The sequence below is a fragment of the Flavobacterium soyae genome, assembly GCF_021245985.1.
Lineage (GTDB): Bacteria > Bacteroidota > Bacteroidia > Flavobacteriales > Flavobacteriaceae > Flavobacterium > Flavobacterium soyae.
The window spans coordinates 1-83,371 of sequence record NZ_JAJQXA010000021.1; the positions used below are offsets into that span (position 1 = coordinate 1).

The following is an 83,371-nucleotide window of genomic DNA, read 5'->3' on the forward strand; positions in this document are numbered from 1 at the left end:
ATTTCTTTGCGAGAATATGTTTCTTGAACTATTTAGGCGCCAATGGACTCTCATTCCTTTTCACTTAATTATTGCAAATTTAAACATAACGATCACTCATCGTAAATTAACTTGACAAACATAGGAGCACGCTAAGAAAACGCAAAGTTCGCAAAGTTTAATCAATACAAAGCTTTGCGAACTTTGCGTTAAAAAACATTCAGCTTAAAAAACAAAACTTGAAACAAAATAAACCTGAAACAAAAAAAATCCCAAATAAGGGATTTTTTAAGTATTTTGCTCCAGTTCTTTTTGCGGATGATATCCAAAAAGATGATGCTCTTTTATAATTTCTGCAATACCCGGCGGAAGCATTGGTTCCCAGCCTTTTTTGCCTTGGTTGATCATTTTTAAAACTTCGCGGGAGAAAACTTCCAGATTATGCGGATCGTAATCTGTAATATCAATCACTTTTCCATTAAATTTAAAGAATTTGTACAATTCTTTCATTCTAGGATGAACTTTTAAGTTACTTGAATTCATCAATACGCCATCTTCGTCCAGCATTGGATAAAGGAAAACTTTCATATCCCGATAGAATAATTTTCCAAATGCTTCCAGAATACCGCCGCTTAAATGACGGTAATATTTCTCATCAAAAATATCTACAAGGTTGTTTACACCCATTGCTAATCCCATACGGGCTTTAGTATAATTGGCAAAATATTCAACTACTTTGTAATATTCCTGGAAGTTTGAAATCATAACCGTCTGACCAAGCGAACAAAGTAATTCGGCCCTGTCCATAAAGTCGCGCTCATCGATTTCTCCGTCAGAACGTAAATTCGAAAGCGTAATTTCAAAAACTACTAACGTATTATCTTTTTCAACTTTATTTTCTTCAAGGAACATTTTCAACGATTTCTCATACATGTCCATATTTACTTTCGTAACCGGACGAAAACTTCCTCTTAAAGCCAAAAGGTTCTTTTTGTATAAAATAGCAGCCGGAAGAATATTTTTTCCTTCAGGATTAAACATTACGGCATCTGTCATTCCGTTTTTAACCAGCTGTAAACTCATCAAGCGATTGTCTACATCAGCAAAACGCGGGCCTGAAAAGTTAATCGTATCAATCTCTAACTGATCTTTGTCTAAATGGTCGTATAAATAACGCAGTAAACGTTTCGGGTCATTATATTTATAGAAAGCACCGTAAATTAAATTTACACCTAAAATTCCAAGTGTTTCTTGTTGTAGTCTGGCATCGGTTTCTTTAAAACGAATGTGAAGTATAATTTCGTTGTAAGCTTCGTCTGGTTCAATCTGATATCTAATTCCAACCCAGCCGTGTCCTTTAAATTGTTTCGCAAAATCTATGGTTGCTACCGTATTAGCGTAGCTGAAGAAAAGTTTATTTGGGTGTTTTTCTCTGCTCAAACGTTCTTCGATCAATTCCCCTTCAAATGTGAGCATTTTTTTTAGTCGGTTTTCAGTAACATATCTTCCGTCACTTTCAACTCCGTAAACAGCATCACTAAAATCTTTGTCATAAGCTGACATCGCTTTTGCAATAGTTCCTGAAGAACCTCCAGACCTGAAAAAATGTCTAACTGTCTCTTGTCCAGCACCAATTTCAGCAAATGTTCCGTAAATATTCTCGTTTAAATTAATGCGTAAAGCTTTGTCTTTTATAGAAGGAATCTGTTCGATGACCTTGTCACCTTTGAGTTTTATTTCTGTACCCATTTTATTTTAAATAGATTTGTTACAAAGTTAGTAAATTAGGGTTCTAATGAAAGAGAAATAATCCTATTTTTGTAAAAAAATTAAGTTCAATTGAAGGTCTATTTTTTAGGTACTGGTACTTCTCAAGGCATTCCGATTATCGGAGTTGATCATCCTGTTTGCAAAAGCACTGACGCTAAGGACAAAAGGCTTCGTGTATCCATCTGGATTACATGGGATGAGCATTCATTTGTAATCGATTGCGGTCCCGATTTCAGACAGCAGATGCTTTCCTGCGGATGCCGTAAACTTGATGCCATCTTATTCACGCACGAACATGCAGATCACACGGCAGGATTAGATGATATTCGTCCGTATAATTTCAGACAAGGTGAAATCCCAATTTACGGACATGAACGTGTACTCGATAATTTAAGACGCCGTTTTGATTATGTTTTTGAAACAGTAAATAAATATCCGGGTGCCCCAAGTGTAAAAACCATTGAAGTCAAAAACAATGAATCTTTTGCTGCTGGTGATAAAATAGCAATTCCAATAAACGTTATGCATGGTGATTTGCAGGTTTTTGGATATAGAATCGATGATTTTGCCTATCTAACCGATGTAAAAACAATCGAACAAACGGAGATCGATAAACTTAAAGACTTAAAAGTTTTGGTTGTAAATGCTTTGCGCGTTGAACCTCATGATACACATTTTAACCTGCAGGAAGCGCTTGATTTTATCAATCTTGTAAAACCTGAAAAAGCTTATTTAACGCACATCAGCCATGTTTTAGGTTTTCACGAAGAAGTGCAGAAACAACTTCCTGAAAACGTTTTTCTGGCTTACGATAATTTAGAAATTACAATTTAATTATACCACAAAATGAAAAAATCCTTAATGCTTTACCTTTTTATCCTTGCGATATTAATGAATGTTTTTACTTATATGTTTTACAGCCGTGAAGTGAAATTTGGTGAAGAAAGATATGAGAAAACAACTAAAAAGCTAAGAGACAGTATTAATTTAGTATCGGCTAAATTAGCCGATGCAGATTATTTTTCTTTAGAACACAATGAAAATGCGCAAAACTATTTTGATAACAGTGCTTCTGGAGGAAAAGTAATTTTATTTGAAAAACTAATTCCGGTTGTAACAGAAAAATTATTAGATTTCAATTCAAATCCAAAAGGAAACCCATACACAGGGCAAGATCAGATAGGACCAAATAAATTTATCATCAATAAAGTAAAAATTTTAAACCACCGCTGGATCATTGCAGATTATAGTAATGGTGAATTATGGGGAGAAGTCTTGTTAAAATACTTTGTTGATAACAATGATAATATTACCTTTGAAGTAAATCAAACTTGGTTATATCAAAAATAGGATTTTATAATCCTATTTTTTTTGACTAATAATTAAAAATGAGGATTATGAAAAAAATGTTTTTGTTTATGATTATTGCAGCTGTGACATTTTCTTGCGCAAAAAAAGTTTCACAGGAAAGTACGGCCGTTAAAGAACCGCAGGAAAAGAAATTAGTTGGAGGAGATTCTGACGCACACGGATGCAAAGGTTCTGCAGGTTATACCTGGTCAACTCTAAAAAAAGAATGTATCCGAATTTTTGAAGGAACAAAACTATCGCATACAGAAGAAACAGGTAAAACTTATACAACCGCTGCCTACGTAATTTTTGATGGAAATAAAGCCGAACTTTTTCTGGATACCCAAAAAGAATCTATTATTTTAGAAAGAAAATCAGAAGGAGATTCGTGGAATAAAGATGACTATCAATTAATTCCCTGGAAAGGCTATGTCCTGAAAAAAGCCGGGAAGATTATTTATACAGGAGAGTAGTTTAGTGTTCAGTGTTCAGTTTTTTAGTATTCAGTTGCAGTTTACAGTTATAGTTCGAAACTGAATACTAAAAAACTGAACACTGAATACTAAAATAAATTAGTTCTTTTTTTTAATCTCGTTCATTCTTAAATTTATAAAGGCTAAAATCTGTCTGCCAAATAACATAGATGGTTTTTCTATCAAGATAAATGAAATATAAGCAATCAGGATTGATGCAATAGAAGCTATTAGGAAATGGAATCCAGCATATATTTTTCCGAAAATAAAATAAACTATTTGCTGAATTAAAAAGCCCCAAAGGTATATTCCGTACGAAATATCATGCTTAGGCTTAAAATTTAAAATAAATTTTCTGGAAGAAATAAAGATGATTAAGTTACAAAAAGCAATTATTAGAAATAGTTCTTCTGCAGGATTATTTTTAAATAGAAAGTATACAAGAAAAGACAGTATAACTATTGGTAAATTCATTACAAATTTGTTCTGATTTATTGCTAAAAAAGTACCATAAGCAAAAGAAAAAGGGAGATAATAAATTTCAGGATTGGTGCTTAGTCTGCTCAGAATAATATGAGTTGGTAAAAAACTTTCAATAAAAATTGCTATAAAAATAATATTGAAAATAATTGTTCTTTTGTTTTTAAAAAGCAAAAAAGCACACATTAAAAAAAAGTAACACCTTACTTCATAACGCAAACTCCACAAAGAGCCATTAACAATATCCTTATATAAATTATCACTAAAAACTCCTGTTAGTGTATATTTGGTTTGAAAAAGCAGGTTTCTTATTATATATTTAAAATTGTTTATGTCTGAAAAATATTTTGAAATGCTGACATTAGTAAAAACTGGTCCAATTATAAAGACAGTAATTAGTAAAAGAAACAGTAAAGCAGGCAAAATCCGAAACACTCTGGATATTGTAAAATATACAAAATTGTCATTTTTTAGGTAACTATTTGTGACAACTAATCCGCTTATAAAAAAGAAAAGTTTTACAGCAAGTGCACCAGAATAAGTTACAGGCAAAAAGAAACTTAAAGGATCTGTCCAATAAGGGGTTTCTCCATTTAATGGAATTGTATGTCCTACTATAACAATACAAGCTAATAAGATTCTAATTAAATCTAAATTGTTGTTTTCTTTGTTTAAAAACCAAGTTATTTTCATGGACTAAAATCCTTAAAATTAAAGAGCCAGCCAATTCCTGAAATCAAAGAAATTCTGTGGTGCAACGCCGTGACCAACAGGATATTCTTTGTAAGTAACCGGAATATTTAATTTTTCTAAAATTGCCGGAGTTTTTCTAGCCCATTCAATTGGAATAACCTGATCTACAGTTCCATGTGAAGCGAATATTTTTAAGTTTTTAAAGTCATTTTTCTCGAAACCATCTTTGATTATTTCTTCATTAAAATAACCGCTCATCGCCACAACTCTCTGAATTTTTTCAGGATAGGAAAGTGCTGTTGAATAGCTTAAAATGGAACCTTGGCTAAACCCAATCAAAGTTACATTGTTAGCATCAATAGGATAATTTGCTATCAATTCATCAATAAAAGCAGCGATTGTATCTCTTGAAGTTTTAGCCTGCTCGTTGTCTGAAAATTTATTCTGATCAGCATCAAAATTGATTGCGTACCAAGCATAAGCACCATATTGTAAATCATAAGGCGCTCTGGCCGAAATGATATAATAATTATCCGGAAGTTCAGAAGCAAACGAAAACAAATCGGCTTCGTTACTGCCATATCCATGTAATAAAAGCAATAACGGATTTTTATCTAAAATTACTTTTGGCTCTTGTATTTTATATTCTAAAGATAGATTCATTTTTTTAATGTTCAGTGTTCGGTTTTTAGTGTTCAGTTTCAAACTTTGACTAAGCTTGTTTATGTTATTATGAAAAATCTGTTTTTATCTGCGTTTTTGCTTGCAAATCTGCGTCATCCGTGTTCAAAATTTATACGCCGATAAAACAGATTCGCTAAAGCGAAAATGCTGATTTTAACGGATTTCTTTTTTGGAATTTAAACATTGAAATTTCCTAACCTATAGATTTAAACCATTTTTGAAACAGATTTCCAACTAAAGGAATTGGTCTCATCTGGCCTTGAATAGCGTTGAAAATTCCATAAGTCCAAAGAATTGAAATACAAATCCACATTGGGAAAGTGATTAAAAAACTATCAAAATTACTGATTATAGCTCCGAAAGAAATAAAAGTCAGCGATAAACCTAAAGCCTGACGAATATGAAAAGACGCAAAACTGTTTTTGTTTTCAGAATTCATAGACATTGCAATCAAAACACCAATAATTAGGATATAACTTGTAATGGCGATTGATTTTCCTTCTTCGATTGTATTGTTCATTATATTATTTTGTAACAAGTTTATTTTGATTTAAAATTCCGTATACAGAACCTTTAAGTTCAGTTCCTAAAAAAGCAGAATTTTTAGATTTTGAAAGAATGTTCTCTTTCGTAAAAGTTGATTTTCCTTCTGGAGTAAATAAAGTAAAGTTTGCTTTAGCACCTTCAACAATTGTATTGTTTTCAAGACCAAAAACAGTTCTTCCTGAAGTCAATTTTGTAATTACAGTTTCTAGAGGTAAAACCGTTAATAATGCTCCAAAAGCACTTTCAAGACCTATAGTTCCGTTTTTAGCCGTATCAAATTCCATTTTCTTGAATTCAATATCAATCGGGTTATGGTCTGATGTAATTGTGTCGATAGTTCCGTCGGCAATTCCGTTTAGTAAAGCCTGTCTGTCAACTTCTGTGCGTAATGGCGGCGTAACTTTAAAACGAGTGTCAAAACCGTCTAGTTTTTCATCAGTTAAAACCAAATGATGTACAGAAACACTTGTCGTTACGTTTAAACCTTTAGCTTTAGCTTCTCTAATTAACTGAACTGATTTTGCTGTAGAAATCGTCGGAATATGAAGTTTTCCACCCGTATATTCCAATAAAAATAAGTTTCTTGATATTTGCAGTTCTTCAGCTAAATTCGGGATTCCTTTTAAACCTAATCTTGTCGAAACGATTCCTTCATTGGCAACTCCGTTTCCTTTTAGATTTGGATCTTGCGAATAAGTGATAACCAAACCATCAAAATCCTGAACATATTGCAATGCAATTTTTAGCAGATTAGCATTATCAATACTTCTGTTATAATCTCCAAAAGCAATTGCTCCGGCTTTTTTCATATCATAAAGCTCTGCCATGTCTTTTCCTTCGCTGGCTTTTGTTAAAGCACCAATTGGAAAAATTTCTGTAGCAAAACCATTTGCCTTATTTTTTACAAAATTTACCTGAGACTGATTATCGATAATCGGGAAGGAGTTCGGCTGTAAAGCAATTGCTGTAAAACCGCTTTTTGCCGCAACATTTAATCCGTTTGCAATAGTTTCTCTGTCTTCATAACCTGGCTCGCCCAGCGAAACACTGCTGTCAAACCAGCCTTGAGAAACATGAAGATTGTCGAATCTTACTACTTCTGCATCATCATTTGGAAGAGAAACTCCTATTTTTTCAATTAAACCATCTGCAATTAAAAGATCAACGGTCTGGTTATGAAACGGACTTTTTGAGTCGATAATTTTGGCGCTTTTGATGATTATTTTCATATGTAGAGAAATTTATTTTTTATTTAAAGATTCCTGTATGTCATTTCGACGAAGGAGAAATCGCATCCAATTTTCCGCTCAGTGCGTTCTCAACATGTGCGATTTCTCCCTGCGGTCGAAATGACATACGAAAACGAACAGTTAGAAATCTACTTCACGAATTTTATAATCGCCATTTCTAATGCTAAAAATAACAGTGCAAAGATAACAAACCATTTCCAAATTTGGCTGTCAGTCCGCTCAGTTTGTAAGGTGTTAAAAATGGTCGAAATCGTATCGGCGGTTTTAAAATCAGAAACTACGTTTGTGTTTACCTGACTCAAATCGCTTTCGGTTCTTTTGTAATTAAAGCTCAAATTTTCAACCCATTCTTTTTTATCAAAAATGCTGTAATTTCCAGCTGTTTCCGGGAAATCATTGAACGTTAATTTGACTTTATTATTCAAAATCTGCTGAATCGGAATAAACGAATCTTCTGTTCCTTTTACCTCCAAAATAGCATCTTTTGTCAGCAAAACATCAACGAAATACGGCTGATTATTTCCAATAGTTAAAGCATTTACACCCGTTTTTTGATTGTTCTGCGCCATTTTATAAAACAACGGAACAATTAACGGCGATTGCTGAAAGTTTGAATTTACTGCATTTATTGGTGCCGAAAATACAGTAATTCCAGCCGTAGGATTTTGAATTGCCGTTACAAATGTACTTTGATCTTCATAAGATAAAACCGCCGGGTATGGACTCGAAATATCAAATGAACTGTTTGTTTTTGGATATTGAAAATTCGTTATTTTATTCTCAAAAACTCCAGAAAATAAAGGGTGATCGAAATTAATTTTGGTAATGAGTTTACTTTCTGTTTTGAGATTGTTGAACTGAACTTTTCCAAAATTTCCTAAAAATGAATTCAGGTTTGAAATGGAACTTTTTTCAGAAGGAATTACAACCAAATTTCCGCCTTTAGAAACAAAGGCTTTTAAAGTCGTTTGCAAAGCCTGCGGAATTTCAACTAATTCGTTTAAGATTATTGTATTTTGTTTTTCTAAACTATTATAATCTAAAGAACTGATAGAGTAATTATTATAATTGAATTCGGCAGAAGTATAAATTCTCGACAAGAAATTACTTTTTTCAGGTTCGCCAATGCTGATTACGTTTGTTTTTTTGTTTTTAGAAATGCTGAAAAATAATTTGTTATCGTAAGTTAAACCATTGTCTTCAATAGAAACATAACCGTGAAAAGCTTCTTTTGGAATTGTGAAGTTGATTTTCTTTTTCTTAGTATCAAAATTGATGATTGTTTTGGCAATCAGTTTATTTTGATTGTACAAAGCAGTCGAAATAGGTTTAAAATCTTCACCATAACCGGATAAGTTTACACTTATTTCATAGAAATTTTCTAAAGTCTGATTGATGTAAACGCTGTCAATAGAAACGTTATTTTTTTGCTCGGCTTCGGGAATTATAAAATAGGTTTTTTCTTCAGTATCAATATTTTTAATATCATTTTCAGTTAAACCAACAACATCAGAAATAATAACAATATCTTTTTTATGTGCTGATTTATGTGCTTTTACTTTTGCCATAATCGATGAAAGTTCAAATGGCACTGCGCTGTATTTTAGATTCTGTAAAGCACTTTTAGTCGATTTTATATCGGTATTCCAGTAATTTTCGGTATTTGTAAGCAGCGAAAATTGAGCAGTTTCGGGCGTGTTTTCAAGTAATTCCTGAACTGCACGTTTTAGCAATTCTCCTTTTTTGCCTTTTGCCTGCATACTAAACGAATTGTCTAAAATAATATACATTTCGTTTGATGCATTTTTACTGTCTTTGGCTTCAAAAAATGGCTGTGCAAAAGCTGTAATGGCGCAAGTAAGTAATAAAAGGCGTGTGGCAAGCAATAATCGTTTTTTGATTTTAGAACTTTTACGAGTCTGAATTGCCAGTTCTTTTAGGAAACGAACATTGGTAAAATAAGAAGTTTTAAAACGTCGTAATTGAAATAAATGAACCAAAATTGGAACAATCAATAAAAAAAGAAAGTATAGAATTTCGGGATGTTTAAAATGCATTCTGGCTTCGATTTACTTCGCTACGTTTTATTTTTCGCGAAGATGCTGGTCAAAAATACAAATTTTTAATTAAACCAGACAGGCAATGTTTAGTTAAACCATTTAAGTTATATAAGAGATTATAAGCAGGAAGTAATACGTTTTTATTAAATGAACTTATATAGCTTATATGATGGAAATTCTTTTTGAAAATGTAACTTTTCTGACTTTATTTGTAATGATCTAAAAGATATTATTGCTTATTTTAGCGTATTCAAAAAAACAAACTATGAAAAAAATATATCTAGTATTATTTTCAGCTTTGGCTGTTACAACTGCAGAAGCTCAAAATAAATTTAACCTGTTGGTTGGAACTTATACTAATACATGCCAGAGCAACGGAATTTACGTTTATGAATTTGACGCAAATTCAGGTGAGTTTAAACTTAAAAATTCTTCTGAAAATGTTGTGAGTCCTAGTTATTTATCGGTTTCTGCTGATAATAAATTTATTTATGCGGTAAATGAGAATGGAACACAAAGTACGGTAAGTGCATTTGGATATGATTCTACATCAGGAAAAATTAATTTTTTGAATAAAAATGATGCATTGGGAGCAGATCCTTGTCATTTAATAAATGATGATAAAAATGTAATTGCTGCCAATTATTCCGGAGGTAATATCGTTGTTTATAATAAAAAGAATACTGATGGAAGCATTTCTGAAGTACAGCAATTGATTCAGCATGAAGGAAAAGGATCTAATGCAGCACGTCAGGAAAAGGCGCACGTACATATGGTGGTTTTTTCTCCAGATAAAAAGTTTGTGCTTTCTAATGATTTAGGTTTAGATAAAGTCTTTATTTACAAATACAATCCAACTTCTAAAAATGAAATTCTGACTTTAAAAGGCAGTGTTGATGTAAAACCGGGAAGCGGCCCAAGACATTTAACTTTTAGTAAAGATGGTAAATTTGTTTATTTAGTTCAGGAATTAGATGGTACGCTGACAACTTTTAGCTATAATAAAACCGGAAGTTTAAAAGTAATTGCCGAAACCAGTATTTTACCTAAAAGCTTTAAAGGCGGAACGAGCGCAGCGGCTATTAAAATCTCACCAGACGGAAATTTTTTATATGTTTCTGATCGTGCGGATGCTAATGCTGTTTCAGTATATAAAATTCTTAAAAATGGAAATATAGAATTAGTAGAGCAGCAAAGTACTTTAGGAAAAGGCCCAAGAGATTTTGCCATTGACCCAACAGGAAATTACCTTTTAGTTGGTCATCAATATACTAACGATATTGTTATTTTTAAAAGAGATATCGCAACAGGAAAAATTACTGATACAGGAAAAAGAATTCAATTGTGTTCGCCTGTAGGGCTTGTATTTACGAAAATTTAGTTTTTTAAAAAGGTTCAAAAGAGACAAAGGTTCAAAGAAACAAAGGTTTGAACTAGAGCAAAAGGCTCAAAAGAAAATTAAATTTTCTTTTGAGCCTTTTTATACTTTGTCACTTTGTTTCTTTGAACCTTTGTCTCTTACAAAGAAACTATTTGTTGTTATCTTTCCTCTTCTTATCTCTCGTTTTCAGCATATTTCGATTGACAGAACCGTGAGTTTTCTTTTTAGTTTTTGAAGGCCCTCCTAAATTGACTTTTTTATTCTTTTTAGATTTTTCGTGAAAAGCTCCGTCTCCTTCAAGTTTTACTTTTTTCATTAAAAACTTAATAGGCTGTTTGTCTTTTTCAGGCTCGATTAATTTTGATGAAACTTGAACTTCTTCAGGAAAATCAGTAATATCAAGTTCCTGGTTCATTAAAACTTCGACTTCAATTTTAAATTCCTCTTCTCTTGGAGTTACAAAGCTAATTGCTGTTCCTGTAGCATCTGCACGACCTGTACGACCAATTCTGTGCATGTATAATTCAGGTTCTTCTGGAAGTTCAAAGTTAATTACGTGCGAGATATTAGAAATATCTAAACCTCTTGCCATAATATCGGTTGTGATTAAACCGCGAAGATTTCCTTCCTGAAATTCTGCCATGGTACTCAAACGATAATTTTGAGATTTATTCGAGTGAATTACACCAAATTGTCCTTCAAAATCTTCTTCAATGCGAGTATGTAGCATATCTGAAATCTTTTTATTGTTTACAAAAACCAAAACACGATCCATGCTTTCGTCATTCTGCAATAAATGTTTCAGCAAGTTTACTTTTGTATTGAAGTTTGGAACGTTGTATGTAATCTGCGTAATTTTTTCAAGCGGCGTTCCCGATGCTGCAAGGGTAACTTCTTCTGGAAAATCAAAATAATCGTTTAATATATCATCAACTTCATCTGTCATTGTTGCAGAGAATAATATATTTTGACGTTTAGTTTTCATCATCGCTAAAAGTGAAGTCAGCTGTGGTCTGAAACCAAGGTTCAGCATTTCGTCAAATTCGTCGATTACTAATTTTTGAGTTTCATCAAAACGAACAACAGCATCAAGTGCTAAATCCATTGTACGACCCGGAGTTCCAACTAAAATATCGACACCTTCGTAAACGGCTTTTTTTTGTGTATTGATGTTTACACCTCCATAAATACCCAATGTTTTAACCGACATATAGGTGGTTAATTTTTCTACTTCTTCTACAACCTGAACTACTAATTCGCGGGTTGGAACCAGAATTACGATTTTTGGCGTATTGGTATTGGTGAATTTGTAAAGTTTTAAAAGAGGCAGTAAATAGGCAAATGTTTTACCGGTTCCGGTTTGCGCAATTCCCATCATATCGCGTCCAGACATGATTACAGAGAAAGATTTTTCCTGAATAGGAGTAGGCGTAACAAAGCCTAATTCGTCAACAGCTTTTTGTAATGATTTTGGGAGATTGAATTTTTCGAAAGTGCTCATTTGCATTAAATTTTGTGCAAATGTACATTAAAATGACGGTTTTTTGTTGATTTTGTAATTTTAGATGTTGTATTTTCACTTTGATTGTCCCTCTGAGCGAAGTCGAAGAGCGTGCCAATTGGAACGTGGGCTTCGACTTCGCTCAGCCTGGCAGCACAAAACCTTAAATAAAATATATTAATTTAAAAGCTTAAAACCCTTCAAAAACGCCTAACCCAAACAAAGCAAAATCATACTTTACAGGATCTGCAGCGTCCATTTCACGAAGTTTTGTATCTAATTCTAATAAAGCTTTTGCGTCGTTTTGCTTTCGCGAAAGAATTCCTAGTTTGCGGGCAACATTTCCTGAATGCACATCTAATGGACAAGATAATACGGATGGAGAAATAGTTTTCCAGATTCCTAAATCGACGCCTTTTGTATCTTGGCGAACCATCCAGCGTAAATACATATTGATGCGTTTTGCGGCAGAATTATTCAGCGGATCTGAAATATGTTTTTGAGTTCGAGGTAAATGGTCGATTTCGAAAAATATCTTTTTGAATTCGCTTATACTTTTTTGCAGACTGTCTTTTTCCTGATTTTTAGCAAATACAGATTCCAGTCCGTTGTGGCTTTTGTAAATGTGCTGTAGGCCTTTAATGAATCCACCGAAATCTTTTCCGTTGAAAGTTCGGTGAACGAAGGTTTCTAAATCAGCTAAATTATCTTCAGAATGAGACATAACGAAATCGTAAGGTGTATTTCCCATTAATTCCATCATTTTATGCGAATTCCTGATAATCATTTTACGATTTCCCCAAGCGATTGATGCGCTTAAGAATCCGGCAATTTCAATATCTTCTTTTTGAGTAAAGAGATGTGGAATCTGCACGGGATCACTTTCGATAAAATCCTGATTGTTATATTGAATAACTTTTTCGTCGAGAAATTCTTTGAGTTCTTTCTGATTCATTTGAAATGAAATGTTCTTGTTTATTCGAGTGCCTTAGCCCTGATGGCCCCGAAGTTTTTTTGGAAATAGCTCCTAATTGCTAATTTGACCGTCGACCATAATTAATTTTCTGTCGGCCATATTGGCTAATTCTTCATTGTGGGTTACGATTACAAAAGTCTGTCCGAATTCGTCACGAAGCTGGAAAAACAATTGATGTAAATTTTCGGCAGAATGTGTATCAAGATTTCCAGACGGTTCATCGGCAAAAATCACATCAGGGTTGTTGATTAAGGCCCTTGCAACGGCAACGCGCTGCTGTTCTCCGCCCGAAAGTTCGTTTGGTTTGTGATGAATTCTGTGTGATAAACCTAAATAATCCAGAATTTTTTTGGCTTCTTTTTCAGTTTCAGCTTTTGGTTTGTTGGCCATAAAAGCAGGAATACAAACGTTTTCTAAAGCTGTAAATTCGGGTAATAACTGATGAAACTGAAAAATGAACCCAAGGTTTAAATTTCTGAAATCAGATAATATTTTGTCCTGCTTGCTTTTCTTCTTAAAATAGCTGTTATAGTAAACAAACACCAAAAATATTGGTAAAAATAAAACTCCGGTTATTACTAATCTTAACGTGTCATCGAAAATTTTCGTTCTGAAAAATAACAAATAAACAACCAGAATTACAGCGTAAATTAAACCTGACCAAGTTATAATTTTAAATGCTTTTTCCTGTTTTGAATTGTCAGTTTCAATATCCTGCAGTTTCAAAATGTTTTTGCCATTAATGGTTAATGATGAATCTGAGTTTCTTTCCGGTACATCTAAGGTTCCCAGAATTTGCAGTAAAGTTGTTTTTCCGGCACCGGAAGCTCCAACAATCGAAACAATTTCGCCTTTTTTAATATGTAAATCAACTCCCTTTAAAACTTCAAGTTTATCGTAGAATTTATGTATGTTTTTTGCGTGTATCATTTATTGAAACTGTTTTTACAAAGAAACGAAGATTATGGTTAGAATCAAATTTCAATATCTTAAATTCCAAATTCCAATTCTTTGCCTCGTTGATATTCATAATAAGAAATAATCTAAAATCTGCAATCTACAATCTAAAATTTAAAAATCGGCTCGTTTCTTGATATGGGAATTTTGAAATTAAATTTAATATTGGAATAAAATGAGTTTCATAAATTATTTTTAATTTCGGATAAACTCAAATCAAACTTAAAATGCAGGAATTAAATGTTGTAGAAGATAACAGAATGTCAAAATTAATAATTGGTTTAATTTTGGACGGAATTGGCATGCTGACTTATTCTGTTTTTGGATTTGCTGAATTTGGAGATATAATCTGGGCTCCAATTGCGGCTTTTATAATGACCCGAATGTATAAAGGAAGGGTTGGAAAAGTTGCGGGTGTTTTGACATTTCTGGAAGAAATAATTCCGTTTACAGATGTAATTCCATCTTTTACACTTACGTGGATTTATACTTATTTCTTTTCAGGAGAGAGAATGAAAGTTTAGTCTTTGAATAAAAAACCTAATCCCATGTTTTTGAGCATTTTCTTTTCGAAGCTCCAAAAGAATTTAAACTGCCCAAACACGGTTCCTATTGCAACCAGCAGAACCTGATAGATTGGAAAAATTATTAATAGGCGAATTAAAGTAAACCAGCCTCCAAAATCTTCTTTGGTGATTCCCAGCCAAACGCAAAATGGTTTAGACAGCCAGGCAGAAGCCGATCCTGTAATGGCAAAAACGGTAAGTATTATAATGGCTTGTAGATTTGAGGAGATTCCCCAGCGTTCTTTTAATTTATTCATTGCTATTTGTAATGATTACAAATATAGTAATTATCTTGAAGGAACATACCCCCAAAGTTTTTGTTTGTAAGTATTTTGAAAATAAATCATGTAATTGTAAATTAAGTAGTTTACTTCGTAGCCGTAGTGAATGTCTGGTCGATAATTAATCGACATTTCGTATAAATTTGGATTATAGCGCTGAGGCTGTAATACGCGGCTGTTCCACTCTGTTACATACAAGTTATTTTTGTTTTCAAGATATTCTAATGAATGATAATTTCTGGGATATGCCCTTGATGCCAGCCAGCTGCTAAAACCATTATCGATAATTATTACTTCGTATTCCAAAGAATCATTTGCAATTCTAACGGTATCGCTTAATTTTTTGTTTGAAGTATTATTATCTGTACTGGCAATCTTTTGCGAAGCTGTAGAGCAAGCTATTATTGTTAATAATAAAATCAATATGGAAATGCACTTTTTCATAACATTTACTTTTGAGAACTAAAGTTACGAATTTTTTTTGAAGTTGTTAAGATGCTAAGGTTCTAAACTGCTAAGATTAGGAAGTGCAGAGTTTTTAATTGTTTTAGAAATAAAAAAAGCCGTTTATATAATAAACAGCTTTTAATATTTTATTGCTTAGAATCTTAGCGGCTTGGAACCTTAGCATCTTACTTGCTTCCAAACAATTTTCCAAATAGTCCGGCGATGCCTCCTTTGCTTTTGGTAACTGCGAGTGCATCTGCAACGTCGACTTTTCCGTCGTTGTTTTGGTCAAGTCCGAATTGTGTTCCGTATTTTGAAATGGTATCCATGATTCCTGATGCTTGTCCGCTGTTTCCTGAAATCGAATTGATAATGTCCGAAATCTGAAAACTGCTGTCATTAGGATCTTTTGCTTTATTTACTAATGAGCCTAAAATCTGCGGAATTAAGTTTGAAGCTACTCCAGATGAATCGGCACTGCTTAAACCAAATTTTTCGCCTAGGTTTCCTGACAATTGCTGTGTGATTTGCTGTACAACAGGGTTCGAGCTGTCTATAGGAGAATTTCCGTTGAATAAACCGGCTAGTTGTTCACCACCGCCTTCAGAAGCAATTTTTTTTAATCCTTCAAAAATAGAAGAACTGGTTTCGCTTATTACGGCTTCATTGTGTTCGTTTGGGACAGCGCTATTGTTAACAACAGCATCGCCTCCATATTGCTGTACTAATTGGGTTAATTGTTCAAACATAATATTTAAGAGTTTAAATTACACACCAAAACTAATAAAAAAGAAAGGGATTTACTACAAATACATAGTAAATCCCTTTAAAGATAATCTATTTTTTGATTACTAGCTTAACAAAGTAATAATTTGTGATGCTAATTCAGTACCAATTCTGTCTTGTGCTTCTCCGGTTGCAGCTCCAATGTGCGGCGTCAATGAGATTTTTGAGTGCATTAAGATAGCCATTTCTGGTTTTGGTTCGCTTTCGAAAACGTCTAAACCAGCAAAAGCAACTTTACCTGAATCTAAAGCTTTTACTAAAGCTACTTCATCAATAACACCACCACGAGCACAGTTTACGATTCCAACACCATCTTTCATGATTTCAAGTTCTTTCTCTCCAATGATATAACCATCTTGAGCAGGAACGTGTAATGTAATGAAATCTGCTTCTTTAAATAAAGATTCTAAAGATTGAGAAACGATTTTAGTTGTGATTGACTGACCGTCAAAAAACTCAACTTTTACGTCTACTTCAGGAATAAAGCTATCAGCAGCGATAACTTTCATTCCTAAACCAAGAGCCATTTTTGCAGTAGCTTGTCCGATACGGCCAATACCAACAATACCTAAAGTTTTTCCTCTTAATTCAACTCCGTTTGCATATGCTTTTTTCAAACCGTCAAAGTTTGAATCTCCCTCAAGAGGCATATTTCTGTTTGAGTCATGTAAGAAACGAACACCAGAAAATAAGTGCCCAAATACCAACTCGGCAACAGATTCTGATGATGAAGCTGGAGTATTAATTACATGAATTCCTTTGCTTTTAGCATAATCCACATCGATATTGTCCATACCAACACCACCACGGCCGATGATTTTGATACCAGGACAAGCGTCGATAATATCTTTACGAACTTTAGTTGCGCTGCGCACTAAAATTACGTCTACATTATTTTCATTAATAAAGTTAGCTACTTGTTCCTGAGCTACTTTTGTAGTTATAACTTCAAATCCGCCTTTTTCTAAGGCTAGAATTCCGCTTTTAGAAATTCCATCATTTGCTAATACTTTCATTGTTGTGTTTATTGTTTATTTGGTTAATCGGTTTAACTGTTTAATCGTTTATACGTTTATTTGTTTAATCGATGAACCAATCTATTATTTTTCTTTTATGATATTTTTCTAAAGGAAACATTTTACGTTTAAACAGTTAATCAAATTAACAATTAAACGTATAAACGATTAAACTTTAGACTCAAGTGCTTTCATCACATCAACTAAAACCTGTACACTTTCGATAGGCATAGCGTTGTAAATAGAAGCTCTGTAACCACCCACAGAACGGTGTCCTGGTAATCCAGAAATGTTTGCTGCTTTCCATAAAGCATCAAAAGTTTCTGTATGATCCGGGTTGTTTAGTAAGAAAGTTACGTTCATTTTAGAGCGGTCTTCTACTGCAGCAGCACCTTTAAATAATGGGTTTCTGTCGATTTCAGCATAAAGTAAATCTGCTTTTGCGTTGTTTAATTTTTCAACAGCAGCGATTCCGCCTTTTTCTTTAATCCATTGTAAAGTTAATAATGAAACATAAACTGAAAAAACAGGAGGAGTATTGTACATACTTTCTGCTTTGATATGTTTAGCATAATCTAACATACTAGGAATTGTTCTTCCGTTTTTACCTAAAATTTCTTCTTTAACTACAACAAGAGTAGTTCCTGCAGGTCCCATATTTTTTTGAGCTCCGGCATAGATTAAATCAAATTTAGAGAAATCTAATTCACGAGAAAAAATATCAGAACTCATGTCGCAGACAACAGGAATGTTTGTTGCCGGAAAATCTTTCATTTGAGTTCCAAAGATGGTATTGTTACTTGTACAGTGAAAATAATCAGCATCACTTGGTATTTCGTAACCTTTTGGAATATGTGTATAATTATCATCTTTTGAAGAGCCTACGATAATAGTTTCTCCAAAAAGTTTAGCTTCTTTAATAGCCGCAGTTGCCCACGTTCCTGAATCAAGATAAGCTGCTTTTCCGTTTTCTTTCATTAAGTTATATGGAGCCATCAAGAATGCAGTACTTGCACCGCCTTGTAAAAACAAAGCCTGATATCCTTTTCCCTGAAGTCCTAATAATTCTAAAGCCAGCGAACGAGCTTCATCCATAACAGCAACAAAATCTTTGCTTCGGTGCGAGATTTCAAGAATAGATAATCCTGAATGATTAAAATTTAAAATTGCTTTTGATGCCTTCTCAAAAACTTCCTGAGGTAAAATACTTGGTCCTGCGCTGTAGTTGTGTTTTTTCATGGTTTTTGTTAATAGTCGAAATTTTAAAGATGCAAATTTCGGCAATAGGAGCTGAAAAAGCGATAAATAATTCGAAATAATTAAACATTTTTTTACTTTGTTGTTAACAAAAACGTTATAGTATCAACGTTATCTGCATAATCCCATAATTGAGGATTTTGTGTTTGACCAAATGCAACACTATTTTTGATCAAATTGCTGCTTACAATACATTGAATTTGTTCTGCATCGGCTTCAAGGCGAGATTTTAAATCCTCGGGATTTTCATAATATTCAAAGAAAACGCTCGAAATAGGCGAGGCGTAGCTTGAATCTTCTTTTAAAGTTAAAAAACCGTTATCCAATAATTTAAAATTACTCATTAAAAAAACCGCTTTATTGTAATCGTAATTATTGGCGTATTTCTCGTAATGAATAACGTCCTGATATTTAAAAACGGCTTGAAAAAAAGCGTCAAATGAATAGCCGCTTGGAACAAAAAGTTTAGATACATTTCGGCATCCTAAACCAAAATATCTAAAAATATCTTCGCCAAGAGCTTCTAATTCTTCGTGAGTTTCTTTTCCGTTTAAAACTGCTGCCGAATTTCTGTTTTTGCGGATGATGGAAGGTTTATCTTTGAAATAATACTCAAAATAACGGGCTGTATTGTTGCTTCCTGTGGCAATTACGATATCAAAATTTTCCAGTTTACCATCCACGAAAGTGATTTTATCTTTTAAACTTTCATCAACAGCAATTAAATACTTGGCTAAAAACGGCAGTAAATGCTGATCGTTTGAGGATGTTTTTACTAAAGCTTTATTTCCGGTGATTAAAACTGATAAAAAATCATGAAAACCAACAAGTGGAATATTTCCTGCTAAAATCAAAGCAACTGTTTTTTCTTTTTTGTCATTCTGAGCGAAGTCAGATGAATATTGAGAAATCCATTTGCTGATGTTTTCTTCTGTTAAAGCATCTGCCCAGGATTTTATTGCAAAATATACTTGTTCCGGTGTGTACCATCCATTATGAGATTGTGATAAATGGATTAGTTTTTCGAAATCATCAAAAAAGATATCATTATATAAAACGTCAGATTTTTGCATAGACTGCTCTTCAGAAAACTGACTTAGAAATTTTCCTAATTCAACAAAAACACTTTTTTTTGTTTCTAATGTCATAATGTTTGTTTATGAATTGTTTTGATTGTAATTTTGCACAAAAATAAGCATAATTAAGTCGAAAGTCAAAAGTCTTAAAGTCAAAAGAGAGAAATGTCTCTTTCGTACTTTTTTTAACTTTAAGACTTTAGATTTTTAACTTTAAGACAAATAAAAAGATGGCAATTATTATAACTGACGAATGCATAAACTGTGGGGCCTGTGAACCAGAGTGTCCAAATACAGCAATATATGAAGGAGCAGATGATTGGAGATATAAAGACGGAACAAACCTAAAAGGAACTGTAATTTTACCTGATGGAACTGAAGTTGACGCTGATGACGCTCAGACTCCAATTTCTGACGAAATCTATTATATCGTTCCAGGAAAATGTACAGAGTGTAAAGGTTTTCATGATGAACCACAATGTGCTGCTGTTTGTCCTGTTGATTGCTGTGTGCCGGATGATAATCATGTAGAAGATGAAGAAACCTTGTTGAACAGACAGGCGTTTTTACATGGAGAATAATTTCTTTAAAAGTATATTTATATTGAAAAACCTGAGCACTTGCTTAGGTTTTTTTTGCCCTGATATCAGGTATTTGTAAAAGTTAGTTTGTTGATAACGAATGTTTTATTTTTCAGGGTGTTGCTTTAATGTTAAAAAAACAATACTTTAGTTGAAAATTTAACAAGCTTATGAGGAAAAGTATACTTTTATTTTTTGTTTTATTTAGTGTTTGTGTTTTCTCACAAAATCAAGAATATTCTATTTTTGTGCGAGATATAGAAACGTTACTGCCTATTGAAAATGCTACTGTTGTAATAATGAAAACCAAACAGATTTTATTAAGCAATGAAGAAGGTAAGGTAACTTTTATGCTTACGGGCGGTTCTAATGTTCAGGTTTCTCAAACTGATTATGAGGATGCAACGGTACGCTGGACATCATTAAATGGAGATCAAAAATTTGTTATTTATTTAAAGAGTAAAAACAATAAACTGGACGAAGTAGTTTTGTCTAGAGAGGATCCGGAAAAAATACTGCAGAAATTAGTTTCAAATTCTACGAAAAAAATCAGCATTTCGCATAGACAAAAAGTATATGTAAGGGAGTTTTTTATGCTCAATAATCAGTATTCTTATTACAATGACGGATTAGTTAATTTTCAGTTCGATAAAAATAATAATGCAACTACTTTGCTTGTTGAACAAAACAGGTCATACGGATTATTAGAAACTGATATAAGTGCTGATTTGAGAGGATATGATTTGAATAATATCATGAAAAATTATTCTGATTTTAAATATTTTGATCCGTTATTGGATTCAAAAACAAAAAAAGAATATGATTTTGTTATTAGAGGCCACGCTAAAAATAAAGATTATTATGTAATGTATATTACACCTCTCGATAAAGCGAAGGAAGCTGTAGATAATTTTGAGATAGTTTATGATCCTGTAAAAAAACTTATTATGGGTTTTACAATAGATATTACTCCTCAAAATCTTGATAAAATTGAAGAGAAAACAACGGTAAACTCAAAAAATATTACAAAGTCTTCTGTAAGAGTAGATTATAGATTTGACGGACAAGATTATTATCTGCTGAATTCAAATGAAGAAATTGCCTATAACCTTATATTAAAAGATCAGGTAAAGAAAATTCAGGTGAGAAATAGTTTTGTAACTACGAATTTTAACAGACAGAATTTTACTTATAATGAAAGTGATGTTTTTAAAGAGAAATCATTGTTTAATAAAAAAAACAAAATCTTGACAAATTATTGGGATATTTCCGGCTTTGTTGCCACTGATGAAGAAAAGGCAATCATTGCATCTTTGGATTATAAATTATGAGTTATAAGTTATGAAGTTGTTAAACAATTATATAGCAAAAATCCTGAACAAATAAGTTCAGGATTTTTTGTTCTGTATAATTGAAATATTGTCAGGTTGAGCGAAGTCCAAGCCCTTTTTGTTGTTGTATAACTTTCGTTAAAACCAGAATATGTCCTTCGACTTCGCTCAGGATGACATATCTAGTCAGGATAAGTTGGGTTAGAAATTAAATCCAAGTCTGGCATAGTAATAAGCTCCGCTGAAACCCATTTGTACAGCATCCCAATATCCACCAGCTTCTGTATTTCCTTGTTCGTCTTGTTTCGTTGGATAAACATTAAACAAGTTATTGCTTCCAAGGCTTAATTTTAAGCTTTTAGTAACTTGGTATCCTATAGTTAAATCGGTAACTAATCTTGGGTTGTAAACGTCATCTTCATCAGCATAATCAACTAAAACCACTTTGCTGAAACGAGTAAAAGCTAAACCAGCGTCGAATTTACTTTTGGAATAAGTTAAGTTTAAACCAAATTTGCTGTCAGGTGCAGAAGCTAGTAAAAAGGCTTTTTCACGTTTTCCAAAGAAAGTAGCTTCATCTAAATTGCCATTTTTAACCTTGTCAATTTTCATATCGTTGATATTTCCAACCAAAGTTGCTCCGAAATTTCCAAAATCATATGCTTTTTTCCAGGATAAAACTAAATCCAGACCATGTGTACTTGTGTCAACTCCGTTAGCAAAAAACTGTGCTTCAGAAACACCAAGATTTAAAGAACTTGCATCAAAATATCCGGTAAGAACAATACGGTCTTTTACTTTAATATAATAACCGTCAACCGTTGCAGTGAAATCTCCAAAAGAAGCTGTAAAACCTAAAGAGGCATTTACGGCCTTTTCTTCGTTTAATTTACCAATTCCAAAAGCTCTGGTAATCTCACTGTCGTTTGGTGCGAGTAAAACTTCGGTTGCACCGCTTGCATTAAAGTTTGTAAAACGTAAATTATAATAAATTTGAGCCAATGATGGTGCACGGAAGCCTGTACTCACAGAACCTCTTAAATTAAAGTGATCGCCAAGTTTTAATCTTGAAGCTAATTTTCCGTTTACAGTACTTCCAAAATCGCTGTAATTTTCAAAACGAACGGCTGCGTTTACCATAAAAGAATTAGTTACATCTAACTCACCATCAGCATATAGAGAGAAGTTGGTACGGCTTTCGTTAACTTCGTTTGCCGGGCTGTAACCTGGGAAACCTTGCGAACTTCCTGGTCTGGGATTTCCAGAAACAGGATCGATAGGCGCGCTTTGAGTTGTTGGATCAGTAATTGGCTGTCCGTTTGTGTCGTAGGTTGTGTAAGAACCTTCTTCTCCTGCAAAAATTTCGAATTTCTCTACTCTAAATTCAGTTCCAAAAGCAATATTAAAACCATTAAGAACGCTGTCGTAGTTTTTAGAAATATCAAAATTTGTTGTGTTTTGAAGCAAACTGTGTCCTCCGGCATCAAACTCATGCGGCGATTTTTCTTCAAGCGAAGCATTTATAGTTCCTTTAATATCATACTGGAATTTATTTTTTCCGAAAGTATTGCTTAAATCAAATTTCCATCCTCCCGAAGAAAGGGTTTTAATTCCGGCAGCAACTGAATTATCATTAATTTTTGATGTAATTCTAGGTGTATAACCACCCGGATAAACTGATTCAACTACTCTTTCACCATCATTTCGGGTAAAAGCATATGCATCTGTATCTCTAAAATTACTGCCTCCAAAAGCATAAAATTCTGTTTTATCATCAATTGGAATAGATAAATTGGCAAATAAATTTACGCCGTGCATACTGGCATCTCCAAAACCTTTTCTAAAATCATAAGCAGGTCTTAGAGTTTTGTTTTTATTTAAAAACTCACCCGTAAAGTTTATATAGCCGCCTTTAGTCCCTAATGCCACACCATAATTAGCAGCAACTCTTACAGAACCTCCGTCAAAATCCTGATCCTTTCCATATGAATTTCCATTTCCGTCCTGATCTAATCTGTATCCTTTAGTATTTGGTGTTCCCGGAAGAAAATCTCCTTTTGCATGCGTATTAAAAACACCATAAGTTACAGACCCTGTAAGTTCGTTTACATTATCATTTGTAATAATATTGATAACTCCGGCAATGGCATCAGAACCGTATTGCGCCGACGCACCGTCGCGCAAAATCTCAATTCTTTTAATAGAAGCCGCCGGAATCGCATTTAAGTCAGTTCCTGTATTTCCACGTCCTCTTGTTCCAAATAAATTGATTAAAGACGATTGATGTCTTCTTTTTCCGTTAATTAAAACCAAAGTCTGGTCTGGTCCCATCCCTCTTAAAGAAGCCGGATCTACGTGGTCTGCACCATCAGAACCCGATTGTTTATTAGCGTTAAAAGATGGGGCAACATATTGCAATAACTGATTGATTTCAATTTTACCACTTTGCGTTGTAACATCTTTTACATTAATAACATCAATAGGAACGGCAGAGTTTACAACGGTTCTTTTAGTACTTCTGGAACCTGTAACAACTACATCACTTAAAACCTGCCCGCCGCTTTCGTCTAAATAAACATCCACTTTGTCTCCCGAAGCTGATTTTTCGACTGTTGCAAAGCCTACATAACTAAAAATCAATGTAGCGCCTTCTTTAACTTTGATTTTATAACCACCTTCAAAATCGGTAGAAACGCCATTCGAAGTCCCTTTTTCTACAACATTAACACCCGGAAGCGGTGTACCGGTTTTATCCTTAACGACACCCGAGACTTCTTTTTGAGCAAAAAGAAACGCTGAATTCAGCAGTAATAAAAATAATGCAATCTTTTTCATGGTTGTTGGTTTTTTGTTTGGTTTTTTGTTGATTACTTTTATAAAAGTAATATTTTTTAACAAAAACTTAATAATAAGTTTAAAAATTTTTAAGAATTACCCTAAAATTATATTAATGCACATTTTTACTTCGCTCACGAGGTATTAAATCTTATATTTGCAAAATTTTAAAGCCAAAAAATATCATTTTGGCAGAAACAAAAAGAAACACGTAAATCATAATCCATTAAAATAGAGAGTTAATGGGGACTTTGATAAGTTCAAAGTCCAAATAAAATAAATAGAAACAACAGATGAAAGCAGGAATTGTAGGATTACCAAATGTTGGAAAATCAACATTATTTAATTGTTTATCTAATGCAAAAGCGCAGAGTGCAAACTTTCCGTTTTGTACAATCGAACCTAATATTGGTGTTGTAAACGTTCCGGATCCGAGAATCAACAAATTAGAAGAATTAGTAAAACCAGAGCGTGTACAAATGGCAACTGTAGATATCGTAGATATTGCAGGTTTGGTAAAAGGAGCAAGTAAAGGTGAAGGTCTTGGAAACCAGTTTTTAGGAAACATTAGAGAATGTAATGCTATTATTCACGTTTTGCGTTGTTTTGATAATGATAATATTGTTCACGTTGATGGAAATGTAAATCCAATTCGTGATAAAGAAACGATTGATATTGAGTTACAGTTAAAAGACTTAGAAACAATCGAAAAACGTTTAGAAAAAGTAAAACGTGCTGCTAAAACAGGCAATAAAGAAGCTCAGGCTGAAGAAGCGTTACTTAATAGAATTAGAGAAGCGTTATTGCAGGCAAAATCTGCGAGAACAATTATTCCTCAAAATAGTGACGAAGAGGTTTTAATGGAAGGTTTTCAATTAATTACTGCAAAACCGGTTTTATATGTTTGTAATGTTGATGAAAGTTCTGCAGTAAACGGAAACAAATATGTTGACCAGGTTCGTGAATTAGTAAAAGATGAAGAAGCTGAAGTTATTGTACTTTCAGTAGGTGCTGAGGCTGATATTACGGAGTTAGAAAGCTACGAAGAGCGTCAGGTTTTTTTAGAAGACATGGGATTGCAAGAGCCGGGAGCATCAGTTTTAATTCGTGCAGCTTATAAATTATTAAAACAGCAGACTTATTTTACAGCTGGTGTAAAAGAAGTTCGTGCCTGGACAATCAATATTGGAGCAACTGCGCCGCAAGCAGCAGGAGTTATCCATACTGATTTTGAAAAAGGTTTTATTCGTGCCGAAGTTATTTCATACGATGATTACGTTCAATACGGTTCTGAATCAAAAGCAAAAGAAGCTGGAAAATTTAAAGTTGAAGGAAAAGAATATGTTGTAAAAGATGGTGATGTAATGCATTTCCGTTTTAACGTTTAATTTTTTTTAGAGAATAGAAGAAAGATTATAGAGAATATACTAAAACTGCTGGAGGAATTCAGCAGTTTTTTTGTTATAAAATGAATAACCACAAAGTTTGTCATCCTGAGGAACGAAAGATCATAAACAAAACTCTACAAAGATTAACGACTTAGATTGCGGAAATTCTAGTGTGATCCTTCGTTCCTCAGGATGACAAAAATGAGAATAAAAAAATCCGTTTAAATCCGCGCTTTCGCGAAAGCGAATCCGTAAAATCCGCGTGCCATTTCGCAAGCAAATTTACAGTTTGAAAATTTTTGGCTCAAAAATTGGTTACAGAAAAATAACCAATCACTAATCTAAAATAAGCCAATAAAAATGCTAAAAAAAACTTTCAGAATACTAAAATGGACGCTTTTCGGAATCTTTAGTTTTCTTGTCCTTTATGTACTATCAGTTTATCTGATTTCTAAAATTACCGTTAATTCTGATGTTGCTCAGGTCGAAGAGCAAAATGCAGTTCCCATTTATATTCTCTCAAACGGCGTTCATACTGATATTGTAGTTCCTGTAAAAAACGAAATTAAAGACTGGCGAAACGAAATTCAGTTTAACCAAACACAATCAAAAGATTCTTTAATGAATTTTATTGCTTTTGGCTGGGGTGACAAAGGATTTTATCTTGATACACCAGAGTGGTCAGATTTAAAAGTAAGTACAGCCTGCAAAGCCGCATTCGGAATCAGTTCATCGGCAATGCATACTACATTTTTTAAACAATTGAGAGAAGGGGAGGACTGCAAACGTATTTTGATTTCAAAAGAAAATTATCAAAGTCTGGTTAATTATATTTCAGATAGTTTCAGCGATCCAATTCACCCGGAATGGATAGAAGGTCACAGTTACGGAAAGAAAGATGCTTTTTATGAAGCAAAAGGAAGTTACAGCCTTTTTTATACCTGCAATACCTGGGCAAACAATGCCTTGAAAGCAGCAAACCAAAAAGCAAGTTTATGGACTGTTTATGATAAAGGGATTTTTTGTCATTATAAATAAAGTATGAACGTATAGTCTCTACGGGCAATGTCATTAAGTTAAGCTTTTAGAAAATAAAATTACTGCAAATCAAATCCGTGTTTATCAGCGTTTTTACGAAGTAAATCTGTTTTATCCGCGTCACAATTAGACGCTGATTTTACTGATTCGCTAAAGCGAAAACGCTGATAAAAACTGATTTTTCTAATTACTTTCTTAATTAAACTGTTAAGTAATTTTATAGATTTCCTCTTAACTTAATGACATTGGCTTACGGGACAATTGCTGTATGTCAGTTTTTTTTGGTTACCGATATTAAATCTCTACGGAATTATTCTGTTAGTAATAAATAGGTATTTATGCACCACAGGAAATTCCGTTAGGAATTAAATATGGTCAGCCAATGTTTTTTATACACACGTAAAATATTTCGCATTGGTATATGGAAAAAATGTAAAATTCGATTAAAAAGCAAGAATCCAAAATTTTTCATTATTGCGTAAATTTGAGAGTATCAAAAACTCAGGAGATGAAAAATCAAAATATCATTTCGAAATCATGGTATTTGCTAAAAAATACATTTACGGAATTTAATGATGATAATGCCATCAAATTAAGTGCTGCATTATCCTATTATACCATTTTTGCATTACCTCCGTTATTAATTATCATTATTACAATTTGCGGATTCTTTTTTGGAGAAGAAGCTGTAACCGGACAATTGTACGGACAAATAAACAGATTGGTTGGAAATAATGCAGCCGTGCAGATTCAGGAAGCTATAAAAAATGTACAATTATCTGATAGTAATGTTTTTGTAACTGTTTTTGGTGTTATTATGCTTTTAATTGGGGCTTCGGGAGTTTTTGCAGAAATTCAGAGTTCTATAAATTATATATGGGGATTGCGTGCAAAACCAAATAAGGGTTTAAAAAAGTTTATTCAAAATAGAATAATGTCATTTTCAATGATTGTTTCTGTCGGGTTTTTAATGTTGGTCAGTTTAATGCTCAATGCAACACTTGATGTCTTAAATGCGCGCTTAAAATTGTATTTTCCAGACACAACTATATATCTTTTTTACGTGATAAATTTGATTATTGTTTTTTCGAGTATAACATTGCTGTTTGCTATTATATTCCGAACTTTACCAGACGGAATTATAAAATGGAAAGATGCTTTTATTGGATCATCCTGTACCGCAATTTTATTTATGATTGGTAAATTTGCTATTGGAGTTTATTTAGGGAATTCTACCATTGCAAGTATTTATGGGGCCGCAGGCTCAGTAATTATAATATTAGTCTGGGTTTATTATTCGGCCATAATTTTATATTTTGGTGCAGAATTTACTAAAGTTTATGCAAAATCATACGGAGGTCAGATTTCTCCCAATGATTATTCGGTAGAAATAAAAAAGAAGATTTTTGAAATTGAATAGAAATAAATTTGAAACCATATAAGTTATATAAGTTTATTTAAAAATACTTTGTGTTAATCAAAGAGAAACTAAAATTACCTTATATGACTTATATGGTTTCAAAAACAAAAACAAATACCACAATATGAAAATTATAGCCTTTGGAGGAAGTAACAGCCAGCAGTCGATTAATAAGCGTTTAGCAGCTTATGCAGCAAGTTTGTTTGAGAATGCCGAAGTTGAAGTTTTAGACTTAAACGATTATGCCATGCCGTTATTCAGCGTTGATGTTGAGAAAGAAATCGGTCAGCATGAAATCGCAAAAGTTTTTTTAAGTAAAATTGGTGAAGCTGATATTTTGGTCATTTCAATGGCAGAAAATAACGGAAACTATTCTGTTGCTTTCAAAAATGTTTTTGACTGGAGCTCCAGAATTGTAAAAGATATTTTCCAGCATAAACCAATGCTGTTATTGGCAACATCTCCGGGAGGAAGAGGAGGGGCATCAGTTTTAGGAATCGCTCAAAATCTTTTTCCACGTTATGGGGGCGAGATCAAAGGATCTTTTTCGCTGCCGTCTTTTAACACAAATTTTGACTTAGAACAAAATAAAATTTCAAATCCAGAACTAGATCAGGAATTGAAAAATATTATAAAATCAAGCTTTTAATCAATGAAAACAAGAAAGACTGGTTTTATATTCCTTTTGTTGAATATCATTTTTGCTTGTTCAACATTTGCACAGAAATATAATGAGGTTGATAAAATCGTTTTAAAATATCCCAAAAATTTTAGTACGACAGAAAAGTTAGCAGAAAGAATCAATCAGGATTTCAAATCTGATATTGATAAAGCGAGAGCCATTTACAGCTGGATTGCTTTTAATATTAGATATGATTATAATGCTTTTTTGAATCCGCAGAGGACGCAGGGCTTTTCTTATTCGACTGAAGCCGAAAAACAAAGAAAAATCAAAGAACTGAATGATAGATTATACCAAAAAGCTTTTAGTTCTAAAAAAGCGGTCTGCGAAGGTTTTACTGCTTTGTACCAGCATTTGGCAGAATTGTCAGGTTTAAAATGTGAGATAATTAGAGGCGATTCTAAAATTTCAGTAAGAGATATTGGCCGAAAAAACACTTCTTCAAATCATGCATGGAATATTGTTTTAATTGATAGAAAATGGCGTCTAATTGATGTAACCTGGGGACAGGGATATTTTGACAGCAGTAAAGGTCGAATGGTAACTGATTTTTCATCAATTTACTTTGATACAGATCCGGATTATTTCTTCGCTAAACATTTTCCGGATTCAGGTTCTTATTTAGGAGATAAATTAAACAAGGATGATTTTCTTAACGGACCTTTAATTTACAACAAAACAATCGAGAACGATTTTAAAATTAAATCTCCAAATTCGGGAATAACAGAAGCTAAATATGGCGATAAAATAAATGTTGAAATTAAAAATCTGACGAAATCAGATCAGGTTTTTTATTTAAATAAAAGAAATCAGCCTGTTCTTATTAAAAATGCAAAAGAAAAAAGAGGCGGTTTAGAATTTCAAATCCTTTACGACAATAATATTGGTGATTATATTACAATTTTTGTAAACACAAATAGTATTGTTTCTTTTAAAGTTATTTCGAGATAAAGTCAATATTGTTTATCGATTGAGTTTTCTTCTTTTATTGAATTGCCGTATCTTAGCAATTCAGGACTTGAATTAATATGCCATGGAAACAACTTTTTTGAAGTCGATCTTAGATAATGATTTCTATAAATTCACAATGCAGCATGCTGTAATAAGGCTTTTTCCAAAGGCAAAGGTTCGATACGGATTTATAAATCGCGGAAAACATGTATTTCCGGCCGGTTTTGCAGATTTACTTCGCCGTTCTGTAGATGAACTGGCTGATCTTCGTTTAACCAAAGAAGAAAAAAATTATCTGTCACATTACTGTCCTTATCTTGATCCGACTTATTTAGATTTTCTGCAGGGATACAGCTTCGATCCGTCAGAAGTACAGATTAGTCAGGAAGGCTCGGATATTAAAGTTACTGTTGAAGGTTTTTGGTACCGGACTATTTTATGGGAAGTTCCGCTTATGGCTTTAATTTCGGAGCTTTTTTATAAATCAAACCATTTAATTTGTTTAAATGATGAAGCTATAAAAAGCCTGACGAAAGATAAAATTGATAATTATAATAAATTAGGAGTTTCTATTTTGGAATTTGGTACAAGACGGCGCCATTCTTATGATGTTCATAGTTTAGTAAACGAAACTTTAGGGATTTTTGGCGGACAAAGTTTTATAGGAACCAGCAATGTGCATTTTGCAATGGTCAATAATAAACGTCCGTTAGGTACTCACGCACATGAATGGTTTATGTTTCATGCTGCGCAGTACGGCTTTAAAATGGCCAATTCGATAAGTCTTGAGCATTGGACACAAGTTTATGGAGGCGACCTTGGAATTGCTTTAACAGACACATATACTACAGAAATATTTTTCAATCAGTTTGATAAAAAATACTCCAAACTTTTTGACGGCGTTCGGCATGACAGCGGCGATCCTATTGAGTTTGCAAAAAAGGTAATTTTGCATTATACCAAAATGGGAATTGACCCAAAATCTAAAGTTATTGTTTTTTCAGACTCGCTAAATTTTGAAAAAGTAAAAACAATAGCTGATTTCTGCCGGGATAAAATAAAAATGTTGTTCGGAATTGGAACAAATTTCACCAACGATGTAGGGCTTCCGGCAATGAATATGGTGATAAAATTAACCGATACAAAACCCGATAATATACATTGGCAGGGTGTAGTTAAACTTTCTGACGAAAAAAACAAAAATACGGGAACGCCCGAAATGATTGCTTTGGCAAAAGAAGTACTCGGAATAAAATAGTATTTTTTTGTTTCATCGCTGCTTTTTCATATTTTTAGTGCTTGTATTATTTTATAATCAATTTAAATAGAATTTAAACCTATTTTATTGATAACTTTAAAATGATACACTTTCATTTTTTGCAGAGAAATGGTACATTAGCCAAAAATCCAATTCACCTTATGCTAGAGCAAAATCAATATACCGAAGATAATATTCGATCACTCGACTGGAAAGAACATATCCGTATGCGTCCCGGGATGTATATCGGAAAATTGGGAGACGGATCTTCGCCGGATGATGGTATTTACATCCTTTTAAAAGAGGTTTTAGATAACTGTATCGATGAGTTCGTAATGGGCTCAGGAAAAACTATTGAGGTAACGATAAAAGATAAAACGGTTTCTGTTCGTGATTACGGACGTGGAATCCCGTTGGGAAAAGTGGTCGATGTAGTTTCGAAAATGAATACGGGTGGAAAATACGATTCTAAAGCTTTCCAGAAATCAGTTGGTTTGAACGGTGTCGGAACAAAAGCGGTAAATGCGCTTTCAAATTATTTCCGTGTTGAATCTGTTCGTGATGATAAACAAAAAGGAGCAGAGTTTTCTGCCGGAAATTTAGTTCTTGAAGAAGATATAATCGAAACCACAAAGAGAAAAGGAACAAAAGTAACTTTTACGCCAGACGAAACGATTTTCAAAAACTATAAATTCCGTTTAGAATACGTTATTAAAATGGTTAAAAACTATTGTTATCTAAACAATGGTTTGACTATTATTTTTAACGGAGAAAAATACTATTCAGAAAATGGACTTCGTGATTTATTAGAAGAAACAATCAGTGAAGAAGATTTAGAATATCCAATTATCCACTTAAAAGAGCATGATATCGAGGTTGCGCTTACGCATAGTAAAACGCAGTACAGTGAAGAATATCACTCTTTTGTAAACGGTCAGAATACAACACAGGGAGGAACGCACTTAGCGGCCTATCGTGAAGCAGTTGTAAAAACGATTCGTGAGTTTTACAATAAGAATTTCGAAGCATCAGATGTTCGTAAATCTATTGTAAGTGCAATTAGTATTAAAGTTATGGAACCCGTTTTTGAGTCTCAGACCAAAACAAAATTAGGTTCTACAGATATGGGTTCTGATGACGGAACGCCAGCGGTTTCTGTTCGTACTTTCGTTAACGATTTTATCAAAACGAAATTAGACAATTACCTGCATAAAAATCCAACAACCGCGGAAGCTTTACTGCGTAAAATTCTTCAAGCCGAACGCGAGCGAAAAGAATTATCAGGAATTAGAAAACTGGCGACAGATCGTGCTAAAAAAGCTAATCTTCACAATAAAAAATTAAGAGACTGCCGTGCGCATCTTCCAGATACCAAAAATCCAAGAAACTTAGAAAGCACGCTTTTTATTACTGAGGGAGATTCGGCTTCCGGATCAATTACAAAGTCGCGTGACGTAAATACACAAGCCGTTTTCAGTTTGCGTGGTAAGCCTTTGAATTCATACGGAATGACTAAAAAAATTGTGTATGAAAACGAAGAGTTCAATTTACTGCAAGCAGCGCTTGATATCGAAGATGGATTAGAAAAATTACGCTACAACAACATCGTAATCGCAACCGATGCCGATGTCGATGGAATGCACATTCGCTTATTGCTGATTACGTTTTTTCTTCAGTTTTTTCCTGAATTAATCAAAGAAGGGCATTTGTACATTTTGCAGACACCGCTTTTCAGGGTTAGAAACAAAAAAGAAACAATTTATTGCTATTCTGAAGATGAAAGAAAAGACGCTATCGAAAAACTAAAACCAAAACCGGAAATCACCCGATTTAAAGGTTTGGGAGAGATTTCGCCAGATGAGTTCAAGAACTTTATTGGAGACACGATCCGCCTTGATCCGGTTATGATGGATAAACATACTTCGATTGAGCAGTTGTTATCTTTTTATATGGGGAAAAATACACCGGACAGACAAGATTTTATTATCAAGAATTTGAAGGTTGAAATTGATGAGTTTGAGGAGGTTTAAAAGATAATAAAAAGAATTATAGAAGAATTTTTTAGTAGTTATACTGAACAAAATATATGAAAGACGAAGAAGACGATAACATAATTCCAAACGACGACGAGAATAATCAAGATGAAAACCTGATGGATGATAATCAGGATGGAGATGACGAGGATATTATCAACGTAGATGCTAAACACTTTGAAGGACAGCATTTTTACGAAAATCAGGAAGAAGAAGGAGAAGACGTTATTACCAAAGTAACGGGAATGTACAAAGACTGGTTTTTGGATTATGCTTCGTACGTAATTTTGGAACGTGCAGTTCCTGCTATCGAGGACGGATTTAAACCGGTTCAGCGTCGTATTATGCACTCTTTAAAAGAGCTGGATGATGGTCGTTATAATAAAGTTGCCAATGTTGTTGGTCACACCATGCAGTATCACCCACACGGAGATGCGAGTATTGGTGATGCAATGGTACAAATTGGTCAAAAAGATTTATTAATTGACTGTCAGGGAAACTGGGGAAATATTTTAACAGGTGATGGAGCTGCAGCTTCTCGTTATATTGAGGCACGTTTATCTAAATTTGCTTTGGAGGTTTTGTATTCTCCAAAAATTACAGATTGGGGTGTTTCGTACGATGGTCGTCGTGCAGAACCAAACAATCTTCCGGTAAAATTTCCATTGCTTTTGGCTCAGGGAGCAGAAGGTATTGCGGTTGGACTTTCGACAAAAGTTTTACCACATAATTTCAATGAATTAATTGATGCTTCGATAAAGATTCTGAAAGGAAAACCTTTTACGCTTTATCCTGATTTTATGACTGCAGGTATTGCCGACGTTTCGAATTATAACGACGGAATGCGTGGCGGACGTGTACGTGTACGTGCTAAAATTTCGCAATTAGACAAAAATACACTGGTAATTACGCAGATTCCGTTTTCGACCAATACATCGACTTTAATTGACAGTATTTTGAAAGCCAATGATAAAGGTAAAATCAAAATCAAGAAAATTGAAGACAATACTGCTGCCGATGTTGAGATTTTAATTCATCTTTTTCCGGGCGTTTCACCAGATAAAACAATCGATGCTTTGTTTGCTTTTACAGCCTGCGAAACATCTGTTGCGCCTTTAGGATGTGTTATTGAAGATAATAAGCCGTTGTTTATTGGGGTTTCTGAAATGTTGAAAATTTCGACACACAGAACGGTTGATTTACTTCGTCAGGAATTAGAAATTCATTTAGAAGAATTAAAAAATAAGTGGCATTTCTCTACTTTAGAAAAAATATTCATTCGTGAAGAAATGTATATTGATTTCAAATTGTATGGAGACAGAGAATCGCTTTACAAATACTTATACGATCGTTTTGAGCCTTTCAAAAAATCATTTGTCAGAGAAATCACCGACGATGATTTACAGCGTTTAACTCAAATCCCAATGATTCGTATTACTCGTTTCGACTCTGATAAAGCCGATGAATTGATTTCAAGGTTAGAAGAGGAAATGAAAGAGGTTGAGTATAATCTGGAGCATTTAACAGATTTTGCAGTTGCATATTTTACCAAATTAAAAGAGAAATACGGAAAAGGCCGTGAACGCCAGACTGAACTTCGTGTTTTTGATAATGTTGAGGCTACAAAAGTAGTTTTGCGTAACACAAAACTATTTGTAAACAGAGAAGAAGGTTTCGTTGGAACCAGCTTAAAGAAAGACGAATACGTAGCTGATTGTTCTGATATTGATGATGTAATTGTGTTTTTACGCGACGGTAAAATGATGATTACAAAAGTCGATGCCAAAACTTTTATAGGAAAAGATATTATACACGTTGCTGTTTTTGATAAGAGTGATAAGCGTACTATTTATAATATGATGTATCGTGATGGTAAATCAGGACCTTCGTATATAAAACGTTTCAACGTTACTGGAGTAACGCGTGATAAAGCTTATGATTTAACAAACGGAACTAATGGTTCGCAGGTTGTTTATTTTTCACATAATCCAAACGGAGAAGCTGAGGTTGTTACCATATTACTACGTCAGGTTGGAACTATCAAAAAATTAAAATTTGATATTGATTTTGCCAAATTAGCGATTAAAGGACGTGCATCAAAAGGAAATTTGGTAACGAAATATCCAATCAAGAAAATTGAATTAAAAGAAAAAGGAATTTCGACTTTACTGCCAAGAAAAGTTTGGTTTGATGATACTGTAAAACGTTTAAATGTTGATGCCAGAGGTGAATTGTTAGGTGAATTTAAACCAAGCGATAAAATCTTAGTTATAAGCCAGACAGGTAAATTAAAAGTGATTATTCCTGAATTATCGACTCATTTTGAAGAAGATATGATTGTTTTGGAGAAATGGAAACCTAAAAAACCAATTTCGGCTATTTATTATGATGGAGAAAAAGAGCGTTATTTCCTGAAACGTTTCCTTGTTGAAAATGAAGGTAAAGAAGAAAGCTTTATTACAGACCATCCAAATTCACAGTTAGAAATTGTATCTACAGATTATCGTCCGGTGGCACAATTGGTTTTTGCGAAAGTAAAAGGAGTTCAAAAAGAAGATTTGCATATTGATGTTGAAGATTTTATAGCCGTAAAAGGTTTTAAAGCTTTAGGAAATCAATTAACTACAGATAAATTAAAGCAGGTAAATTTATTAGACCCGCTTCCTTATGAAGAACCGGTCGAAGAAATTCCTGAAAAACCTGAATTATCAGAAGATGATCCTGTTGAAACAGAATTAGACGACGATGGCCAGATAGGTTTAGTTTTAGACTAAAAAATGAAAAACGCTAAGATTAATTTCTTAGCGTTTTTTATTCCAATAACTTAATAAATTACCTTAAAGTTATATTTTTATAATTTATGACAGACTTCTTATTGCTATTCACCAGCCTAAATTTGTTTTTGAAAAGAATTACAAATTAAAAAAGAAGAATGAAAAATAAATTGTTTTTTTTAATATTACTACTTTGTTCTTGTACCGGCAAAGATGAATTGAATGGTTATGTTTATGATTATGATACAGAACAACCAATTAAAAATGTGTATGTAAATATTAAAGACGATACCACTCAAACAGATAGTACTGGTTATTTTAGTATGAAAGTAAAGTCAAATTTACCTTGTACAATATTTTTGCAAAGAGAAGGTTATGCTTCTAAAAGGATATGCAGAAAACCAGATTCTTTGGGGAAATTTTCAAAGAAAAGTTTAAAGTATAATAGATTTTATATGTATAATAAAGAGAGCGATTTTTCTAAATAGATTCAGAAATAATTAATACTTAAACAGAGAATTCAAATTAATTGCTTTTTTGTCTCTCAATTTCTTTACAATTTTCAGAAACGCTATTGCAGTTATATAAGCATCGCCCAAAGCAGTATGCCGGTCTTTCTTTGAAATATCAAACTTATCTGCAAGATCGTCTAATGTATAATGATCTTTTCGTTCAAACAAATGCGATTTAATTAAAGTTCTTTTATACAAATAAGCCGTATCTAAAGTTTTGTTGGTAAGTTGAGGTAAATTATTTCTTTCCAATGCTTTATTAATCATTGTAACATCAAAAATAGTATGATGTGCAATGATAATAGAATCTCCAAGAAAAGATAAAAATTGTTCTAAAGCCTCTAATTCAGATGGGTGTTTAATAATAAAATCTCTTAAAATTCCGTGAATCTGGGCTGTAGATTTATCATAATGATCTTGCTGCAGATAAATTTCAAAACTATTTTGAACCGAGATTGTTCCGTTTTGGAGAATCAGGGCGCCAATACATAAAATACGATCATTTTCATAATCGAATCCCGTAGTTTCAGTATCCAGAACAACAAACCGGGTTTCTTCGATAGTGATATTTTCATCGAAGAGATTTTCTTCTTTTTTCCAAAAATTAAATAAACCCATCGCTATACCAAATTTGAAATATTAAAACGTACCGAAATAAGTTCCTGAAGTTCTTTAATCGTTTTAAAAGTACGTTTCAGTTTAATCTTTTCCATTTTTGATAGAGATTCCAAAGCAATAAACTGCCCCGAATCGTGATGCAGAAGCCCCTGCTTTGTTCTAAATTTTAATAAAGCTTTAAACGAATAAGAACACGATAAATATAACTCTCTATTATTTGGTTCTAGTTCTGCCAGTTTTTCAAAACGCTCTGCAGTGTTACTGATCGATTTAACAGAATGTGATAAAATTAAAACACGCGCAGCATCAGTTAAAGGCATTAAAGCTCTTCTTTTAATATCAAAATTGTCTTTGTTTGCACCATCTTGTTCAACTAAAAACTGCCTGAAAAATCCGGTAGGAGAAGGGCTTTGCAATGCACCGCTTACCAAATGCATATAAAAAATAGGATTAGCCTTTACATTTTCAAAAATTGAATCTGATAATTGACTAACTATTTCGGCATCACCATAAGTCTTACTATAATCAAAGAAAATAAAGGAAAGTAAAACTTCATTTTTTCCCGGATTTGTAATCCAATGATGCACCTGATTTTTCCAATCATCAAGACACATGCACCATTTTGGGTTTGAGGCCATCATTTCGGCAGGGCAGTAATCATAACCAATATCAAAAAGCCCTTTGTTAACCAGCCCGGCAAATTTTAAAAAATATATACGTGTTTCATCTCTAAAAACCTCTGATACATTTTCATAAACAATCGCATTATCCTGATCGGTATGCAGCATTTGTTCACCGCGTCCCTGACTTCCCAGCGCCAGCCATGCAAACTTAACAGGCGGCGGACTGCTCATTTTTTCTAAACAAATTTCGATAACACGTGTGGTGCAGGCTTCATTCAGTTCAGTTATAATTTTAGCAATTAAGGTCATCGGAATATTTTGGTCTAAATATCCCTGAAGCAATTGCATAATTCGGTTTCTGATAGGTTTTATTTCCTTTGTTTTTTTAGCTCTTTTCAAAGCTTTAATTAAAACGGCAGGGTTATTTCCTAAAGCCACCATTACGTCGTGTTTAGATAAAATCCCAACCGCTTTGGTATTAACTGTGCCGTCTTTTGTAAGGCATAAATGACTGATATTACTTTTCATCATTGCCATTTGTGCTTCGGTAACTGTCATTTTTTTAGGATACGTAATAACAGGTTTCGTCATTATGGTTTCGGCAGTAGTTGTTATAGGAAAGTCTCCGGTAACAATTTTATTGCGAAGATCTTTATCAGTCAAAATACCAATAGGAAGCATTTCATCCACGATTAATATAGCGCCTACTTTTTTCTTATTCATGATCCTGGCAATTTCCTTAACTGTTGTTGACGGACTGCAGGTCACAATTTTTTTAGAATATTTAATTGGGGTTAAGTCAAATGAATCATTGCCGGAATGATGGTTTTCATTTAGTAAATCATCATCTCCATATAACTTATCTTTATGAATATCTGAATATGGGTTTCTGGTATTTGATGCATAACTTTCGATCAGGAAATTACCAACATTTCTATTTTCAAGCGCATAAGGTTTAAAAACTGCGATTGGAATAGCATATAGAATACTTTCTTCATGAGCCACAGCTTCCATAATATAATTTTCCTGCGCCAAAAGCGGACGCAATCCAAAAATATCACCTTCGTCGCACATATCCAGAACCGTATTTTTTGTGCTTTTCTTTAATGCTACCGCACCTTTGTGAACCACATAAAAGGAATCGTGTGTTTGATCATTTTCGGCAAAAATAATGGCATCTTTATCTTTATATACAATAGAAATCTGCTCCGAAAGTTTCTCAAGATCCTTTGAATGCAGGAAATTAAACGGCGGATAATTTTTTAGAAAGTCTGCAACTCTTTGCGAAATGGTATTTTTCATTGGGTTAAATTAAAGTTCTAAAATACTATTTAAAATAGAAATGTAAAAGAAACACCTTTAATTATTTGTTTTTGCCGCAAAGGCTCAAAGCCACAAAGAAATTATAACTTAGCGTCTTTGTGTCTTTGTGGCAAAACTTGCCATAAAAAAAGCCCCAATTATGGGACTTTAACTTTTACTCAACTTTGAAAACCTTACCGCGTTGTTTTTCTTCAGAGCCTACCATTCCAAATTCAAACGTATAAGAATCTTTTGCGGTTGTTAAAATCTTCATGCTGATTGCTTTTTCCTCAGCCATATTTTTTGGATGTTTTTTCTGTAAAATGTATTCGCAGTCGCTCACCCAGCGTATTGTAGCGGTATCAGTTTTTCCGTCAAAAGTTTCAATTTCGATACTGTCTTTACGCTCAAAAAAAGTAGTTTTTTTAACACCGTTTACTTCAAACTCAAATTTGAATTTTCCGGTTTTAAAATCTTTACAATTGTGTTCAGCATTGTAACATGATACTAAAGCCAGTACCGGAAATAAGAATAGTATTTTTTTCATTTTTTTATGCTTTAGGCAATATGTCTTAAGCTTTGGGTAATAAGCAGTTTTGCTTATTGCATACAGCTTAAAGCTTATGGCTTTTATTATTTCAATCTTTTTAATTCATCATCAGTAAAGTTCTTGATTTCTTTTTCTTTGGCAAACTTTTCGGTATTATAATTTTCCGATTTATTCTTCGGAATTGATAAGCTTTCCCAAGAGCTCTTTTTTAATTGTTTGGCATAAAAAACAATCTGCCCAACATGATAAGGATAATGTGCCAGCTGTCGATTTATGGCTTCAATAACGGTGTGGCCTTCATTTCGAATATAAATAATATCTGAAAGCTGCTCAGGTCTTAAACTGTTCAAAGCATTTTCTAAACAATTCCAGCCTTTGTTCCAAATTTCGAGAACTTCATTTTTAGACTTTAAATCATTTTCAAACTCAGAGTCACGGTTTCTCCATTCCTTTTCACCGTCAGACGTTAAAAAATCTGTCCAGCGCGAAAGCATATTACCTGAAATATGTTTTATAATTGTTGCAATGCTATTAGTATCTTCATTAACAGAAATAAAAAGCTGATCTGGCTCTAATTGCTCAATTGCTTTTTCGCCTAATGCTTTATAGTATAAAAATTGCTTTTTAACGCTTTCTAAATAAGATTCATCAATTTTCATACGCTGGAATTATTTGTTTTTGCCACGAATTTCACCAATTGCCACGAATTTTTTTCATAGAAAATGTTTAAATTTTAATTCGTGTAATTCGTGGCTTCTTTTTTAAACAATTTTAATATCATATTTATCTAAAAGACCCACAATTCCCTGAGTCGAAAATTGTGCTTTTCGCATGGCATTAAATTCAGGATCGATTTTATAATTGTAAGCAGTTCTAAAATCGACTGCTGCTAATTGTGTTTCATTAAAAATAGCGCCATCTAAATTGCAATCATCAAAAACAGAACTTGTTAGATTTGTTCCAACAAAAGTTACTTCACGAAGAGACGAATTTATAAACTTGGTTTTTGGCATTTTTTTGTTTGAAAATATAGCATAATCCAATGTACATTCTTCAAAATGAACCTGAAATAAAAAATCATCACATTCATTAAAAGCAATTCCAAGAAGTTTACAGTTTTTGAAAGTTACATTTTTTAAACTAGTTCCGGCCAAACTTGTCATGGAGAGATTGCAATCAATAAATTCGCAGTCAAGAAAACTATTAGAATTAAAATTACTGTTCGAAAAATCACAGTTTTTAAAAACACAATCCTCAAACTCCCGATGGTTTATTTTTTTATCGATATAAATAACTTTTTCGAATGTTTTTTGAATGTGAATTATTTCTTCCATTTTTTGTTTGGATAAAGATTAAAATTGTAGAGATGATCAAACCCGACTGGTTTATTTAGAAGATTTTTTAGTCATTAAACAAAGCTTTCATAATGATTCTCAATCCTAAAAAAATCAAAAGCATAGAACTCAAACAAGCCACAATCCCAATTCCAAGAACTAAATAATGCCAATTAGTATGCTGATTCATAAAAGCATTATAAATCAACGACGGCCCAAGAAACATCAAAGGCAGAGCGCCTGTTAAATATTTAATTCCTTTTCCTAATAATTGCTTGTTTGTGCTCATTTATTTTTGTTTCAAGTCTTTTTTTGTTTCAGGTTTCAAGTTTTTTTTAGTTTCAAGTTAAAAACTTTGTCAAAGAGTATTATTCCATCTTTGCGAACTCCGCCTTCTTTATTTAAACTTTGCGAACTTTGCGAAAAAACCTTTGCAATCTTTGCATTAAAATTCTACAGCAATTAAGCTTTATAATTATCAACAGCATTCCTAACGCTGCCGTATTTTTTTAATAAATCTGATGCCTCTTCATACGAAATAGGAATTTCTCCCATAATCATCTTTACACCGCGATCAACCAGTTTAATATTACTCAACTGCATATCGACCATTTTGTTTCCTTTTACTTTTCCAAGCTGAATCATCGCTGCGGTCGAAATCATGTTTAAAACCAGTTTCTGAGCAGTTCCTGCTTTCATTCTCGAACTTCCGGTAACAAATTCTGGTCCAACTACAACTTCAATTGGGAATTTTGCTGTCAGCGCTAACGGACTTCCCGCATTATTGGTAATACAACCCGTTAAAATATTATTTTGATTACAAGTTTCTAAACCGCCAATAACATACGGAGTAGTTCCAGAAGCTGCAATTCCTATTACAACATCATTTGCACCAATATTATGTGCTTGTAAATCAATCCAGGCTTGTGTTGCATTGTCTTCTGCATTTTCTACTGCACGTCGAATTGCGGTGTCTCCGCCAGCAATAATTCCGTTTACTAAATCAAACGGAACTCCAAAAGTAGGAGGACATTCTGAGGCATCAACAACACCTAAACGTCCAGATGTTCCTGCACCGATATAAAATATTTTGCCGCCTAATTTTAGTTTAGCAACAACTTGAGCTACCAAAGCTTCAATTTGCGGTATAGCTTTTTCTACAGCATTAGGAACAGTTTTGTCTTCATTGTTAATATTAGTCAGTAGTTCGTGAACTGACATTTTCTCTAAATGTTCGTATTTTGAAGATTGTTCGGTTGTTTTTGTAAAGGTCATTTTTTGTCGAAATAGTTATCCTCCAAAATTAAACTTTTTTATGGCAAATCGGGAAAAAATTAGACAGCAAAGCGGCTAAGTTTTAAAAACTTTTTCAGGTGATTTTGTTTTAGATCAAACCACTTTATAAATCTTGTTAAAAGAACTAAAATATTATACTTGTTAAGTAATGAAAGTTAAATGGATAAATTAGATTTATTGCAGGGGATTGGCAGAATCTCGATTTTTATGTCTTTGCTGCTCGCCTTTTTTTATTTACGGTCAAAATAGAAAATAATTACTTGAAATTGTTTCCAACAGTTTACGCTTCTTATAAGAAAAATGAAAACAATACTTTTAGTTTAAATTACGGAAAAAGAATCAACAGACCTCGTTTTGACTTATTAAATCCGTTTAAGGTTTATATTAATAGTAATAGTTATTCTAAAGGAAATCCGTTTTTGAGACATTCCTTTAGTGATAATTTTGAATTTGCTCATTCTTATAAAGAAGTCCTAAGAACAAGTGTTTTTGTAAATGTAATTACAAATGGTTACGGAGTTTTGTTTACTTCAAATCCTGAAACGAATACACAAATTGTAACACGTGAGAATTATTTTAAAAGCTTAAATTACGGCATTGGAGAAAGTTATTCGGCGAATTTTGCAGAATGGTGGTCAAGTGAAAATTCATTGTACTTTTTAGGTGCAAAAACAGAGTTTATTAAAAATATTAATGCCACTCCGTCAAATAGTTTGCAAATTGATTTTTCGACAAATAATACTTTCATTTTAGGCAAAACAACAAAACTGCAAATTGATTTTAGTTATAGTTCGCCTTTTGAAAGTGGTTTGTATGAAATAGGGTATGCGTCGAGTTTTGATATTGGTTTTAAACAGGATTTGTTTAATAAAACAATGCAGATTGCGTTTTTGGCAAACGATATTTTTAATACGTCTTATTTAAAAGATTTTACTTCGGTTGTAAATGGTGTAAAACAAGTTTACAGCCAAAATGAGAGTAATAGATTCGTTCGTTTGTCAGTTGTTTATAATTTTGGAAACAAGAAAATAAATGTAAAAGAACGCGCTTTTGGAAATCAGGATGAGAAAAAGAGAACGGGAAACTAAATCAGATAATTAGAAAATGTGTCAATTAGAGAATTATCTCATTATCTAATTGACACATTTTCTAATTAATTTATTATAAAAAGAATGCTAATAGAATTCCGAGAACGATCATTGAAACTTTGGCAACATTAAATTTATGTCCTTCGCTGCTTTCAAAAATAATTGTCGACGAAATATGGAATAAAATACCAATTACGATTGCAGTTATTTCGGTATAATAATCGTTTAATATTGGGAGATATTCAGATGCAACAGTTCCAAGCGGCGTCATGATGGCAAAAGTCAGCATGAAAGCAAAAATGGCTTTTTTGTTTAAATCGGCATTAATGAAAAATGTCGTTAAAATCACGGCAATTGGCAAATGATGAATCGCAATTCCTACGGCTAAATCGTGATGATGACTTACCGGAAAACCTTCTAAAAAGGCATGAATACAAAGGCTTATAAATAAAAGCCACGGAATTTGAGACATTTTTGCATGCCCGTGAACGTGTCCGTGTTCAGCGCCTTTGGAGAAAAACTCTAAAACGATCTGAAACAGAATCCCAACCATTATAAACAAACCAATTTTATGATTGTGAGAACTGTAAACTTCTGGCAGCAGATGCATTACGGTTAACGATAACAAAAATGAACCGCTGAATGCGAGCAGTAATTTTAAATTGGTTTTGTTGGTTGGTTTTAAAAACAAAGCCACACTATATCCTAAAAGTACAGAAAATAAGGGTAGTAAATAGTTCATTTTGTTGTTTAATCGTTTTTTGTTGTTTAATCGTTTAATCGTTGTATTTGTTTAATCGGTTTGACGGTTAAACAAATAAACGGTTTACCAATTAAACCTATTTAAAAATCATGATTAATCTTTCGCTTTCGGTTTTATGGAATTTTTTGAGTTTGTAGTCTCCAAAAATATCCAGAAGATAAATTCCGGCTTCATTCATTAAATCCTGAAAATCTTTTAAAGTCAGGGCTTTTACTTTTTCGGTAAAATGAAATTTTCTGCCTTGGTCTTCAAAATCAATTTCTTTAAAAATATGACCGTCTTCAACGTATCTTTTGATGTGAAAATCAATTCCGTCAACGGTTTTTACTTCTTGTGGAACCAAAGTTTCAATTACCTGATTTACGTTCATAAAGTCAATAACGGCGAATCCGTATTCAGATAAACTTTCTTTGATGGCTTTAAGCGTTGTCAGGTTATCATCGTCACTTTCGAAGTAACCAAAACTTGTAAAAAGGTTAAAAATAGCATCGAATTTTTCTTCAAAAGGTTCGCGCATATCGTGCACTTTAAAATGAAGATTCTCGTTGCTGTTTTTATTGGCTTCGGCAATGCTGTTTTCAGATAAATCAGCACCTAAAACATTAAAACCTAATTGATTCAGGTAAATAGAATGCCGTCCTTTTCCGCAGGCTAAATCAAGCACTTTTGCTTTTTCGGGAAGATTTAGATAATGCGTTAAATTGTCCATAAAAATCTGAGCTTCTCTATAGTTTCTATCCTTGTACAGAATGTGATAATACGGAGTATCAAACCATGATGTAAACCAGTTTTCGGTATTTCTATCCTGATTTGGTGTTGATGAGTTGGGCGCGTCAGACATTTATTCTATTTCAATTAATATAAAGTCCGGCAAATTTAGTGTATTTTTGCCGAAAAATAACTATTTCGCGATGATACCTAAATATACGTTATCATAATTGTATGCGATTGGGGTTGTTTTTTTAATACAAAAATAAAGATGGAAGAAAATTTTAGAATGATTGCCAAATGTTTTTTTGGCTTTGAGGAGATATTAGAACAGGAATTGCGTACGCTTGGGGCTCAGGATGTTGAAAAAGGAGTGCGAATGGTGAGTTTTAAAGGGGATAAAGGTTTTATGTACAAAGCTAATTTATCGCTTAGAACGGCTCTAAAAGTCCTTAAACCTATTTACTCTTTTAGAGCTAATAATGAGCAGGCATTATATAAAGGTATTTCGGGAATAAACTGGTCTAAATTATTGAATGCCAACCAGACTTTTGTGATTGATGCTACGGTGCATTCGACTTATTTTAACCATTCTGAATTTGTTTCTCAAAAATGTAAAGATGCAATTGTGGATCAGTTTAGAGAAAGAACAGGACAAAGACCAAGCATTGATAAACAATATCCAGATTTAAGAATCAATATTCATATTGATAAAGATCAGGTTTCGGTTGCATTAGATACTTCAGGAAATTCATTGCATCAGCGTGGTTACAGAACGGCAACGAATATTGCGCCTATAAACGAGGTTTTGGCAGCTGGAATTTTATTATTATCAGGCTGGGAAGGGCAAAGCCATTTTTTAGACCCAATGTGCGGTTCTGGAACTTTTCTTGCCGAAGCGGCGATGATTGCCTGCAATATTCCGGCAAACATTAATCGTAAAGAATTTGCATTTGAAAAATGGAAAGACTGGGACAACGATTTATTTGATCAGATTGTAAACAGTTTGATGAAGAAAACCAAAGAGTTTCATTACACTATAAAAGGTTTTGATAAAGCGCCAAGTGCAGTAAGTAAAGCCAAAGATAATATCAGAAATGCGAATCTTGAAGATTACGTAACGATTGAAGACAATAACTTTTTTGATTCTGAAAAAGAAATAGAAGGAAAACTGCATATTGTATTTAATCCGCCGTATGATGAACGTTTGGATATTCATATGGAAGAATTCTACAAAAACATTGGTGATACTTTAAAGAAAAATTATCCGGGAACAAATGCCTGGTTCATCACAGCAAACCTTGAAGCTTTAAAATTTGTTGGATTAAAACCGTCAAGAAAAATCAAACTTTTTAACGGAAGCCTTGAAGCACGTTTGGTTAAATACGAAATGTACGAAGGAAGTAAGAGAACGAAATTTCAGGTTTCTGAATAAATTAGGTACAAAGGCTCAGAGGTTCAAAGGTTCAAAGAAAAACCTTTGTTGCTCTGAACCTTTGCAACTTTGAACCTTAAAAGAAAAAAAATGTCAAAACTACAAGTAAGAGCTTTTCTATACCAATTAGGAAGTTTCGCGATTCTATTTATTTTAGGAAGATTTATTATTGCAGAATATACAGGATTAACCGGAATCTGGATTCCGATGACATCGTTTGTTGCGGCGACTATTGTTGCGCCTAAATTTCAGGCTGTTAAAACAAAAGACGGCGAAAAACTTTTTATGAAATGGATTTTTATAAAAGGGATTAGAGTTATCGGATAATTTTTTAAAATCAGCAATATGAGGAAAATTGGACTTATTGGCGGTATAAGCTGGGTTTCGACTACAGATTATTACAAACTTATAAATCTGGGAATAAACGAAAAACTGGGCGGTTTAAACTTCTCTGAATGTTTGGTTTATTCTTTTAATTATGCTGATATTAAAAAGAATAATGACAATAACGATTGGGATGCTACTTTTAAAATGCTTTTTAAAGGCTGCGAATTTTTAAAATCGGGCGGGGCAGAAGCCATTGTTTTATGTGCCAATACAATGCATTTAATTGCAGATAAACTTCAGGAAGCGATAGGTTTACCAGTTATTCATATTGCTGTTGAAACTGCGGTTGAAATTCAAAAACAGCAGCTAAAAAAAGTGGGTTTATTGGGAACTAAGTTTACAATGGAACTGGACTTTTTTAAAGATAAACTGGCAGCGCAAGGCATTGAAGCAATAATTCCTGCCAGCGAAAATGATAAAGATTTTATTCATTATACGATTTTTGAAGAGTTAGGAAGAGGAATTGTAACCGATGAAACGAAAAAACGTTATATAGAAATCGCTGATGAACTGATTAAAAATGGTGCCGAGGGAATTATTTTAGGCTGTACTGAAATTCCTTTAGTAATAAAAGAGGGAGATTTGTCGGTTCCTATTTTTGATACAACATTGATACATGCAAAAGCGGCTGTAGAATTTCAATTGTCTTAATAAAAGAATAAGCATAAAAAAGCCACGAATTCAAGAATTTAAAATATTAGATTCGTGAATTCGTGGCTTTTATTTTTTTGTAAATATTACTTCTTTTTAGGAGCTTGTTTTTGAATTTCGGGCACGATTACCTTTTTCTTGTAAATAGGAATGAAATAAGAAACAGTATAGTTAAAACCTACACCAAAACTTCCGTCATAAGTTCTGTTAAAACCCGGAATGTAAAGGTTGTCAAAGCCCGAAGGTTTATTGTTCATTACTAAAAGCTTCAACTGAACACCAAAACCTACGAATAGATTATCGAAAACTTCTGCTTTAATTCCTCCTGCAACTTCAATCCAGGCAGCACTTAAACCACTGTTTTTTTGATTTGCTTCAATTGCAGGCTTTTCACCCCAATACGGATTTGAATTGTAAATTTTATAACTATTTAAATCTTGGCTGAAAGAACTGAAACCACCTCGCATACCAATTGTTATTAGGTTTTCCATATCAAGCCAGTTGTCGTACAAATTGTAATCGAAACCTCCTTTAATATAGGTTCCTGTAGCTGTAGAGTTTAATCTGTCGTCATCAGTAGTTTTGTCTTCAAAACCCAATTCGGCAGCTAAATAGTATCTTTTTGTTAAACGCCAGTCACCAGTAAATTCTACGCCTTTATAATCCTTATCATAAAAACCTCTGGTTAATTTGTATAAATCGACACCTACGCGCAAACCGTAACGATCTGTTTTTGGCTTAACAATAGTGTCTGTCTTAACTTCCTGAACGGCTGGTTTTGCGGCTTTGGCTTTTGGTTTTTCGGTAACTATTGGTTTTGTTGCTGTCGAATCTTTTATTTCCTGAGCATTCCCCAAAAGCATTGTAAAAACGAAACAAAGACTAAAATAATATTTCAAGGTGTGTTTCATCTTCCAGTTCAATGTTACGGGTTTTTAAATTTAAAGTCTTCATCCAAACGCCATCTTGTGTATCAGGGTCATCAGTTCTTATATAGCCAGAAGCAGCAGGTTCTGCACTACTTTGCTCATTAAGCAAAAAAGTAGTTTTAAAACCACAGGCCCTGGATACATAAGAGGTTTGACGTGTATAGTTAAATGTTATTATATCACTGTTAGTAACATCCGGATTTGGATCATCAGAGTCTAATATAAATCTATAACTTGTTGTATCTTCATCTACTTTTAGCGGTATCGAAATAGTGTTCCCGTTTGCCAGATATTTTGTTGTAGACGTACCGCTTTCATTAAAAACAATTCCGTTAGGATCAGCGTCAGGGCCAATACCAACAACTCTTAAATTGGTTACACTTCTTGGTGTAGACGGATCTGCACTGCTGTAAAATTTAATTACTAATCTTGGAGTAGTAGGTGTGTTTGCGTCGCAGATATCATCTTTCTCACAGCTGGATAAACCAAATGTAAAGACTAATAAAAGAGAGATTATTTTTTTCATCTAGCGTTTTATAATTATCGAAGTTCTAAAAGTACAACATTTTCAACATGATGCGTTTGCGGAAACATATCAACCGGACGTACGCGGGTTACTTTGTACTTCTCGTCCATTAATGCTAAATCACGTGCTTGTGTTGCCGAGTTACAGCTTACATAAACTATTTTTTTTGGAGCAATTTTTAAAATTTGATCAATTACAGCAGCATGCATTCCATCTCTCGGCGGGTCTGTAATAATAACATCCGGCTTACCGTGTTGTGCAATGAAACTTTCATTAAATACAACTTTCATGTCTCCAACAAAAAACTCGCAATTTGTAATATTATTGCGTTCGGCATTTGCTTTAGCATCTAAAATTGCTTCTGGAACACTCTCTACACCAATTACTTTTTTTGCTTTTTTAGAAACAAATTGGGCAATAGTTCCTGTTCCGGTATATAAATCGTAAACAGTTTCATTTCCTGTTAATCCGGCAAAGTCACGGGTTATTTTATATAATTCGTACGCCTGATCTGAATTGGTCTGGTAGAAAGACTTAGCGTTAATGCTGAATTTTAAACCTTCCATTTCTTCCAGGATATAATCTCTTCCTTTATAAAGTTTAATATCCTGATCGTAAATCGTATCGTTTTGTTTTGCATTTACCACATATTGTAAAGAGGTAATCTGCGGGAATTTTTCGTATAAATGATCTAAAACCAATTCACGGTTTGCTTTATCATCTTCAAAAAACTGAATCAAAACCATTATTTCGGCAGTCGAAGCAGTACGAATCATTAAAGTTCTTAATAATCCGGAATGTTCTCTCGGATTAAAAAAGGCTAAATTATGCTCGTTGGCAAATGCTCTGATTTCGTTTCTGATTGCATTTGAAGGGTCTTCTTGTAAATGACATTTCTCGATGTCAAGAATTTTATCCCACATTTTTGGAATATGAAATCCTAAAGCATTTCTGTTTCCTAAATCTTCTGTACTTCCAATTTCTTTTTCGGTTAACCAACGGCTGTTAGAAAACGAAAATTCCATTTTATTTCTGTAAAAAAACTGTTTTTCAGAACCCAAAATAGTTTCAAATTCCGGAAGTTCAACTTTTCCTATACGCTGCAAATGATTTTTTACCTCGTTTTGTTTGTAATACAGCTGCTGGCTGTATTTCATGTTTTGCCATTTACATCCGCCGCAAACACCAAAATGATCGCAGATTGGATCAATACGATGCTTAGATAATTCGTGAAATTTTACGGCTTTTCCTTCGTAGTATGCTTTTCTTTTTTTGAATGTTTGTACATCAACAACATCGCCAGGAACGACATTCGGAATAAAGATTACTTTTCCGTCAGGAGCTTTTGCTACTGAGACTCCCTTTGCTCCGGCATCAAGAACCTGAATTTGATGAAAGACAACTTTGTCTGTATTTTTTCTTCCCATAGCGCAAAAATAAGGCTTTGTAAACTTTTACAAATTTTATTTTCATAATATTTTGTCAAATTATGTAATTTACTAGTTTAATTAACTTTAAAAGTTAACTTTGTTCCTGATATTCAGCCCTAAGCTACAATATATTGTCAATAGTTTTGTTATGTTTTTATGAAATTGTATCATAATCTTTCACAAATTAGCTTTTTGAAAAAAAGTTATGCGTCAAAATTTTTATTTGTCGCTTTGATAGGAATTCATATTCCATTAATTGGAATTTTATTTTTTGTCCTTTTTTTCGAGCATACTATCTCTCCGGCATCAATTCTGATTTTTTCATTGATAATGACACTATTGGCAGCTGCTGTAACTCTTTTGGTTTTAAAACAGCTGATAAGACCTATTTCGCTTGCCTCAAGATCGTTAGATGAATATAGGAATAAAAGAAAATTGTCAATTCTTCCAACAGAATACACTGACGAAGCCGGGCTTTTAATGTGTAATATTCAGGAGTCTATTTATGAGTCTGAAAGTTTTATTAATGAAAAGCAGGATTTAATTTATATGCTTTCGCACGATTTAAAAAACTTTGCCGGAAATCCGCAGGGTCTGGCGAAATTAATCTTAAGTGAAAATCCTTCGGAATCTGTTAAACATCTGGCCGATTTAATTTGCGAATCGACTAATTTGCAATTTCGATATATCGAAAACTTTATTAAGCTGTTAAAAGAGCAAGACCAGATTTTAAAAATAAATCAGGAAACCAGAACCATTTATTTTGAAAACATTCTTCCTTTCATAAATGAACAGGTTGAACAGCGATTACTGGACAAAAATATAATATTGAATTTGAGTGTTGAAATCGACGAAGCTAAACTTTGGATTGACGAAGGTCTGCTGGTTCAGGTTTTGGTAAATCTAATTAGCAATGCGATTAAGTTTTCTTATTTTGACAGTGATATTAAAGTCAGGATTTATAAAGAAGATTCAAATGTTGTTATTACTGTTGCAGATAGAGGAATTGGTTTTGATAAACATCAGATGGAAGAATTATTTAAAAAATTCACCAAAATGGGCCGTTTAGGAACTGCTAACGAATCCTCAACCGGAATCGGGCTTTATTTATGCAAAAAAATTATCGAAAAAAATAAAGGCCGGTTAAGTGCTGTAAGCGAAGGTAAAAATAAAGGGGCTGAGTTTAAGATTGAGTTTGAAACCTGAGGTTCTAAGGTTCTGAGTTACTATCCCGATAGCTGGCGGAACTAAGTTTTTCTTTTGATTTCAATTGTTTTGTTCATCCATTAATTCCTCGTCGTCACTTTCACGGGAAAGAATTAAAAGGCATACAATTTTTAAATAAAAACTTAAATTTTTCATGGTTTGGTAATTTTGGTCTGGATCTGTTATGAAGATGCCTGTTTTTTTTAAAGGTTGCGCGAATAAGCGAAAAAAAATATCCTACTATTAATGTTCTATGCAAAGAAGAGAACTTTAATCTTATATAAAAGTCGTTAAAAGATATTTAAGCAATAAAATAGGGTAGATATATAAAAAAAAGGGAAGTTTGATGAACTTCCCTTTTTTTGAGGTTATTCATTATATTTTACCAAAGATGATGTACGTCTTGTTTTATATATTTTTCGTAAATTTTATTCATTTCCGAAATTTTCTCCGAACTTAATTTTGGTAAATCATATACGGATAAATTAGACAGAATATGGCTTTCTTTTGAAGCTCCGGGAATAATGCAGCTAATTTCGTTAAAACTCAAAATCCATTGCAAAGCGATAGGAGCGAGGTTTGCGGTTTCAGGAAATAAAGCCTTTAATTCTTCAACAGCTTTTAAACCTAATTCATAATCGATTCCGGAAAAAGTTTCGCCTTTGTCAAACGCATCTCCGTTTCTGTTGAAATTTCTGTGGTCTTGCGCGTCAAAAGTGGTTTTTGCATCAAATTTACCCGTTAAAAGTCCGCTTGCAAGAGGAACTCTCGCGATGATGCCAATATCTTTCTTTTTGGCTTCTGAGAAAAATAACTGCGACGGACGCTGACGAAATAAATTGAAAATAATCTGAACAGTCGTTACATTCGAATATTCGATTGCTTTCAAGGCTTCTTCAACTTTTTCGACACTTACGCCCAAGTTTAAAATTTTACCCTGATCTTTCAAACGATCAAACATTTCGAAAATTTCAGGTCGGTAATAAACTTCTGTTGGCGGGCAGTGCAGCTGAATCAAATCTAAAGTTTCTAATCCGGTTCTTTTAAGGCTGTCTTCAACAAATTTCTGAAGCACTTTTGGCTGATATCCATTATTCACATGCGGATTAATCTGACGCCCGCATTTTGTGGCAACATAAATACGCTCAGAACGTGAACGAACCACTCTTCCAACAGCAGTTTCGCTTAATCCGTTTTCATAAACATCGGCAGTATCAATAAAATTTACGCCGTTGTCGATTGCTGTATTAATAAGTTCATCAGCAGTTTTATCATTAAATCCTGATCCCCATTTCCCGCCAACCTGCCAGGTTCCGAGTGAGATTTCTGATATATTAAAGTTTGTTTTTCCTAGTTTTCTGTAAAGCATATTTTTTAGGTACAAAGGTTCAAAGTTGCAAAGGTTCAGAGGTTTTTTTGGAGTTTGGGTTTTAAGTTGCAAAGCTTTTAATCTATATAATACACTTTGTACCTTTGAACCTTTGCTCCTTTGTCCCTCTTTTTAATCAAATAAATCCGAAGACAAATATCTGTCACCGCGATCGCAGATAACGGCAACCACAACACCAGATTCTAATTGTTCTGCTATTTTTAGTGCCACAGCAACAGAACCGCCGCTGCTCATTCCTGCAAAAACGCCTTCTTCAAGTGCTAATCTTTTGGTCATTTCTCGGGCTTCTTCTTCGCTTACATCAATAAGAGTATCTACTTTTGAAGGATCAAAAATTTTAGGTAAATATTCCTGAGGCCATTTACGGATTCCCGGAATTTGAGATCCGTCGCTTGGCTGTGCGCCAATGATTTGAATAGCAGGATTTTTTTCTTTTAAATAAGTCGAAGTTCCAATGATAGTTCCTGTGGTTCCCATTGCAGAAACAAAATGCGTTACAGTTCCGTCAGTATCGTTCCAAATTTCAGGACCGGTAGTTTTATAATGTGCTTTCCAGTTGTCATCATTGGCAAACTGATTTAACATGATATAACCGCCTTCGGCCACTTTTTTGTCGGCATAATTCCTTGAGCCAATAATTCCTTCTTCAGCAGGCGTTAAAATAACTGTAGCGCCATAGGCACGCATAGTTTGTGTTCTTTCTTTTGTAGAATCTTCCGGTAAAATTAGTTCTATTTCTATTTGAAATAATTGTGCAATCATTGCAAGGGCAATTCCGGTATTACCGCTTGTTGCCTCAATTAATTTATCTCCTTTTTTAATTTCTCCTCTTTCAAGAGCCGAGGCAATCATGTTATATGCCGCTCTGTCTTTTACACTTCCGCCCGGATTATTTCCTTCCAGCTTCAGTAAAAGTTTAACGTTTTTATTTTTAACCAAATTGACAGTTTCCATCAATGGAGTATTTCCAATTAAGTTTAGTAACTTCTGTGGGCCCATTTTATTTTTTTTCTTTTATTTTAACTTCTGTAGTGGTGGTATTGAGTACAATCGAATCTTCAGGAATAGATTTAGTAATCCATGAGTTACCGCCAATAATACTGTTTTTTCCAATAATGGTTTCACCTCCTAAAATTGTTGCATTGGCATAAATGCACACATTTGCTTCAACAGTTGGATGTCTTTTAGAGTTTTTCATTTCTTTGCTTACGCTCAAAGCTCCCAGCGTAACACCCTGATAAATTTTAACGTGTTTTTTAATAACGGAAGTTTGGCCAATAACAATTCCTGTGGCGTGATCTATAAAAAATGGTGAAGCGATATCTGCACCTGCATGAATATCAGTTCCCGTAATTCTATGTGCATACTCGCTCATTAGCCTTGAAAACAGCAATAAGTCTAAATGATACAATTCATGGCTTAATCTGTAGATAGCAATAGCGTAAAAACCCGGATATGCTAAATAAACTTCATCAATGCTGTTTGATGCGGGATCATTTTCTAAAATATATTCGGCATCCTGATTTAGTTTTTCTAAAACGCCCGGAAGTTTTGCTACAAATCTGTCCCAAATCGATTCGCATAAATTTTGAGGTTTTTTGCAGGCTAAAACAGCTATTTCTTTAAAACGGATTTCAAGTTCATCAATACTTTCGTCAAGAGCAGCATTTGAATCAAAAAGAGTGTAGAAAAGCTTCTCGGTAAAATCTTCAGTTTTGGTTTTGATACCGTAGTTTATATTAGAATGGCTCTTTAAAGCCTTAATACTTTGTATGATATTGTCTTTTGTCACAATGGTAAAATTGAGTGGATATTTTAAAACGTTAAAAGTAAGGCGTTTTTTGTAAATAAGTGCATGATTTAACTAAAGAAATTTTGTTTTCAGAATTGTATTTGTGATAAATAAAAGATTGATAATTGGTTATGTTTTTATATAATTCTTAAGAAGTTAATTGTGTAAATTAGCGAATAAAATTTACAAAAATGAAAAATAATTCAACTTTTAAAAGTTCGATTTCTGATATTTCTTTTCCCGAAAGTGAGAAAATTTACGGTAAGTCTATTCATGACCCAATTTTAGGTCTCATAATAAAAGATCATCCTTCATTTTGTGATGATGACTGTATTTCGGTTCAGGAATTGAATGAATACCGTCAAAAATATATTTCTAATTATTTATCGGCAGAAATTGGTACGCTTTCAGATCTTGAAAAAAGTGTTATTTCATCTTTAAAAGAGGATAAATCAATTGTAAGTATTGTTGAAGATGAAGATGAAAAAAGAGACTTTGGACAAAAAATAGCTGATAAAGTGGCAGATTTTGGCGGAAGCTGGACCTTTATTATTTCATTTGTGGCTTTTATTGTTGTTTGGATTAGCTCAAATGTTTATCTTTTATTGAATAAAGGTTTTGATCCGTATCCGTTTATTTTATTGAATTTGATTTTATCCTGTATAGCTGCACTTCAGGCGCCGGTAATTATGATGAGTCAAAATCGTCAGGAAGAAAAAGACCGAAACCGCGCTAAAAAAGATTATATGATTAACCTGAAATCTGAATTAGAAATAAGGATGATTCATGATAAAATTGATCATTTGATTATGCATCAGCAGCAGGAACTAATCGAAATTCAGAAAGTTCAAATCGAGATGATGAATGATATTTTGAATCAGATTAAGAAATAAAAACAGGTCTGAAATATTAAAGATAAAAGTGTTTGTAGTAATAACCCAAGCACATAAAAATAATATTTATCGCTGCAGCTTTCCAGATAATTTTTTGATAATTTCTGGATTTATCTAAGAAATATAAAGCTAGTAAAATTAAAAATAACAGCGTAGTGTAGACTGCCGGATACATTTTAAAAGCGGCTGAAAACTCTCCTTGAAAAAGTAAGAATAAAGAACGTTGAAAACCACAGCCCAGACACTCAAAACCAAAGAGTTTTTTGAACAGGCAGGGGATCATATATTTTTCTAAATTCACAGGGTAATTTTTTACAATTTTACAAAAAAATATTCGATAACATTTCAGAAGAAAGAAACTTCTATTTTAAAGTTTTATACTTTTGGATTCTTAAACTTTAGAAAATGAAAGCTTTTAAAATTTTAATTATGATTCTTGCCATTTCAGTTGCATTATATGAGCAGGTTTCTGATGATAGAAATATCTATATAATGGTAATTGCAATTGCAGTTTTTATGTATGGAATGATGCAGTTAAGCGCAAAAACGCCGAGTAAAAATCAAGAAAAAGAGGAGCAGGATGTTGACTAAGGGAGATAAAGTTTCGGTCTTAGATGAAGCGATAAACGGAACAGTAGTTTCGGTTAAAAACAATGAAGTTTTGATTGAAACTGAGGATGGATTTATGATGACATTTTTTGTCAATGAGTTGCTTAAAATTCAGGATTCCAGTAATTTAATGAATTCTATTAAAAGAATTAATTTAGAAGAAATTTCGAAAGAAAAAACAGAGCCAAAACCAAGAAGTTTTGTCAGGGAAAAGAAAGATAAACGTGAAATTTCGGCTCCGGAATTTGATTTACATATCGAAAAACTGGTTCCCAATAAACGCGGAATGTCAAATTATGATATCCTGACACTGCAGACAGAAACTGCAAAAAGACATATCGAATTTGCGATTAAAAACCGTATTCCAAAAATCGTTTTTATTCACGGTGTCGGCGAAGGAATTTTAAAAGCCGAACTTGATTTTTTATTAGGCCGTTATGACGGAATTGATTTTCAGGATGCCAATTATCAAAAATATGGCTTAGGCGCAACCGAAGTTTATATTCGTCAAAATAATAAATAAAGAAATCTTATAATCTAAAATTCGTTTATTTTCAACCATAAAAAAACGTCTGTTTTTTGAATCTGATTTAATAAAAAACCGAATCAAAATGCAGACGTTTTTTGTAAGAATAAAAAGTGTTTTTTACTCTTTATAAAATGCTTTAGTTGGTCTCAGTTATTGTACCAAGAACAAAGCTGTCAGCTAAATAAAAACTGCTGTTTCCTTTTTTAAGAGTTACATTTTTTATTGTAATAGTATGCTTATAAGTAATGTTTGTTGTACCTGATGCTACTGTTGTAACTTCAATAGTACCATTATTATCTATTACACCGTTCCATACTGTACTTACGGTAGGAGCTGATGGTACAGGACTTACACAAAAATATGATTCGGTTAATGTTCCTGTATTAGATTTAAAAGTAGTATAAGTTACATTGTTTGCGGTTGACGTAATTGCTGCAGATCTTGTACCTTCTACTTTTTGGATAAGTGATGAGTCCAGATTAGTAACCTGCATGTAAGATGTTGTATTGTAATTTAAAACTTGTTTCTTATCTGTACACTGCAGTGGTTCATTTGTAAAAGTTAAATTTATTGGATCTGGTCCAGAGGTATAATTTCCAAAAACAAATTCTTCCTGGGTTTGAGGACCCGCAGGTTTTAAGAATGTAATGTTTCTAAAAACAATTTGATGATTATAACCTGTAATTCTTGTACTTCCGTCTGTTGTACTTTTATCACCTGTAACCTGTGTTGATGTAATTTCAATTATACCCGCAGTAGCCTGCCATTCTTCTGTTACATTTGGTGTTCTTGGCGGTATTGTACCACAAATATTGTCGACTGCCACTGTACCGTCATAAGCTCTGTAGACTACTCGGTAAGTTGAATTGTTAATGTCATAAGTAAGCGGTTCGCCTACAGGCGTAGCATCATTTAAAATGCTGTTTGCAGGCATCTGGATTACTAATGATTCTTGAGTTTTTAATTTATAAATTAAAGTTGGAGCAGTCTCGTCTGTACTTGAATTAGGACAGCTCGACGAAGTAAGAACATCTTCAAAATCGATTGTATCTACTGTTAAATCGCCGTCGTCGCAGCCGTTTAACAAAAGAGCCAATATTAAAAGGCTTGCATATTTTTTCATCGTAATTTTATTTGGGTCAAAAATAGTGAAAAATTTGGCAAATGATCTTTTAGATTAGACAATTGATATTTCATAACTTTGCATCAATGAAAAAAGTATATCTCGATAACGCCTCGACAACTGCCATGCGGCCTGAAGTAATTCTGGAAATGACCAAAATTATGACAGAAAATTTTGGTAACCCGTCTTCTACACATAGTTTTGGGCGAAATGCCAAAACTGTTTTAGAACTTTCAAGAAAAAGTATTGCCAGGTATTTAAACTGCTCTGCACAGGAAATTATTTTTACTTCTGGCGGAACTGAAGCAAATAACTGGATTCTGAGATCGGCTGTTGAAGATCTTAAAGCAGAGCGTATCATAACTACTAAAATTGAGCACCATGCCGTTTTATACAGCGTTTTGGCATTGCAGTCAGATTATAATATTCAGGTTGATTATGTAAACGTTAATCAAGACGGAAGTATTGATTTAACGCATCTTTCTAATTTGCTTGCTGATGAAAAGAAAACTATAGTTAGTTTAATGCATGTAAACAACGAAACAGGAACTATTTTAGATTTGGATAGAGTGGGAGTTATCTGTAAGCAATACAATGCGTTGTTTCATTCAGATACCGTTCAGTCAGTTGGAAAAACTGAAATCGATCTTCAAAAAATCCCTGTAGATTTTATTTTGGCAAGTGCGCATAAATTTCACGGACCAAAAGGTGTTGGTTTTGCCTTTATCCGTAAAAATTCGGGTCTTCAGCCTTTAATTTTTGGCGGAGAACAAGAAAAAGGCCTTCGTGCAGGTACAGAAGCCGTTCATCAAATTGCAGGAATGGCAAAGGCTTTGTCTCTTTCTTATGAAAATTTAGACGCAGAAAGAAATCATATTTCCAGTCTAAAAAAATATCTTATCGAACAATTAGAGCTTAATTTTCCAGGTTTTAGAATTAACGGAAAAAAAGATGATTTTTATAATATCATCAATATCACGCTGCCTTTTTCTTCGGATAAAACTTCAATGCTTTTATTTAATTTAGATATGAAAGGAATTGCGGTTTCCAGAGGAAGTGCCTGCCAGTCCGGAAGTATAAAACCTTCGCATGTTTTAAAAGAAATGCTTTCTGACGATGATTTAAAATTACCAAATCTTCGAATTTCATTTAGCCACTACAACACAAAAGAAGATATCGATTGGCTAATTGAGAGTCTTAAAGTTGTTTAGTTTTTTGAGGCTCAAAGGTTCAGAACAGCAAAGGTTCAAAGGGTTTTTAAAAAGGTGCTAAGGTTCTGAGGTACTAAGATTCTAAGTTTTTTCTAAATTTTAATTGAAAATATTCTTCGACTTCGCTCAGGATGACATTATTGACCTGTCAGGCTGAGCAAAGTCAAAAGCCTTTATTCAAAAAATCTAAAATCTACACTCTAAAATCTAAAATTACTTACGAATAACTTTTACCTGCGAATCGTTTGTTAATTTGATGATTGTTGATGGTTTTCCGGCAATTTTGTCCTGATTTAGTTTTACAACATAATCAACACCTTTAATGATTTCGGGATTAATGTCTTTGAAAGATATTGGCGTAGGCTGTCCTGAAATATTTGCAGAAGTCGAAACCAATGGTTTTTTCATTCTTTCCATTAATTTGAAACAAAAAGGTTCTTTTACCAATCGTATTCCGAGAGATTTATCGGCTGCAATAATATTATGTGCAACGTTTCTGGCTTCGTCTAAAATTAAAGTCGTTGGTTTTTCAGATAAATCCATAATCTGCCAGGCCACTTCGGGAACGTTTTTAAAAACGTTGTAAATCATTTTTTCACCATTCATTAAAACAATCATGCTTTGTGTTTCAGCGCGTTGTTTTAACTTGTAGATTTTGGCAACAGCATCAGGATTAGTAGCGTCACAGCCTATTCCCCAAACAGTATCTGTGGGGTAAAGAATAATGCCGCCCTCTTTAATTACTTCGTAAGCATTGTGAACTTCAGTATTTATATCTTGATTCATGACCTTAAATATTTTAATAATAACAGTATAAAACTGTTTATTATGCTGTTTGTGTATTTATAATTTGAATTATATTTTCTAAATCTGTTTCAGAAATTCCCACATATAATGGTAAACATAAAATTCGTGATGCAATAGATTCAGAAACAGGCATTTTTTCTCCTTTTGTATATTCTATAGTATTTAAAGAAGGATAAAAATAACGTCGGGGAATTATATTGTCATTTGCTAAAGCCTCTGAAACGCGTAATAAAGTTTCTTCCGAATCAAAAATTACAGGATAATAACTATAGTTCCATTCTGTATTTTCTCTTATTTTTAAAGATTTTACAGTATTGAAATTTAAGTTGTTATTATAAAAATCAACTACATTTTTTCTTTCAGAAATGATGTGATTCATATAAGGAAGTACTGCCAGACCTAATGCCGACTGCAATTCAGAAATTTTTGCATTTATCCCTAAACCATGAAAAGCTAAAGGACCATTGTGTCCAAAATTATGGCTGTAATAGAGTTGATGAAAAATGGCCGCATCGTTGCAAAACATAGCGCCGCCTTCTCCTGTATGGAATAATTTAGTGGCATGAAAACTACAAGTGCTTACATCGCCAAAATTAAATACAGACTGATTCTTAAATTTTACTCCAAAACAATGTGCGGCATCATAAATAACTTTTAGATTGTGTTTTTTTGCAATATTTTCGATAGCAATAACATCACATGGATTTCCAAAAACATGAGTTGCTAATATGGCAGTTGTTTTTGGTGTTATGGCAGCTTCAATTTTGGTTTCGTCAATTGTTAAATAATCCGGATTTATATCTACAAATACAGGCTTGCAGTTTTCCCATACAATTGCCGCAGATGTAGCAACATACGAAAATGGTGTTGTGATAATTTCACCGCCTTCTCCAAAAAGTTTTAATGCAATTTGAATAGGGATTGTACCGTTATTAGTAATTATCAAATTAGAAACATCAAGAAGATTTTTAAGCTTATCTTCTAATTCTAATGTAAGTTCGCCTCTATTTGTTAGCCAAACTTTATCCCATGCACGTTTTACATAAGAATTATATTCTTCTTGCGGGGGTAAAAAAGTTTTGGTTACAGGAATCATTTAATTATGGATTTAATGAGTTTAATTTATCATTACGGATAAACTATTGTTATATTTGCGGGGTAAAATTAGGAAAAGAAACCTTAATTTTTGGTATTAATAAATATTATAACATCGTGTGAAGTTCAACTCGTTGTTAACATACTTGGCTAACAGGGTTTTAAAGGGTTATTGATAAAATTAAAGGAATACTTTTTTGATGTTTTAAAAAATCAATAATAAAGAATAAACAAAAATAAATTATAGGATTACTATGGAAATCAACGCTTTTTTGAAAAATTTTGCAGACATTTTAGATGATACTGATGCAGCTTTAATTACACAGGAAACTGTTTTTAGAGATTTAGATGAGTGGAACTCATTAACAGCTTTATCATTAATTGCAATGGCAGATGAAGAATATTCTGTGAAGTTAACGGGAGATGATATTAAATCTTCAGATTCATTAAATGATATCTTCGAAATAATTAAAAATAAAGGATAATTAAATGGCCGTTTTTTCAATAAATGATATTATAATAAAAGGTATTTCTTGCTGTGTTCCTAAAAATAAGGAACGCAATATTGACTTGGATATATTGACAAAGGAAGAAATTCAAAAATTTATAGATGTAACAGGAGTTGAAGAACGACGTATTGCTGCAAAAGAAATTTGTACGTCTGATTTATGCTGTGAATCTGCCGAAAAATTAATTAAAGATTTAAACTGGCAGAAAGACGAAATCGAAATTCTGGTTTTTGTTTCGCAAACAGGCGATTATATTTTACCAATTTCTGCTGCCATTCTTCAGGACAGATTAGGTTTGTCTACCAATTGTATTGCTTTTGATGTTCCGCTGGGATGTTCAGGTTATGTATACGGAATGTCGATTATTGCTGGAATGATGAAAGCAGCAGGTTTAAAAAAAGGGTTGCTTTTGGCAGGAGATACAATTAGTAAAATTGTTTCAGATAAGGATAAAAGTACATTGCCGCTTTTTGGTGATGCCGGAAGCGCAACTGCATTTGAACTTAGTGAAAATAACGGAAACTGGCTTTTTGATTTAGGTACAGATGGCTCAGGTTATAAAACGATAATTGTACCCGACGGAGGATCAAGAAACAGAATAAACGCAGATTCTTTAGAAATAAAAATTATTGAAGAAGGCATCAGCCGTAATTCCTGTGATTTAGTTCTTGATGGTATGGATGTTTTTGGTTTTGGAATATCGCAAGGGCCTAAAACAGTAAATAAACTGTTAGAAAAATACGCGATTGATAAAGAAAAAATAGATTACTTTATTTTTCATCAGGCAAATTTGATGATGAATAAAATGATTGCTAAAAAGTTAAAACTTCCTGTTGAAAAAGTTCCATATTCGTTACAGCATTTTGGAAACACTTCATCAGCTACAATTCCGTTGACGATAGTAACAGAATTAAAAGATAAAATAGAAAATAAATCTTCTAATTTATTAATGTGCGGTTTTGGTGTAGGATTATCATGGGGAACGGTGTTTGTTGAAGATTGTAAAATAGAGGTTCTGGAATTAATAGAATTATAGAATGATTACATTACAAGATAAAAATATATTAGTTACAGGTGCATCTCAGGGAATTGGCAGAGAAATAGCAATTTCTGCTTCAAAATTAGGAGCAACTGTTACTATAGTTGGAAGAAATGTAGAAAAACTGCAGGAAACAATTTCATTACTGAGTGGAAGTGGCCACAAAATGCAGGTTGTTGACCTTTCTAATGCTGCAGATATCGATGAATTAATATCGCAAAGTTTACCTTATGACGGTGTTATTTTTAACGCTGGTATTGTAGAATACCTGCCGGTTAAGTTTTTGAACGAAAGTAAAATAGATGCTGTTTTTTCTGTAAACTTTGACAGTAATGTTGTTTTAAGCCAAAAACTAATCAAAAAGAAATTGCTGAATAAAAAAGCATCCCTTGTTTTTATATCATCAATTTCCTCAAAATTAGGCGTGGGCGGGACTGCTATGTACGCAGCGTCTAAAGCCGCTTTAATATCTTTTTCTAAAGTATTGGCTACAGAACTGGCTCCGCAGGGAATTAGATCAAACAGTATTTGCCCCGGAATTGTTAAAACAGCAATGACAGAACAGGCAAATGACGCAGCTTCTGAAGAAGAATTAAAAAAAGCTGAATTAGAATATCCGCTGGGATATGGAGAACCATCAGATGTTGCCGGACTGGTTATGTATTTATTAAGCGATATGAGTAAATGGATGACAGGTTCTGACTTAATTATTGATGGCGGATTCACATTAAAATAAAAATTATGAATTCAAACATACCTGCTTTTCATTATTATGATGACGCTGTTTTTGGGCAAGAAAACAATATGCTTTTTAAAAAAGTGTGGCATTTTGTGGGGTTCAGATCAGATTTTTTAAATGATAATGATTTCATTGCTTTAAAAATTGCAGGCACACCGGTTGTGGTTCAAAATGTGAGAGGTGAAATTAAATCATTTTTAAACGTTTGTTCACACCGCTTTTCCATAATTCAGCAAGAAGCCTCTGGAAATAGACCTTTAGTTTGTCCTTATCATGGATGGGCATATGATAAAAACGGAATTCCAAGCGGAATTCCGAAAAAGCCTTTGTTTAAAAAATTCTCTAAAGAGGAACTTTGCGAAATGAAATTAAAGGAATTTAAAGTTTCATTTTGCGGAGATTTATGTTTTGTTTCCTTAAATGAAGACATTGAACCTTTAGAAGACTTTATAGGCGTATTTTATGATGAATTAAAAACAATGTCGTTAAGTTTAGGAAATAGAATTGATGTTAATTCTATGGAAATAAATGCAAACTGGAAAGTGATTGTCGAAAATACACTTGAAAGTTATCACGTTGGTTTAGTCCATGCCGAAACACTTGCCAAATTAGAACCTTCGGGATTAGATTTTGCTTTTGATAAAAATAATTCAAGCTGGACCAGTGATTTGAATATCGTAAAAGATAAAGGAGGTTATAAAAAAATCGACACCTATTATTCACCAAGAAGTTACGATATAGAAGGTTACAAACATATACTTATTTTTCCTAATTTGTTGATATCGAGTACACACGGTATTTCTTTTAATTATTCTTTAATTGAACCAATTACACCAGACAGTACAAAATTTACAAGTTACGTTTTTACAGCGGCTGCAAACGATTCTGAAAAAACACCAATTGTTATTAAAGCTTTTGAAGAATCTTTAATCGGTTTTAACAGACAGGTTTTTGATGAAGATAAAGCGGTATGTCAGCTTGTTCAGCAAGGAGTAAGACATACTAATTTATCAGGAAAACTTTCTGATGAAGAAGAACGGGTACATCATTTTCAAAAACAATATTTAAAATTCCTGGAAAATGAAAGCTAATATAAAAGCCATATCTTATTATCTTCCGGAAGAAATTCTGTCGAATGATTTAATAAATAAAGAGTTTCCGGAATGGGATATTGAAAAAATCAGCTCTAAAACGGGAATCAATTCAAGACATATAAGTGCAAAAGATGAGTTTTCATCTGATATGGCAGTAAAAGCCGCAGAACGATTATTTGCAGAGCATAATATTGATAAATCGACTATTGATTATTTATTGTTTTGTACCCAAAGCCCAGATTATTTCCTGCCTACAACGGCTTGTATTATTCAGGATAAATTAGGACTAAATACTTCAATAGGAGCTTTAGATTTTAACCTTGGATGTTCAGGGTTTGTTTATGGATTAAGTTTGGCTAAAGGTTTAATAGCAGGAGAAATGGCAAAAAATGTTTTGTTGATTACCTCAGAAACCTATTCTAAATTCATTCATCATAAAGATAAAAGTAACAAAACTATTTTTGGGGACGCCGCTGCCGCAACATTAATATCAAGCGAAAGAGGATTTTGTTCTCTCGATAAATTTATTTTTGGAACGGATGGAAAAGGGGCAGAAAACTTAATTGTAAAACAAGGCGGAATGCGTTTTCCGGTTTCTAATGAAAATGAAGATATTCAGGATGAATTTGGAAACGTTCGAAATGATAAAAATTTGTACATGAACGGCGCAGAAATCTTCAATTTTACAGGAGAATTTGTTCCCAAACTTACTGAGGCTATTTTAGAGAAATCGAACTTAACTAAAGAAGATATTGATTTATATATCTTTCATCAGGCAAATAAATATATGCTTAACCACCTGAGAAAGAAAATAAAAATTCCCGAAGAAAAGTTTTTTATTGCAATGGAAGAATGTGGAAACACAGTTTCATCAACAATTCCTATTGCTTTATATGAAGCTCAAAAACAAGGGAAATTAATAGAATCCAAGAATTTGATATTGGCAGGATTTGGCGTAGGATATTCCTGGGCTGCTTGTAACTTAATAATTTAAAGATGAAAAATTTAGTCATAATAGGAGCAAGAGGGTATGGTCGTGAGGTATGCGGGCTTGCAAGACAATGTTCGGGCTATAATACTGAATATACTATAAAAGGTTTCTTAGATGATAAATTAGATGCTTTAGACGGTTTTGAAAATTACCCTGCTATCATTTCATCAGTAGAAAATTATGAAATTCAGGATAATGATGTATTTGTTTGCGCACTTGGAGATCTGCAATGGAAAAAACATTATGTCGAAATAATTTTATCAAAAGGAGGTCAATTTATTAATTTGATTCACCCAACGGTAGTTTTTACATCAAACGTAAAATTGGGTAACGGTATAATTATTTTCATGTATTCTAACATTAGCAACGACTGCGTGCTTGATGATTTTGTAACAATTCAGGGATTTGTAGCCATTGGGCATGATTCTAAAATTGGGAAATGGTGTCATATAAATGCCTATAGTTTTACCGGAGGTTATGCTGTTTTAGAAGAAGAAGTATGCTTAAATACTCGATCTACAGTTTTACCTAATATTATCGTTCGAAAAGGCGCAACAGTTGGTGCTGCCAGCCTTGTTATTAAAAACGTAAAAGAAAACACTACTGTTTTTGGGGTTCCTGCAAAAAAAATGGAGTTTTAAAGAAAAGAAATAAATGGATAATAGGAAAAATATTTTAATGATTTGTTCCTGGCTTGATTATGAACTGAGACTAGGCAGCTTTTTTATGGATCAGGCTTTAGTGTTAAGTGATAATTTTAATTTTATTCTGATAAATTTCAGACCGGTAAAATTAAAACCTAAAAATTTCAATAAAATTTTTAAGATCGAAAAAAATATTTATGAAGATAAAGTAACCATTCTTTATCTATATTATCCTGTGTTTAAAATTTTTAAAAGCAATTTCTTTTTGAAGTTAATTGAGAAGAAAGCATTTCGAGTTTTGCGTAAATACTTAAAGAAAGATAAAATTGAAATTGATCTGGTTCATGCACAAAGTGTTTTTGATGCAGTATTTTGGGCTTTAAGTTATCACGAAGAGTATAAAACGCCTTATTTGCTAACAGAGCATAACCAATTTACATTAAGAAATATCAGAAAACCAAAAATTAAAAAACTTGATTCTGCTTTAAAAAACTCAAAGTTTAATTTAGTAGTAAGTAATGATTTAGTTAGACAATTTGCTGCTAATTATTTTTTCAGCGATTTTGTAAACGTTGGTAATATGGTGAATGAGCAATTGTTTAATAATAACAATAGAAACTCAAGTGAGTTTTTTGAGATTACAACAGTTGGAGCTTTTGCACCTATAAAAGATCAAATTACAGCCTTAAGAGCATTGAAAATTATTGACGATCTAAATTATCCAAAAATTAAATTTACCTGGATTGGTATAAATGCTTGGGAAATTGGTTCAGAAGATGAAGTCGATAGTTTAATTTCAAGTTTTAAATTCAAAAATATCGAAATTGAAATTGTCAAATTAGCCTCAAAAACAGAAATTGTTTTGGCTTTGCAAAAGTCAGATGTATTTGTTTTTACAAGTATTTGCGAAACATTTGGGATTTCTCCTTTAGAAGCTTTATTTACAGGGGTTCCTGTTATCACTACTCAATCAGGCGGGGTGAATGAATTTATTAATAAGGAAAATGGAATTATTGTTCCTATAAAAGATTCTAAAGCGATTGCTGAAAATATTTTAAAAATCCTGAATAAAGAATTACAATTTAATTCTGAATTGATATCTAAAAACGCAATATCCAGTTTTGGAACTAAGGCATTTAAAGAAAAAATGATTCCAATTTATAATAGAAGTATAGCTTAATGATGTTTCAAGAAAATAAAGAATTTAAGATGAAAGATCAAAACAGCATCATTTCAAATTGGGAAAATAATGAAACTCACCCGTTGGTTAGTATTATTTGTACCACCTTTAATCACGAAAACTTTATAAAGGAAACTTTAGAAGGCTTTTTAAGTCAGAAGACTAAATTTTCTTTTGAAATAATAATTCATGATGATGCTTCTACAGATAATACGGTTAGTATAATAAATGATTTTGTCTCAAAATATCCCTTAATAATTACACCGATTTTTCAAAAGGAAAATCAATATTCTAAAAAAGAGGTTAATATATGGAGCGATTTTACTTTCCCCATGACACAAGGAAAATACATAGCCTTATGCGAAGGAGATGATTACTGGATAGATGAATTAAAACTGCAGAAACAAGTTGATTTTTTAGAAAACAATCTTGATTATGTAATTACCTGGACGGATTTTTATACTAAAAAAGAAGCTGAATTAATCCCTAATGATTTCAGCAGTACCTTGCCGGCTGTTTATACAATTGATTTTAATACACTTTTTAAACCTTATTGTACTTATACTTTAACAAGCGTTTTCAAGAAAGATGCAGTTGATCCTTTAGATTACAAAAAATTCCGATACAGTAAAGATAATACACTTTATGCTTTGGCTCTTTGTAACGGAAAAGGAGCTTTCTTGAATTTTCAAGGCGCTGTTTACAGATGGCATTCAGGCGGGATTTATTCTTTGCAGACACCTTTCCTGCAGCGTTATTCATCTTATCTAAACTTAAAAGAGATATTTGAAAACATTCCGCAGTCCAGAACGCAAAACATTAAAAAAGTTTTGAGAACCTTGCTAAAAGCTTCAGCTTTTGAGGCTTTAAAATTGCGTAAAAATAAAGAGCTCAAAAACAGCAAAGATCATGAAAATGCTATAAATGAATTTTTAGATGAAGCAGGATTTTCTTTAAAACTTAAATACTTGTGGCGTTATATTAAATCAAGCATATAACAACTATTTGCCGGTTAACGATTTAAAATAGAGCAGTACTTTATCAACAAAATTTATTTTTTGAAACAATGTGCTTTCGTTATTTTTCAAATGTTTATAAAATGAACGTTTATACGAGCCCGCATTGCGAATAGTGCGTATTAAATTTTTAGTGATATGTTTTTGAAAAATTTCTTGGTTAAAATATCTTAGTTTTGCATTTTGCGAAAGCAGGAGTTTTGATGCATTAATAGTTTCGATAATTTCTTCTGGAGAAAGACCTTTTTTAAACGAAACAGCATTTAGGTAAAAATCAATTTTAGAATCGGCAGGATTTATTTCAAGTGCAGCCAATTGATTTATTTTTACTTTTTTTACAGATCGGTTTACGTTATCAATTTTTGTTTTACTGATATTGTTATTGTGCTGTCTGTAATTTAATAAAGATTCAGGAATATTATAAAAGTTAGTTTTGGCTAATAATCTGCTCCATAAATCATAATCCTCAACAGGAACATATTCATTATCGAATTTTAGATCGCCTAACACTTCTTTCTTAAACATTACAGTTGGATTCCCGATGTTACAACTGTGTAAAAAAGATACTTTTATAGTATCTGGATTTGTATTATGTTTTATGATTTTATCTTTTTTTGATCCAAAAAAAGTAAACCATGTACCGCAGACTCCAATTTCAGGATTGTTTTTAAGTACTGCAATTTGTTTTTCAAAACGTGTTGGGAGAGCAATATCATCAGCATCCATTAATGCAATATAAGTGCCTTTTGCAGCGTTAATACCTTCATTCCTAAGGTTTGCCGGTCCAACATTTTGTTCTTTGTCGATAATAATTATTCGATTATCTTTAGATTGAAAGCTTTTAATTATTTCTAAACTTCCATCTGTAGATTTATCATTTAAAATGATAAGCTCAAAGTCTGAAAATGTTTGATTTAGAATACTTTCAATACTTTCGTACAAAAATGAAGCTGCATTATAGACAGGAATTATCACAGAAATTTCAGGAAATCGAAGAATTTGCATGGTTTTTGTTTTAAAAGGCAAAGATAAGGTTTGAGTTAAAATTATCTTAAAAAATCAAAAGTAAATTTCATAGATAATTTCGGAATGTTTTTATCTTTGCCCAACAAATTTAAATAAATGAAAAAAATTCAAGTTGGATTTTTAGTGTCGTATGATTATGAATTGCTTAAAATTGCGATTCCACAAGTATATAAAGAATCTGACTCAATTTTTTTAGCAATTGATAAAGAAAGAAAGACCTGGAAAGGAGAATCTTTTGTAATAGAAGACAGCTTTTTTCAATGGTTAAGGTCTATTGATGTCGATTTTAAAATAGAAATATTAGAAGACAATTTTTATCATCCTGAATTGACCAGCATGCAATGTGAAGTTTTGGAACGAAAAATTCTTGCTGAAAAAATGGGCATAGGAAACTGGCTCATACAATTAGATGCAGATGAATATTTTTTTGATTTTAAGGCATTTGTAAAATTCTTAAAATCTAAGAATTATTATCTTGATAATCCTGAAAAAAATCAAATTCAGGTATCTCCTTATTTGATAAACTTATATAAAAGGATAGATGACGGAATATTGTATGTTGAAAAACCTACAAAAATTATGGTTGCCACAAATTTCCCAAGTTACAAGGTAGGAAGACAGACTCGTAAGAGAATAATTTATTATAAAGGTTTAATACTTCATGAATGTATATCCAGAACAAAGGAAGAGCTGGAGATGAAGTTTAATAATTGGGGACATGATATAGATATTAATAAAGAAGAGTTTTTGGAAAAATGGGAAACGGTAAATGAAAGCAACTACAAAAGTATGCGAAACTTCTTTTACATGGAACCTGAAAAATGGAAAAAACTTGCATTTGTAAAGGGCACGACCTTTAATGAAATTGGCAAAAATTTAGATTTTTCAAAAGTACTGCCTTCAGATTTATATATATGGAAGAAAAACTTTGGACAATGGTTTAAACACTTAACAAAGAAGTAGCTTACTTCAAAATTTGATTATAGACTTTTAAATAATCCGAAGCTGCAATTTTCCAATCGAAACTTGCAGCCCTTTTTTTAAGCAAAGTTTCTATTTCTTCCTTATTTCGGTCAAAATTTTCTAATCCATTAAAAAGTATATTTTTCATATACTCGGGATCGAAATCTGTCCAATAATTGGCTATATCCCCACCAATTTCCGGTAAAGAAGTTTTGTCGGATAAAAATACAGGTTTACCAAAACTCATAGCTTCAATTGGAGGCAGACCAAAACCTTCTCTTATAGAAGGAAAAAGAAAAGCTGTACAGTTTTTCATGTAATACTGCTTGGCTCGATCGCTCACTTTACCGGTTAAAAATACTCGATTTTGTAAACCATTTTCATCGATTAGCTTTCTAATCACTGATCCATATTTTTTATTATTATTTCCTGAAATGATTAAATTAAAATCTTTTATTAACTTCATCATGTTAACGATTGAAACGTAATTTTTTCGTTCAATAAAATCACCTATTGTATAAAAAAAAGGTTTGTCTAAAGGTAGACTGCTTACAAAATTAGAGGTATCTAATAAAGTAGAAATTGGATTTCCGTTATAAATAATATGCTCAGGAACATTAGGAACCTGAAAGTATTGATGAGTCTGTTTTTTTGCAAATTCAGAGATATAAGTTATCTCTGTAGCTCTGTTTAATTTCTCAATGAATAAGCCATTGCGTTTGTGGTTCATGTCTGCAGATATTTCTTCTACAAAATTTACATCATGAATTGTGAGAAGATATTTGGTGTCCGTTCTTGGCTCTAATTTAGAATTTTGATTTACAGAATGCCATAAATCAAATTTTTCCATAGGTCTAAAAGGCTTGTATCTATGAAATGATCTGTATTTATGATATTTAAATTTATCACCAAACTCATTTCTAAGCAAGTCAGGTTTACCAGAATTGAGTTGAATCTCCAGATTATCAAATGAGAGTTGATTTAGTCCTTTAATTAGTTCATAATTAAAAGTACCCAAGCCAGTTGCTCTATTGTTAATATTGTGAGTTTCTAAAAAAACGCTTTTCCTATCTGACATATTTTTTTTAACGAAAATACAATAATAATTTGAAGTCTAAAATTCTATATGTATTTTTGTTACTATGATAAATCAGCTAATGAATTTTAAAGTAAATCCTTCTTTCGAAAATAATGCTCCGTCAATTCTGGACACAATCAAAATGTTCAGTTCATCTGGCGAACTTTTTGGAAACGGAGATCGTAATAAGATAAAATTGTTTGATTTAGATGGTAAAAAGATAAATATCAAATCATTTAAAATTCCGAATATAGTCAACAAAATTGCATACAGATATTTCAGAAAATCGAAAGCCAGACGTTCGTTTGAATATGCCACAATTTTATTAGAAAAAGGAATTGGAACTCCAGAGCCAATAGCATTTCTTGAAAACTTTAATTTGGTTGGTTTAAAAGACAGCTACTATGCCAGCGAACATTTAGTTACAGAGTTGACTTATAGAGAATTGGTAGAAATCCCTGAATATCCTGATAACGATAACATTTTAAGACAGTTTACAAAATTTACTTTTGATCTTCATGAAAAAGGAGTGGAGTTTTTAGATCATTCGCCGGGAAATACATTAATTAAAAAAAACGAAAACAATACCTATCGTTTCTTTTTGGTCGATTTAAACCGAATGAATTTTCATGATAATATGAGTTTTGAACAGCGCATGAATAATTTTAGCCGTTTAACGCCTAAAAAAGAAATGATTGCTGTAATGAGTAATGAATATTCTAAATTCTATACTGATAAATCTGAAACAGAAATTTTCGAAAAAATGTGGCAGGCAACTTCTGACTTTCAGGAAGAATTTGCAAGAAAGAAAAGATTGAAAAAGAAACTTAAGTTCTGGAAGAAATCTTAATTTGTTTCTGGATTTTTTTAAGCTCCTGAAAACGAACCGCTACACTTAAAGCATTCAAGTAACAGATAATAATTCCCTTTCTTCCGTCTAAAAATCCGAGTCTCAATAAATATTGGTTTAAAAACTGATAAACAGGACGAATATAGAAATGAAAAAAGCTGGGATTAGTACTTTTTGTTAACTCTTCCTGTGCTTTTAACTGCCCGTAGAAAATCATTTTTTGTTTATAATCTTCGTAATTAGAGTAAGAATGGTGCGTTAATTTGTGCTTTAAATTTCTAATTTCTCCTTTTATGATTAGTTTTTCGTGTACAATTTTATTGTTGTTATAACGTGCATTTTCTTTTCTAAAAAGACGGATAATTTTATCATTCTGCCAGCCGCTAAAGTATAATTTCTTGTTTTCGAAGATAAAATCTCTACGAAAAAAATAGGCTGAAGCACTTTTGAACTGATTTATTTCAGTAATAATTTCTTGCTGTAATCCCAGACTTAATCGTTCGTCAGCGTCGATAAAAAGAATCCAGGAATTTGAAGCTAAATCTATTGCATAGTTTCGTTGAAGCGCAAAATTATCAAAGACACGCTGTACAATTTTTACATTTTTGTATGTTGATGCGATCTCGAAAGTTTTATCGGTACTAAAAGAATCAACAATTATTATTTCATCGGCGAAAGCCAGATTATCAAGAACCTCACGTATATTAGATTCTTCATTATAAGTGATTAGTAAAGCCGATAAAAGTTGTTTTTGAGACGAAATCATTTTTAGCGGATGTTTTTTTCTACAAACGATTCGATTTTGCCTTTAAAAAATTCAGGTTTAAATTCCTGATACAAAGACAAAGCTTCTTTTTTTAGCATTTTTTCAGATTTCTGCTCAAATAAATCAGATCGATAATCTTTTAAATGAACAGAAAGATGATGAATTTCGTCTTCAAACGTAGCCCAGATTTTCTTTTCAATCCAGGGAGAGAAAATTATAAATGATGGTTTTTCCAGAGCCTTAGCCATATTTATTGCACCGCCGTCGTTCCCTATAATTAAATCGCATCGATTCATAATGGCAATAAACGAACGTAAATCTCCGCCTAATAAATCAAAATATATTTTTTCCTGAGTGGAAGTTTTACAGGCGTTAAAAACAGTTTTAGCATCTTCAATTTGCTTCGGAAAATAATTAAAAAGAATATTTATATCAGCATTATCTGCAATATAATCAACCACTTTCGACATAAATTCCAGCGGATATGTTTTTAATTTTTCGCTTCCTAAAAGACTAATCATTACCGTTTTTCTGTCTTTGCGAACATTATGTTTCTCAAAAACTGCTAAAGCTTCCTGATTTTCTTTTTCAGAAACAAATAACTTCGGGATTGGATCTATTTCAATTTTTAAATCTAAAGGTTCTATTAATGAAAGTCTTCTTTCAATTGCCAAACCTAAATTAGTTTTAGGAAAAGGTGCAAACGGAACATTATCTGTGTAAAGAAAATTTCTTCCGGGTTTTTTATAAGAGATTTTTCTTTTGGCATTGCTTAAAAACACTAAAATCCAGCTTTCTAATTTTGAATAAGCATCAATAACCAGATCGTATTTTTTATTTCGAATTTGAAAACCAAGTTTCAATAATTCTTTTTTGCTTTTTCTATGTTTTTCTTTAAATAAAATGATGTTGTCAATACTTGAATTACCTTCTAAAACCGGAGTTGTCGAAGCATAAACCAAATAATCTATTTGAGCATCTGGAAAAGCAGCACGCAGATTATTGCAAATAATACTGCTCACTAAAACGTCTCCAATCATTTTTTGTTGAATAACAAGTATCTTCATCTAAAAAGGGAATCTTTTAATTGGTTACAAATTGAAGCAAAAAAAATCCAAATTCCAATCATAATCAATCGGAATTTGGATTTTTTAATTTATTTGTTCTTTATAAATTATACCGCAACGTCGTATTCGCGAAGCGCATTATTTAATGAAGTTTTCAAATCTGTAGATGGTTTACGAGTACCAATAATTAAAGCACATGGAACCTGAAATTCACCAGCAGCAAACTTTTTAGTATAACTTCCAGGAATTACAACAGAACGTGCAGGAACAAAACCTTTCATTTCAACTGGTTCATCGCCTGTAACGTCAATAATTTTTGTTGAAGCAGTCAAACAAACGTTAGCACCAAGAACAGCCTCTTTACCAACGTGAACTCCTTCTACAACAATACAACGAGAACCAATAAAAGCACCGTCTTCAATAATTACCGGAGCAGCTTGTAATGGTTCTAAAACACCACCAATACCAACACCACCGCTTAAGTGAACGTTTTTACCAATTTGTGCACAGCTACCAACAGTTGCCCAGGTGTCAACCATAGTTCCTTCGTCAACATAAGCACCAATATTTACATAACTCGGCATTAAAATAACACCGCTTGAAATATAAGCTCCATAACGTGCTACAGCATTTGGTACTACACGAATTCCTTTTTCAGCATAACCTCTTTTTAGCAACATTTTATCGTGATATTCGAAAATACCAGATTCCCATGTTTCCATTTTTTGAATTGGGAAATACATTACAACTGCTTTTTTAACCCACTCGTTTACCTGCCAGGAGTCACCAACTGGTTCAGCAACACGTAATTTTCCTGCGTCAACTAATTCGATAACTTCTCTAATAGCGTCAGTTGTAGTTTTTTCTTGTAATAAAGCTCTGTTTTCCCAAGCTTGTTCGATTATAGTCTGTAAAGAATTCATAGTTTAAATTTTTGGCAAAGATAACGTATTTACGGAAAAGCAAAAAAGTAAACGGAACTGAAAGTGTTATAGATATAACTTTTTGTTTTTAATTTGATAAATTACATTTTTTAGTATAATTTCTATTTCAATTATATACCTCTAAAAGTTTTTTTTATATCATAATATGACAAATGTCAGATTCTTTCCTTTTTCTTCCGGCTACTTTTGCCGGATTAATTCTGAGAAATCAGCATTAAAAATCCAATCCAAAACATATAAAATCTACTAGACATGAATCAGGAAAATCAACTTCGAACCCCAGTTACAGTTATCGATAAAGAAGTAACGTGGGATAAAACGCAGGTAATTATGAGTAAAACAAATGCCTTTGGTATTATTGAATATGCCAATGAAGTTTTTGTTGACGTTTGTGGTTACGAAGATTATGAATTAATGGGGCAGCCGCATAATATTATTCGCCATCCCGATATGCCAAAAGTTATTTTTAAAGTGCTTTGGGAAAATCTAAAAAACGGAAAGAATTTTCATGCTATCGTAAAAAACCTGGCAAAATCTGGAAGATATTATTGGGTCATTACAGATTTTGATATTGCAAGAGACGAAAATGGCGTAATTGTAAATTATTTTGGAAGAAGACAATCTGTTCCGCAAGAAGTGGTTGCCATGCATATTGAGCCATTGTACAAAAAGCTGCTTCAAATCGAAGCGGCAAGCGGTGTAGAATTTAGCGAGAAATATTTGGTTGGTTTCTTAGAAGAAAAAAAGAAATCGTATGTTGAATATATAAAGGAGTTAATTTATGATCATGAAAAAAATCAGGCAAAGTTTGCTCATTATGAAGAAGAACAAGATGGAGAAGAAGAGGAACACAGAGGTTTTTTCGGCAGATTATTTAATCGATAAAAGAGAATAATTTTTTAGTTTTAAATATTTAGGTTCGGGTTCGTTTTGATTTATTTCAGGGCGGGCCTTTTGGTTTTAAACTTGTTATTTAGAAAGCATATAGATTCAAAAAGCTCTATATTTGTATTGAAAATGCAATATTATGGAAGTGATTAGAATAGAGTTTAAGTCTGAAATTAAAGAAAGATTATTAGAAATGTTGAGTTGTTTTTCTTCGGATGAATTGAAAATAATTTTTGAAGATTCAGATTTTTATGAAAATAAAATAAAAGTGCATGAGGCTTATTCTAAATTAAAAAATGGAACAACTAAATTATATTCAATAGATGAAGTTGAATTAATTTTAGATAAAGAAAAACTTTAGAATGAGTTTAGGAGAGATTTATTTTTATACTCTAGCAGGTTTAGTTTCTATTTTTAGTTTTTTTATTTATCTATTAGTTGAGGATATTAAGCTGTTTTCAATTTTTAAAAAGATGTTTTTAATTGCTGTCATAGTTTTAATTATTGGCACTTTGTTAGTGTTTTTTGATTTGAGTTACTGGTCGAATTCTAAAACGATTTTTATTTACTCATTTCCATTAATTGTTTTATTATTAAATAGAGCATTGTTTTTGATTAACAACGAATTATTTGGAGAACCATTTATTTATATAAAAGGTGGATTTTTGAGTGGTTTTTGGTATAGGAAAGTTATTGATGAAAAACAAATAACTTTCCTCAAGTGGGTTTATTATGCATATTGTACAATTTTGCATTTATCTCAAATATTTCTTTTTTCAACCTTGTTTAGAAAATTCTTTATTTAAAATTAATAAAATGCCAAGAATCCTTTCCATAGACTACGGACAAAAACGCACCGGAATTGCTGTTACAGACGAAATGCAGATTATAGCATCTGGTTTAACTACAATTCCTACTCATACTTTAATTGATTTTCTAAAAGATTATTTTGCTAAAGAAAAAGTAGAAGCAGTTTTAATTGGCGAACCAAAACAAATGAATGGTCAGCCATCAGAAAGCGCGTCTGTGATAAATGGTTTTGTAACTCATTTCTCGAATATTTTTCCAGAAATGAAAGTAATTCGCGGTGATGAACGTTTTACTTCAAAAATGGCATTTCAAACGATGATTGACAGCGGACTTAGTAAAAAACAACGCCAAAATAAAGGCTTGATCGATGAAATTTCGGCAACCATTATGCTTCAGGATTATCTCTCGTCTAAACGTTTTTAAGTGTATTTCTGGTTAAATCTTCATTTTTAGAAAAATTTATAATTTCCTAACTTTTATCATGTAAAAATTAGTTTTTTTTTGCAATTGAAAAAAGTACCTTTGCATTTTAAAACAAATTACTGTTATGCCTGACAATACAATACGTTCCAATAGTGAAGTAGTGCTTATTGGAGCTGGAATTATGAGTGCAACTCTTGGATTAATTTTGAAAGAGCTGCAGCCCGATATAAAAATTGAAATTTACGAAAGATTAGATGTGGCAGCTGCCGAAAGTTCAGACGCCTGGAATAATGCAGGAACCGGACACTCTGCCTTTTGTGAATTAAATTATACTCCAGAAAAAGAAGATGGAAGTATCGATCCAAAAAAAGCAATCAGCATAGCAGAATCTTTTGAAATTTCACGCCAGTTCTGGTCGTATTTAGTACAACAAAATAAAGTTCCTTCTCCAGAAAATTTTATTAAAAGTGTTCCTCACATGAGTTTTGTTTGGGGAGAAAAAAACGTAGAATATCTTAAAACAAGATTCGAAGCACTGCAAAGCAACCCGATTTTTTCTGAAATGACTTTTAGTACAGATTTTAATCAGCTGAAAGAATGGATGCCTCTTGTAATGGAAGGTAGAGAAGAAGGAGAAAAATTAGCAGCAACCCACATGGAAATTGGTACCGATGTAAATTTTGGAGCCTTAACCAGAAGCATGTTTAATTATCTTGAAAAATTAGACGGGGTAACTTTATATTTTAATCACGAGGTTAAAAAACTAAGACAGCGTGAAGATAAATCATGGAGAATTAAAATCACAGATTTAGCTACAGGTCAAAAAAGAAAAGCCTATACCCAATTCGTATTTATTGGAGCGGGAGGCGGTTCATTACCATTATTAGAAAAAGCAGATGTTCCTGAAGGTAATGGTTATGGAGGTTTTCCTGTAAGCGGTCAATGGTTAAAATGTACAAACCCGGAAGTTATTGCAAAACACCAGGCAAAAGTTTATGGAAAAGCAAGTGTAGGCGCTCCGCCAATGTCTGTTCCGCATATTGATACACGTGTAATTGATGGTGAAAAAGCACTTCTTTTTGGACCATTTGCAGGTTTTTCAACACGTTTTCTTAAAAATGGATCTTATTTAGATTTGCCATTATCAATAAAAGCAAACAATTTAATCCCGATGCTTTCAGCAGGATTTCATAATATTCCACTAACAAAATATTTAATAGAGCAGGTTCGTCAGTCTCCAAAAGACAGAATGAAAGCACTTCGTGAATATTTGCCAAGTGCACGATCTAAAGACTGGAAATTAGAAAAAGCAGGTCAGCGTGTGCAGGTAATTAAAAAAGGTGAAAATGGCGGCGGAGTTCTGGAATTTGGAACAGAAGTAATTACAACACACGACGGAACTTTAGCTGTATTATTAGGAGCTTCTCCGGGAGCATCAACAGCAGTTGCCATTATGGTTGATTTAATCAGCAGATGTTTTACAAATCAAATTAAAACACCAGAATGGGAAGCTAAAATGAAAACAATGATTCCATCTTATGGTAAAACGCTGAATGATAAACCAGAGCTTTTAGCAGAAATGAGAAAACATACAGCAGAAGTTTTAAAAATTAAATAAAACTTTCGTTTAAAATAGCAAATAGGCTGTCTCAATTTTGAGACAGCCTATTTGTTATTTTACATGTTTCCTTGTTCTGTAAGAACATTTCATTGGTAGAAAATTATATTGTTATAATGGTTTACGTTCCGTAGGAACGTTTGATTTTACATTTTTTTAATAATCTGACTATCAAACGTTCCTACGGAATGCAAATGTGATTGATCTTTATTTTTTCTACCTACGAAACATTCCTATGGAATGTGATAAACCTGATATCAAAAAGTCACCAATTAAGTCACTAAAAACAAACAAAATAATTATAGTAAAAGAGCAGCCTCGACTTTTGAGACAGCCTCTTTTTTATTGATATAAACGATATTAATCGTTGTTTACCGCTTTTAATTCTTTTGTTATTTTTAAAATTTTCTCTGCAAGATTACTCATCCAGATCAATTGCTCAATAACCATCGAAGCTTCCTGCATTTTTGCCTGACGTGTTTCTTTATCCAGTTCATCGTCGGTTGCAAGGCGTGTAAAGTTTTTACGTTTCAATTCTTCAAACTGTAAAGTCACATCTTCTTTATCAAAAAAAGTATCAGTTATAATGGTTTCATTTCTTAAAATAGAAATCGAATGCTCCAGATTTTGTAAAATAGTTTTTATAATATAATTGAAAGATTCGGAAGCCGATGTTGTTTGATGAGATTGGATATAAGTAGATAAAGATGCTAAAGCTGATAAAAGAGAATGATTTAAAACCACCAATTTATTAACCAGCGGCATTGTTTTCTGTTTCGATTTTGGTTCCTGCATCATACGTTGAAAAGAAGTCATTAAATTTCCTATTTCAACAAAAGCATTCTTTCTGGACAATCTGTAAGACGTTGGTATTTCGCCTTTTTTATTATAAAAATCGGCAATTTCTTTAAGATAATTTTTATTTGCCCTGATCGAATTTTCGATATGAATAGGTGTATTAATAAATTCCCAAGCCGGCCATAAAAACTGATTGGCAATAAAAGCCAGAGTTGCTCCCGCAAGCGAGTCTAATATTCTAAACTGAATTACCTCAACCACATTAGGTGTTAAAATTCCGTAAATAAATACCACATACATCGTTACAAATGTTGCACTTATTTTGTAATTAATCTGCGTAAAGGAAATTCCCAAAAGCATACACACAATTGAGAAAATACTCAAAGCAACATGGTTTTGGATTACAGAAACGATTCCAAACGCAAGAAAACCGCCCAAAATAGTTCCGAAGATTCTGTTATAAGAACGCTCCTTAGTTAAACCATAACCTGGGCGCATAATTACTACGATCGTCAATAAAATCCAGTACACATTTTGAAACGGCAGAAATTTTCCGATTATAAAACCAATTAAAATGGTAATCGTTAATCGAAGCGAATGTCTGAATATTGACGAAGAATAACTTAAGTTTTCAATAAGGGTTCTTATAGGATAATATTGCGGCGTTAAGAATTTTTCTAATTCCTTGTCTTTATCTTTTAATTTATAAGACTGCATCGCAAGCGAAAAAGCACGCTGAATAATTTTAATTTTCCCGACCTGATTTTTTGCATATTTCAGCATATTGGTCAGCATCAAAACCCCTTCTGCAGCTTCTTCTTTACCTAAAGTTTTTTCGTAATCAAAAATGGCAAATTCAAGTGCATCTAATTCGTTTTTTAGATCGTCTTTATCTACATAAACAGCAATATGATGTACATTTTTTGAAAGCTTTTTAAGAGTAGATGCCAGTTTATAAGCTACATTTTGATATGTACGCAGCACTTCTGGATGTTTTGCAAACTTTTCATGAAGTTTACTATGGTCAAACGATGTATAGAGCGCCAATTCCTGAATTTCAACCAAAGTAATAAAAACCAAAAGCATTTTTCGATTCTGGCTAGTGGTTCCAGATGTGTTTTGGTTTCCAATCAGCATTTTACGTAAATCCTCATGAATCAAATTGAGGTCAACTTGTATCGCTAATTGTTTTTCTATGATTTTTTGACGATCAGCAGCCGGGCTCCATAAGTCGCCTCTTAATTTTAAATATTTTGCAGTTAGTTTTATACCTTCGGCAATTTGTAATTCTACATATTTATATGGCTGTACAAAATGAAAAATCAGCGAAACTATAAGATATAAAATTCCTCCAGCAAAAATATATCCCGAATATTGAAAAGCTTCCCAGCCTTCGTGTAAATGCCCAAATGATAATGAAATCGATAATAAAGCAGAAAACGAAACCAAAGTGGCACGCTGCCCGTAAACCGAAATCATGGAACATAAAAACAATAAAAATCCTAAAAAAGGATAAAATAAAAGAGGAAAAGGATAAGCAAGATTTACTAATAGATTTACTCCCGAAACAATTATAGAAGCAACAATTAATCCTTTGATTTTGTGGCTTAATGAACTCGGGATATCACTTGGATACGTATAAAAAGCACCAAGGGCAATAGTAAAACCTATTTCAAAATGTCCTAAAAAATTCAAAACTACAACAGGTACAACCGAAGCAATAGTGACTTTTGATGCATTTAAAAAAGAAGTACTGTTTGTGAATTTTGAGATTCGATCAAGCATATTGTAAGGTTTACTAGCAAAGTTAAGAATTGTACGAAATATTTTGGCATAATTATGGCGGAGTTTTCCAAAGCATATAAAAATTTGTTATAATGTGCCTTTACAGCTAATCGTTGACTATTTTTTACTATTTTTGCCAGCTGAAATATGTTAACCTTAATACAGGGTTTTCATTAGATAAAACATTAAATAATTACAAATGATTTTACCAATTGTAGGATATGGTGATCCTGTTTTAAGAAAAGTAGGAACGGCAGTTACGCCAGATTATCCAAACTTAAAAGAGACAATAACAAACATGTACGAAACCATGTATAATGCTTTAGGAGTTGGACTTGCAGCACCTCAGGTTGGTCTTGCTATTCGCATATTTGTTATTGACACAACACCTTTTAGCGACGATGATGATTTACCAGAAAACGAACAGAAAGATTTAAAAGGTTTCAAAAAAACTTTTATCAATGCTAAAATCGTTAAAGAAGAAGGTGAAGAGTGGAGTTTTAATGAAGGATGTTTGAGTATTCCGGACGTTCGAGAAGATGTTTACAGAAAACCAACTGTTACTATTGAATATTGTGAAGAAGATTTTGTAATGAAAACAGAAGTTTTTGACGGTTTAATTGCAAGAGTTATTCAACACGAATACGATCATATTGAAGGTATATTATTTACAGATAAAATATCTTCTTTAAAAAAGCGTTTGATTCAAAAGAAATTAAAAAACATTACCGAAGGCAAGACTTTTCAGGAATACAGAATGAGATTTGCCGCTGCAAAAAAAGGCAGATAAAAGTTCTAAATAATTTAGAACATTAATAAAGACAAAAATTCTTAATACTAATTTTAATAAACATGAATTTAGACAAAATTTTAGCCATTTCTGGGAAACCAGGTTTATATGTATTGAAAGTGCAGACTCGTACAGGTTTTGTGGCAGAATCATTATTAGACGGAAAAAAAATTACAGTAAACTTAAAAAGTAATGTAAGTTTACTATCAGAAATTTCAATTTATACACACGAAGGAGAAAAACCATTGACTGAAGTAATGCAGAAAATTGCTGCTAAAGAAAACAAAGGCCAGGCGATTTCCCACAAAGAAGATAATGCAACTTTAGCAGCTTACTTTAAAGAAATTTTACCGGATTATGATGAAGAAAGAGTTTATCCTTCAGATATTAAAAAAGTATTAAACTGGTACAACACACTTCAGGCTAAAGGTTTAGTGACTGATTTAGCTCCGGCTGCTGCCGAAGCTCCGGACGAAACTCCAGCTGTTGAAGAAAAACCAAAAAAAGCACCAGCTGCAAAAAAGCCAAAAGCTAAAAAAGAAGAAAAGTAATTTTTCTGAATTCAAATATCATTATCCTGTTAAGATATTTCTTAACAGGATTTTTTTATTTAAAATTATTAGTGATTTAGGTTTTAAAATATAAATTTGTAAGAAAATTGTTTCAGTAAAATTATTATTTATAATTTGCGGGTTATTTTCAACTATTTGTAAATAAGTATTTTATATGTATTTTGAAATGATTTTCGACTTTGAAAATAAACTTTAAATGATAGGAAAAATGAAAAAGGAAATGAAAAATTTTGTTGTAATAGCAGCTATGGTATTGGCGACAGCCTGCAATAACAAATCAAAAGAGACAGAGCAATCTGTAACTTCATCAGACACAACTAAAACCGAAGAAAACCATAAGAAACATTGGGAATATGAAGGAGAAGCAGGACCAGAACATTGGTCAGAAATAGACCAAAATGATTGTGGAGGAAAAACACAATCTCCAATTGATATCGTAGAAACTGAAAAAGATAAAACAATAAAACCTATTGATTTTCATTATAATATAAAAACAAAAATTCACGATGTTATCAATAACGGACACACTATTCAGTTTGATTTTGAGCCAGGCGATTATATCGTAATTAACGGAGAACAATATGAACTAAAACAATTTCATTTTCATGAATCGGCAGAACATACTATAAAAGGCGTGCGCTATCCATTAGAAATCCACATGGTTCATAAAAATAAGGACGGAAAATTTGCCGTAGTTTCTATTATGGCACAAGAAGACAAGAAAAACAATGAAACTTTTGAATTTCTGGATAAATACCTGCCTGCAAAAGCTAATGATACTATAAAAGTTAACAAAGACTTTAATATCAATAAGGTTCTTCCTCAAAGCAAATCATATTATACCTATACAGGCTCATTGACAACACCGCCTTGCACAGAAAGCGTACAATGGTTCATTTTTAAAACACCAATAGAGGTTTCTGTTAAAATGATTACAGATTTAAAAAAGATAATGCCGTTGAATAATTTTAGGAGCGTTCAGGAATTAAATGGAAGAAAAATTAAAGAGTCAATCTAAACTAAGAAGAAGAGGCTGTCTCAAAAGGACAGCTTCTTTTTTTTGGTAAAAACAAGATTGTCCACTAAAAACATTAATTCAGGTTTTTCGGATTCCACTTTCAAGATAATTTTTTATTTCTTGCTGATTTTAGGTA

Annotated in this window: 83 protein-coding genes and 2 pseudogenes; 43 read left to right on the forward strand and 42 right to left on the reverse strand. The window is 32.7% G+C overall.

The features are described from left to right. Positions 1–267 precede the first annotated feature (267 nt). The gene (locus tag LUU93_RS19260; protein ID WP_232682780.1) at positions 268–1,728 is read right to left on the reverse strand and encodes a TonB-dependent receptor; all 1,461 of its coding nucleotides are present in this window, start codon (positions 1,726–1,728) and stop codon (positions 268–270) included. 90 nt (positions 1,729–1,818) lie between these two features. On the opposite strand from LUU93_RS19260, the gene LUU93_RS19265 reads away from it, so the two are divergent. From LUU93_RS19265 to LUU93_RS19275, 3 genes are read left to right on the forward strand one after another with little or no spacing between them, the layout of a single operon-like run. Continuing rightward, on the forward strand, positions 1,819–2,583 hold the full coding sequence (locus LUU93_RS19265) for an MBL fold metallo-hydrolase (protein WP_232682781.1): 765 nt from the start codon (positions 1,819–1,821) through the stop codon (positions 2,581–2,583). Between the two features lie 12 nt (positions 2,584–2,595). Then, the gene (locus tag LUU93_RS19270) at positions 2,596–3,099 is read left to right on the forward strand and encodes a hypothetical protein (RefSeq protein ID WP_232682782.1); all 504 of its coding nucleotides are present in this window, start codon (positions 2,596–2,598) and stop codon (positions 3,097–3,099) included. Positions 3,100–3,146: 47 nt separating this feature from the next. Continuing rightward, on the forward strand, positions 3,147–3,572 hold the full coding sequence (locus LUU93_RS19275; RefSeq protein WP_232682783.1) for a hypothetical protein: 426 nt from the start codon (positions 3,147–3,149) through the stop codon (positions 3,570–3,572). Between the two features lie 99 nt (positions 3,573–3,671). Here LUU93_RS19275 and LUU93_RS19280 read toward each other — a convergent pair whose 3' ends face one another. The 5 genes from LUU93_RS19280 to LUU93_RS19300 all read right to left on the reverse strand — a co-directional run bounded on the left by LUU93_RS19280 (position 3,672) and on the right by LUU93_RS19300 (position 9,282). Beyond that, the gene (locus LUU93_RS19280; protein ID WP_232682784.1) at positions 3,672–4,745 is read right to left on the reverse strand and encodes an acyltransferase family protein; all 1,074 of its coding nucleotides are present in this window, start codon (positions 4,743–4,745) and stop codon (positions 3,672–3,674) included. An 18-nt stretch (positions 4,746–4,763) separates the two neighbouring features. Next, positions 4,764–5,408: an alpha/beta hydrolase gene (locus tag LUU93_RS19285; RefSeq protein ID WP_232682785.1), complete on the reverse strand. Its 645-nt coding sequence runs from the start codon at positions 5,406–5,408 to the stop codon at positions 4,764–4,766. Between the two features lie 214 nt (positions 5,409–5,622). Next, positions 5,623–5,949, reverse strand: coding sequence for a hypothetical protein (locus LUU93_RS19290; RefSeq protein ID WP_232682786.1), 327 nt, complete (start codon positions 5,947–5,949; stop codon positions 5,623–5,625). 4 nt (positions 5,950–5,953) lie between these two features. Then, a complete protein-coding gene (locus tag LUU93_RS19295) occupies positions 5,954–7,204 on the reverse strand; it encodes a dihydroorotase (protein WP_232682787.1) in 1,251 nt (416 codons plus the stop codon). Between the two features lie 149 nt (positions 7,205–7,353). Further along, positions 7,354–9,282, reverse strand: coding sequence for a BatA domain-containing protein (locus LUU93_RS19300; RefSeq protein ID WP_232682788.1), 1,929 nt, complete (start codon positions 9,280–9,282; stop codon positions 7,354–7,356). Positions 9,283–9,550: 268 nt separating this feature from the next. On the opposite strand from LUU93_RS19300, the gene LUU93_RS19305 reads away from it, so the two are divergent. Beyond that, a complete protein-coding gene (locus tag LUU93_RS19305) occupies positions 9,551–10,666 on the forward strand; it encodes a lactonase family protein (RefSeq protein ID WP_232682789.1) in 1,116 nt (371 codons plus the stop codon). A gap of 148 nt (positions 10,667–10,814) precedes the next feature. On the opposite strand, the gene LUU93_RS19310 is transcribed toward LUU93_RS19305, so the two are convergent. The 4 genes and pseudogenes from LUU93_RS19310 to LUU93_RS19325 form a co-directional block, all read right to left on the reverse strand. Then, positions 10,815–12,167: a DEAD/DEAH box helicase gene (locus LUU93_RS19310; protein ID WP_232682790.1), complete on the reverse strand. Its 1,353-nt coding sequence runs from the start codon at positions 12,165–12,167 to the stop codon at positions 10,815–10,817. Positions 12,168–12,357: 190 nt separating this feature from the next. Then, positions 12,358–13,122 (reverse strand): TIGR02757 family protein, encoded by a 765-nt coding sequence (locus LUU93_RS19315; protein ID WP_232682792.1) that lies wholly within the window; start codon positions 13,120–13,122, stop codon positions 12,358–12,360. A gap of 72 nt (positions 13,123–13,194) precedes the next feature. Beyond that, positions 13,195–13,644: pseudogene (locus tag LUU93_RS19320) on the reverse strand (ABC transporter ATP-binding protein); the annotation flags it as partial. Between the two features lie 216 nt (positions 13,645–13,860). Further along, positions 13,861–14,073: pseudogene (locus tag LUU93_RS19325) on the reverse strand (ATP-binding cassette domain-containing protein); the annotation flags it as partial. Positions 14,074–14,327: 254 nt separating this feature from the next. Here LUU93_RS19325 and LUU93_RS19330 point away from each other — a divergent pair. Next, the gene (locus LUU93_RS19330; protein ID WP_232682793.1) at positions 14,328–14,624 is read left to right on the forward strand and encodes a hypothetical protein; all 297 of its coding nucleotides are present in this window, start codon (positions 14,328–14,330) and stop codon (positions 14,622–14,624) included. Here the strand turns inward: LUU93_RS19330 and LUU93_RS19335 are convergent. The 6 genes from LUU93_RS19335 to LUU93_RS19360 all read right to left on the reverse strand — a co-directional run bounded on the left by LUU93_RS19335 (position 14,621) and on the right by LUU93_RS19360 (position 19,601). Beyond that, positions 14,621–14,923 (reverse strand): DUF6787 family protein, encoded by a 303-nt coding sequence (locus LUU93_RS19335; RefSeq protein WP_232682794.1) that lies wholly within the window; start codon positions 14,921–14,923, stop codon positions 14,621–14,623. The genes LUU93_RS19330 and LUU93_RS19335 overlap by 4 nt on opposite strands. A gap of 30 nt (positions 14,924–14,953) precedes the next feature. Beyond that, positions 14,954–15,391 (reverse strand): DUF6146 family protein, encoded by a 438-nt coding sequence (locus LUU93_RS19340; RefSeq protein ID WP_232682795.1) that lies wholly within the window; start codon positions 15,389–15,391, stop codon positions 14,954–14,956. A 188-nt stretch (positions 15,392–15,579) separates the two neighbouring features. Continuing rightward, positions 15,580–16,143: a DUF937 domain-containing protein gene (locus tag LUU93_RS19345; RefSeq protein WP_232682796.1), complete on the reverse strand. Its 564-nt coding sequence runs from the start codon at positions 16,141–16,143 to the stop codon at positions 15,580–15,582. 102 nt (positions 16,144–16,245) lie between these two features. Beyond that, positions 16,246–17,196, reverse strand: coding sequence for a D-2-hydroxyacid dehydrogenase (locus LUU93_RS19350; RefSeq protein ID WP_232682797.1), 951 nt, complete (start codon positions 17,194–17,196; stop codon positions 16,246–16,248). 168 nt (positions 17,197–17,364) lie between these two features. Further along, on the reverse strand, positions 17,365–18,435 hold the full coding sequence (gene serC / locus LUU93_RS19355) for a 3-phosphoserine/phosphohydroxythreonine transaminase (RefSeq protein ID WP_232682798.1): 1,071 nt from the start codon (positions 18,433–18,435) through the stop codon (positions 17,365–17,367). A 92-nt stretch (positions 18,436–18,527) separates the two neighbouring features. After that, a complete protein-coding gene (locus LUU93_RS19360; protein WP_232682799.1) occupies positions 18,528–19,601 on the reverse strand; it encodes an acyl-CoA reductase in 1,074 nt (357 codons plus the stop codon). Positions 19,602–19,759: 158 nt separating this feature from the next. Between LUU93_RS19360 and LUU93_RS19365 the strand changes: the two genes are divergently transcribed. Continuing rightward, complete coding sequence (locus LUU93_RS19365) at positions 19,760–20,110, forward strand: 4Fe-4S dicluster domain-containing protein (RefSeq protein ID WP_232682800.1); 351 nt, start codon at positions 19,760–19,762, stop codon at positions 20,108–20,110. Positions 20,111–20,280: 170 nt separating this feature from the next. Further along, on the forward strand, positions 20,281–21,441 hold the full coding sequence (locus LUU93_RS19370) for a peptidase associated/transthyretin-like domain-containing protein (RefSeq protein ID WP_232682801.1): 1,161 nt from the start codon (positions 20,281–20,283) through the stop codon (positions 21,439–21,441). A gap of 201 nt (positions 21,442–21,642) precedes the next feature. Here LUU93_RS19370 and LUU93_RS19375 read toward each other — a convergent pair whose 3' ends face one another. Next, a complete protein-coding gene (locus LUU93_RS19375) occupies positions 21,643–24,276 on the reverse strand; it encodes a TonB-dependent receptor (protein ID WP_232682803.1) in 2,634 nt (877 codons plus the stop codon). A 293-nt stretch (positions 24,277–24,569) separates the two neighbouring features. Here LUU93_RS19375 and ychF point away from each other — a divergent pair, with 293 nt between their 5' ends. The 9 genes from ychF (at position 24,570) to LUU93_RS19420 (ending at position 36,308) form a co-directional block, all read left to right on the forward strand. Beyond that, positions 24,570–25,664 carry a redox-regulated ATPase YchF gene (gene ychF / locus LUU93_RS19380; RefSeq protein ID WP_232682804.1) on the forward strand — a complete coding sequence of 365 codons (1,095 nt, stop codon included), beginning with the start codon at positions 24,570–24,572 and terminating at the stop codon, positions 25,662–25,664. Between the two features lie 360 nt (positions 25,665–26,024). Continuing rightward, positions 26,025–26,702 (forward strand): TIGR02117 family protein, encoded by a 678-nt coding sequence (locus LUU93_RS19385; protein ID WP_232682805.1) that lies wholly within the window; start codon positions 26,025–26,027, stop codon positions 26,700–26,702. 508 nt (positions 26,703–27,210) lie between these two features. Beyond that, positions 27,211–28,122: a YihY/virulence factor BrkB family protein gene (locus LUU93_RS19390; protein ID WP_232682806.1), complete on the forward strand. Its 912-nt coding sequence runs from the start codon at positions 27,211–27,213 to the stop codon at positions 28,120–28,122. A 124-nt stretch (positions 28,123–28,246) separates the two neighbouring features. Continuing rightward, positions 28,247–28,771 (forward strand): NADPH-dependent FMN reductase, encoded by a 525-nt coding sequence (locus LUU93_RS19395; RefSeq protein ID WP_232682807.1) that lies wholly within the window; start codon positions 28,247–28,249, stop codon positions 28,769–28,771. 3 nt (positions 28,772–28,774) lie between these two features. Continuing rightward, positions 28,775–29,755, forward strand: coding sequence for a transglutaminase domain-containing protein (locus LUU93_RS19400; RefSeq protein WP_232682808.1), 981 nt, complete (start codon positions 28,775–28,777; stop codon positions 29,753–29,755). Positions 29,756–29,837: 82 nt separating this feature from the next. Further along, the gene (gene pncB, locus LUU93_RS19405) at positions 29,838–31,013 is read left to right on the forward strand and encodes a nicotinate phosphoribosyltransferase (RefSeq protein WP_232682809.1); all 1,176 of its coding nucleotides are present in this window, start codon (positions 29,838–29,840) and stop codon (positions 31,011–31,013) included. Positions 31,014–31,174: 161 nt separating this feature from the next. Continuing rightward, positions 31,175–33,043 (forward strand): DNA topoisomerase IV subunit B, encoded by a 1,869-nt coding sequence (locus LUU93_RS19410; protein ID WP_232682869.1) that lies wholly within the window; start codon positions 31,175–31,177, stop codon positions 33,041–33,043. A gap of 56 nt (positions 33,044–33,099) precedes the next feature. Further along, complete coding sequence (locus LUU93_RS19415; protein ID WP_232682810.1) at positions 33,100–35,820, forward strand: DNA gyrase/topoisomerase IV subunit A; 2,721 nt, start codon at positions 33,100–33,102, stop codon at positions 35,818–35,820. Positions 35,821–35,978: 158 nt separating this feature from the next. Further along, positions 35,979–36,308 carry a peptidase associated/transthyretin-like domain-containing protein gene (locus LUU93_RS19420; protein WP_232682811.1) on the forward strand — a complete coding sequence of 110 codons (330 nt, stop codon included), beginning with the start codon at positions 35,979–35,981 and terminating at the stop codon, positions 36,306–36,308. Between the two features lie 12 nt (positions 36,309–36,320). Here LUU93_RS19420 and LUU93_RS19425 read toward each other — a convergent pair whose 3' ends face one another. The 7 genes from LUU93_RS19425 to murQ all read right to left on the reverse strand — a co-directional run bounded on the left by LUU93_RS19425 (position 36,321) and on the right by murQ (position 42,034). Further along, positions 36,321–36,950 carry a 3'-5' exonuclease gene (locus LUU93_RS19425; protein ID WP_232682812.1) on the reverse strand — a complete coding sequence of 210 codons (630 nt, stop codon included), beginning with the start codon at positions 36,948–36,950 and terminating at the stop codon, positions 36,321–36,323. 2 nt (positions 36,951–36,952) lie between these two features. Continuing rightward, on the reverse strand, positions 36,953–38,875 hold the full coding sequence (locus LUU93_RS19430) for a DUF294 nucleotidyltransferase-like domain-containing protein (RefSeq protein ID WP_232682814.1): 1,923 nt from the start codon (positions 38,873–38,875) through the stop codon (positions 36,953–36,955). 175 nt (positions 38,876–39,050) lie between these two features. Continuing rightward, complete coding sequence (locus LUU93_RS19435) at positions 39,051–39,422, reverse strand: DNA topoisomerase IV (RefSeq protein ID WP_232682815.1); 372 nt, start codon at positions 39,420–39,422, stop codon at positions 39,051–39,053. A gap of 86 nt (positions 39,423–39,508) precedes the next feature. Further along, a complete protein-coding gene (locus LUU93_RS19440; RefSeq protein WP_232682816.1) occupies positions 39,509–40,084 on the reverse strand; it encodes a DUF1572 family protein in 576 nt (191 codons plus the stop codon). 102 nt (positions 40,085–40,186) lie between these two features. After that, positions 40,187–40,759, reverse strand: a complete 573-nt coding sequence (locus tag LUU93_RS19445; protein WP_232682817.1) for a pentapeptide repeat-containing protein — start codon at positions 40,757–40,759, stop codon at positions 40,187–40,189. 67 nt (positions 40,760–40,826) lie between these two features. Continuing rightward, positions 40,827–41,048 carry a DUF6095 family protein gene (locus LUU93_RS19450; RefSeq protein ID WP_053473765.1) on the reverse strand — a complete coding sequence of 74 codons (222 nt, stop codon included), beginning with the start codon at positions 41,046–41,048 and terminating at the stop codon, positions 40,827–40,829. A gap of 173 nt (positions 41,049–41,221) precedes the next feature. Continuing rightward, complete coding sequence (gene murQ / locus LUU93_RS19455; RefSeq protein WP_232682818.1) at positions 41,222–42,034, reverse strand: N-acetylmuramic acid 6-phosphate etherase; 813 nt, start codon at positions 42,032–42,034, stop codon at positions 41,222–41,224. Positions 42,035–42,300: 266 nt separating this feature from the next. On the opposite strand from murQ, the gene LUU93_RS19460 reads away from it, so the two are divergent. Next, positions 42,301–43,143, forward strand: a complete 843-nt coding sequence (locus LUU93_RS19460) for an outer membrane beta-barrel family protein (protein ID WP_311202639.1) — start codon at positions 42,301–42,303, stop codon at positions 43,141–43,143. A 73-nt stretch (positions 43,144–43,216) separates the two neighbouring features. On the opposite strand, the gene LUU93_RS19465 is transcribed toward LUU93_RS19460, so the two are convergent. Together LUU93_RS19465 and LUU93_RS19470 are read right to left on the reverse strand one after the other, a co-directional pair. Then, the gene (locus LUU93_RS19465; protein ID WP_053473655.1) at positions 43,217–43,885 is read right to left on the reverse strand and encodes a ZIP family metal transporter; all 669 of its coding nucleotides are present in this window, start codon (positions 43,883–43,885) and stop codon (positions 43,217–43,219) included. 97 nt (positions 43,886–43,982) lie between these two features. After that, the gene (locus tag LUU93_RS19470; RefSeq protein WP_232682820.1) at positions 43,983–44,747 is read right to left on the reverse strand and encodes a class I SAM-dependent methyltransferase; all 765 of its coding nucleotides are present in this window, start codon (positions 44,745–44,747) and stop codon (positions 43,983–43,985) included. Positions 44,748–44,885: 138 nt separating this feature from the next. Between LUU93_RS19470 and LUU93_RS19475 the strand changes: the two genes are divergently transcribed. From LUU93_RS19475 to LUU93_RS19485, 3 genes are all read left to right on the forward strand, one after another. Then, entirely contained in the window at positions 44,886–46,049 is a 1,164-nt protein-coding gene (locus tag LUU93_RS19475) for a THUMP domain-containing class I SAM-dependent RNA methyltransferase (RefSeq protein ID WP_232682821.1), read from the forward strand. A gap of 90 nt (positions 46,050–46,139) precedes the next feature. After that, positions 46,140–46,376, forward strand: coding sequence for a hypothetical protein (locus LUU93_RS19480; protein ID WP_232682822.1), 237 nt, complete (start codon positions 46,140–46,142; stop codon positions 46,374–46,376). Positions 46,377–46,394: 18 nt separating this feature from the next. Further along, positions 46,395–47,087: an aspartate/glutamate racemase family protein gene (locus LUU93_RS19485; protein WP_232682823.1), complete on the forward strand. Its 693-nt coding sequence runs from the start codon at positions 46,395–46,397 to the stop codon at positions 47,085–47,087. An 86-nt stretch (positions 47,088–47,173) separates the two neighbouring features. On the opposite strand, the gene LUU93_RS19490 is transcribed toward LUU93_RS19485, so the two are convergent. From LUU93_RS19490 to rlmD, 3 genes are read right to left on the reverse strand one after another with little or no spacing between them, the layout of a single operon-like run. Next, on the reverse strand, positions 47,174–47,998 hold the full coding sequence (locus LUU93_RS19490) for a DUF6048 family protein (protein ID WP_232682824.1): 825 nt from the start codon (positions 47,996–47,998) through the stop codon (positions 47,174–47,176). After that, on the reverse strand, positions 47,970–48,542 hold the full coding sequence (locus LUU93_RS19495; RefSeq protein WP_232682825.1) for a DUF6452 family protein: 573 nt from the start codon (positions 48,540–48,542) through the stop codon (positions 47,970–47,972). The genes LUU93_RS19490 and LUU93_RS19495 overlap by 29 nt, the downstream gene beginning before the upstream one ends. Positions 48,543–48,556: 14 nt before the next feature. Next, complete coding sequence (gene rlmD, locus LUU93_RS19500) at positions 48,557–49,969, reverse strand: 23S rRNA (uracil(1939)-C(5))-methyltransferase RlmD (protein ID WP_232682826.1); 1,413 nt, start codon at positions 49,967–49,969, stop codon at positions 48,557–48,559. A 195-nt stretch (positions 49,970–50,164) separates the two neighbouring features. Here rlmD and LUU93_RS19505 point away from each other — a divergent pair, with 195 nt between their 5' ends. Further along, positions 50,165–51,178 carry a sensor histidine kinase gene (locus LUU93_RS19505; RefSeq protein WP_232682827.1) on the forward strand — a complete coding sequence of 338 codons (1,014 nt, stop codon included), beginning with the start codon at positions 50,165–50,167 and terminating at the stop codon, positions 51,176–51,178. 382 nt (positions 51,179–51,560) lie between these two features. Here LUU93_RS19505 and LUU93_RS19510 read toward each other — a convergent pair whose 3' ends face one another. The 3 genes from LUU93_RS19510 to LUU93_RS19520 form a co-directional block, all read right to left on the reverse strand. Continuing rightward, the gene (locus LUU93_RS19510) at positions 51,561–52,547 is read right to left on the reverse strand and encodes an aldo/keto reductase (RefSeq protein ID WP_232682829.1); all 987 of its coding nucleotides are present in this window, start codon (positions 52,545–52,547) and stop codon (positions 51,561–51,563) included. Positions 52,548–52,679: 132 nt separating this feature from the next. After that, on the reverse strand, positions 52,680–53,567 hold the full coding sequence (gene cysM / locus LUU93_RS19515) for a cysteine synthase CysM (protein WP_232682830.1): 888 nt from the start codon (positions 53,565–53,567) through the stop codon (positions 52,680–52,682). Between the two features lies 1 nt (position 53,568). Continuing rightward, positions 53,569–54,360, reverse strand: a complete 792-nt coding sequence (locus LUU93_RS19520; protein WP_232682831.1) for a serine O-acetyltransferase — start codon at positions 54,358–54,360, stop codon at positions 53,569–53,571. Between the two features lie 191 nt (positions 54,361–54,551). Between LUU93_RS19520 and LUU93_RS19525 the strand changes: the two genes are divergently transcribed. Then, positions 54,552–55,253, forward strand: coding sequence for a DUF1003 domain-containing protein (locus LUU93_RS19525; RefSeq protein WP_232682832.1), 702 nt, complete (start codon positions 54,552–54,554; stop codon positions 55,251–55,253). 16 nt (positions 55,254–55,269) lie between these two features. Here the strand turns inward: LUU93_RS19525 and LUU93_RS19530 are convergent, their stop codons facing one another. Beyond that, positions 55,270–55,554 (reverse strand): DUF2752 domain-containing protein, encoded by a 285-nt coding sequence (locus tag LUU93_RS19530; RefSeq protein ID WP_232682833.1) that lies wholly within the window; start codon positions 55,552–55,554, stop codon positions 55,270–55,272. Between the two features lie 104 nt (positions 55,555–55,658). On the opposite strand from LUU93_RS19530, the gene LUU93_RS19535 reads away from it, so the two are divergent. Together LUU93_RS19535 and LUU93_RS19540 are read left to right on the forward strand one after the other, a co-directional pair. Next, a complete protein-coding gene (locus LUU93_RS19535; protein ID WP_232682834.1) occupies positions 55,659–55,844 on the forward strand; it encodes a hypothetical protein in 186 nt (61 codons plus the stop codon). Beyond that, positions 55,834–56,385, forward strand: coding sequence for a DUF8465 domain-containing protein (locus LUU93_RS19540; protein WP_232682835.1), 552 nt, complete (start codon positions 55,834–55,836; stop codon positions 56,383–56,385). Before LUU93_RS19535 ends, LUU93_RS19540 begins: the two co-directional genes overlap by 11 nt. Positions 56,386–56,527: 142 nt before the next feature. Here the strand turns inward: LUU93_RS19540 and LUU93_RS19545 are convergent, their stop codons facing one another. After that, the gene (locus tag LUU93_RS19545; RefSeq protein ID WP_232682836.1) at positions 56,528–57,514 is read right to left on the reverse strand and encodes a hypothetical protein; all 987 of its coding nucleotides are present in this window, start codon (positions 57,512–57,514) and stop codon (positions 56,528–56,530) included. 86 nt (positions 57,515–57,600) lie between these two features. Between LUU93_RS19545 and LUU93_RS19550 the strand changes: the two genes are divergently transcribed. Beyond that, complete coding sequence (locus LUU93_RS19550) at positions 57,601–58,725, forward strand: cysteine desulfurase family protein (protein WP_232682838.1); 1,125 nt, start codon at positions 57,601–57,603, stop codon at positions 58,723–58,725. Between the two features lie 213 nt (positions 58,726–58,938). Here LUU93_RS19550 and LUU93_RS19555 read toward each other — a convergent pair whose 3' ends face one another. Beyond that, on the reverse strand, positions 58,939–59,511 hold the full coding sequence (locus LUU93_RS19555; RefSeq protein ID WP_232682839.1) for an L-threonylcarbamoyladenylate synthase: 573 nt from the start codon (positions 59,509–59,511) through the stop codon (positions 58,939–58,941). Positions 59,512–59,551: 40 nt separating this feature from the next. Beyond that, positions 59,552–60,628, reverse strand: a complete 1,077-nt coding sequence (locus LUU93_RS19560) for a DegT/DnrJ/EryC1/StrS family aminotransferase (RefSeq protein ID WP_232682840.1) — start codon at positions 60,626–60,628, stop codon at positions 59,552–59,554. A gap of 253 nt (positions 60,629–60,881) precedes the next feature. On the opposite strand from LUU93_RS19560, the gene LUU93_RS19565 reads away from it, so the two are divergent. The 8 genes from LUU93_RS19565 to LUU93_RS19600 are packed head-to-tail and all read left to right on the forward strand — an operon-like array spanning position 60,882 to position 67,821. Next, on the forward strand, positions 60,882–61,112 hold the full coding sequence (locus LUU93_RS19565; protein WP_056206255.1) for a phosphopantetheine-binding protein: 231 nt from the start codon (positions 60,882–60,884) through the stop codon (positions 61,110–61,112). Positions 61,113–61,116: 4 nt separating this feature from the next. Continuing rightward, the gene (locus LUU93_RS19570) at positions 61,117–62,172 is read left to right on the forward strand and encodes a ketoacyl-ACP synthase III (protein WP_232682841.1); all 1,056 of its coding nucleotides are present in this window, start codon (positions 61,117–61,119) and stop codon (positions 62,170–62,172) included. A 1-nt stretch (position 62,173) separates the two neighbouring features. Beyond that, entirely contained in the window at positions 62,174–62,911 is a 738-nt protein-coding gene (locus LUU93_RS19575) for an SDR family NAD(P)-dependent oxidoreductase (RefSeq protein WP_232682842.1), read from the forward strand. A gap of 5 nt (positions 62,912–62,916) precedes the next feature. After that, a complete protein-coding gene (locus tag LUU93_RS19580; RefSeq protein ID WP_232682843.1) occupies positions 62,917–64,005 on the forward strand; it encodes an aromatic ring-hydroxylating oxygenase subunit alpha in 1,089 nt (362 codons plus the stop codon). Beyond that, the gene (locus LUU93_RS19585) at positions 63,995–65,002 is read left to right on the forward strand and encodes a 3-oxoacyl-ACP synthase III family protein (protein ID WP_232682844.1); all 1,008 of its coding nucleotides are present in this window, start codon (positions 63,995–63,997) and stop codon (positions 65,000–65,002) included. Before LUU93_RS19580 ends, LUU93_RS19585 begins: the two co-directional genes overlap by 11 nt. A 2-nt stretch (positions 65,003–65,004) precedes the next feature. After that, positions 65,005–65,640 (forward strand): PglD-related sugar-binding protein, encoded by a 636-nt coding sequence (locus tag LUU93_RS19590; RefSeq protein WP_232682845.1) that lies wholly within the window; start codon positions 65,005–65,007, stop codon positions 65,638–65,640. 13 nt (positions 65,641–65,653) lie between these two features. Beyond that, the gene (locus LUU93_RS19595; protein ID WP_232682846.1) at positions 65,654–66,823 is read left to right on the forward strand and encodes a glycosyltransferase family 4 protein; all 1,170 of its coding nucleotides are present in this window, start codon (positions 65,654–65,656) and stop codon (positions 66,821–66,823) included. A gap of 29 nt (positions 66,824–66,852) precedes the next feature. Continuing rightward, a complete protein-coding gene (locus LUU93_RS19600; protein WP_232682848.1) occupies positions 66,853–67,821 on the forward strand; it encodes a glycosyltransferase in 969 nt (322 codons plus the stop codon). Positions 67,822–67,824: 3 nt separating this feature from the next. Here the strand turns inward: LUU93_RS19600 and LUU93_RS19605 are convergent, their stop codons facing one another. Beyond that, positions 67,825–68,844: a glycosyltransferase family 2 protein gene (locus LUU93_RS19605; protein ID WP_232682850.1), complete on the reverse strand. Its 1,020-nt coding sequence runs from the start codon at positions 68,842–68,844 to the stop codon at positions 67,825–67,827. 117 nt (positions 68,845–68,961) lie between these two features. On the opposite strand from LUU93_RS19605, the gene LUU93_RS19610 reads away from it, so the two are divergent. Continuing rightward, positions 68,962–69,828 carry a hypothetical protein gene (locus LUU93_RS19610; protein ID WP_232682851.1) on the forward strand — a complete coding sequence of 289 codons (867 nt, stop codon included), beginning with the start codon at positions 68,962–68,964 and terminating at the stop codon, positions 69,826–69,828. Position 69,829: 1 nt separating this feature from the next. On the opposite strand, the gene LUU93_RS19615 is transcribed toward LUU93_RS19610, so the two are convergent. Continuing rightward, entirely contained in the window at positions 69,830–70,906 is a 1,077-nt protein-coding gene (locus tag LUU93_RS19615; RefSeq protein ID WP_232682852.1) for a glycosyltransferase family 4 protein, read from the reverse strand. A gap of 79 nt (positions 70,907–70,985) precedes the next feature. Between LUU93_RS19615 and LUU93_RS19620 the strand changes: the two genes are divergently transcribed. Beyond that, complete coding sequence (locus LUU93_RS19620) at positions 70,986–71,756, forward strand: Kdo domain containing protein (protein ID WP_232682853.1); 771 nt, start codon at positions 70,986–70,988, stop codon at positions 71,754–71,756. On the opposite strand, the gene LUU93_RS19625 is transcribed toward LUU93_RS19620, so the two are convergent. From LUU93_RS19625 to LUU93_RS19635, 3 genes are all read right to left on the reverse strand, one after another. Next, positions 71,734–72,522: a glycosyltransferase family 2 protein gene (locus tag LUU93_RS19625; protein WP_232682854.1), complete on the reverse strand. Its 789-nt coding sequence runs from the start codon at positions 72,520–72,522 to the stop codon at positions 71,734–71,736. The two genes, LUU93_RS19620 and LUU93_RS19625, sit on opposite strands and share 23 nt — an antisense overlap. Before the next feature lie 2 nt (positions 72,523–72,524). Beyond that, positions 72,525–73,589: a glycosyltransferase family 9 protein gene (locus tag LUU93_RS19630; protein WP_232682856.1), complete on the reverse strand. Its 1,065-nt coding sequence runs from the start codon at positions 73,587–73,589 to the stop codon at positions 72,525–72,527. A 107-nt stretch (positions 73,590–73,696) separates the two neighbouring features. After that, a complete protein-coding gene (locus LUU93_RS19635) occupies positions 73,697–74,512 on the reverse strand; it encodes a 2,3,4,5-tetrahydropyridine-2,6-dicarboxylate N-succinyltransferase (RefSeq protein ID WP_232682857.1) in 816 nt (271 codons plus the stop codon). A 273-nt stretch (positions 74,513–74,785) separates the two neighbouring features. On the opposite strand from LUU93_RS19635, the gene LUU93_RS19640 reads away from it, so the two are divergent. The 5 genes from LUU93_RS19640 to LUU93_RS19660 all read left to right on the forward strand — a co-directional run bounded on the left by LUU93_RS19640 (position 74,786) and on the right by LUU93_RS19660 (position 78,272). Further along, positions 74,786–75,418: a PAS domain-containing protein gene (locus LUU93_RS19640; protein WP_232682858.1), complete on the forward strand. Its 633-nt coding sequence runs from the start codon at positions 74,786–74,788 to the stop codon at positions 75,416–75,418. A 142-nt stretch (positions 75,419–75,560) separates the two neighbouring features. Further along, on the forward strand, positions 75,561–75,782 hold the full coding sequence (locus tag LUU93_RS19645) for a hypothetical protein (RefSeq protein ID WP_232682859.1): 222 nt from the start codon (positions 75,561–75,563) through the stop codon (positions 75,780–75,782). A gap of 1 nt (position 75,783) precedes the next feature. Then, complete coding sequence (locus LUU93_RS19650) at positions 75,784–76,227, forward strand: hypothetical protein (RefSeq protein ID WP_232682860.1); 444 nt, start codon at positions 75,784–75,786, stop codon at positions 76,225–76,227. A 10-nt stretch (positions 76,228–76,237) separates the two neighbouring features. Continuing rightward, positions 76,238–76,654, forward strand: coding sequence for a Holliday junction resolvase RuvX (ruvX, locus tag LUU93_RS19655; RefSeq protein ID WP_232682861.1), 417 nt, complete (start codon positions 76,238–76,240; stop codon positions 76,652–76,654). A gap of 124 nt (positions 76,655–76,778) precedes the next feature. Beyond that, entirely contained in the window at positions 76,779–78,272 is a 1,494-nt protein-coding gene (locus tag LUU93_RS19660; RefSeq protein WP_232682862.1) for a malate:quinone oxidoreductase, read from the forward strand. Between the two features lie 360 nt (positions 78,273–78,632). Here LUU93_RS19660 and LUU93_RS19665 read toward each other — a convergent pair whose 3' ends face one another. Then, positions 78,633–80,855, reverse strand: coding sequence for an FUSC family protein (locus LUU93_RS19665; protein WP_232682864.1), 2,223 nt, complete (start codon positions 80,853–80,855; stop codon positions 78,633–78,635). Positions 80,856–81,054: 199 nt separating this feature from the next. On the opposite strand from LUU93_RS19665, the gene def reads away from it, so the two are divergent. The 3 genes from def to LUU93_RS19680 all read left to right on the forward strand — a co-directional run bounded on the left by def (position 81,055) and on the right by LUU93_RS19680 (position 83,235). After that, complete coding sequence (gene def, locus LUU93_RS19670; RefSeq protein ID WP_232682865.1) at positions 81,055–81,645, forward strand: peptide deformylase; 591 nt, start codon at positions 81,055–81,057, stop codon at positions 81,643–81,645. A 62-nt stretch (positions 81,646–81,707) separates the two neighbouring features. Beyond that, entirely contained in the window at positions 81,708–82,196 is a 489-nt protein-coding gene (locus LUU93_RS19675) for a DUF5606 family protein (protein ID WP_232682867.1), read from the forward strand. Positions 82,197–82,425: 229 nt separating this feature from the next. After that, entirely contained in the window at positions 82,426–83,235 is an 810-nt protein-coding gene (locus LUU93_RS19680; RefSeq protein ID WP_232682868.1) for a carbonic anhydrase, read from the forward strand. Positions 83,236–83,371: the final 136 nt, after the last annotated feature.

Excerpts from the sequence above, each read along its gene's own strand:
- LUU93_RS19260 (WP_232682780.1), bottom strand. The coding sequence starts at position 1,728 with ATGGGTACAGAAATAAAACTCAAAGGTGACAAGGTCATCGAACAGATT.
- LUU93_RS19270 (WP_232682782.1), top strand. The coding sequence starts at position 2,596 with ATGAAAAAATCCTTAATGCTTTACCTTTTTATCCTTGCGATATTAATG.
- LUU93_RS19275 (WP_232682783.1), top strand. The coding sequence starts at position 3,147 with ATGAAAAAAATGTTTTTGTTTATGATTATTGCAGCTGTGACATTTTCT.
- LUU93_RS19280 (WP_232682784.1), bottom strand. The coding sequence starts at position 4,745 with ATGAAAATAACTTGGTTTTTAAACAAAGAAAACAACAATTTAGATTTA.
- LUU93_RS19285 (WP_232682785.1), bottom strand. The coding sequence starts at position 5,408 with ATGAATCTATCTTTAGAATATAAAATACAAGAGCCAAAAGTAATTTTA.
- LUU93_RS19290 (WP_232682786.1), bottom strand. The coding sequence starts at position 5,949 with ATGAACAATACAATCGAAGAAGGAAAATCAATCGCCATTACAAGTTAT.
- LUU93_RS19295 (WP_232682787.1), bottom strand. The coding sequence starts at position 7,204 with ATGAAAATAATCATCAAAAGCGCCAAAATTATCGACTCAAAAAGTCCG.
- LUU93_RS19300 (WP_232682788.1), bottom strand. The coding sequence starts at position 9,282 with ATGCATTTTAAACATCCCGAAATTCTATACTTTCTTTTTTTATTGATT.
- LUU93_RS19305 (WP_232682789.1), top strand. The coding sequence starts at position 9,551 with ATGAAAAAAATATATCTAGTATTATTTTCAGCTTTGGCTGTTACAACT.
- LUU93_RS19310 (WP_232682790.1), bottom strand. The coding sequence starts at position 12,167 with ATGAGCACTTTCGAAAAATTCAATCTCCCAAAATCATTACAAAAAGCT.
- LUU93_RS19315 (WP_232682792.1), bottom strand. The coding sequence starts at position 13,122 with ATGAATCAGAAAGAACTCAAAGAATTTCTCGACGAAAAAGTTATTCAA.
- LUU93_RS19330 (WP_232682793.1), top strand. The coding sequence starts at position 14,328 with ATGCAGGAATTAAATGTTGTAGAAGATAACAGAATGTCAAAATTAATA.
- LUU93_RS19335 (WP_232682794.1), bottom strand. The coding sequence starts at position 14,923 with ATGAATAAATTAAAAGAACGCTGGGGAATCTCCTCAAATCTACAAGCC.
- LUU93_RS19340 (WP_232682795.1), bottom strand. The coding sequence starts at position 15,391 with ATGAAAAAGTGCATTTCCATATTGATTTTATTATTAACAATAATAGCT.
- LUU93_RS19345 (WP_232682796.1), bottom strand. The coding sequence starts at position 16,143 with ATGTTTGAACAATTAACCCAATTAGTACAGCAATATGGAGGCGATGCT.
- LUU93_RS19350 (WP_232682797.1), bottom strand. The coding sequence starts at position 17,196 with ATGAAAGTATTAGCAAATGATGGAATTTCTAAAAGCGGAATTCTAGCC.
- serC (WP_232682798.1), bottom strand. The coding sequence starts at position 18,435 with ATGAAAAAACACAACTACAGCGCAGGACCAAGTATTTTACCTCAGGAA.
- LUU93_RS19360 (WP_232682799.1), bottom strand. The coding sequence starts at position 19,601 with ATGACATTAGAAACAAAAAAAAGTGTTTTTGTTGAATTAGGAAAATTT.
- LUU93_RS19365 (WP_232682800.1), top strand. The coding sequence starts at position 19,760 with ATGGCAATTATTATAACTGACGAATGCATAAACTGTGGGGCCTGTGAA.
- LUU93_RS19370 (WP_232682801.1), top strand. The coding sequence starts at position 20,281 with ATGAGGAAAAGTATACTTTTATTTTTTGTTTTATTTAGTGTTTGTGTT.
- LUU93_RS19375 (WP_232682803.1), bottom strand. The coding sequence starts at position 24,276 with ATGAAAAAGATTGCATTATTTTTATTACTGCTGAATTCAGCGTTTCTT.
- ychF (WP_232682804.1), top strand. The coding sequence starts at position 24,570 with ATGAAAGCAGGAATTGTAGGATTACCAAATGTTGGAAAATCAACATTA.
- LUU93_RS19385 (WP_232682805.1), top strand. The coding sequence starts at position 26,025 with ATGCTAAAAAAAACTTTCAGAATACTAAAATGGACGCTTTTCGGAATC.
- LUU93_RS19390 (WP_232682806.1), top strand. The coding sequence starts at position 27,211 with ATGAAAAATCAAAATATCATTTCGAAATCATGGTATTTGCTAAAAAAT.
- LUU93_RS19395 (WP_232682807.1), top strand. The coding sequence starts at position 28,247 with ATGAAAATTATAGCCTTTGGAGGAAGTAACAGCCAGCAGTCGATTAAT.
- LUU93_RS19400 (WP_232682808.1), top strand. The coding sequence starts at position 28,775 with ATGAAAACAAGAAAGACTGGTTTTATATTCCTTTTGTTGAATATCATT.
- pncB (WP_232682809.1), top strand. The coding sequence starts at position 29,838 with ATGGAAACAACTTTTTTGAAGTCGATCTTAGATAATGATTTCTATAAA.
- LUU93_RS19410 (WP_232682869.1), top strand. The coding sequence starts at position 31,175 with ATGCTAGAGCAAAATCAATATACCGAAGATAATATTCGATCACTCGAC.
- LUU93_RS19415 (WP_232682810.1), top strand. The coding sequence starts at position 33,100 with ATGAAAGACGAAGAAGACGATAACATAATTCCAAACGACGACGAGAAT.
- LUU93_RS19420 (WP_232682811.1), top strand. The coding sequence starts at position 35,979 with ATGAAAAATAAATTGTTTTTTTTAATATTACTACTTTGTTCTTGTACC.
- LUU93_RS19425 (WP_232682812.1), bottom strand. The coding sequence starts at position 36,950 with ATGGGTTTATTTAATTTTTGGAAAAAAGAAGAAAATCTCTTCGATGAA.
- LUU93_RS19430 (WP_232682814.1), bottom strand. The coding sequence starts at position 38,875 with ATGAAAAATACCATTTCGCAAAGAGTTGCAGACTTTCTAAAAAATTAT.
- LUU93_RS19435 (WP_232682815.1), bottom strand. The coding sequence starts at position 39,422 with ATGAAAAAAATACTATTCTTATTTCCGGTACTGGCTTTAGTATCATGT.
- LUU93_RS19440 (WP_232682816.1), bottom strand. The coding sequence starts at position 40,084 with ATGAAAATTGATGAATCTTATTTAGAAAGCGTTAAAAAGCAATTTTTA.
- LUU93_RS19445 (WP_232682817.1), bottom strand. The coding sequence starts at position 40,759 with ATGGAAGAAATAATTCACATTCAAAAAACATTCGAAAAAGTTATTTAT.
- LUU93_RS19450 (WP_053473765.1), bottom strand. The coding sequence starts at position 41,048 with ATGAGCACAAACAAGCAATTATTAGGAAAAGGAATTAAATATTTAACA.
- murQ (WP_232682818.1), bottom strand. The coding sequence starts at position 42,034 with ATGACCTTTACAAAAACAACCGAACAATCTTCAAAATACGAACATTTA.
- LUU93_RS19465 (WP_053473655.1), bottom strand. The coding sequence starts at position 43,885 with ATGAACTATTTACTACCCTTATTTTCTGTACTTTTAGGATATAGTGTG.
- LUU93_RS19470 (WP_232682820.1), bottom strand. The coding sequence starts at position 44,747 with ATGTCTGACGCGCCCAACTCATCAACACCAAATCAGGATAGAAATACC.
- LUU93_RS19475 (WP_232682821.1), top strand. The coding sequence starts at position 44,886 with ATGGAAGAAAATTTTAGAATGATTGCCAAATGTTTTTTTGGCTTTGAG.
- LUU93_RS19480 (WP_232682822.1), top strand. The coding sequence starts at position 46,140 with ATGTCAAAACTACAAGTAAGAGCTTTTCTATACCAATTAGGAAGTTTC.
- LUU93_RS19485 (WP_232682823.1), top strand. The coding sequence starts at position 46,395 with ATGAGGAAAATTGGACTTATTGGCGGTATAAGCTGGGTTTCGACTACA.
- LUU93_RS19490 (WP_232682824.1), bottom strand. The coding sequence starts at position 47,998 with ATGAAACACACCTTGAAATATTATTTTAGTCTTTGTTTCGTTTTTACA.
- LUU93_RS19495 (WP_232682825.1), bottom strand. The coding sequence starts at position 48,542 with ATGAAAAAAATAATCTCTCTTTTATTAGTCTTTACATTTGGTTTATCC.
- rlmD (WP_232682826.1), bottom strand. The coding sequence starts at position 49,969 with ATGGGAAGAAAAAATACAGACAAAGTTGTCTTTCATCAAATTCAGGTT.
- LUU93_RS19510 (WP_232682829.1), bottom strand. The coding sequence starts at position 52,547 with ATGCTTTACAGAAAACTAGGAAAAACAAACTTTAATATATCAGAAATC.
- cysM (WP_232682830.1), bottom strand. The coding sequence starts at position 53,567 with ATGGGCCCACAGAAGTTACTAAACTTAATTGGAAATACTCCATTGATG.
- LUU93_RS19525 (WP_232682832.1), top strand. The coding sequence starts at position 54,552 with ATGAAAAATAATTCAACTTTTAAAAGTTCGATTTCTGATATTTCTTTT.
- LUU93_RS19535 (WP_232682834.1), top strand. The coding sequence starts at position 55,659 with ATGAAAGCTTTTAAAATTTTAATTATGATTCTTGCCATTTCAGTTGCA.
- LUU93_RS19540 (WP_232682835.1), top strand. The coding sequence starts at position 55,834 with ATGTTGACTAAGGGAGATAAAGTTTCGGTCTTAGATGAAGCGATAAAC.
- LUU93_RS19545 (WP_232682836.1), bottom strand. The coding sequence starts at position 57,514 with ATGAAAAAATATGCAAGCCTTTTAATATTGGCTCTTTTGTTAAACGGC.
- LUU93_RS19550 (WP_232682838.1), top strand. The coding sequence starts at position 57,601 with ATGAAAAAAGTATATCTCGATAACGCCTCGACAACTGCCATGCGGCCT.
- LUU93_RS19555 (WP_232682839.1), bottom strand. The coding sequence starts at position 59,511 with ATGAATCAAGATATAAATACTGAAGTTCACAATGCTTACGAAGTAATT.
- LUU93_RS19560 (WP_232682840.1), bottom strand. The coding sequence starts at position 60,628 with ATGATTCCTGTAACCAAAACTTTTTTACCCCCGCAAGAAGAATATAAT.
- LUU93_RS19565 (WP_056206255.1), top strand. The coding sequence starts at position 60,882 with ATGGAAATCAACGCTTTTTTGAAAAATTTTGCAGACATTTTAGATGAT.
- LUU93_RS19570 (WP_232682841.1), top strand. The coding sequence starts at position 61,117 with ATGGCCGTTTTTTCAATAAATGATATTATAATAAAAGGTATTTCTTGC.
- LUU93_RS19575 (WP_232682842.1), top strand. The coding sequence starts at position 62,174 with ATGATTACATTACAAGATAAAAATATATTAGTTACAGGTGCATCTCAG.
- LUU93_RS19580 (WP_232682843.1), top strand. The coding sequence starts at position 62,917 with ATGAATTCAAACATACCTGCTTTTCATTATTATGATGACGCTGTTTTT.
- LUU93_RS19585 (WP_232682844.1), top strand. The coding sequence starts at position 63,995 with ATGAAAGCTAATATAAAAGCCATATCTTATTATCTTCCGGAAGAAATT.
- LUU93_RS19590 (WP_232682845.1), top strand. The coding sequence starts at position 65,005 with ATGAAAAATTTAGTCATAATAGGAGCAAGAGGGTATGGTCGTGAGGTA.
- LUU93_RS19595 (WP_232682846.1), top strand. The coding sequence starts at position 65,654 with ATGGATAATAGGAAAAATATTTTAATGATTTGTTCCTGGCTTGATTAT.
- LUU93_RS19600 (WP_232682848.1), top strand. The coding sequence starts at position 66,853 with ATGAAAGATCAAAACAGCATCATTTCAAATTGGGAAAATAATGAAACT.
- LUU93_RS19605 (WP_232682850.1), bottom strand. The coding sequence starts at position 68,844 with ATGCAAATTCTTCGATTTCCTGAAATTTCTGTGATAATTCCTGTCTAT.
- LUU93_RS19610 (WP_232682851.1), top strand. The coding sequence starts at position 68,962 with ATGAAAAAAATTCAAGTTGGATTTTTAGTGTCGTATGATTATGAATTG.
- LUU93_RS19615 (WP_232682852.1), bottom strand. The coding sequence starts at position 70,906 with ATGTCAGATAGGAAAAGCGTTTTTTTAGAAACTCACAATATTAACAAT.
- LUU93_RS19620 (WP_232682853.1), top strand. The coding sequence starts at position 70,986 with ATGAATTTTAAAGTAAATCCTTCTTTCGAAAATAATGCTCCGTCAATT.
- LUU93_RS19625 (WP_232682854.1), bottom strand. The coding sequence starts at position 72,522 with ATGATTTCGTCTCAAAAACAACTTTTATCGGCTTTACTAATCACTTAT.
- LUU93_RS19630 (WP_232682856.1), bottom strand. The coding sequence starts at position 73,589 with ATGAAGATACTTGTTATTCAACAAAAAATGATTGGAGACGTTTTAGTG.
- LUU93_RS19635 (WP_232682857.1), bottom strand. The coding sequence starts at position 74,512 with ATGAATTCTTTACAGACTATAATCGAACAAGCTTGGGAAAACAGAGCT.
- LUU93_RS19640 (WP_232682858.1), top strand. The coding sequence starts at position 74,786 with ATGAATCAGGAAAATCAACTTCGAACCCCAGTTACAGTTATCGATAAA.
- LUU93_RS19645 (WP_232682859.1), top strand. The coding sequence starts at position 75,561 with ATGGAAGTGATTAGAATAGAGTTTAAGTCTGAAATTAAAGAAAGATTA.
- LUU93_RS19650 (WP_232682860.1), top strand. The coding sequence starts at position 75,784 with ATGAGTTTAGGAGAGATTTATTTTTATACTCTAGCAGGTTTAGTTTCT.
- ruvX (WP_232682861.1), top strand. The coding sequence starts at position 76,238 with ATGCCAAGAATCCTTTCCATAGACTACGGACAAAAACGCACCGGAATT.
- LUU93_RS19660 (WP_232682862.1), top strand. The coding sequence starts at position 76,779 with ATGCCTGACAATACAATACGTTCCAATAGTGAAGTAGTGCTTATTGGA.
- LUU93_RS19665 (WP_232682864.1), bottom strand. The coding sequence starts at position 80,855 with ATGCTTGATCGAATCTCAAAATTCACAAACAGTACTTCTTTTTTAAAT.
- def (WP_232682865.1), top strand. The coding sequence starts at position 81,055 with ATGATTTTACCAATTGTAGGATATGGTGATCCTGTTTTAAGAAAAGTA.
- LUU93_RS19675 (WP_232682867.1), top strand. The coding sequence starts at position 81,708 with ATGAATTTAGACAAAATTTTAGCCATTTCTGGGAAACCAGGTTTATAT.
- LUU93_RS19680 (WP_232682868.1), top strand. The coding sequence starts at position 82,426 with ATGAAAAAGGAAATGAAAAATTTTGTTGTAATAGCAGCTATGGTATTG.